Source organism: Bacillus sp. BP-3, from assembly GCF_028401955.1.
Taxonomy (GTDB): domain Bacteria; phylum Bacillota; class Bacilli; order Bacillales; family Bacillaceae_G; genus Bacillus_A.
Genome location: NZ_JAQOTJ010000013.1, coordinates 1 through 115,343, shown reverse-complemented (window position 1 = coordinate 115,343; position 115,343 = coordinate 1). Strand labels below are relative to the sequence as shown.

Below are 115,343 nucleotides of genomic sequence, written 5' to 3'. Positions count from 1 at the left end.
CCATTTTTGGTAAAGCTTTAGGCATCTCTGTTAGATATTTTTCCATTTCAAAACTTTCAATAAAATGAACTAGACCAAACATAACTTCTTCCTCTTGTGTTTCATCCTCAAATACTATACACAACTCTTTAATAAGCTTCTCATCATCACAATCTGCTAAGCTTTCTAATGCATCGTCAAACTCTTCACATTCTGACTGATTTTTCAAAAATCTACAATTATATAATCTCTTGATTTCAAATCTACTATCCATATAAACTTCCCCTTTTAAAAAATTAACAAAATCAGATATTATTGAAAAACATAAGACACATGAAATGACAAACTATAATGTTCTACGAAATCAATAGCTTTCATTTTAAAGTCAATCGAAAAGATCTTCTTTTTCCCCAAAAAATCCCCTCCACAATCAACAGTACAGTAACTTTCTTTCAGCTGTCTACTACAGGGGAATACCACAATACAAAAATCATCTTTTTAAAACTACCTAACTTTTTTAATGTTCTTTACAAAGCATATATTTTACAAAGTTATTAAGTATCTTTATTCATTTGTTATCAAAGATTTTCTATTCAGTGTCTTCTAATATTCTATCATCTAATTCTTCTCTCGCTCTCTCTATTTCTCTACACGTTTCAATTAAGTTGCTCAACATTTCAAGGGAGATCTGTCTATCTTCCTCAAGAATTCTTACTTCCGCACCCAATACGTTCAAATTAACAACAATAGTTTTAAGTTTAATCAATTCTTCTGTATCATAATAACTAAACTGTAAAACTGGAGTTTCATCTTCTATATTTCTTTTTAGCTCATGAATTGATTTATGACTAAATTTTCTTAAAGAAGTAATGCACTTAACAATATTCTTATTTGGCCTAACTATTAAGGACATATAATGCACTTTCAGACCCTCCTTAAAAATGGAAAACATCTAGTACCGGCTCTCCTGATAAACTATTTCCCCGTACCATCCGTACAACTCATTAAGCGTAGCAGGGGAAATTTCTAGAAATACCAAATGCTACACCGAATGATTTATTCGCTGAGAAGCTTAAAGTTCATGATCAAGCGGGAAACGAACTTATAAAATTTATTGAAAAAAAGGAAAGAGTTATTTACCCTTCAACCACTTATCTCTAAACAATTCTTTATCTTCAAATAAATTGTTCATAGCAAGTTCATACCACACTAAACAAAAATCTTTTTCCCACTTTGTACAATCTTCCTCGTAATCCATAAGCCTCTGAAGCATACAATAGGAATCAGAAGGCTCAATTTGAATCAGATCATTTTTAAAAAATAAAGCTATAAGACCATGTTCAATAGATAGCAAGCAACCTTCATCATGAAATGAAATGGCAAAGTAAGCATAGTTGTCCTTCGTATAGTTAGGTAAAATCTCAAATGTAGGAGTTCCCAAATAAGGATGAATTTCTTCCATACTATTAAAAGTAATAGAACTAAAGGTATCGTCATTTTTATTATATATCTCGTAACTCATGAAACCTTTCAATTGCAATTCAAATAGAACCTTTAGTATATTTTCATAAACAATATCAAAGTGTTCTTTTACATAACATAGCGTATTATAAGCTTCTTTTGTTAAAGGTTGATTACTTTCTAAATACCCACCTAACTCAATTTTGTTTTGTCCAAAAAACGAAACAGAACAATTTACGTTTATAGATCCATCCCAACAATCATATTTTTCAGAGAAGCAAAAATCATCCACTTTACCTACCATCATTCACACCTACCTAGTTAAATTTTGTTCTTCATAATCAATGCCCTAGGGCGTAGTATAAATACTAAATCCAGATGGTACAACGGTGCAACTTTTTTAGAAACGGTTAATCTTTCTTATAAGCGATTAAACTTTATTTTAAATCTCCATCAGCTTCATCCGTCAAATTTTCCTTTTCCTCCTTTGTTTTTGGCCATAAAAAAGGCTCATTCCTCCCCATTATTCAAGTTGGAATAAGCCTTCTAAATGTATTAAGCGTGTTTGTCATTTACCTTTAAAAACGTCTCTTAAATTTTTGCTCAATTTATACCTTCTTTTTCTGTTAATCCCTATTAACAAATTCCCTATCAAATTGCAACATCCTGGTAACCTACTTTAGTTACTATTTCATTTAATAAACGCAGCCCTATTCCATTAATTCTTCCAATCCTTTAGGGTTCATCGGTTTAAGGAAATTGAATCAACAACAATAGCATGATTGACGTAAACAGGACAAACTCCATTCATTAGCTCGGTTTTATAACCCATCTGAAAATGATATGATTACAGTGGCAATAGCATTAATTATTACCTAATTATTGAAATACAAAATGAGAAAATGACAACACGGAGGGGAAGTTATGGGCTTTTTTAGTAGATTTTTCAAAAAAGTAGAACAAGCAAACAATAGAGAGGTAACCCTCAATGAACTAAGTGAAGAATTATATGTTGAATCTCCAATAGAAGAAGCAAATAGCTTTTGGGTATCAATGGCACAAAATTTAATTGTCAATACTGTAAAAGCCGCTGACAATAATGTGGAACGCGCTTTTATTTTGGTTAATTTTAAAAAAGGAGAAGCTTCTTTTGATATTTTTTATCAAATTAACGGGCAATTGTATTTTTGGAATCAGCTAGAAGATCAGATGATTAAAAATAGAATTAAGGATGAGTTGTTACCACAAGCTTCAGAAGTTTTAGATGCAGTAAACCTGCAATTTCATGAAGCGGACCATCCTACAATCTCGTTTGCTGAACTGCAATTTGAATGGGAAACAAAGGCCTGGTTTTCACACATCATTTGGGAAGACGACCCTGCCTCACAATTACCAAAAGATCAAATATTAACTGAATGGTTCAACCTAATTAAAAAGGAAACTCAGAATAAACCACTTGATAGTGATACAAAATTTTCTTGGTATCCATCAAACCCGTAAAGTTGATGAGCATGGGTGTTACCTAAACAAAATATACAATATAAGTTGATTTTGGAATTATTTTTTGTCTACGTTTCAGATAAAATTAAACAAAAACCTTGTATAAAGGTGGAGAACAGATGAACATTCCTAAACAATTCATTAAACCCTTTCCTGCATATGAAGAAGTGTTTTATGATCATTTGGAGCAGCATAAAAAACACTTTTTACCCATTTGCTCTATAAACTTACAATGTATTGAACCAGAATGGGACCAATGGTTACATATTGTGTCAGCAAAGGAAATTCACGAGGGTTGTGTTGGCGATTTTACCCAAACATTTCACACGAATTTTACGAAAGAAGATACGTTAGGCTTTGATGTGATTGACGGAAAGTATAAATTTGAAGCAGATTGGAATTACTTTGAAATTGAACAGAGCCCTTCCGACATTGTAGAGAAAGCCTATGTGCGTAATGAAAAAGATTATCAAATCCGTAAAGAATTTTTCCAACGTAATCAGAAAATCTATCCTTATTCTAGCTTTGGAAAAGAATTTACATCCGTAGAATCATTAGAACAAGAGTTTATCAAAAAACAAACAAATGGCTGGGGATTAAATTATCCCGAGGTGAATGGAATTCTGGATTATATACGTTTTATGACAGAAGAAGGGCAAGAACTATTGGAAGATTGCGTTAGCGAAGACGAAATTTTTGACTATACCAATCTACTGTATGTGCCAAAAGATGAAGATGGCCACCCATTTACATATGTTGGATTTGCTACAGGCTATTATTTTCAAGCTTATGGTGCGGATCGTATATACCTATTTTTCAATAAAGAATTAAGAAAAGCAGTAATTTGTTTTGAGTATACATAAGGTACAAGAAGCAGGAGAGACGGGGAAGAGTTGTCAGCAAACATTTGAGTGAAAAAGGAAATCATTTCGATTTCCTTTTTTGTATTCTATTCATACATCAGAAGGTCATTAACTACTTAATTTCTTTAACTAATCATGAGCGCGGATGAATTGCTATATCTGATGGTTAGTTTGACTGTATATAGCTATTTATGAGTAGTCATGCTTCTAAAAGTAATGAAATTTGACACTTACATTCATAAGTTGTGCGTTATCATATCCACTTGTAAAATATAAATTAAGTAGTAAGTCTAAGTCATTAGAACGAATCCTATATCTCTATTCGCGTAGTAATAAAATACATGCTTATTCTATTATTGTACTGGTCCCATAAAACCAGTAATAATAAGAATATGTTCCTTCAATTTGACCTTTTTTAAGTTCTCTACTTTTTCTGCTCCACCTAGACCTAGTAGAGGTACATAACCAAAACACTCATCATACTCCAACTCATTATATCGTTTAAGCGCTTCGGGGTAAGGTTGCCAAGATAAATCTTCATTTCTAAATTCCGAATCAGCAATATTTTGAAAGAAAAATTCAAATGTAAACATAACGGTCGTCACTCTACCATACCTGTAATTAAGTAATCTAACATATCCATCTGACCAAATAACTAAGTCTCCCATACCCGTAGCAAACAATACTATTGAATCCTTATATCTTTGACTACTCTCCTCCAAAATCTCTTTAAATCCCTCTGGATTTACACTCTTAAAATACCCTTGCATAAATGTCCCAAATCCATAATTACTCCATAAATTTATTATTTCATTTGGTACTATGTATTTATACTTTTCAATGATTTCATTCGGAGCTTTGCTATGCAACTTAAAATCTTTTAAATATTGTTCCATTTAAACTCCTCCTCTAATGTGTTAATTTTACATTCAAATAAGTATTTTTTAGTTGTTCTGGTGTCATATTTTTTTGCTAATTCCTTAATCTGTTCATCTTTAAATATTCAGCAATTTCTGTTTGCCCTCTTTCAATAGCAAACTCATAAGCTCCCATATCTTTCATAGTATCTCCTGTATACTTAACAGTAATATCAATACCATTCTGAACAAGATACTTTACAATATCAAGGTGCCCACCATAAATCGCTGAGAATAGAGGATTTCTATTTGGATTACTAACATCTAATATTGCACCATTATCAAATAAGTACTCTACAATACTAATTTCACCTTCACTAGCTGCATGTGCAATAGGCGCTGACTTGGGTACACCTTCGTTTATGTTAATATCCATACCAGATTCAACTAGAAATTTTATCATATCCAGTTTACCAGCTCTAGCCGCAACATGTAGCCACGTTCCAAAAGGTGTTACAAAGTCAAGCAAACTTTTATCAGTAACAATTATCTCTTTCGCTTGTTCTATATCACCATTCTCAATTAAATCATAGATTTTTATTGCTTTTTCCTTATTATCCATAGAATCCTCCTTAGGTCTATCTATAATACTTGATACACCTTTCTTGAAAAGGGATTCTATCATCGTGCAGCACTTCTTCTTGCAGCAATTTTGTTATATTCTCTATTTTTCCAATGAATAGTGCGAAGAAATCGCCTGAATTTGGATATGCAAATAATCCATATCCCTTTGGTGACAGTATTTTGTTGGCCTCCTTGATCTTTTCAGGTAAAAATTCATAATGAAATGCTTCTAATTTCTCGAGTTCTTCTTGTGTTGCTAATTCAATTTGGTGGGCAAATTCGTAATCAAGAATAAAATTGACAATTTCTTGATATTCCTCACCTTTATAGTCAACGTATAAAAACTGTTTCGTCGTTAATCCATATTTTAATAGGTCTTCATGTAAGTCATAACTTCCTTGCTCTTTTAAAAACGTTTCCAAATCCTCGCTATCAGGAAATATAATCTGTGCTATCCCTTTATCAGGCATATTAGCTTCCTCCCTTTTATTGAAATAATTCTCCATGCTTGTTAGGAATATATTCCGGGTAGTTTTTACGATAAAATTGATCGATCATCTGAAGCACGGGATCCCATTCAGGGTATGGCTCACGTTCTCCAAATACCATTTTCGCTTCTGGAGTATTCATCAGAAAATTATCGAATTGAGTAGGTACTGGCAATCCTATTTGTTTCCTTACATGGATCAAGAATAAGATTTCATAAGGATAAAATCCGTATCCGAAATCGCCAAATTCACCTAGCTGTCCGATTTCAGAAGCTAATGCAGAATGATACTGTGACATTATCGAAATTAGATGTTCTATTTCTTCTAAATCACCAGTCGACCAATGTTCCAGCACTTCATCATAAATGTTCAGGTCTTCAGGGATTGAGCCGCATCGCAGTTCAGCTTCCTTAAACTTATTTTTCACAGCTAGATACAATTTTTTATTCGTTCCCATGATGGTTTTATTTCTATACTGCAAGTACAGCTCTAGCAAAAACCAAATATGTCTATCCTCTTCATTGGCATCTATTAAATGTTCACCGAAGTGATGAGTCATAAAATCATATAATATATTTTCTTCTTTCTCCCATCCATACATTGCAAAATGAACTAATGTAAGGACGACTTCTCTAAACGTATATCCCAAGATCATCCCTGGATACCTACTTGTATAGAGATCCTGTCCCATGCACTGGTAAAATAATACTTTCTGCATGTTCTTTAATCCTTCTGCATTGTTTCCACTGCTGATCAATACATCGCTTTTCCATAATGACAAGTGATATGAGGAAATTTTGCTTAGATTTATTAATAGTATGTGATCTTTCTCTGTTTCATTTTGCTCAACAATTTTCTCAATCTTACTTCTACTGACATTATATTTATCTTTCACATCTTCAAATTTGATTCCATCCACAAAATTTTTGCTATATCTTTTAAAAGCCATTTCTAACTTTTTTTGGTTTATCATTGTATCCTCCCTATGAATTACTCTATTTTCTTACTCCAGTCTTTTACCCTTAACTCCTCAACACCGAATCCAGTATCAGTGCATAAAATTAATCATACTCTCCTGGTTTATATCTAATATCAGACTTTAACCCCTTTTATAAATTGTAATTTTTGCAACCCTTTTAAACAAATAGCGAGTATCATACGACCGTTTCTAGTAAAAAATACAACTCAAAATTTATTAGTCAACATAGCAAAGAATACTCTTTCACATTTATCACCACGAGCTTTGCCATTCTTTTATGTAAATATAAATTGAGTAACGAATATGGTCGCGTTCTATACTGTTCATTGCAGCCAATCTCGTATGTCTGTTAAAAAACAGCACCCAAGGTCAATGGATACTGGCATAACGCCCTTCCATATAGTACATGTTATAACAAATAAAAGTAATTCCTCTAGTTTTTTCTCTTCAAGCCAATGTTTTCTCTTTTTATATCAAGTACATCTGAAATACCAAATTCATTGAATTTTTCTATTACATATTCATATCCTTCTTGTAAAGCAGTCATTCTTTCTTCTGTATAAATAGGTATTAAAGTATAAAAATTGATTACTCTATTTTCCGAATCTATAAAACTTCTCCTCTCTTTAGATTTACCGATCAAAATACATGATAATGCTGTATTAGAAGCAAATGGCATTGGAGGTTCTCCATTTGGAAGAATGACCCCTTCCTCTAACCATCCATCATATCTGTGAGGTATGTGAGCAACCATTCTCAGCCACTTCAAAGGCCAATAATTACTTTCGTTCGTCATCTCATCTTTACTTATTTTCCAATTTGCAGGTAACTTTAATACTAATTCAGCATACTTAGATCCCTTACTGTCTTCTGAATCATCCATTGCAAAATCACTCATCCCTGTAGTCACAAGAGTTATAAAATCTCGTTCTTTTGATGGCAGTATAACTTGAATATCAACCGCTACTCTACTGCCAGGTATGATTTCACTGATTGTATTATTAATGGGACCAAACTGTTCTGTTATATAATCTAAAATTTCAGTTTTTCCATTTTGCGTAGTATCCTTATATTCTTCTTTATCAGAATCCAATAAATTTGCTATTTCCATTTGCCCCTGTTCATGTGCAAATGCTAATGCATCCATATTTTTCATATATTCTCCTGTGTACTTAACATGAACGTCAATGCCATTTTCAATCAGAAGTTTTGCAATATCTACATATCCACCCTGAATTGCACCAAACAAAGGATTCCTTTCCGGTTCACCCACATCGATTTCAGCTCCACAAGACAATAGATACCTAACAATTTCAATCTGTCCTTTTGAAGCCGCTTGGTTAAGTGCCCCACCACCATATACACCACCGCGTTTATTTATGTCAGCACCTAATTCTATAAGTCGCTTGACTATTTCAAGCTTTCCATGTGTGGCTGCAACATGAAGAAAAGTTCCAAATGGTCCCATATCCATATTTAAGAGTTCCATATCTGAACCAATTAACTCAACTACTCTCTCAACATTATTTTGCTTGATAGCTGTACGAATCCCTTTAGCTAGTTGTATATTTCCCATGTTATCACTACCTCCTTTTGGTGGATATCTTACCTAATTCTTCAAGTGCTATAAGCATATCATCCAAGTTACCGCCATTATTTTTTACTGCTTTAATTTCATCTACAACATTTACGGCAATACCACCAGCACTAAGAACAGCGCTTGCAGCCTTCATAATGCTTTGAACCCTCTCAAGAGATCCCCCTTTTATGTGTTTTTATCTTCGCTATATCTTCTCTATCAAACAATTAGTCCCCATTAATATCCATCATATTTTTAAAATCATTTCTATTTATCCAATTTATTGGTATACCTAAAATAACCTTTGGTAAGTTCATATTTTTATCCACCTACTTCTCTAATCGAATAACTTCCTTAAAAATAAAATTGACTTTTTCTGAGTATTGCTTTGATTGTTTATCACTTATTTCTTTTAAAATATTGATTACTTCCGCTTTCTTAGAGGGTATAACCTTTCTCAGAACATTAATAAATGGAACAATTAAATCATCTGTAGCTAAAAGACTTCTATAAAGCCTTTTAGCACAATATCTAGCTTGTGGTAAAATGTAGTTCATGCCTTCAATTAATTCATATAATCCCTCTTCTATTCCATTCCGTTCAATAATATAAAAAATTGTTTTAATTAAATCACCAATAATCGAAGGTTCATCTATTTCATCATGAAAAACACTACACAAATCACCAATTACTTTATTATTAGCAGTTTGTGATATTTCATTTAAAATTTCTTCTAATAGTTCTATACTGTCATCTTCATGAGCCAAAAAACGCATCTTTTTTAAATTTGATATCATACTCTCTAGAGACATTATTTCCCTCCATACTTAAGGTTTTCTTTTATTTTACCGTAATCAACCTTAGCTTTATCCGTACTCTATGTTGTAATCTTAAAATAAAAAACACTTGTTGCCTATAGTTGACAATCAAGTGCTTTAAGCTTGCACGTACAATCATTTGATACCGATAATATGAAATCTTTTGTATTTCATGGAAAATAGTACATTTAAATTAACGAACTTGTACGATCTACTTGTATGGTACAGTACCAATAAATTTTATTTCTATATTTTCAGATTCACCTTCAATTTTCGCTTCATTGTATTGAAAATCATAAAGTACAATAACAGAATTAACACTGTATGCTAAATTATCACCATTTATTAACTCTTTTATTTTTGGGATAATTAGTTCACTATAAGAAAAATCATTTAAAATATCGTCTACATTATTTTTAGTATCTTCATAAAAACAAATTTCAATATTATCTTCATCATAATAACCAAACTCAAAATTTGTCCCAAACTTTGAGTCTATTGAATCTCCATCTTCCATATACTCTATATCAACATACTCTTCAAGATTCTCAAACGATTTAGAAACTCCAAACCACACCGAAACCACTCCATTCCATTATATTCCATATCATTACTCCTTATTTTTTTAGAGTACCTGGTAACCCTTCTACTCCACCCTTGTATCTATAATGAGACCACATCTGTAACCTTCTTACAAATGTATCATAATCAAGTGATGTGTCTATTATCTTCCATATTACTCCAGACTAACTTCCAATCTCTTTTATTCGTACTATGCACAAAGGGCATTAACTAAGATTAAATTTTCTCAGTCAATGCCCTTAATTTTAATGATTCTTTACTACTTCAATCACATTCTCAATATTATCTTTCAACTCTTTATTTTTATCTTCTTCATATTGATAATATCCTTGAATTCCTCTATGAATGATAGAATGCATAGTTGGATGAAATGATTTATCTGTGCACTCAATTAAAAAATCACAGAATTCCGCACTAGCTGCTGGAAAATAGAAGAACATTTCTATCAATATATCAACTGTAGCTCCCTGTATCTGTATGGCGTTCTTTTTGCTTTTTAAAGAATAACCATTTATCATACCAAAACAAAATGTTGCTATTATTTGCTTTTCTTGTTCGTTTAATATTTCTGGAACCAATTGTGAAGTATTTAAAAACCGCTGAATCATTTTTTCACTTCACTGTAATATTCTACATCATTAGTCATTTTTGTCCCCCTAGTATATAAATATATTTCCTTCTGGATACTTTCCATTCCATCCACAAGGAATATGTCCACTTAAATAGATTTTTAACATTTCGTTATAAAATGCTGACTTATAATATTCTTCATAAGATAGTACCATTATTATACTTACTATATCGAATTTAATAGCATTTAATATATCTTTTGGTAATCCCAATATCGTTATTTGTTTTTCAATATTGTCAGTAATTTTTGGTAATACCTCTGCTTTGATTTTTTTAACTAAGGTGTTCCAATTTTTATTATATATTTCTGGTTCATTTTTTGCTAAATAACCCGTTAAATTATTACTTTCTTCGAGACAAATATTTTCCCATTCTATCCCATTCACACTCTTAACCATTTTCTTTTTATTCGATAAATAGGTATACTCAATTCCTTGAGGAAAATTACTCTCTGTTCCACAATGTTTTAACCAGTTACTAAACAATACCGCTTCCACTACAGAAGTATTTAATTCCATGTAAGTGCTCCTTTATTTAAGTTTTGGTAAATTAATTCTACCAGGAATCCTTGGAACAAAATCGCCTCCAATTAATTTATAAAACAATTGTTGTTCTGTTGCTCGTTGAACGGCCTTCTGAGCTTGTGTATCACTCAAAACAACTGACTTCAAAGATACGTATAATGCCTCGTTATATTCTGAAACGGTAGGCATTTCACGAAAGCGTTCTCCGTTTTTTCTAAAAGTATTCCAAAATTCTTCTAGACTTTGATGAGCTAAAAAATGTGGACTATCAATATCCTTAAATATAGTTCGTTAATTTGACGAATCATATTATCTTTTGGCATGACAATATCGTAAATGGCCATGTACGGGCTTAAGTTGAGTGTCTCTTGGTTTGAAATCATTGGGAGCACCACCTGCATTTAGTTTCTCTATTATAAATTAAAAGGCGAGATATTCGACGGTTGAATCGTCGAATATCTCGCCAAATGGAACTAGATGGAGTTTTTCAGTGCCCTCGTACAATACCGAACTCATCCCTCATTAGCTGCTTAAAATATGTGTCTAACTTTTTGGGGTTACTTCATACATTCTTCTCACGTCACTGTTGACTTTTTAAATTGGGCATGTCCCTGGTAAGTGCCCGAGGAACTCACAAAATAGCTGTTTTAATCTTCATTAAACATTTGCTCATCAACTTCTTCCAGATACCTTTCTGTATCTAAATGAGATTCTATAAGATTATCTAAAAACTCAATGCTAACCTCCCTATTATCTTCATATACATGGACTTTAGCACCAGCATCTAATAATGTACTTACTATTTTTTTCATTTCTAACAATTCATCAATCTCTAATAGATTATACGATAAGATGAAATCATTATTATTAAGTGATTCTTTTATTTCAGATATACTCTTATTAGTATTTTTTCTTAAAATAGAGATATACTTTACCTCATTAGCATCTTTTTCTATTCGCACATTCATTTTAGCCATTTAAATGTCTCCTTCCACGGATTAAAAATCATTCATAGGATTAATTGGTTTACCTGGTAGGCTATTTTTCCAATTACGGCCATGCCAACCTTTAAAATGCTCACTTGGTGTAGCTGGATATATAATTTCCCCTTTATTCGCTAAATGCGGATATTGTGAAGCACTGTAGGAATGGTGTCCTTGTACTGTTTTTCCACCTACTTTAGGTTTCTTACCATTCAAAATATCATTTAATTGTTCTTGAATTCAGTTTCTTGTTGGAGTTTCATCATTTAATATTCTTTGACGTTCTTGATACCAGAAATCGTCTACACTAGAAGCTCTGTGTTTAGCAAATTTTTTATTCCATGTATATTGTTCATACTCAGCTTTTGTAATAGTCCTATTCTCTATTTTACTCTTAGTTCTTTCCTCTTTTTAGCACTTAATTGTTTTTGCTGAATAGGATGTGGGTTTAAATCTAATCCTTTTGTTCTATCTGTTATTACTTGCTCTGCTGTTTTAGCCTGGCTGGCTTTCTTACTTCCATTACCCGTACCCTTAACACCACTCTCTTCCAGCTTCGAAACCCGACTTTGAATGGACCCTTTCCTCTCTTCATAAGTCGCTATCATTGTGCCGTCTCTAGCCAATTCAAAGCCTTTGAATGTAGCTACTATAGTCCAGATCTTTATCTTTAAGCTGATTGGCTTTATATAAACTAGCTATCAACTTGCTTACATGAAGCCTTTATTTAAAATGTCGGTTAAACAAATCATTTTCTTCTAAAACAAAAAAGGACTATTTCATAAGCAAGTAAAACCAACTTATGGAACAGCCCTTTTATTTTTACTATCTATTAATCATGCAATTTGTTTAAAAACTCAGTGAAGGTACTTGCCACATAAAATACATTTTCTCTTGCTACTTCCTCTGCTTCTTCTGCTGTAATCCCTTCACTTTCCATCAGTGCTTCTTTTTCCCATGCATCTTCATGTTCCCAAAAAACAACAATTGGATCTTCTTCATGATTTTTATAATCAAAGCAGATTAGGTTTCCTGCTGGATCATTCGCAAATGGAATAACTCCTTCTGGAAGAGTTTCTTTACGAGCATCATAAGCATCATATATATTTTCACTACTATTTTTATCAAAACTATACAGACAACCGAACATCCGCTCTTTCCCTTGAACATCGAATTCTGAAGGCGAAACAATCGCTCCACCATTTATTTTTACACATTCTATATACTCATCTGGAAACTCTATTCCCAACTTAGCGCCAAAATTTTTAATCTCGCTTTCTTCAATTCTCGAATCAGCAAATTCCCACTTTAAATCTTTTCTCATCTTAAATCATCTCCCCATAATTTATTTCCACCAAGGTGACTAACTTTACCATGTATATTTTCTATTACTAATTGCATTTTTCCAGGTATTTGATGATGGTGCCATGTTAGTCCTTTAATTTTACCAAAGCCTCTATCAATAAGTGCTAGTTGCTCTTCACTAAAAGCACTTTTAGGCACTTCCCCTTTTTCAATAGCTTTCTTTAGTATATTTGTACACAATTCAAATTGTTTTGGATCCTTCATGACATAAAACTCTTTTTCTAGCCTTAATGTAAACTTAACATCATCCCCTTTAAATATTGGGAATCCTAAAATATCAAAATTGACTCCTGTTTTCACATGCGTTCCTCCTGCTAAAGGCTTATTTATAATATTATGTCTTGGTTTAGCATTCAAATGTACATTTGTTAGCCTTACAACTTCTTTAAACTCTTCAACACTATCATACCCAAATTCTTTAATCGTTACATCATCTACAGTTTTTAAAAATTCATCTACACTATTATAACCTTTCGGAACTACCCAGCGCTCTTTTAATTTTCCTGCTTCATCATAGCCTTTAGCAATTACTTCATCTAACTCTACTCTTGGATAATCTTTTCCAGAAGCTTTTGCTAAATGAACCAAATTATCTTTCCCTGAACCAGCACTATCTTTCAACTTCGAAATCCGACTATGAATATCCTCTTTCCTATTTTCAAAAGTCGCTTTCACTGAACCTCTCAAGTCCGTTCCACGAAGAACTGTGTTGGCCCCACCGGCGGCATCATCGGCAGCGTGAGCGTAGGCTAAGGAATTATCCAGGGATTTACCAAATAATGCCCTTCTCGCCACATTAATTCCACCTGCTACACCATCTACCACCTTGACAGCGGCACCTGTTACACCATCTATAATCTGAGCAGCGTCATCTTTTACCTTATAATGCCCGGCGTTTAGTATATCTGCTGCTTTCCAACCTTTTATTTTCAAGTTACGGAGCCATGTATTTTTACTATCATGCAACGATTGTACCATATTTCTCCCTAAATTCGGGTTAAAATTAGGTACTCCATCTTTCAATTTTGTTAGCTTTGCAAGGGAGCCTAGCTCTATCGTTCCTTTGAATCCTTTTAACGCTTTCATCGCTGTTCCAAGAACCGGAATAGCATCGAGCGCTCCGAATATTCCGTTCTCTACTCGTTCTGAATTGCTTAGCTTTCTGCCGGTTAACCAGTCTTCTCCATCACGTGCACTCTTAAGCTGCATGCCTCCATATAAAACGGAAGCTGTGATTCCGACTGGCGGGCAGGCGATGGATAAAACGAAGAGTCCTGCTCCTATTGCGAAATCACGCACTGTTTCTAGCTTTCTTTGTTGGTCTTCTATCGTTTTATATTCGAATCCACGCATGGATGGGACAAGTTTTCGGTATTCGGCGTAATCTAGTTCCGCATCTGGATTTTGTGCTTTTATTTCTTTATACTGCGCATGGAGAACTTTATCAAATGCTACGGAGTCTTTGAAAATATCATCCACTGTTATTTTATCTTTTTTCGTCGTAATCGTTTGTGCCGCGCCATAACCGTGTGCGTTTGGCACCGTTGTCGTAGTGGTAGAGCCAATTCGATTTTTCGTAGAGTAGTTTTGAATAGAGATATCTCTCATTTTCCCTGCAAATTTGTCCATGTCTTTGTAGAAGGGTTCGTCGATGTGACTGGATACAACTTGACCTACTCTTGTGCAGTAGTTTCCTAGTGTCGTATAGTCGTCAAGTAATTTATTGATTGTGTCTTGTTGACTGCTATGTTGAAAGTGAATACTTCGATCGGCGTCTAGAGAATGTATTTTTGCTTCTAGACGTTCTAGAAGGTTATCAGCCTGTCTTAATTCCATTAGTGCTTCTCTTGTGATTTGGTCTATTCCTGTTTTCATGTTTTGCCAATCACCTGGTTTGTAATGCACATCCATTTCTTTTCATCCCCCATTTCTATATAAATCTGTTTTAATGTTTCGACATATAAGTCGCTGCTATACAAAATACATCATTCCGCTACTGGCTTGCTCCCTTTGTTTGAATACCTCGCATGTGGCAGGAAAAGACCCTGACCGCTCCTATGCATGGCCAGACCCTCTCGTCCTCCTATAAAAAAGCAAGTGGTTTTATGTTGGTTTTTAACTTATATATATGGATTAACCGCTAACACTTAGGATTCTTTGCAATTCTTCATCCTTTTTTATCATTTCTTCTAATGTATAATTCACGGCAAGTGCTGCTATCTGATAGTTGTCTGCAAGTTCCATCGTTTTTCCTAATATATCTTTGTATTGCTTAACGACTCTTGTTGCTTCACCTTGTCGATAAAAGTCACAGTTTGCTAGATTATCAATATTTTTAGCTACGCCATCAGAATAGAGATTATAAATATTTTGCAGGCGCGTTGCAATATCAACCATTTCGGCGAAATTGACTAAAACTTGTGAACCGCCATTAGACCCTCCTGAACCGCCATCCGTCATTTGTGCTTGCATTAGTTTATTCCTCCTAATGAAAAACTTTTTGGATCAATCGACTTCTTATATGGCATTTTTAACACATCATATACCTTCTTATTTAAAGCATATAGACTAATCCACTCATATCGTTTCCCCTCTACATCAATTTGGATATAATCGTCTCCCTCTGTGAAGTATAAGAAACAATCCCATTTCCCTTGTTCTAATACATTTCTTGTATCGGGTCTGCGAAAAGTTGCTATTGCTAATAGTTCTTTTTGTGATAAATCCATTTCTTCAAATGTTTCCTGTTCTTCCTGCGTCATCTTACTTGTTAAAAACGTAGTATCTTTCTCTCTTGGTTCTCGCATTAAAAATGAAATTCTCTCTAATAATGATACATATACATCCCACTTCGGCATGTAATGGAATTCATATTCCTCACCCTGCTTGATTTCCGTTAGTACAGCTACGCGGTCTTTGTCCTTTGGTAAAAAACCTACAAGCAAGTTATTGAATCGCGTATATTCCTGACTTTCTTGATATGCTTTTAGTAATTCAATAAGTTGAAATGCAGCCATTGTCAGACCGCCATTTTCCGTAATGAGCCCTTTTCCTCTTAAGCTTTCGGTTGCTTTCGTTACACAATCGGCATCACCCATTATGAGTTTTTCACGTTCTGGTAAACCAAATAAATAGGTAATTCCAGCTGCACCAGCTAATACATATAATTCAGAAGGAGTGAAGCTTTCTATATGATTTTGCATCATTTGATCCCTCGTTTCGATTACAGTCCTTTAATCATTCGCACTTCATTTGTGTCAGAGAATGTATGAATATGCGTATCAAGTTCTTTCAACACTTTTGTATGGTATTCAAGTTCATGTGCTATATCTGTGTTTAACTTAATGAGTAGCTCCAAATAACATAAAAATGCATCTCGCGTCTCACCTTTCCAATGAGAACCTGTCACAGTTGCTTGTAAGTCTTTTGCTTGCTGGAGTGCTTGTTTTACACCATTTTCAATTTGCTGTGCATAGGAAATTGCATTTACTACTCCGTCACCAGAAATTTCAATTTCTTTCCCACTCATGTTTAAACCTCCATTTCTATTAAAATGCATTGTGAATTCATAGTTTGCATTTATTACTTCCCTGCCGCAGCTGCTTGATCTTCTGCCTCTGCTTTCGCCTTGTACTCTAAGTACTTTTGGTATGCTGTATTTTTAGCATGGGTAATGCTATCTAAAGAGCTATGAAACTGAGTCATGAGACTTGATAACTTATCATCTTTTTCCCGACGTTTATCCTCAAACTCTCGAGCTGGAATTTTCCCAAGCGGCAAATTATTGCTTTTTGATTCATAGGCTCTCTTTGCCGACTCTGCTTTCTCAATCTTATTCCTTACTTCGCTTTCCTTAGATTTTAAATAGTCATGCAACTTGTCATATTGATCACGTTTTCGTTCATTTTCTGTATAACCAATGTGAAAAAAGTTACCAATTTTATCCGCAAGAGTTTCTGGCATCTCTAAACCTCCTCATTCTTTATTTATCCAACATGCTAGATTTGTATTTTTTTAACCACAATTCCATTTTTTATTCTAAAAATGGTCGTACCGTCATTTTATCAAACCATTCATATATTTACCATTTCCCATGAAAGTAAACTGCATATTTCCTAATTATAAGCATGAAAAAATGGCTTCCGTACATTACCAAAACCGTCTATTAAAGCTACTTACAAATCTTAAACCCCACCTCTTTCGAGCAATTATGATGGAGTTTCGTCGTAATCAAGAAATTGAAGAAAACATTAGAGAATTTAGCGAAGACTTCGAACTGTTTGAGTATGATGACATTGTCCAGTACGATACCGATCAAGAAAACCACATGATATTGGCAATTTTACAAGATCAAGCTGATGAACATATCTAACAGTAAAAAACTCCAACTTTTTTACCAAGTTGGAGTTTTTTACTACTAGATATTCTCTATGATTTAAAATATTTTTTATAGTCTTCCTCATACTTAAATTCAACTGGTCCAACATCCATACGGAACCGTCCATCCTCATACAACAACGGCGAAGCTTCCGAATGATCTCTAGAGTAACTTTCTACATGAGAAATTTTCATTTCGGATGAATTTGTAAAATCAATATGCGCAATGCATACCCAATAAGCATGATCGTTTCTTTCTAGCAAAGGTGCTGTTACGACATTTCCCATATGATTATCTACAACTGCTTTTGCTTTCATAGAATAGAAACTACCTACACCATTGCTAACGGCACTGTACGCAGCAAATAAAATATACTTTACAGTTTCTGCGCGATAGATACGAATGGTTTCTTTCCCTGGTTCTTGTGAATCTCCATCAAGTTCAATATAGGGCGACACCTTAGAAGAACCTAAATTTCTATAATATATCTTTCCTACTTCACCACTTTTCGTTACATAGTAACAATATAAGTCCAGGTCATTATTTGATTTCCATTCAAGGGTAGCTGTAACCATCTTAGATTTTTGTATATTTACAGATTGTTTCTTCTTTAGTTCAATCTTGGTGATAGGAACCTGAACCGGTTTTGTTTTTTGTTCTACCGGCTTAGGTACTGTTTTTTGCTCTGCGGCAGGGCCCTCCGCAACCTCTATCCCGAAGTTTTCACACACCGCAGCTAATCCTCCAAAGTAACCCGCTCCAACCGGATTAAACTTCCACTCTCCTGCATGTCGATACAGATCTCCCATAATAACGGCACTTTCATTTGTAAAAGAATATGTAATAGGGAAATTCATAATTTCTGCTCTTGTTTGTTCATTTATTATTTTCATTTGAATATGAGTCACATCTTGAAAAAATTGCTTCTTTTTCTCAGCATTATGAATCGTAATGGAAAACACAATTTTTTGGACTTCCTTGGACATACGCGTGAGATCAACGAAAAATTCCTGTTTATTACCACTTGAAATATTTTGATTCAATTTAACTGATTGACAACTAGAATAAGGTTGCCCGTAGAATACGAAATCTTCTTCTTTTATAATTTTCCCATCAACACCTACTAGAAAAGCCGATGCGTCTACTTCCATATTCAGCGGTGCATTCCAGTTCAATCCTACACATAAACTACTTATCCCAGGGTGAGTTTTTGTAATATCTATTTTCTGTCCTTTTACTAAAGTATGTACCATCTTAATCCGCCCCTCTTACAAATTTCGTATTTTCTATATAATTTAATTATACATTTTTTCTATTCTCATATAAATGTAAAGCCCCTTATATTATTATTTCGGCGATTGATACAGTATAAAGACCCCCAGGCAAATTTCAGCACACAAAAAAAGAACGATTCTTTGAATCGTTCTGAACTGAATATATATTATAATTTGATCATTCTTTTTGCCTTCTCAGCTAGTTCTAAGTCATGTGTGACAAATAAGATTGTTTTCCCTTCGTCATTCATTTTCTTTAAACTATCAAAGACTTGGTCTCTATTTTTTTTATCTAAGTTACCAGTTGGTTCATCAGCAAAAATATAGTCACATTTTTTTAAAATCACACGAGCTAAAGCGATTCTTTGTTGTTCTCCGCCGCTAAGTTCAAAAATTTTCTTTTTCTCATAACCAGAAAGACTTACTTCTTTTAACGCTTGTTGTATCTGTTCTTTTTTATCAACTTGATTTTGATATTTCAAAGCAATTTTTAAGTTTTTTTCGACTGTTTCATTTTCTATGAGAGCATAGTTTTGAAACAAATATCCAAAACAGTTGCGTTGCAGCAGCAACGTTTGTTTTGCATTCGGATTCATTTGATCATCTATCACAATATCTCCCGAGTCAGCTTTTTCTAATAAACCAACAATATTTAAAAGTGTTGTTTTCCCACTTCCACTTTCTCCAACAATCGCAATAAAATCACCGTTCTCTATTTTCAGATGAAAATCTTCCAGTATCTTTTTATCATGAAATTGTTTATTAATATGTTTTAACTCAATCATTATTAATGCTCTCCTTTAATAATAGAATTGAAAGTTCTGCGGCTTAATCTTTTATCAAATACATAACTTGTCAATAACTCTAGTGTAATAATACAAATTCCCGATAAAAGGATAATATTACCGAAATAAAAATACATAATGATCATTGGAATCACATTAATACCTAAGAGTAAACAAATCATTAATTTATTTCTCTCAATAGAACTATAACCAAATATTTTTTTTACATATAACTCTAGTTTGTTTTTTTGATAATAACTAGATACTGTGTTATAAGTAATCACTATATTTGCTACAATAAGCATGATAATAAAAACGAGTAATTTTTCTTTTTCCTCTTTCAAGTCCTGAATTTCTTGACCATGCTTATCATATAATGAACCGATACGCTGAATAGATGATTGAGCATTACTCTTATTGATTGCTGGTACAATAAAACTATACGGGTCTTTATCTGTTGATTCAAAATAAAAGACTTTAGAAACATAAGATAAATAGGCGGAAGAATGAAAATTCCCAGTATCAACAATTGCTATAGGATCTTTAATCATATTTTTATTTTCTTCTGCAATAATTGAATCATACGTAAAATAGTTTTGATCATTTTCTGTATATATGATGTTAATCGATAAATCTTCTTCTTTCGTCGTATTGATAGGCTTATTTAACTCTTCATTATAAATGTTATCCACTTCTACTTTATCGAAATGAAATTGTTTTCTATACTCATTTTTTATTCTGCTTTCATACTTTTGAAGTTTTTTAGGGACTAATACATTCATTACATTTGGATCTCTTATGATCTTCTCTTCGATCGTACCGCTGCTTGGTTTAATAGGGTTATAATATAGATAATTTAAATTTATTGTTACGCTTTTACCAGAAGGTGATAATTCAACATCTTCTCCTTCTGTGTTTAAATTATAAATATATTCGCCATCAAGCATAGAATAGTTAGAAGCATCTATCATAAAACCTTTATACTCTTTCTCCATATTTTGATAGAATTCTTTCATAACCTGACTCGTTTTATAATCAACTTCCCGATTATTTTCACCGTTATATGTTACTTTAGTCGAATAAATATTTTTTGTCTTATCCCACGAAGACAGATTAGCTAATTTTCGGTTTAGTTCATTCTGTATTTGATTCCAATTGAAAATAGAGAATAAGAGAAAAATGATAAAAACACACTTTAAACTATAATTCAACAAAATTACGAATGTATAAGGCTTTTCACCTTTTATTTTGGATACATTCACATTCTTTATAAATACAAACATAAAAATCAAAAGAATAGGTATCGTTAAAATCAAAATGAGCATAACAGCTATAATCCAAAACCATAAGGTTAAATCTACATAATAATCTAAACCATTATTCAAAATATAATAAAGACTAAATAATAAATAAGATGTACAACCAGCTATTAACATAATTTTAGTCAGTTTCAAGAAAAAGTTACTTGCAATACTCCAAAGCGTATAACCCAACATACGCATAATACTCAATTCTTTTAATCGATCAATCAAATAGTGAGTAATCGCTATATAAGTACATAAAACCACTAAGGTCATACAAATGATTTGAAATATATCGAAATTGAATACAGACGAATTATTTTTCGCATACACTTCTGCATTTGCTACATCTTTATTGATTAAATTGAGAATAGATTGGATGATTGTTGGATCTTGAGTAGAGATATGATATACGCCGTTCCCACTAAATGTTTTATACTCATCTAAATTTCGAATGGTAATCTCCCTGTTAGAATCTATTTGTTTCATTACACCGACTTGTTTTTTATCATCAAACTCAGAAGTACTTATAAAATCTTTAGAATATTCCTTTGGGATTCTTCCTTTTTTCAAATCAACTTGATTATGTAGACTAACATCAGTTGTGTAAACAACAAGATTATTGCCACTTCTATACATATATCTTGAAATGCTTACATCCTGTTCTTTCGCTAACCTTTGGAAATATTCGATATAATCTTTGGAATGAGGTTTGTTTTCTTGAAAATTTACGATAATACTAGTTGTGTTTTCATATAATAACTTATTCATTTTTAAGTCTTTAAATATATTTGATCCCCACATTGCGACAAGTAATAGTAAACTAGTAAATAAAACATAAATAATCTTTTTCATAATACCCCCTCCAAAAAATCACTAATATGTAAATATATACAATTTAATCTTACATACTTAATTTAAAATAGTGAATACATTTCTCAATTTGTTCACTAAAATATAAAATATGCTGATATAAACACCTGAAAAGATATGTAACTAAAAACAAGAGAGGTTAAACAACCTCTCTTGTTTTCCTTTTATTTATAATCATAATTTGCTTTATTTGTACCCTCACTTGTCCAAGGTAAGTCAGCCGTACTATATTCATTTTTTGGCTTCCAACCGCCATCTTCATAATCACCTTCACCATTTGTTACTGATGCACGGCCTTGTTTCTTATAGTGTTTATAAGATGAATATACTTGATTACCTTTTTTCCCTCTAATCCAATAGCCGCCATCTTTAGCACCAGATGTAACTCCCTTAACATTACTTTCGTCAAAAGTTTTACTAGCCTTTAAGTGATCATTTTCATACACAATTTCAGATTTCCCTGAAGATTGCTCTGCAGCAAATGTACTTGATGCCATTGGAATAGCTAACATTCCTGCAGCAATTACGCCTACAATACCTTTTTTCATGCTTTTTTTCATAACATATCGCCCCTTTAGATTGTAATTGTAATACAACTAAACATTACCAATTAATTGGTTTTTATGGAATATATAGGTTGTTTTTATCAACAATATAACCAATATTCTGACAAATTTAAGGTATCTAAAAACATAGAACCTTAAAGGTTTAATCTTTTTTATCTTCTTTAAATCCTGTTCTAGTACAAATAGACGTACTTCCATATCAATCAATAAGACGATATCAGCGATTCTTACCAATATATCGGCGCTTTTTCAAATATATCGACCGATTTTAGGAATATATCGGCTCTTCGACATGAAATAAAGACTATTCGACAAATTTCAGCACATAAAAAGAGGCTGTTCATAGAAAACGAATTCTATGAACAACCTCTTTATTCCGCAAAAGCTTCTGAATGGGGCTATGTTTTCCATTTCAAACACTGGTTATAGTTCAATCCTCGTCCCCACTCCGTTTTTAACAGCTTTCTCATAAAAGTATTTCGCCACGACAATATCCACAACAGCGAGTCCGACAGATTTAAAGACGGTAATTTCTTGATCGCTTTCCCTACCTGTCTTTTCTCCGCTTATGATTTGTCCAAGCTCTGCGTGAAGATCGCTTTCTTTGAAAACTCCTTCTTGCATTGGAACCTGCAGGTCACCGGTTTCTTCTAGTGCTGCTTCTTTTGATTCCACTACGACTTTGTCAGCTGATGAGATGACGTGAGTCGGAAGTTCTTGCATCGCTGGTCTGAATGAGCCGACAGCATTTACGTGAACACCAGGTTTTAATGCGTCTGAAAAAACTGGCGTTAACGAGTTCGTTGTTGTGACAACAATATCGGCTTCGCGTACTGCTTCATTTGCATCAGAGTATACATAGACAGGTTTATTAAATTTCTCCTTCATATACTCAGCAAACTCGGCAGCTTTTTGCTCTGTTCGGTTATAAAGCATAATCTTTTCAATATCCCGTACAGTAAGCATAGCCTCAGCAAGCCCTTTCGCTTGTTCTCCTGTACCGATGATGCATAAGTTTTTCGCATTTTGACGAGCTAAGTATTTCGTTGCAACGCCCGATAAGGCACCCGTTCGAACCATCGTTAAATACGATCCTTCTAGAAGGGCAAGCGGTTCGCCTGTTTGAAAATCACAGAGCATCACAACCCCGTTAATTGTTTTCTTTTCGATTTTCGTATTATTCGGTGCTACTGTTACTACCTTTAATCCAAGTGCTCCAAGTTCTTCCGCTACTGAAGGCATCATTAATGCCGTATTTTGCGAATTCGCAAATGGCAACGAGTAGCGAATCGGAGTGATTGTTCTTTCTGCTGAAAACTCTTGCAGGGCAATCGCCACATATTCCATTACTTCATTCATATCTACTAGACTTCTTTGTTCAGCTGCATTTATGACTAACATGTTATCTCGTCCTTTCCTATAAAGAAGAGTTGTTCCCTAGCCAGAAAACAACTCTTCTCCAAACATTAATCTAATAAAAACCCTTGTTTTAACGGATCTCTTGGGTCCACTAAAAATTGATGAAATCCTGTAATAAACGCCTGACCAGTTACTTTTGGGATAACCGCGTCATATTCAGCTACTTTTGTTGATGACAATATTTCTCCACCAAATTGTCCGTCAGTAATGCACTCATGGACGAAACTTCCGCCTTTTTGTAACACTCCATTTTCAAAGAGAGTTGCGAGTCTAGCTGAAGTACCCGTACCGCAAGGAGAACGGTCTACTTGCCCATCAGCAAAAATGGTCACATTTCGCAGCGTCGCATCTTTTCCATTTGGTTCATCGGAAAAGATCACGCCGTATATACCTTTTAAACCTTCTTCGAGTGGATGTTTGACTTCCATCTGACTCTCAATGTAATGTTTAATCTTTCCGCCCCACGTTTGAATCGCAGGTAAATCTTTAAAGTTCACTTTTAAACCAAGTTCTTTACTGTCGATAACAGCATAGAAAGCTCCTCCAAAAGCGATGTCTACTTGAAATTCATAGCCATCAATTTTTACAGGAATATCTTTCTTGTAAACAAATGAAGGAACATTTTCAAATGACACAGATTCCACTTGGTTTCCATTGTATTTTGCATACGCAATCACTTCTCCTGCAGGGCTATCAATAATAAATCTTTGTTCTTCACCTGTCACTTCGAACATGCCCGTTTCAATTCCTATCGTAACTACCGCAACAATTCCATGACCGCACATTGTGCTCCAGCCTTCATTATGCATAAATAATACGCCAAAATCAGCATGCGGACTTGCCGGCGGTGTAATGATACAACCATACATACCGTGATGTCCTCTCGGTTCATACATGAGAACTTCGCGAAGATGATCCAAGTGCTCCATACAATAAGCTCGTCTTTCTAATTGCGTTTCTCCTTTGATTGGAGGTACTCCGCCTGTAATAATACGAAGCGGTTCTCCCGCTACATGTGCGTCAATTGTTGTATACGTTTTACTAATATTCATTTCTTGTCCCTCCGTTATTTGTATTCTCTTTACTTTTTATTAGCAAATACCGTGCCAACTCATAAAACGCACAATACAATTCATATTCAGTTAAAATTTTTTTACACTTTTTCAAAAAAAGTGTATTCTTTTAACGACAAACTTGTTTACCAGTGTCTATTTTTTTTTACACAAAGCGATAAAAGAGGTGATAGAAATGAAGCCATACGCTGCTAGACAACTAGGAATGTCACGGGTGAATTTGTATAAGAAGATGAAAAAGTTGTAGATTTAAAATAAAGTTTGATTAAAAACGTTTAAGGGGCAATAAAAAAACAGTAGTGATTTTATGCACTACTGTTTTTTTGCAAGTAAACTACTTGCATTCTTTTCTATATAATTTAATAGAATAAATAGCTCCAACAAAGAATACAAAGGCTTCAAATAATATAAAAAATTGGCGGAAATACACAATATCTTTATCAACTAAAGAAATAAATATGGCATTCATTAGAATTTGAGTAGTAAACATACAAGAAGTAATTTTTAAATAAATAGCATTTGTTCTTTCATCTGGTTAACCCATTTTTTTATAGATAATAAAAAGTACAAGTGCTGAACCTAAAAATAACAGTGTTGTAAAACCTACAACGATATTGAAATTATCTGTGCTTTCTAACATCCATTTGTTTAATAAATCAATCATTATTATCTTCCTTTCCTACATAGGAGAATATTTCGTTTATATCAACCTCAAAATAATTTGCTATTCGATATGCTAACACCAGTGAAGGAGAATAATTATTCTTTTCCATAACAAATATCGTTTGCTTAGAAACTCCAACAGCATCAGCTAAATCTTTTTGTGACATTCTTCTTAAAACTCTATGTTCATACACTTTATTTACTATGGAATCTCCAAATTTTTCTTTCACAGTTAACACCTTCCTTTCTTAACATCTATATTAAACCTATTTTATAAAAAAGTAAAGTTTAATTATACAAAAGATATTATTATTTATATAAAGTACAAGTATATTGAGTAATTTTGATAAAATAAAAAATAAACCTATTTTGAAAAAAGTCTAATCAAAACACATTTAGAATTCTTTAATTGAAAAGATAACGCATCGCAATTTTATTCAAACATCATGCCTTTATTTTCAATCCATAAAAGTATGAGATTGTATTGAGTAGCGAAGAATATAAATAGAAACTTTAAATTTATATATACAATATTACATATAAAATGTATAGTTTACTTTATTATAATGGCAAAAGCGATGCTACTCCATACATAGCATCGCTTCCACCTAGAATTTCATTATAAAAAAGCGAGGAATATTTATTATTCTTCGCTTTTTTGTTTGTTGCATATCGTTTTATGATAAAGGTACTAATTCATAACCAGATTGATATGGCGGCGCAGAACTTCCCCATAGTTTATCTTGATTTGAAAATGGTTGCTCTGAAGTCTCTAGCTCGAAATATGTTGTAACTCCATAGCTAGAATTTTGTGGATCTGCACTGTACCAATCACAAGGTCTTCCCATTTTATCTCTCAGATAATCCGTTTTACCTGTTATTAAATTGATTTCCTTTGCATTTTGTTCCCAAACTGTTAACGTGCTTTTGGATTGGTCGCTAAAATAAATCCAGCCGCGATTCCCTGCATTGACATATTTTTTAATTCCTCCTGCCTCAGCATTTGGCCCTCCAATCCACATTGACATGGTAACTGGCGTATTATGTCTTATATATCCATCACTTTCTATCCCATCTGGAGTTTCAAAATTGATAGGTGTACCATAGTACTCATTACCTTTTGTATCTTTATGAATCTCAGCAGTACCATAATAAGATTTATCTTTATACTGAATTACATAATGCCAACCCGCAAACTTCTCATAAGTTACTCCAAGTCTCTTCTGACCTACACCTGCGTAAGCATCACGCCGAGGCTTACCATCCCAAATTTTACGTACCATTATATAATCTTTAGATGTCTTGACTGGATCTCCATAAATATCAAGTATACGATTGTTCTCATCTGCATAAGCAGAATTTGTAGGAAAAACAGTGACGATTAAACTAAATAGTAATAATAAGAACGTAAGTATAGGTAGTTTTCTTTTAACGAACATATCTGAATTCCTCCTTATTTTCAAAAATGATTTGCTGCTTTCCTGGATAATCTTAGCATTAAGTTTTAAAGATGTAGATAGACTTAGCCGAATATGTAAAATTACATATTTATATACTGACAAAAGTGGTATTCTATCCAAAAATAGCGAAGGCCCCCTAACTAAGATCAAGGAAGCCTTCGCTCGTTTCAAAAACACTTTAAAATTTCAAGGTTAATCGTTTGCTCAGCTTAGCTAGCAAAACAAAAACAATCTATAAAAATAGATTCATTATACGATTTATTGCGCTAAAATCGCACCGTAATGTCCATCAACCGTAAGAGTAACAGTTCCATTCTGAACTGTGTACGTTTTACCAGTTAGTTTGTCTGTTACAACACTGCCATTTTGCATGCTGAGCTGCCAGCCAGGAACGGTTACGCTATGGCCGACAGAATCATTGTTAAGTACGACTGCAATTCTGTTTGTTGCATCGAAGCGGCCATAAGAATAGATTTTATTTGTATCATCTGTTTGCAGCGTCATGAACGAGCCTGTTCTTAATGCCGGGTATTGGTTACGGATGCTGATGAGTTTTTGTGTTAAAGCTACAGCACGATTGGAAGTAGTCCCTTGTGACCAGTCAAATGTACGGCGGTTGTCAGGATCAGCGCCTCCCATCATGCCATATTCATCTCCGTAATAGATTGTTGGCGTACCAACATAAGTCATTTGGAAAATAAGTGCTAAATATGTCTTCCAAATATCACCGCCAGCACGTTCGCCAAAGCGTGAAATATCGTGATTTGATAAATGGTTGCTCATCGCTTGCTGCACGTTTGCTGGATAATTCGCACGTGTCCCTCGTAACCAGCTGTCAAACCCGGAAGTAGATACGGAAGCTGCATTGCTATTGTAATCTTTTCCTGTGATCCACTGAGAAACTGGTTGTGTAAACCCGTCAAAGTTTGTGGTACTATCCCATTGGTTCCCTTGACCTGTCCAAGAATTTGCATTTCCCCAGTACTCGCCAAATATTGCTGCATTCCCGTTTACAGACTTCACAGCACTTCGGAATTCAGACCAAATTTGGTGATTCACCAAACTACTACCATTTCCTCCACCAGCATCTGCACCGCCGGCATCTGTATATTGAGGTGCATCTAATCGCCAACCATCAATGTTATATGGGGCTTTTAAATATGTTTTTGCTACGGAATCACTATTGTTATAGATTTCATTTCTTACCGGTGAACCACTCACTCCATAATCTAGCTTAGGCAAACTGTTGAATCCTAAAAAGCTAGCATATGTATTCGGCCAAGACTGGAATGTATAATAATTAGACCATTGGCTGGATTGAGACTCAAAGGCTCCTAAAGAAGAAGATTGATTGTACTTATCAAACCACGGGTGAGTGTCCCCGGTATGGTTAAATACACCATCTAATACTAAATATCCTTTTTCCCCGTTTGCTGTGCTATGAATATTAGATGATAGCGTTTGCAAAGTTCCGTTTGTCCCAAAGGCAGGATCCACAGTCCTATAATCCTGTGTATCATACTTATGGTTAGACGGAGATTTAAAAATCGGATTTAAGTAAATGATGTTTGCTCCTAGTGTTTGTTTAATATAACCGAGCTTCTGATTGACTCCCGCCAAATCACCGCCGAAGAACACAAGGTTGTTCGTATGACCAGGATCAGCATAGACACTGCTCCCCCAAGCTTTTTTCTCAGTTGATGCGCCGTCATACTTGTATGCATTCGTTTGCACATCATTCGAGGAATCACCGTTATAAAAGCGGTCAGGAAAAATCTGATACATCACACCATTTTTCATCCAATCTGGCGTTTTAAAATTCGGGATAATATAAAAATCCCCTGATGATGGTTCAGATGTAGAAGGACCGTTTGCATTATACCAAACAGAAGTAGACCCATCAGTAATTTGGAAACGATAATATTTTCGCGAAGAACTAGCCGGGATTGTTCCTTGCCAATAATCAAACGTTCCCGTAGAATCGCCGGAAACCCAAGACATCGGAATGACACGGAACGATCCATCAGCAGTATCATAGTACTTTATATTGACACCAGTAGTATCCCCCTTAAACGTCCGGAATTTTAGCGTCACACTTTGAGCAGATGTCGGCTCTGGTGCGCTATCATAAACAGGACCTTGGTCGTGAAATAAACCATTCCACTCTACATTATTGTCGTTAGTGGCAGCATAGGATGATGATGAATCCGGTGTGTACAGCAAGGATGTTCCTAATACAAGTGTCGATAATGCAAGCGTTTGCATAATTGAGCGTGATTTTCTATCTTTCTTTACTTTTCTCATCACAAACCTCCTATAAATGTAAGTGCTTTCATTTTTTATTATATAAGTAATCTAGTAAAAGTAAATGAATTTTAAAAAATATTATTATCATACAAAAAGAGCCAACCTCCACCAAAGATCAGCTCTTTTCTCTATTCCTTATTCTTCTACTAACTGTGATTGTACATACGCATAAATAAGTGCCTCCGTATGCGCAATTGATGTCTCATGTGTACGCTCATAAGCGTGAGACGCATCAATACCAGGACCAATAAGTCCATGCTTCACATCTGCTCCGGCGCGGATTGCGGCAGATGCGTCAGATCCATAGAATGGATAGATGTCTACTTTATATTCAATATTGTTTGCTTTCGCAAGTTCTACTAAATGTTTGCGCATTGCATAGTGGTATGGACCGCTCGAGTCTTTCGCACAGATTGATACTGTGTATTCATCTGATGCTTGACCATCGCCAAGCGCTCCCATATCAACTGCCAAGTATTCTACTGTTTCTTCTGGAATATTGGAGTTACCGCCATAACCGATTTCTTCATTATTAGAGATTAAGAAATGCGTTGTGTATGGCAGTTTCACATTTTCATCTTGTAATCTTTTAATTAATTGCAGTAAGATCGCTACGCTTGCTTTGTCATCTAAATGACGAGATTTGATGTAGCCGCTGTCTGTCATTTGCACCCGCGGATCAAATGATACGAAATCCCCTACTTCGATGCCAAGTTCACGTACTTCTTCTGGTGAAGATACTCGCTCGTCGATACGAACTTCCATGTTTTGTTCGTCACGTTTTGCTTCTCCAGCATTTTTGTATACGTGTACGGACGTTTGATGGATTAAAATTGTACCAGTATACGTTTTACCGCACGCTGTTTCGATTTCGCAATATTCTCCTTCAACCGCATTCCAGCGAAATCCGCCAATCATGGATAATCGCAGACGCCCGTCCGCTTTAATTTCTTTTACCATTGCGCCTAATGTATCAACGTGAGCAGTAAGGAGACGTTGTTTCGTATCGTCTTCTCCTTTTACTGTTATAATAAGGCCGCCTTTATTGTTACGCTTCGTTTCTACATTCCACTCTTTTACATAGTTCTCAATAAAACGAATAATTGTGTTCGTATTTCCAGATGGACTTGGAATTGAAACGAGTTGTTTAATAAGTTCCATTGTGTCTTTAACGTTATGTACCATATGTTTTTCCCCTCTCTTTTATCTTTCCAATTTTCAGTATAATAGAAATAAAATGAAACTTCCATTGTAGACTTGAAACAAGGTTCGATCATTCCTGTGATCTTTATTTCATTAAAGTACCCTTTAGTTGAACAAGAAAATATCCTCATAATCTCGTTATGATTTAGTTGTCATAATAATTGAACGTGGATAGAATCCCAATTTCTTATAAAACGATACAGCTTCATTCCCGTACACTACTGTTAATTCAATTTCATATATTTGTTTTTCTTTAAACCATTCCATTGCACTATTCATTAATTTCAAACCCAATCCGTTTCTTCGATATTTTTCATCAACAAATAGAACCTCAATCTTCCCGCTTACTTTTTTACTATATGCTATACAAAATCCTAATATATTGTCTGTTTCTGACTCAATCAATAATTCAATTCTGTACTCTCCATACTTTGAATTTTTTTTATATTCTTCAATACGTTCCTCAAATGTAATTTTTGGATAATCACCAGAAAAAAATTTTGATTTACTGTTATGGTATTCATGCAATTTATCTAATGAGTTTCTTATTATCTCTATTTCACTGAGAGTTATCTGTTTATTAATAATTCCCATACTTCAACCTCTCCAATAATATATATTTATTTAAGAGCTCCATCTATCTTCTTCAGATTCCACACAATCTTGAGGTTAGGATCTTACCGCCCGCGAATAGCGAGTAAAAGGCACCGCATGTATTGCGATGCCCTTTACTCTTCATTCACTTCTATTAAATACACACCTTTTTCAAATCCGCCGCGCTCCGCTTCTTTCTCTTTACGAATACGCTCAACATCTTCTAACGTTACCCCTTCTGCTTGCGCCAATGCTTTAATCACTTCCAATGCATCAGCTAAAGAATCTAATGCATGCTCACGTTCTTGCATAGATGCAAACTCACGCATTTCTTCAATGCCGACTTTCGATAATTCTTCTATGTATTCTTGTTTACTTAATTTTTTTGACGTATATGTTTTACCAGACATTAAAATCATTTCTGGTACACGGTCGCGGACGACTTTATTATAAACTGACATGAGGACACCTCCGTTTTCTTCTATTGTAAATATAAATTTTTTAAGCGGGCAAGAGCAGCTGACCATACATAGCAGTGACTTATATGTTGAAAAATAAACTAGATTTATATACTTAATAACACCCTAACTCTGCAGAATATAAAAACCAATGTTTTTTTACACAAGCTGACGACATATAAATGCTAGATGACATGTGACGTATTTCTGGAAATTGATAATTTTCATACTCTTTCTCTGGCACACCGTAAAAAGCGCGGAGGTGATCTGGTACAACGCCATCATATCGATCTTCCATTCTCTCAATCTCACTTTGCATAGCTGCCTTTGGGTTTCCAGATAGAAACATCGCAGTTCGAATTGCTGCGGTTGGTGTACGGTGTAACAGCACATATATGAGTAGCCATACCCCCATAATACTCATAATTATTCTTTTTTGTTTACGACTCATCCATATCTCCTTCTATGATTCAAGAAAAAAGTGCTAACACCATTATACAAAAAATGTGTTAACACTTTCTATTTTTGTAAAACTTTTATTCTCCTTTAAACACCGGCGGACGCTTCTCTAAAAACGCAGTAATTCCTTCCCTGTGGTCCGCTGTTCTTCTCATTGCATATTGACCGCGTTTTTCAAGCTGCAGCGCTTGCTCTAACGAAGAACGATTTAATTCAGCCAAAATTTGCTTCGTTTGAATCATAGCTGCAATTGGTTTTTGCAGCCATTCACTAATTTTCTGTTTCACTGCATCTTGGAAGTTCTCACCGATTACTTCATCAATCATGCCAATTTCAAGCGCTTCGGTTGCTGGTAATTTCTTTCCTTCCCAAATAATTTCTTTTGCCATATGCTCTCCAAGGCGCTTTTGTAAGAAGAAATGTCCGCCGCCATCTGGAATTAAAGCGATTCCAATAAAATTCATCGCAATAATAGATGAAATATCAGCCATTACGTAATCAGCTGTTAAAGCAATGCTAAGTCCAAGCCCTGCCGTTGGACCATGAATCGCACTAATCACAAGCTTTGGCATTGTATACAGCGTTACAATAATTTCTGAAATAGTATTCATAATGCCTTCAAACGCACTTTCATCTCCGCTTGCTAACATCGATTTAATATCGCCGCCCGCCGAAAAACCACGGCCGTTTCCACATAGTACAACGACATGAACAGAACTTTCAGCTACTTCTTTTAACTTTTGTAATAATTCTTTTAACGTTTGCTCATCTAATGCATTTAATACTTCTGGACGATTTAACATAATCGTCGCAACTCGTCCTTCATATTGTAAAACTACTGATTCCGCCTTGCTAGAAACTGTCATAAACTCTCTCTCTCCTTCTATAATCTGTTATCCTTATATAATTATAGAAAGGGCTTTCAAAAACCTTCTTTTTTCTTAATTTTCTGTCGAATTTACACTAAATTATTTTACATTTATTTACCATATCAATAAAATAGTGTATTGTGAAAAAGCAACATTCATTTCTTCGATTATGAAAGGGGACAAAATGGGTACGAAATTGATACAAAAGAAACAGAATTTCACGTATTTCTTTCTATTATTCATCGCACTGCAACCCGTCTTAGATTTGTTAACGTCATTGTCAATTCAAATGTTACATATGGATGCAACGTTAAGTATTGTTGTACGTTTTAGCGTGATGCTTCTTGCGATGATTTATCTATTTATTTATCAGAAAAATAAAAAGCCTTTCGCATATATTTGCCTACTAGGTGTTGCTATGACTGCTGGGCTTCTTAATAATCTCGTTGTAAAACATCCAATTTCACTTGGAGAAGAAGTTAAGTTTATGGCCAAATGTATGTATCCAATCGTTATGTTGTTTGGATATATTCTTGTATTTAAAACTTTGCAGAACAAGCAAAATTCGTACGATACATTATTACGGTATTTCTTATATGCAAGTTTATTCATGAGTATTGTGATGGTCATTTCCATCGCAACTGGCACAGACTATCAAAGTTATACAATTGAGAAAATCGGCTCGAAAGGATGGTTTTATGCCGCAAACGAAATCGGTGCCATTTTAGCCATTACATTCCCTGTTGTTGTCCTATATTCGATTCATAAGACAACTTCTTTTACGCAATCATACTACTGGATTCCGACAATGCTAGCACTATATTCCAGTATTATGATAGGAACAAAGGTTGCATACATATCTAGTATTTTGACATTAGGAGTGGCACTATTCTTTTCGTTTATCGAATATATGATGAAGCGAAGCCGTCCGCAGCTTATTAATACAATGCTCGCCTTGATTGTATTAGGAGGCATCATAATTGTAACGCCGTTTACCCCCATCGCCAAAAACATGGGAATTCATTTACAAATATACAATAAACAGCATACAAATAAACAAGAACAACAGCCTAATAAACAAGAACAACAACCTAATAAACAAGAACAGCAGCCTAATAAACAAGAACAACAACCTAATAAACAAGAAGAAAGAGCTTTAACAACTGGAGAAGTAAACAGTTTAATTTATAGTGATCGTGACAAATATCTAATCATGCACCAAAAGTACTTTCAAGAAGCACCACTATCACAAAAATTGTTAGGCATGGGATATGCCGGAAACTATGAAAAAACACCAAAAGTGATAGAAAGGGACTTCCATGATCTATTCTTCTGGTTCGGAATCATTGGATTCATCATGTACCTACTACCACTTGTTTACTTCGGCATCATGCTTACGTTTCGCATTCTCACAAACTTCAAATCTATTTTAACCATAAAATATATGTTGCTTGGCACGGCAATCGTACTTGCAATTGGCATCGCATTTACAGCTGGACATGTATTTACCGCACCGGCTGTCAGCATTTTCTTTGTTGCCTTGCTCGCTTATCTGATTGTGGACTTACAAGCAGAGTGATATAATGAACCATCACATTATTAATTACAATTACGGAGGACCTATGCTAACTTTTGAAGAAAAATTAACGATTATTGAATCATTTCCTGAGCTAGAAAGAAAAAATGTCTCTCTAGGACGCATTAATTTTCATTATGAAGAAAGCCGTCTAGACAAAAAGAATGTTGTATACCATTTACACCCGAACGGAAATGGGTTTGTCTATGCCGGGCATCTAAAAGGCTACAAAACGAACGATAAAGGAATGGTGAACATCCGCGATTTTTCAGCGGAAGAACTTCGCTCCTTACTTGAAAAATCAATGGCTGTCCTTTCACAAGAACCAGTAGAAGAAGTTGTAATTGCGGAGAACTTTCAAGAAGAAGAGTGGATAAATGAGGACAAACATATCTTAACTCTTATTAAAGAAGATGAAGATATGTGGAACGTTTATGCTGGGATACAGTTAGATGGTACATTTAACTCTTACAAAGAAGCAGCACAATACCTTGATGAAGAAGGATTCACACGTAAATAAGAAAGACGGGTCTGCACTATATCGGCGACTCACAAGTAGAAGGAGGTGACCAAAATCACCTCCTTCTTTTTCTTTTATCCTAACAGTGCAAGGAGCTCACTCAGTTCCTCCTCAGTCAAATCACGCCACTGCCCTGTTTCTATTCCATCTATTGTTATGTTCATAATCCGAATGCGCTCTAACCTCGTAACGGTATAACCAAATGCGCGGCACATCCGGCGAATTTGCCGATTCATCCCTTGCGTCAAAATAATTCGGAATACAAGGTCGCTGATCCGATATATATCACATGGATTCGTTTTCCCATCACGAATTGTAACACCGCCGGCCATTCCTTTTAAGAACGCATCGTCAAATGGCTTATCAACTGTGACAATATATTCTTTCTCATGACCATATTCGGAGCGCATCATTTTATTAACGATATCACCGTCATTTGTCATTAAAATTAATCCTTGTGATGCTTTATCCAAGCGGCCAATTGGAAAAATGCGTTCCGGATAATTAACAAAATCGATAATATTTCCTTCAATATGCTTCGCCGCTGTACAAGTAATCCCTACCGGTTTATTTAATGCAATATAAATGGGATGTGTCTTCTTAGGAATCGGCTTCCCATCAACAAGTACAATGTCATCAGGCTCTACTTCTTGTCCAGGTTCACAAATTTCGCCATTCACAGTAATTCGCTTTTCGGCAATGAGACGATTCGTTTCTCTTCTTGAATAATAACCTGTTTCACTAACGAATTTATTAATTCTCATATGAAGTCCTTTCTCAGTTGAATTCACTTTTCCTATTCTATCATGAATGGATTTTATAATTCGGATTCAAAATATAAAATGATAATCCACATTGGACTTAACGAGCGAAATTGCGAGTAAATTTAAGCATTAGCTACTGACTTCCGCATACGAAAATCAATACTAAAAAACTCCGAGTAGTCGTGTAACTGATAATCAGCTATATTACTTTGGCCTTGAAACATACATGTTTGAATTCATCAAGCTAACAACTCTAAATATCCTAATACCTTTTCATTATTTTTCCTGCAGCACCCAATAATAAAACCAAAAAGCAAACCAAAAGAACCAAAAGAGAGGAAGTATATTGAGCCATCTGACTACCTTATATTGACCTCTTTGATAAAATATTCTTGCCAGTATTGCTGTTACTAAAAATGTTAAGACAAAACAAGGATAGGAATAGAAAATGCACTGCCTGAAAATGTCATTTTCTGAGCCTGGTGCATCAAAAATCATCCCCGTCAAAATACCTGGAACGAACCCGAATACAGCTAACAAGACATAAAGTAGCTGCATAGCATTCATTCTATCTTTCACCTTTTTCTCCATCATCCTACTTCCTTTTCTTGCATATCACATCAATATTCAACAGACATCTTAATCAGATTTTCTGTTTTATCAATCGATACATGCACATTGATAAAAAAATATATCGAAAAATAAAAATATTAAATTTCCAATTATTATAACAAAATTATAAAAAAAACACAGCTACAAAACTGCAGCTGCGCTTCTACGCTACCCTAAGATTTCTTCGCTTCCTTCAAAGATTCACGGAGTATAAATTTCTGTAGTTTCCCGCTCGCATTACGCGGCAGTTCTTTCGCGAATTCGTAACGACGAGGACGTTTATAATCAGCTAATTCATCACTTTCCTTACAGTAACGTTCTAATTCTTCTTCTGTTAATGACTCATCTTTCTTCACAACTACCGCGACGACGCGCTCGCCCCATAGTTCATCTGGTTCTCCAAGTACAGCCACATCTAAAACACCATTATGGCTATGCAAGAAGTCTTCAATTTCGCGCGGATAAACGTTCACACCCCCGCTAATGACCATATCGTCAACACGATCTGCCACGTATAAATAACCATCTTTATCAAAATAGCCAAGATCACCGGAATGATACCAACCTTTATACATTACTTTTTTGGTTGCTTCTTCGCGGTTATAGTATCCAGCCATCATACTTGTCCCGCGTATAATGATTTCTCCAACTTCGTAAGGCGCAAGTACATCGTCTGGTTCTGATGGTTCATCTTCATTTGATTTCACGATGCGCACTTCATGACTAAAGCAAGGTGTCCCTGCTGATCCTGCTTTTGTAATTTGATCTTCTTCTACAAGAAACGCTATAACAGGTCCAAACTCTGTCATCCCGTAAATTTGCACAAGATCGATATACAGACGTTCTTTACATTCTTTCACAAGCGCCGGCGCCATTGCCGCTCCACCGTAAACTCCTATCTTCATTGAGGTTAAATCATATTTTGATAAATCTTCTTGCAGTAGCATATTCCACATTGTCGGTGCTGCGAAGAACGTTGTAATTTTCTCTTCTTGAATTGTGTCTAGCACTGTTTTCGTATCAAAATGATGCAAAATAACGTTTTTCCCGCCAACTTGAATTCGTGGCAAAATACCGGCGTTCAATTCGCCGCAATGATATAGCGGAGCAACAACTAATCCAACGCTATTACGTGTATATTTTATATAATATGTACAAATCATACTATGTTCAGCCATGTCCCGGTGGCGGTGCAGCACTCCTTTTGGATTCCCAGTCGTACCGCTCGTATAAAGCATCGAGCAATAATCCATTTCATCCACTTCAATACTTGTCGGTTCTGCCTTTGCTTCATTTACTTTTTCATGATAAGAAGCGGCATAGGACGGCGTGTCCTCTTCAATGTACCAAAATGAAGTATGCGGAAAGTCACGTTCAATTAACGCAATTGTTGATTCAACTTCTTTTTCAAACACAACAACTTTAGAGGAAGCATCTTGCAGTATGTAGGAAACTTCTTTCGCTTTTAAACGGAAATTGATCGGGTTAAAGATTGCGCCAATCTTCGCACAAGCGAGGTAAACTGTTACAAATTCATGTGAATTATATAAGTAAACAGAAACGCGGTCTCCTTTTCGTACGCCTTCTGCAAGAAGTGCGTTTGCCGTTTTATTTACTTCCATATCCCACTGTTTATATGTAAAGCGAATGTTTTTTGCAGGTTCTACTAACGCTTCTTTCTGTGGATATTTTTGCACAGCTAAATCAAAAATTCTGCCAACAGTCATGTACATACCGCATGTTCCCCCTTTTAATTTTCATAATTTTATGAATTCGTTCACAAATAGACATTTCCTGCTCATTTTTACTTCCTTTTTCTGATCATTCTCGACAACCTTTTACAAAAAAAGAAACCGCCAAACTGGCGGTTTCTTATCCGAATAACTCTTGTAAAATTTTAAGTTTATCTTCTGTATACTTTATATAGCCATCATTATATGACTTTGGATCTTTCGGGTTCGCAAAGTGCGTAATCGCACCCGTCTTTGGATGAACAAATTTACTTGATGCACCGCAGCCAAGACCGATAATAGACTGCACTTCTTCCATAATGACGATATTATAAATACTTTCTTGGCTTGGCATTGCATAGCCAACGTTCTCTAAGTTACCTAAAATATTCTTTTGACGATATAAATAATATGGTACGTAATGATGCTCTTTCGTCCACTCTTCTGCTTCATGCATCATCGCGGTAATCTCTTCGCGGCCTGCCACTTTATATTTACGCTTATTTTGCGTCATTTCAGAAGCACGCTTAAAGGATAATGTGTGCACCGTTAACGATTCTGGCATAAGCTTTTCTGTTTCTTCTAGCGTATGTTTAAAGATATCTAATCCTTCACCTGGAAGACCGATAATTAAGTCCATATTAATATTGTTCATACCCATTTCGCGAGCAAGGTGATACTTTTCAATCGTTTCTTCTACTGTATGATGACGTCCAATTGCTTTTAATGTTTCTTGATGGTACGACTGCGGATTAATACTAATGCGGTCGATATTCCATTTGTTTAACACATCTAGCTTCTCTGGTGTAATTGTATCTGGACGCCCTGCTTCTACTGTTACTTCACGAACTTGCTTTACATCTGGAAACGACTCATACATTTCTTCATACAGCATGTCCATTTCTTCAGCTGTAATACTTGTCGGCGTACCGCCGCCGTAGTAAATCGTCGTTACTTTCACGCCTTTTTCTTTTAAAAACTTACCAATTTCACGAACTTCATAATGCAAACCGCCTAAGAATGAATCAACAGATCCTTGACGTCCATTAATTGCATAAGCTGGGAATGTACAATATGCACATTTCGTTGGACAGAACGGAATCCCAATATAAATACTTACTTCTTCTTTTAAACGATATAAATCTGGCACAACAGATAATTGGCAATCAACAATACGTTGCATCAGCTCAATTTTTTCCTCATGAATTAAATAGCTTTCACGCAGTTCATGATGTGCTGCTTTTTTTGACATACCGCTTTGCAGCATTTTATGAAGAAGCTTTGTTGGACGCACACCTGTTAAAATTCCCCACTTTTGCTCCACGCCTGTTAACTGCTGAAGAACAGATAAATATACATAAGAAACAACATGTTTTACTTGCTTCATACGTTCCTTTTCTTCCGTAAAGGACGATAAATCTTTAGAAAACGTCTCTTCATACACATTTCCAGTCAGGGTTTCTGTTAAACGAGCAGAAGCCGTCACATTTCCTTCTATGTTTATATCAACAATGATATTTGCATCTTCTTGTTCAAATGCTACTGTACTTTCTTCAAAAAATAAGCCGCTAATATTTTGCAGCGGACGTAAAAAACGATCATCTTGTAACGTTTTAATTGAAATTAACAACAATCATCACCTTTTCTATTTTCAAACTTCCTTTAGTTTACTTGAAGGGTGATAGGAGGTCAACAAGGAACTCCTGGGATGGGAAAACCCCTCTTTTTTTTAAATAAGCGAGAAGATTTAGGCGGTCAGGGCCTTTTTCTGCCATGTGCGGCGCTATAAAACAAAAGGGCAAAACGAGTGCATATCTCTTTTTGTTTACATAACAGTAAATTATACATTCTTCTCGAATCCATTTATGTCGAACGGTCTTTATCTTTCTATCAATCGCTGATATATCACAAAGAAATCTCAGGCACCCGCCTGAGATTTCCGATTACCATCTCTTCATTTGGAGATGATTGTTTAAAAATTTAATTGGAAACTGTTTTCGAAAATGTTCTTTGATCATATATTGTACGCCGTTTTCATCATTGGAGCGTGTTATCCAATCGGCAGCTTTTTTCAATTCAGTTGGGGCATTGCCCATGGCTACTCCTAATCCAACGCTTTCAATAACATCTAAATCTTCGAAGCTATCTCCAATCGCTACCATTTCTTTTAACTCAATACCAAGATGTTCACCTAATAATTGTAGTCCGCGTAATTTTGATACATGAGGCGGTACGATTTCGATTTGTGTTTTCCCGCACTCAATACACTGCACATTTTCAAATGATTTTTGTAAAGTCGTAAGCGCACGTTGCTTTTCACTTTGATTTGCAAATGTCACATCAATTTTCGGGGCAGCTACTGGCTGATCACGCAGTGCATCGCCAAGCGAATCTACAAATTGGACCGGATAAAAGAGTGGATCCGAAGTGGACAAAACTGTTCGGGCAATTAAATTTGGCGTATGCTGATGGCGATTGCCAATGGAAAACTTTTCATGAGAAATACGAACGTTACATTCAAAATGTTCGAGTACCTGCACAATATTAAATGTTGTTTCTTCTGATAATCGTTTTTGAATTAACGGTTTATCTAATGAAGATGAAATAAATGCTCCGCCATGCGTCACCAATAAGGAATTCAATTTTAATGATTTCGCTACTTTGTGAGCAGATTGAAAGTTTCGGTTCGTAAAGAACGTAACGTATACACCTTTTCTCTTTACAAACTCAATCGCTTCACGTGTTCCTTTTTGTAACTTTCCATTTGAAAGTAGTAATGTTCCATCTATATTAAGAGCTAACAAACGATAAATCATGATGCAGTACCCCCTTTTCTTAGCTGCACTGTTCTATCATTAATTTATGAAACAACAATGTTAATTAGAACGAATTGGCATTTGTGCAATGAATTTGCTTTAATAAGATACAAAGCTGCGAAAGGAGTTTTCTAAATGAAATGGCCACTTTCTTTGTATGAAGGCGATACACTAGACGTTGCGAAGCGATTACTTGGACATAAACTCGTTCATGTCGTAGATGGAGTAAAACGAAGCGGAATCATTGTCGAAGTAGAAGCATATAAAGGACCTGATGATAAAGCGGCACATAGCTATGGCGGCCGCCGCACAGAACGAACAGAAATTATGTACGAATCTCCCGGCCATGCTTACGTATATCTTATTTATGGTATGTACCATTGTTTTAATGTCATTACAGCACCAGCAGGAACCCCGCAAGGTGTGTTAATTCGGGCTTTAGAGCCAGTAGACGGCATTGAAGAGATGAAACAAGCAAGATACGGAAAAACAGCAATTACAAAATCACAGTTCAAAAACTTAACAAATGGACCTGGAAAGCTCTGCAAAGCAATGGGAATTACATTAGAGCAAAAAGGGCTTCTCCTTACGAGTGATGAACTCTATATGGAACAGGTTTCTCCAGAACATCATCTTTCTCATACATATAACATTACCGCAGGCCCGCGCATTAATATTGATTACGCTGAAGAGGCGGTGCACTATCCATGGCGCTTTTACTTTCAAGGGCATCCGTTTGTTTCTAAATAAAGTAAAAAGGTGTTTTCAAAACATGAAAACACCTTTCTTTTTATCACTTCGCATATCTCATATGCTTCTTTTGTTCACGAATATCTAATTCAGGAAGGTGTTCATGAACAAGAATGATGACTTCCTCAATTAACGATTCTAATTCCTCTTATTTAAATATTTCGTCCAAAACAATGGATTACATCACCCTTTTGTAAAAATAAAAAAACACTTCCTCGCTAACGAGAAAGTGTCTCTTCCTTATGATTACATATGTTCGTTATATAAGTCTTCAAGCGGCTTCATCGTAATTTTGTTTACATCGCCGATTAAAACATTTAAACGTTGCTCTGCTTGCATTAAGTTTGTAATTTTTGCGTTTTGTTGTACCATTGCTACAACTTCTTGCGCTTTTTGGTTATCTTCTTCTGTTAATTGCTCGCCTTGCATCATTTTTTGTTGAAGCTCCATTTGCATCATACGGAAACGATCAAATAGTTGTTTCGCATCTGCATCTGCTTGTACTTCTGCATAGCTCACTTTTAATAATTGAAAATCAGGATGTTCTGCAATTGCTTTTTGTAATTCATACGCCACATCATGCATGTTTTTTGCCATTATATATATCCTCCTTGCAATGCGATACATTATCACATTGTTTATATGTTTTCGTTCCTTACATACTCTTCCTACGATATCAGACTATGTATCATATGTGAAGTAAATTCACCTTATGACATAACAATTAATAATAAGCCTTGCAGAGCTCCAATTACACCACCAAGTAATGCACCTAAATACGTAATCATTTTCAATTCACTTTTTGTAATAGATAAAACCAGTTCTTCTATACGCTCAATTGGAAATGATTCTACTTCTTGCTGGACAATATCAGCTAAATGCAAGCGCTGCATAATATCCCCGATATGATTCGTCGCCCACTGCAGTCCATTGCGCACAACACTTGGAATCACATTATTTCTTACATTATCACGAATCGGAGCACATACATCGCGAACAGATTGATTGAATACAGTACTTACCGTTCGTTCTACTTTCACAAAAGACAGAATGCCTTTTAGGACAGCTTCTTTTGAAATGAATGCTTCTACTTCACTCACTTCACGCTGTTTCAGCTTTTCCCACTCTTTTCTCATCACATCAGACAGCAATTGTTTCGTTCCCTCTTGCTGCAAAAACTTAATCACTTCTGGCTGCAACTTGTCGACTAAACTTACATTCCCTAAAAACATGCCCACCAAATTTAATAATGTACCACGCGATGCAAAAAAGTCATCAATCATTTTAGAGAGACGTTGTTTTCCTTCTGCACTTTCAAAGAAATCCATAGCTTTTCGGATAATAAAAGCAGCTGCATCTGGCATTTTCTCGTCAATCTTTTCATGAATAGACAGCGGCAGAGCTTGTTCCCATGTATAAGCACGATAGGTTTCAAATAATGAATCTACTTTATGTATTATGATACCTTCAATTTGCTTTGTAACTCGTTCTTCCATATGAATCATATCCAGTTGCTCTAACACTTCATGCAATGTTTGCTCATTCATTAGAACTTTGTCCACTGCTGTTTGAGCCCAACCGATAAGCTCTTGATGAAACAACTCATTTGTTAACTTCTTCTCAATTCCTTCTGGTGTTAATAAATGATCAACAACCATCTTCCCTAATTGTACAGCTAACTCATCCCGGCGCTTCGGAATTAATCCAGGCGTAAAGGGTACCCGAAACTTCCCAATATATTTTGGATGATGCGGTCGAAATAACATTTTAATGGCAAGATGATTTGTATATCCGCCAATAACCGCACCTATTCCTGACGTTGTTAGCAGATTTAGCCACATATTCACAATATATCAACCTTCCGTTTCTTATATATAAATCCATTTTCATTTTTTAACATATAAATCGCCACTTACTTTCTCCCTTTGTTTTCATTCTTGCATGTAGCAAAAAATCCAACCTAAAAAGAAAGGGGTTTTTAATCGATTTATACACATACCCTCCATTATAACTGCTATACAATGCGCCAGTAAACGAGATACTAGTCAATTCATTAAAAATAGTACTCATAGTTGGTATAAGACACATTTCTGTGAATATTACTCAAGTAGATACATGTTTAGTTCCCTATAAAAGGAGGTTGTCTTATGGTTCTCGGACTATTAACATCACGTTTCCATCATGAGCGAGAATACTACACAGAAATTGCAAAACGCTCATGCTTCCATCACATTACCGTTGCCCAGTTTACTCCCTTTAGCATCAATCCCCAAACAGAGCTTGTGAACGGACTTGTTTTTGATGCCAATCAGCAAGATTGGGTAGAAAAGCAATTCTCCATTCCATCTCACATCTATAATCGATGCACATACAAAACTGAAAAAAATATGAAGAAGGCGCTCCCAATTATCAAATGGTTGCAAAGCCGCCCGCAATCCGTATTTTTAAACGCTGAACTTCCAAATGAAGCCGATATGTATGAAACTCTTGCCACAAACAAAAAGCTAGCACCATATGTTCCAGTAATCAAACATGCAAATGAAAAGACAACTCTGCAATTATTACAGACAAAAAAAGATGTGATTTTAAAGCCCTGTCATCCATTTTCAAAACAAAGCATTCATCACATTTCTTATCAAAACCGAATGTTTCATGTTACTACATTAGAACAAAATCAATGTTTGACAAAAACATTCCAAACAAAAGAACCATTTTTATCTTGGTTACAATCGGCGCTGCAAACATGTGAGTATAACGTACAATCTATGGTGCGAACATCCCCTGTGCATATTCGTTCTTTTTTACAAAAAAACAAAAACGGTATATGGGAAGAACAAGCAAGGCTAATCCAAATAGACGACACACCTTATTCTTTCTTATTTCCTCTTACACAGCAAATACGTTGTATTCCGTTTACAAAGTGGCAACATCAGCTATCTAAGATTGACTTTACACTGCTGCAGGATAGTTTACACAACATTACGAAAGAAGTCCCTCAAACTTTAGAAAATGCCTTTTCTCACTTATTTGAATTAGAACTTTCGATTGTAATGGACAATAACGGTGCTGTTTGGCTCTATCATATCAATTTAAACCCTAGTTACTCCGCCTTTACCAAACAAAATGTTGATTTAATTGAAAAAGTATGTACCGCACCGCTTCATTATTACCGTCATCTAAATCAGAACAAAAACAGTAAACAGGAAATGTAAATACACGAAAAACCCGTCTCAACTTTTTGCTGAGACGGGTTTTTATATGAGCTGTACAGTGACTTCGGTTTGCCTTTCACAAACCGGACAATATAACAGATGAAGGCAATATTGCTGTGAGTCATGTGCAGATAGTCCATCAACTTTCTCTAGCAGTTCTTGATCCTGATATGCACTATATGGTCCTAGATAATCGACTGTTTTCCCGCAATCTTGCAGCTGGCTCGTACAATTAGGACAAGTATATTCTTTATGTTCTAATGCATTACAAAGCGGACATATCGCCATTTTGATTCCTCCAAAAAAGGGACGGTATTCCCGTCCCCTATAACCATTTTCATTTATTTTTGGAAACCACCTAAATGTTGCTCTGCATAAGATACAAGACGTTTTGTAATTTCACCGCCAACAGATCCGTTTGCGCGTGATGTTGCATCTGGGCCAAGTTGTACGCCGAACTCAGTTGCGATTTCATACTTCATTTGATCTAAAGCGCTTTGTGCACCAGGAACTGCAAGACTATTGTTTCTAGCCATGTTATATCACCTCCTTGTATTGGTGTATTCATAGTATGTAAAAGCACATTTTTTCTATGCAAACAGAACATGTGTAATTTTTGGCATTTGTTTAAATTTACAAATTTTACAAAACAATATCTCGCATATCTTTCTACGTATCATCCATACTATGAGTACAATCACTCCACACGATGGATTAGTGCCAAACGGGGCGATTCTGGTTCAACTCCAGCTAATCCAACCAAAACTCACACTAAGGAGGATATATACTATGACAAACCGTAATTCCAACCAATTAGTAGTACCTGGTGCAGAGAGTGCTTTAGACCAAATGAAATACGAAATTGCAACTGAATTTGGAGTAACATTAGGTGCAGATACAACAGCTCGTGCTAATGGTTCAGTAGGTGGAGAAATTACAAAGCGTTTAGTAGCAATGGCTGAACAAAGCCTTGGCGGGTTTCACAAATAAATATATATGGCAAAAAGGTCTCAAGCATCGCTTGAGACCTTTCTATATTACTGCAGCATTTGTAAAAACTTTTTCGTACGTTCTTCTTTCGGATGTACCAAAACTTCTTCCGGTGTACCTTGTTCCACAATGACACCGCCATCCATAAAAATAACACGGTTCGCAATTTGATGTGCAAAGCGCATCTCATGCGTAACAATGACCATTGTCATACCTTCCTGTGCAAGTTCTTTCATTACTTTTAGCACTTCTTGCACAAGTTCAGGGTCAAGTGCTGATGTCGGTTCATCAAACAAAATGACTTGCGGCTCCATCGCTAGCGCGCGCGCAATCCCTACGCGCTGCTGCTGTCCACCTGAAAGCTGGAATGGATATAAATCCATCTTATCACCGAGTCCTACTTTTCTCAGAAAGTACTCCGCTTTTTCTTTTGCCTTCTCTTTTGATACGTTCTTCACTGTGACAAGGCCTTCCATTACATTTTCACGCGCTGTAAAATGCGGGAATAAATTGTGATGTTGAAACACCATACCTGTTTGCGTGCGCAACTGCACAATATCACGCTTCGTCACTTTTTTCGAAAAATCGAGTGTTTCCTTACCGATACGAATGACACCACTATTCGGTTTTTCTAGTACGTTTAGACAACGAAGCAATGTTGTCTTCCCCGAACCAGAAGGCCCTATAATAACAACAACTTCACCTTTATCTACTTCCATATCAATTTGCTTCAAAACGGTGTTATCACCGAAACTTTTTTGTAAATGTTGAATTGAAATCATAAAAACAAAAACTCCTTTTAACAAGGATTATTTTAAAACATAACGCTCCGCTCGTTTTTCAAGCATTTGCTGTACAATCGATAGTAAGAAACAAATGACCCAGTAAATCAGTCCTGCTTCTGTATAAACAATTAAAAATTCATAGTTTGTCGCTGCAATTTCCTGCGCTTTCCGAAACATTTCTGTTACTAAAATTAATGACGCCAGCGATGTGTCTTTAATCAAACTAATAAATGTATTGGATAGAGGCGGAATCGAAACGCGCGTTGCCTGTGGCAGAATAACGCGGCGCAGCGCTTGCGGGTACGACATACCAATTGTATAAGCCGCCTCCCATTGCCCTTTCGGAATCGATAAAATCGAAGCGCGAATAATTTCTGAAGCGTACGCTCCGACATTTAACGAAAATCCAATGATCGCTGCTGGAAAGGAATTAATTGTAATCCCTATTGTCGGCAGTCCATAAAAAATAATAAATAACTGAACAAGAAGCGGTGTCCCGCGAATAATAGATACATAGATGCGTGCAATCCACTCTAGCACACGATTTCCCGAGATGCGGCATAGCGCTGTTACCGTTGCTAACGCTAAACCAATTATAAATGTAATCAATGTGAGCGGTATCGTATTGAAAAGAGCACCCTTCAGCATAGGCATGAAGGATGCTTTTGTTATATCAATCCAAACAGATAATCGATCTAAATCCAATATAGCATTACTTAGATACATCTTCACCAAACCATTTCTTCGATATTTTTTCGTATGTGCCGTCTTTTTTCATGTCATCTAATGCTTTGTTTACTTCAGCAACCAATTTGTCGCTGCCTTTACGGAACATTAAACCACTTTTTGATGCTTCTTTTTCTGTATCAACAATTTTTACTTTTGCATCTGGTTTTGTTTTTAAATAATTCAACACAGATAAACGATCATTAATTGTGAAATCAACGCGTCCAGAGTTTAATAATTCAACCGCTTGGTTAAATCCTTCTACCCCAACGATTTCTGCACCGTTTTTCTTCGCGATGTCGCTGAAGTTACTTGTTAAAGACTGTGCTGCTTTTAAACCTTTCACATCTGTGAATTTCGCTGGTTTATCTTTATCTTTTGGAATCACAAGTACTGCTGAAGATGATACGTATGGATTAGAAAAATCATATTTCTTTTGGCGATCTTCACGAATTCCGACTTCGTTCGCAATCATATCAACACGCTTTGCATCAAGTCCAGCAAATAAGCTGTCCCATTGTGTTTCTTTAAATACTGCTTTCACCCCAAGACGTTTTGCTACTTCTTCTGCAATTTCAACATCAAACCCAGTTAACTTTCCATTTCCATCATGGAATGTGAACGGCGGGTATGTACCTTCTGTTCCAACAACAAGCTCTCCGCTCTTCTTAATTTGCTCAAGCGCATCTTTGCTAGTGCTTGGCGCTGTATTATCTTTTGCTTGTTTTCCGCAACCTGCTACAACTCCTACAACTAGTAGTGCAAGTACGAAAAATGAAAGTAATTTTTTCATGATAGTAATCCTCCAAGTATTCTGATAGGAATTTAAGAATAACATTAACGTATTCTATTCAATCTTGCAACATTTTTCAATCAAAATGTTCTCACTTAGTGTATCCTTTTCAATCAAAATCAATCATGTGAACATCGAAGCACAAAAAAAGAACTTGCTACTTTGGCAAGTTCTTCAAGAATCTAACACACAATATCCAATCATTCCGCATAATAACAAAAAGAACGCAATGTTAAAAGTAACTGATAATTCCTCCATTTATATTCCCCCTTTTGTTCAACGTACCATATAGACAAAGGGGAAATACGTCCTACTTGTAAACATTACTTTAAAATTATCTGAACATTCCGTGAACGTTACGCACTTTGACTATTTGCCATTTGTGTATTATACATTTCATAGTAACGTCCTTGCTTTTCCATCAACTCTTCATGCGAACCTTTTTCAAGAATCGTTCCACGATCTAGTACGATAATTTGGTCAGCACTTTTTATCGTTGATAAACGGTGGGCAATAATAAATGTCGTTCGCCCTTTTTTCACGACTTCGAGCGCCTGTTGAATTACTGCCTCTGTTTCCGTATCGATGCTAGATGTTGCTTCATCTAAAATTAAAATGGCTGGATCAAAGGCAAGTGCCCGGGCGAAAGAAATAAGCTGCCTTTCACCTGTCGAAAGCGTACTTCCTTTTTCCGTTATTTCTTCCTCAATGTTACCCGCAAAACGTTCTGCTCCAACGTCACGCAGCGCTTTCACAATCGTTTCTTTCGAAATACGTTCTTGCTCTAAACTTACATTAGAAGCAACTGTTCCTGTAAATAGAAATGGATCTTGCAGAACAATTCCCATATGTTCGCGAAGCGCTTGTTTTGGAATGTCTTTTATATCGTATCCATCAATTTTGATGCTGCCTTTTTGAAATTCATAAAACTGAAAGAGTACATTCATAATCGAGCTTTTTCCTGATCCAGTATGGCCGACTAACGCAATTGTTTCCCCTTTCTTCGCATCAAAGGAAATATTCTGCAACACTTCATCTTTCCCATTATAAGAAAACGAAACATTATCAAAACGAACATTTCCTTGCATTTGCGGAATGTGCTCTTCCCGCACCGTTTCTCCCTTTTCATCTAACAATTCAAACACACGCTCAGCAGCAACGCGCGCTTGCTCTAAGTTCGCTAACTGATTCACCATATTTGTAATTGGTGAGAATAATCGCGTTAAATAATCAACGAACGCGTATAACACACCTAACGAAATCACTCCTGCTGCACTTAATGACGCGCCGCCAAAGTACCAAATCACACCAGTAAATGCAATGTTGCGGAGTACGCCAACTAAGTTATGAGACGTTGCTGCATTTAAACTTAAAATTTTATTTTGGTACATATAATACTCTTCGTTTAATTGTTCAAATTCTTGCTTTGTCGCACGTTCTTGACGAAACGCTTGAATGATCGGCATCCCTTGAATGGATTCATTCACTTTTCCATTAATGTCCGACAAACGTGAGCGCATTTTATGATTGTATACAGATGCATATTTTCGATAAAAAATTGCCCACACACATAAAATCGGAATTAAGATTAAACACATAAGCGCAAGCTTTGCATCCAATAAGAACAAGGCAACAAAAATACCAATAATATAAATAAAGCTAGAAAAGAATGTCGATAATACCGTTACATATAGCTCGCGAATCGCCTCCGTATCATTTGTCACACGAGAAACAATTTTCCCGGCGGGTAAATGATCAAAGTAGCGAATCGGTAATGTTTGAATGTGAGAAAACACGTCTTCTCGCATAATTTGAATAATTTTATTCGCTGCTTTTTGTAAATAAAATTGTTTTCCATACGCAAAGAGGGATACAACAAGTAAAAGAGCTAAATATCCACCTCCGAGTAACAATAATCGTTTTATTTCTGGTTGATAAAACGAGAAAACTTCCTTCCCTGTAAGCTTAGTTCCTTTATATACTTGCGCCGCTTTCCCTTGTTGAATCGTCACCATGTCTCCTTTTACAGAGCGCGTTCCTTCCAGTGAAAATTTATTCGGAATAAAATAATAGTCGCGGCCAATTTGAACAATGCGCACTTCTTTTCCTTTCTGCTCGCCTGCTTCAAACCGATCACTTCGCTTATACCAAGTGTTGTGATAAAAAACAGCATCATCTCCTTCTACTGTTTCATACCAAGGCCTTTCAATGCCAACAATATGTTCATCAATCATCGTTTTTGCCACAAACGGCCCAGCTAATTCCGCAATAACGAAAATAAATAACATCGCTAAAGCAATGCCAATCGTTGTTTTTACTTTCATCGCATATTGAAATAATCGTTTTCCAACACTCATATTTTCACCTCGCCTTCTACGATTTCCCCTTGTTGTCTTTCAAACTGTTCTGTATACCAACCGCCCTTTTGAATCAGCATATTATGCGTTCCTTCTTCAACAATTTTCCCATTATCCATCACAAGAATCCAATCCGCATGCTGCGTTGCTGATAAACGATGCGTCGTAATAATCGTCGTTTTTCCGCTTCGTTCTTTCCTAATATTTTCAATAATTGTGGCTTCCGTTCTTGCATCAACTGCTGATAACGAATCGTCTAAAATTAAAATTTCTGGATTTTGAATGACTGCACGTGCAATGGAAATACGCTGTTTTTGCCCGCCAGATAGCGATACACCTTTTTCTCCAACAAGCGTTTCAAGTCCATCCGGCAAAAATTCCAAGTCTTTCGTAAAAGCAGCAATTTCAATGGCCTTTTGCAGCTCCTCTTCACTCGCTTCTCCGTTCCCAAATAAAATATTTTCCCGCGCTGTTTTGGAAAATAGAATGTGTTCTTGCGGAACATATCCAACCCAGCTTAATACTTGATCGATATGAATATTTTGCATCGGTATACCTGACACTGCAATTTCCCCTGTCCCAAGTGGATACTGACGCAGAAGCTGCCGAACGAGCGTTGTTTTTCCGCTTCCTGTTCTTCCAACAATCCCAAGCGTTTCTCCTCTGCTAAGCGAAAACGAAACGTTTTTTAAATTGAACGTAGAAGATGTCGGGTAAGAAAAAGATACATCTTCAAAATCAATACAGTCTGGCTGATGTACACGTACAGGTTTCTTTACGTTTTGTACATCTTGCTTATATGCTAACGTTTCATTTACACGATCAAGCGACGCATTCCCGCGCTGCATGACATTAATCAGCTCCCCAATCGCAAACATCGGCCAAATCATCATGCCAAGGTACACATTAAACGATACAAGTTCCCCAAGCGTTACCTCATTTTGAAATACTAAAAACGCCCCGTACACAAGGCCAATTAAATAACTCATCCCCACAAGCATTTTCACTGTCGGTTGAAAAAGCGAATCAATTTTTGCGACCTTCATATTCTTTTCATACACATCTGTCGCTAACGTATTGAAGCGCTTCTCATCTTCTCTTTCCTGTACATAAGCACGAATCACACGTACACCAGCAATCGACTCTAGCACTTTATCGTTCATATCGCCAAATGTATCTTGAGCAACTGTAAAGCGATCATGTAGTTTCTTTCCATAAGTACTCACTGCATACGCCATAATCGGCAACGGTAATAGTGCTGCAAGTGTTAACTTCCAACTAATTGAAATGCCCATCATCAGCACAATTGTCAGCATATATAAACTCGAATCAACGAGCGTTAAAATACCAAATCCAGCTGTCATGGCAATTGCTTTTAAATCATTCGTTGCCCTCGCCATTAAATCACCTGTACGGTTTTTCTGATAAAAAGTTGGCGTCATCTTCAGCAAATGTCCCATAAATTTCGTACGCATCGTTTTTTCAAGCACAAATGCACCGCCAAATAACTGATATTGCCACACATAAGAAAGTACATAACCTGCAGCTGCTGCCATGAGCAACATCCCTACATACTTCATAATTCCCGCATTTGTTAAATCCCCAGCTTTTATATCATCAATTGCTAATCCAATTAATTTTGGCGGGATCACCTCAATGACATTGACAAAAAGTAAACAAACAATCGCAATGCTATACCTTTTCCAATGCGTTTTAAAAAACCATGTTAATTTTTGTAATACAGAAAACAATATAACCTCTCCCTTCTCGTTGTTGTATAAACATAGACTCGTTATCCGCTATCTAGCGTCTCCGTTTTTACCATACGCACCTCATACTTTTCCATCGTCATTCCTACCTTTCTAAAATTACTTATTGAAACTATACAAATGTATAGGAACAATCTAAAAAAAAAAGACAAAAAAAGGCATACCGTCGCTTTGACGATATGCGAAAAACGCATAAAAGCGTACGTTACGGCACACGCAACGTACGCTTTCTTTTCAGGCTAACAAGAAGCGTTATTTGTCCGTAGAGGTTGCGTGATGATATTTATTGTGTAAAACATGTAAGCCAGTCATATATACGATTACAATCATCACGCACACCTCCTTCTTCTTTTATTTTCCATTTTTAATTTTATAACTTTAAAGACTTTTCTGTCAATTGTTTTTTTATTTTAGGCTCTGTTAAATAAAAATGTAATTATGACCCATAATCATAGGAACGGGAGTTTAGCCACCTTAACATAATACGGATGGGATAAATACTTTGTTGATATGATAACTATTGACAATGGTTTTCCTCGTAAACCCAATCCATCAGCATATCTTCATTTACACACAAAACACAGAATCGATTTCGTTACTTGGGATAGAGAATTAGATTTATTACTCGCAAAAGAATTGGGAATTTTAACGTGCATTTTTCAAGGTCAAAGTGATTTAGCTGATTATCATTTACAGGACTACTCAGAATTTTTTAATACTGATATTTCGTTAGCAAAACAAGTAATCAGTTAGTAATAAATACAGGAAAAGGACCAAATCTTGGTCTTTTCCCTGTATTTATTACTATCAACATAATTCTTTAATATAGCCTTATTTTACAACAAAGAAAGCGAATGCAAAAACCGTGCCAAAAATAGATTCACAAACATTTCATTTGAATTTTTTTTTCAAACCCCCTACAATCACCATATACTCACTCTTACAAGTCACTAATTTTTAGGAGGACTTACTATGCAAACTAGCAAGACGTATAAGTTTTATATAAACGGAGAATGGAAAGAAAGCTCGTCAGGGCAAACAATCGATATTTCATCTCCATATCTTCATGAAGTAATCGGACAAGTACAAGCCATTACTCGCACAGAGGTAGATGAAGCGATTCAATTGGCGAAAGAAGCGCAAAAAGACTGGGCCGAAGCATCTCTTCAAGATCGTGCACAGTACTTATATAAATGGGCTGATGAGCTCGTGAATATGCAAGATGAAATTGCTGACATCATCATGAAAGAAGTCGGCAAAGGGTATAAAGATGCCCAAAAAGAAGTTGTTCGTACAGCTGATTTCATTCGTTACACAGTAGATGAGGCTATGCATATGCATGGTGAAAGTATGATGGGCGATAGCTTCCCTGGCGGCGCTAAATCTAAACTTGCGATTATTCAGCGCGCTCCACTTGGCATCGTTCTTGCAATCTCACCATTTAACTACCCTGTCAACTTAGCAGCTGCTAAGCTTGCACCGGCTCTTATTACAGGAAACGCTGTTATCTTTAAGCCAGCTACACAAGGTGCAATTAGCGGTATTAAAATGATTGAAGCCTTGCATAAAGCAGGCCTTCCAAAAGGACTTGTTAACGTAGTAACAGGCCGCGGTTCTGTCATTGGTGATTATTTAGTAGAGCATTCTGGCATCGATATGGTATCGTTCACAGGTGGTACACATACAGGTACACATTTAGCGAAAAAAGCAGCTATGATTCCACTTGTCCTTGAACTTGGCGGAAAAGACCCTGGTATTGTACGCGAAGACGCAGACCTACAAGAAGCTGCCAAACATATCATTAGTGGGGCATTCTCTTACTCTGGCCAACGATGCACAGCGATTAAACGCGTCCTTGTACATGAACATGTAGCAGATGAACTCGTTCGCTTATTACAAGAAGAAATTACAAAGCTATCTGTTGGTTCTCCGGAACAAGACAGCACGATCGTCCCACTAATCGATGACAAATCTGCGGATTTCGTTCAAAGCTTAGTAGACGATGCAATTCAAAAAGGTGCAACTGTTATCATCGGCAACAAACGTGAGCGTAACTTAATCTACCCAACACTTCTTGATCACGTCACAGAAGATATGAAAGTCGCTTGGGAAGAGCCATTTGGTCCGATTCTCCCAGTCATTCGCGTTACTTCTGACGAACAAGCAATTGAAATTGCCAACAAGTCTGATTTTGGTTTACAAGCAAGTGTATTTACAAAAGATATTAACAAAGCATTTCACATTGCAAACAAAATCGAAGCAGGCTCTGTGCAAATTAACGGCCGCACGGAACGCGGCCCAGATCACTTCCCATTCATCGGTGTAAAAGGTTCTGGTATGGGCGCACAAGGTATTCGTAGAAGCCTTGAATCGATGACGCGCGAGAAAGTAACAGTATTGAATTTGATGTAACGACATCAAAAACCACTTTTTAGATGGGCGAGAACCCCTGTCAGGGCCTTTTTCTGCCACGGGCGAGGTTTAATATTCGTTTGACTTATAGGTTAAAAAATCAAAAGAAATTTACTTATAAAGGGAAGTAGGAAATAGTTTCTACTTCCCTTTATATTTTTTTAAAAATAGTTAACGGAACTATATTTCCCCCGCACACACTCTCTATCACTTTCATATATATATATTAACTTCTGATAGAGAGGAGGCGGTCTTATGGCAATCACATTAAATGGGTTAAGAGAAGGCGACAAAATCCGTGTGTTTTCAGCAGGTCGTGAAATCGACGGTGAAGGTGTTTTCCTTCGCATAGACAACAACAACTTCTTAATTTGGGTTGATAATCATGCAAATATCAATATTACAAGCTTAAATACAATTAGTATTCGTAAAGTTTCCTAATTACCTATAAAATTGTTTTATTTTTTCATAAAAGACACTGAGTCTATATCAAAAGGAGTTAGAGAAATCCTTTTTGAATAGGCTCTTTTTATTATACGTTTTACACTGTTTATATGACTGATAACTCTGTTAAGGTTAACGGAAGTAAACGATATTCGTAAGAAAATACATTATGGAATTTAATGTAACTCTATAAAAATAGTTGCTAGTACTGCATTATCCCCGCACACATTCTCTACCTTTTTCATATATATATATTAACTTCTGATAGAGAGGAGGCGGTCTTATTGGCAATCACATTAAATGGTTTAGTAGAAGGCGACAAAATTCGCGTATTTTCAGCAGGTCGTGAAATTGACGGCAGAGGTGTTTTCATCCGCATAGACAACAACAACTTCTTAGTTTGGGTTGATAGTCACGCAAATATCAACGTTACAAGCTTAGATACAATTAGCATTCGCAAAGTTTCCTAATAATTTCCAAAGTGTTTAACCCTCTCACAGTAAAACACTGGGTCTATATCAAAAAGAGTTAGAGAAATCCTTTTTGAATAGACTCTTTTTTTATAATACGTTTTACACTGTTTATATGACTAATGGTTAAGTCATAATCTACGTTAATCCAATATAACCATTCATTTGTACACTCAATAAAGATGCCTTCTATACTTGTTTCTCCTTCAAATACTTCTATCTTATCTCCTAACGAAAAATGAGAAGGCAATGCACCCTTTTCTGCTTTTTTACTTATATTCCGTTGTATGTTATAAAGTAACTTCATGCATTGTTCTAAAGAAGCTGCGAGCTCTTCATTTTGTTTTTTCAACTCCTCTATTGGATCCGGTTTTTCACGCGTATCCATTCCCTTTCCGCATATAAAGCAGTTTCTCTTAAACCAGCTCTCCATCCGATTATCCCTCTCAAATAAAGTGCTCTTCATAATAAAAGATGCACTTTCGCCTCTTTTTATATACATATTATATGTTACAAATCCGAAAGTTGTTTCATTATTTCAAACATACTCTATTCTCACAATCATCCGATTATATCGATTTGCATTGACGAATAAAAATCCATTTGTTACCCTTGGTTATGTTAACTTTATATATAAATCCTCATTCGTATCTCGGTGAGGTAGAGGTTGCAATTATTAATAGTATGATTTGGGAGATGTGTGGCATCGCTGAACAAATCAAAAAGGAATAATTGCCGAAGCAAGAAGTGTCCACAATGCTTTTTTGCTGGGTCTGCATTGAATAAGTGCAGGACTGTCACAAGCTGTTTGCTTGTGGAGAGCTATCGAGAGATATGTCCGTGGGTTTCTTAATAAGATTGAGAAGCGCGTGAACATATACGCGCTTTTTTGTTTTGTTTGGAACTTCAAACACATACATATCTCCTCGCTTGACTTGGTTATACTAATTTTGGAGGTAATTTCTATGCAACAAAAAAAATGGGGCTTTTGGGTACTCACTGCATTTGTAGTTGGAAATATGGTCGGAGCTGGTATTTTCATGGTTCCGAGTACATTAGCACAAACAGCTAGCCCTCTTGGTGTTACTTTAGCTTGGTTAACAACAGGGTTTGGCGTGTTAATGCTAGCACTTGTTTTCGGTAATTTAGCAATTCGTCGTCCTGATTTAACAACAGGGCCGCAAAGTCATGCTTATGCACTGTTTTCTAAACAAAAAACGAAGAAAATGGCAGGTTTTAGCATCGTATGGGGCTACTGGGTTGCAAACTGGGCAAGTAACGTAGCTATCATTACATCATTTGCTGGTTATTTATCACTCTTTTTCCCAATTATGAAAGATACACGTGTATTATTTTCAGTCGGAACGTTCGACATTGCAGTCGGAAAACTAATTACGTTCTCTATTTGTACCCTGTTACTATGGGGAACACACATGATTTTAACGAACGGTATAAGCGGTGCTGGGAAACTAAACTTCCTAGCAACAACAACGAAAGTAACAGGATTCCTGCTTTTCATCGTTGTTACTTTATTCGCCTTCCAAGCATCTAAACTTGGACAATGGTATACACCGATTATTGATAAAGAAGGCATTTCACACGGACTATTATCACAAGTAAACTTAGCTGCCTTAACAACACTTTGGGCCTTTATCGGCATCGAGTCAGCTGTCTTATTATCAAACCGTGCTGTTTCACCAAAAACAGTAAAACACGCAACTGTTGCTGGTTTATTGTTAACTGTTGGAATTTACTTAGGAATTACAATCTTAACAATGGGCGTTCTTCATATCGATAAGCTTCAAGCATCTGAACGACCATTAGCAGATGCCTTATCTGCAGCAATGGGACATGGCGGCGGAAAATTAATGGCGCTGCTTGCACTTACTTCTTTATTTGGTTCTATTCTTGGCTGGGTTTTATTAAGCTCAGAAGTACCGTATCAAGCAGCAAAAGAAGGGTTCTTCCCCTCTTTCTTTACAAAAACAAATAAAAAAGGAAGTCCGATTCATTCGCTTCGTATAACAAATATTATGTCGCAAGTGTTCCTATTCTCAACACTATCCGGGACAATTGCCGAGGCGTATACATTTGTGATTACCGTTTCAACACTAGCCTACTTAATTCCATATCTCGTTTCACCAATCTTCCAGCTGAAACTCGTGATGACAGGTGAAACATACGAAAATCAAAAAGGTTCTCGTATCATCGATGGAATCATTGCGGCGATTGCACTCATTTATGCACTATGGGTTATTAAAACCGGATCTTCTGATATGAAAACATTCCTGCTTGGTATTGGATTATTTGTCGTCGGATTTGCATTCTATCCATTAATGAAACGCGATGAGAAGAAGGCGAAGCAAAACGAGCAAGTTGCCTAAAAGGTAGCTTGCTTTTTTTATTTACGTAAAACTTATTGTAGGCGGGCGAGAGGATCTGGCCATGTGTGGTAGCGGTCAGGGCCCTTTTTTGCAACGTGCAGTGTGAAAATACGAGGTTTCAAAGTACAGGTCACTTTTTGTTTCACATAGAACTATATCTGCATTAACAGGTAGTACGAGGAGCACTCTTAAGTTTATAATGAAGGAAGGAGGTGATTTCATTGACAATCGAAACACTTTGGACAAGCCGCTTCCAGAAACATCTGCAAAAAATTGTGATGTACTTTGCCCGCATTGCAAGCGGACTTATCTATAGCTCACTACTAGTTCTTTGTGTGGGGAGCTATTATTATGCAAAATTTCTTCGTTCCTTTCCATCTGAGTCTGTTGCCTTAACCATTGTGACGATTTTACTTACGGTGATACTCACTCGCTGCCCCATTCGAACATTTTTACAAAAGCCGGATATGCTATATCTATTGCCGATAGAAGAAAAACTAACCTATTACTTTAAGCGTTCTCTTTTATATAGTTATCTCATTCAACTCTTTCCCTTATTATGTGCGGTACTCATCATTACACCGCTTGCCGGACAATCATTACATACAACACCTGCTTTTTTAGGCGGAGCTTTTATCATCCTTGCTTTCATAAAGTGGTGGAACATGTACATACATTGGACATATCTAAATACAGAAATTGCTTCATACTGGTTGCTTATTCGGATATTCTGCAATGCAGCCATTACATATACAATGTTTCAATTCACTTCAATTATGATTGTGGGAAGTATACTCCTTGTCATAGCGCTCTTATTTTTATATACGATGAACAAACAAAAGCGGCACATCCATTGGGAATATTTCATAGAGCAAGAAGAAAAAATGGACATGCGCTTTTATCAATTTGTTCATTTCTTTACAGATGTACCGCAAATCAAACAGCAAGTCAAACAAAGAAAATGGCTCACCACTTGGATGGAACGGATCCTATATAAAAAACGATCTCCTTTTTTATATTTATATAGTTTATCCTTTGTACGTACTAATGATTACTTCGGTATGTATATACGATTAACTTTAGTAGGAGGATTTATTTCTTACTACATTCCCAGCTTGATCGGAAAAGGAATCACCGCGGTATGTTTCCTATACATATCATTTTTACAACTCCGCGCCCTTTGGAATTATTTTTCGGGAAATAGTATTGTAGCATTGTATCCAGTTTCAGTTACGGAGCGAAAACGGGTTTTTATGACGTTTATATATTTAGTGACTTTTATACAATTTGTCTTCTTTTTCGGGGTTATTTTACTGAAATAGAAAGAATCCATTTTGATTAAAATGGATTCTTTCTATTGATCCTATTCAATAACTTGATGATTTTTCGCTTTCCTATAGAAATAGATTGCTAAAAACACACCTATGACAACACAGACAATAATAGTTGCTGTAATATACCGCGGGTCTTTATTTATTTCACTTGGAATAATTCGCTCTGCGATTGGACCAATACATAGTGTAAATACTGCAAAAATTGTAATCCAAGATTTTGTATACAGTGCAAAAAGAACAAAAAGTAGCATACATACGGCAGCAATTATATAGTTTTGCGTTGGAGTTGCCACAAAATAATTTGCATCCATTTTTCCATCCATCCAAAAATAGAATACTAACCAGCCACCAATAGTAATACAATTAGCTAGTAACATTAGAAATAGCGACTTTTTTGTAGATGGATATACTTTAGGAATACCTTTCAATAAAGTAATTGCGAATACAGCAAAGGTTAAAAATAACGGTAATGATCCAAATAACAATATATTTTGTGAAATTTTAAATTGTCCCTTAATGGCTGGAGGAAAGGCCATATAAGCGATAATAACCAAAATCGCTGCTGGAATGAGTTTCATTAATCCTTCTTTATCTACAGGCAATTCTTTTCCGATATTCTTCATGTGCTGCTTACGACTTTCCCCAATAATATGATCTACACTCTGCCCTCTTTTTTCAGCTTCTGTTAAGTGAATTTCTAATTCGTCGACAATTTCATTGATATCCTCATCTTTCTTACCCCGCTGCAATAAATACATTCTCAGTTCAATTAAGAACTGTTCCGACTTCGTAGATAACATGTTATTGTCCCCCTTTATTTATCCCGCATTAACGGGCAGTAAGACTCCCACCTCAAGACTGAAACAGAAGCGAAGAAGATAGGTGGGAGATAAATGTCCATAAAAGCCCGATTGGTTCAACTAACCATCGGTGGGGGATGAAGAACCCCCCACCGATGGAAGTTTCACTTTATCACGTTTTCAACAGATAGTTTTAAATCGTTCCACCGCTCTTTAAAACTATCCAATTCCTTCTCCCCTAATTCTGTTAAAAGATAGTACTTTCGTTTTGGGCCAGCAGTTGACTCCCTTAACACACTTGTTAGTAAACCTTCTTTTTGCATACGTAATAATAAAGGATAAATGGTCCCTTCACTAAAGGAGTGAAACCCATAACTATGTAATTTCTCTGTTAATTCATAACCGTATATTTCTCCTTCTTGAATAATGGCTAGAATACAGCCTTCCAAAATGCCCTTTAGCATTTGCGTTGAATCAGCCATTGTCTCTCTCCTTTTTTCGTACATACTTCTTAATACCTTGTAATACAAGGTAAATAATTAGACTAATAACTTGCAATGCAAGTGTTACAACCATAAAATACCATAAACTAACTTGTAATGCAAGATATACCTCAATTAAAAAGGAGCTGAAATCAGCTCCTTTTTAATATGATCCGACTATCTTCATGTTGAATCACCGATAAAATTAGTTTTGAGTAAATTCGATAGTTGGAAGTAAGGAATAAACATTCGTATCATACGCAACATTATTTTGATACATATAATTTCGAAGAACGCCTTCTTCTTGAAAGCCTAACTTTGTTAATAACACATTAGATGCTTTATTCTCTGTAAAAACAACTGCTCCAATCCGCGTTAAATGTAGCTCATGAAATCCATATGTTGTAACTTTTTTAACAGCTTCAGTGGCATACCCATTTCTCCAGTATTCAGGTAAAAATGCATAAGCGATTTCAGCTCTCTTATGTTCGGTAGACCAGTCATGAAATCCAATCGTTCCAATCATTCCTTCTATCCCTTTTCTTTCAATTCCCCATTTTATCCCGCGTTTTTCTTTGTAGTTATTTGAAAAATTCTTAATGATATGTTTCACCTGTTCTAAATCTGTTAGTGGATTTTGTCCGTAGTAACGTAATACATCTTCATTTGAAAAGCAATTCAATATCCCTTGTGCATCATCTTCTATTAGTTCTCTTAAGATTAATCTTTCTGTTTCTAAAACAGGAAACATTCTCCCACTCCCTTTGTTTTAAACCTCGCACGTGGTAGAAAAAGGCCCTGACCGCTTCCATGCACGGCCAGACGCTCTTATTCTCCCTAAATTTTATATCGTTTTTTATCCATTAAACCTCCCCATCAAAATCGTATTATAGTAATTCCCATCCGATAAAACTTTGTCATTTTTCAATATCCCTTCCACTTCAAAACCATATCTTTCATAAAGACTTTTCGCTTTCTCATTCGTTTCAAGAACATTCAAAGTGATTTTCTTAATGTCATGGGAGTCTGCCCAAGTAATGGATTCTTCTAAGAAGTTCTTTCCAATACCGTATCCCCAATATTCCTGTAATACGCACACGCCAAATTCTACTTTATGGGATGTTCTTTTCAATTTATTCCCTTCACACCTTGAAAAACCTACAATTCTTCCACTTACTTCAGCTACTAAAAATAGATTACTAACACTGTCTGTATCTTCTTTAATGATCCTTTTAAAACCCGCTTCGTCTATGTACGCTTCGCCTTTCTCTCTATCTAAGTTTTCTGTTTCACCATCTATTTGTAATCGCACTTCAGACAAATTTTTTGCGTCTTCTTCCACTGCAGACCTAATCATATAATGTGTATTACGACTATAAAATTCTTTTGGACTAATTTTCATTACAATTACCTCCTATTCTTTAAGAAAGCTACTTGTCCTCAAAACAAGCAGCCTTCACATTACCCTATTTTCTCTACTTTATCCCTTTGAAGGTGATACATATCTACCGCTTTCTTAAATAAAAGAATACTACTTATTCCGATGAAGCAGTATAAAATACTCATTCCCCAGGAAGCAATAACAGAACCAATCATAATGCCGAGCGTTCCAACCATCTTTGCGATTTGAAAGACCATGCTGGTAATGGCCATATAAGAACTTCTCGCATCGTCCCTTGCCATATCTGCCCGAATCGATTGGCTTACTGGCACATACATCATTTCTCCAATTGTTTGGAACAAACCTGCCAGTAATAAAATCCATAGACTGTTACTAGCTCCAAATATCGTAAACCCAATTGTATAGATAAATAAACCTGCATACAGTACTTTCCGGTCATCAAAATGATTCATGATTTTCACCATAAGCGCTGAAAATAACACAACTAATACGGTATTTTCAGTGGATATCCAGCTGAGCATCCGAATCCCTGTTAAATCAAAATTATTTCCGTTCCAGAATGAAAATGTTATCGTTTCAAATTCCTTTTGCAGACGAACGCCGATGTAATTATTAATTTGAAATTCTAATGATAATGCACATATACTTCCTAAGCACAATATGATAAACGCCTTATCTTTCATGACAACTCGGTAATTGTTTACCATATCTGTTAATACGTTTTGCTTTTCTACTTTCTTTTGAACGACATATACTTCTTCCATATAAACTGTAATTAAATACAGCGTTAATAAGGCAATGCCTGTCAGCAATATAAATAATTGAAAACGATAGTGTTCAAAGAGAAGTCCTCCGAAAATCGCACCGATCGCAATCGATAAATTGATTGCCCAGTAATTAATGCTGTACATCATTTTTCGATTTTCCGGTGTACTTACATCAATTAACATTGCTTCTGTTGCTGGGTTCATCAAGCCAGAACCGATGCTATTGATTAGTAAAAATACAAATGTAAGCCAAGGTGAATCTATATAATCTGAGTTCGCAACTCCCATACATGCAATAGAGATTACTTGAATTACCTGTCCAATAATCATAACTTTTTTCCGTCCTAATGTATCGGCAATATAGCCGCCATATAAACCCACAATGAGTGACGCAATTACATTCAATAACAATAGGAACCCTGCTAGTGCTGCTCCTAATTTTATGGCGAAGTAAATCGCCATAAATGGAAAAATCATCGTTCCTACTGTCCGAGTTAAAAAGGATGTAATAATTCTAATTTTAATGTTGCGATGCATTGACCAAAATCCCATCTGTTTCCCCCTCCTTCTTGTTTCTTCATTTTACTTTGAAAAAGAGGAAGAAAAAGGTTAAAATATTCAGAAGAGTTTCCCCTTTTAGAAAAAGGAGCTGTATAACATGAAAATTATGGACCACTATATTCGGCTAAGACTTTCCTTTCCAACTAAACAACACATTCAAAATAGTCTCCAAGAACTGGCCGCTATTTTATTTTGCAGTACAAAAAATGTGAAGATTTTACTGAAAAAAATGAGTGAAGAAAAACTAATTAACTGGATACCAGGGAGAGGTCGCGGGAATAAAACGGAAATTTACTTTCTGCAAACGTTCGGAGAAGCGATTTTACCGCATGTTGAAGAGCTTTTAAAAAATGAGAAATTAAAAGAGGCATTTTTATTATTGAAAGAACCGCTTCCTTTCTTACTCCGTGAAAAAATAGAAGAACGATTAAATACTTATTTTGGATATAAAACTTCAGGCGATCTGTATGATGTGCTCAAAATTCCATATAACCGAAAATTACTCCCCATTGATCCGGCTTTTGCTGCTGTCACAACAGAAAGTCACTTGATTAGCCAAGTCGTTGATACATTAGTGAGATATAACGAAAAAGTTGACGAAATCGAGCCGCATTTGGCACATACTTGGGAAGTAAGCGATGATCAACTTACGTGGACATTCTACTTACGTAAAGGTGTTCGCTTTCATCACGGAACAACATTATCAGGAAAAGATGTGATCTTCTCCTTCGAAAGATTGCAGACCGTTCACTCTCCTTTTGACTGGTTAACAGAGGGAATTGCGAAAATAGAAAACCCATCTCCTCTGCAAGTTATCTTTCATTTACGAAAACCAAATCGCTTTTTTCTACATTACGTAAGCTCTGTGCAACTGTCCATTTTACCGCACGATGTAACGATTCAAACTCATCAATATAGCGGCACAGGCCCATTTAAAATAAAAAGCTTTACGGAAGATAATGTTATTTTAGAAGCATTTCCAGATTATTTTAAAGAGCGGGCACTTCTTGATCAGATTGAATTTTGGTTTGTTCCAGAGCAGTCAAAAATACAAACAAATTACGAATTACCAAATATGGGGTGTAACGAAGAAAAAGAAGTAGAAACAGAAGAAATCGGCTGTATATACGCAGCGTTTAACTTTCAAAAACATGGCCCGCAGCATGATATCTTTTTCCGAAAAGCATGGGCAGAAATCATGGATCCCCTATCGTTAATTCAAGACCTTGGTGATAATCGTACCATGCCGGCTTATAGCTTCTTTCCCGATAAAAGCCGAACAATGCATAAAGAAACATCTTTATCAAAAGCGAAAGAATACCTGCAACAAAGTACGTATAACGGAGAGACGATACACATCTATTTCTTTGCGTTTAAAGGGAGCGAGCGCGATGCAATCTGGTTACAAAAACGATGTGAACCACTCGGTATACATCTGCAGCTTCATCCTTTTCTAGTCACTGATTACTTTAACGAAGAGATTGCTAAGCAAGCCGATATCATTTTAACTGGAGAAGTACTCGACGCTAATCTTGAAATGGCTTTTGTACATATCTTTAAAAATAAAAGCTGCTTCGTTCATCGCTTCAGGCATCCACATTATCATGAGCAAATCGAGGGCATGCTTGACCGTTTTATAGCAGAGCCAAGTAAAGAAAAACGATATGACTTCATATCTAATATCGAAAAACTTCTTAGCGACCAGTACCTTCTTGTCTTTTACTACCATGTCTTAAAAAGAAGAAGTTTCCCATCTGCCTTGCAAAATGTCACCATCGACTCTTTCGGATGGACAGACTTTGCAAAACTGTGGATTCGTCCGCATGTATAATTGGCGGAGCTAAGCAGCTCCGCCATCTTTTTCACCCTACAAGGGTAACACAGTAGAATACTTAATCTCCCGCAGCGCCAAACTCGTTTGAATTCTCGTAATGCCGAGCATATTTAGTTTACGAATAAAACGTTCCAGTTCATTTCGATCGCGGTGCACCACTTTTAAAATATAATCATACTCCCCCGTTAAACAATGACATTCCAATACTTCTGGCATTTCGCGCATCGCCTTTTCCAACACTTCGAGCTTCTCCGCTTGATGAATATTTGTGCTGACAAAAATAAAGCATAGTAAGTCAAAGCCAAGTTTCTCTTGATTTAAAATGGCTACTTGCCGATTAATAAATCCTTCATTTTCTAACCGTTTCACCCGTGCATGTGTAGCTGGCGGCGAAAGATTAACGCGGCGTGCAACCTCCGCGTTACTTAGCTGCCCTTCTTGTTGCAACACATTTAAAATTTGGACATCTAAATGATCTAACTGTTCCATTTCCAATCTCCCTTTTCATCACAAAAGATTATTCACGAAAACACATGACAATCACGCGTAAAATGAATAAAATTCTGTAAAACAAATTAATCACTTTATATTATTTCGAATTTTAATAATTATACAAAATAATATATATGACAAACAAGAAAAATGCTACAATTTACATAGTTTAAAGTATATGTATTACACCACCGTGCACAGTGGCTTTTTTTATCCTGCATTAACGGGCAATGCGCAAGCCCAACTTTCTTGTAAAAGGAGCTAACTCGTATTATGCCTTATGTTATTTTATTACTCATCACAAGCCTATTGTGGGGCGGAAATTTTGTCGTGGGAAAATCTCTTGTCGGGCACGCTTCGCCGATGACACTTACGACTCTTCGCTGGGGTATTGCCGTCATTTGTCTTTTCCCAGTTGTTTGGCTGAAGGAAAAGAAACTATTCCCGCCGAAAGAGGCCATTCTCCCTTTATTTCTAATGGGGGTTACTGGCGTTGTATTCTTTAACATTTTTCAATTTTGGGCGTTAGAGCATACATCTGCTACAAATGTTGGACTTATTTCTACGTTAAATACGATTTCTATCGCTGCTTGTTCGGCACTATTTTTAAAGGAAAAAATGAATATATGGCAAATCACATCGATGATTATTTCCTTTTTTGGCGTTACGCTCGTTCTTTCAAAAGGTAAAATAGATGCACTGTTTTCCTTACATTTTAATATCGGTGATTGGTGGATGATGGCAGCCGTATGCGTATGGGGCATCTATTCCGTTTGCAGTAGATGGGCAACAAAAAAGACGACACCGATGATGTCTACTTTATATTCTGGTATCTTTGGTCTCATCATATTGATCCCTTTTAATATCTCTGATTTCACAATTTCAAATGTAAACGCTTCGTTCTTAGGATCTATTCTATACACAGGTGTAATCTCAACTGTGTTATGTATGGTTTTCTGGAATATCGGCGTCCAAAAATTAGGGGCAACTACAGCTGGTATCTTCTTGAATTTCAATCCGATTTTCACTGCTATTTTAGCGTTTCTCTTATTAGGAGAACAAATGACGTGGATGCAAATCGTCGGAAGTGTGATTGTGATTAGTGGCTGTTACTTATTTTCGCATTTTAAATCCGCTGCAACTCCTAAACAACAATATACAAAGCATCTTGCAAAGAATCATGAAATCGCAGGGTGAAAAGCATCCAGATTTGTATTTCTGACTAATGGTTCATCCCCAAAATAGAAACATTCTTTTTGGGGATGAACTCTCAAAAAATTTGTACAAACAACTACTTTTATAAAATCATTACTAAATAACCACATTTTGAGACCCCTTATTTAAAACTCACCTTATATTTACTTCAAAAATATACAGGACATACCTATTAGGTATTATAATTTTCCAAAAAACAAATAAGTTATCACATATAAAATCGTCCGTGCTTTTCATCTCTTCCACACTATGACTATTTTCACTTCAGTACACATACATATCAATAAAATACGTCTTATCAAAACATTCACGCACGGACGTAAATGAGGAGGGTTTATGGAACAACCTAAGCGGATTCGTTTGCTCGATGTATTACGTGGATTTGCCATTATTGGCACACTTGGAACGAATATTTGGCTGTTTGCCAATCCAGGGGATTTTCTTTCCTTTATGTCAGCTAGGGGACGAGTTGGCAGTTTGGAGACGTTTTTTGCCGCCTTACAAGCCGTATTTGTTAACGGAAAGTTGCTCGGACTACTAACCATTATGTTCGGTATGGGGCTAGAACTCAAATACCGAAAAGCACAGCGAGACGGATTACCGTGGCTACCATTTTATATTTGGACAATGACTCTTCTATTTTTAGACGGATTACTGCATTATCTTTTTGTGTTTGAATATGACATTTTAATGAGCTATGCATTCACTGGCATCATCGTCGCTTTTATCATTCGCTGCCGAGACAGTGTGATGAACCGCTGGATGAAAGTCTCTGCCTATATTCATGTAATTGGGATAGTCATTGTTTCTCTTCTTTCGATTGCTCTCCTCCATGATGAAAATTTGGTTACCGAGATGGCTAAAGGATTTCGTGAAGTGAAAGATATCTACACAGAAGGAAGCTACCAGGAACAAATCGCTTACCGTTTACATAACTTTGCCACTTTGCGCACAGAAGTCATTTTCATCCTGTTTATGAACATTACACTCTATATTGGGGGCATTCGTCTTTTCCGTAGCGGTGCCATGTCACCAAACGAAGAAGGCAGACACATCCGAAAGAAGCTGTTAAAATGGGGGCTCGGGCTCGGTTTGCCGTTAAACATGCTACTCCTTGTGCCAGGTGAATTATTCGATTTACCCGTTCGCTATTTGTTCGCTCCAATACTATCACTTGGCTATATCGGCTTGCTTGGTTGGCTACTTGAAAAAGGCTGGTGGAAATGGTTGCTTGCTCGTTTTGAAACAATCGGAAAAGCGGCACTCAGCTGCTACGTGTTTCAAAACATCTTAGCCTCACTTTTATTTTATAGTTGGGGATTGAACCTTGCTCCTGTTCATAGTGTGTACGCCATTTTAGCAGCTTGGATCGGCATTAGCATCGCAATGATGATTATCGCTCATTGGTTCATAAAAACAATAGGCACAGGTCCACTTGAATGGTTATGGCGTAAGCTTTCATATATGCCGTTCAAGCAGAGAATGTAAGGAATAAGATAAACAATTAGAAATTGTCCCCCGCAACGCAAATACAGGGGACTTTTTACTGCTCTCACACAAAATACTTCTTTAACAAAGGCGGCGTAATAATCGTCGTCAAAATAACAACGATGACAATCGATGTAAAACTTTCTTTCGCCAATAAATTAGCAGTCAATCCGTTTGAAGCAATAATGAGTGCTACTTCTCCTCTTGATACCATTCCTGCTCCAATGCTAATGGAGGAACGCAAATCAAATCCTGTTAACCGAGCACCAAGTCCTGAGCCGATTAATTTTGTGAAGATAGCAATAACAGTCATAATGACAATAAACCATATTTGGTTCCCTAATCCGTGAAACGTAATTTCCATCCCAATACTTACGAAAAAGATTGGAACAAAAATGGCATAGGCAATCGGTTCAACTTTATGCTCTACTTCATGCTTATATGTAGTTTGCGAAATCGCAATTCCAGCAGCAAATGCTCCGATAATCCCGGCAATCCCCATCATTTCACTGTAATAAGCAAAGGAAAAACAAATAATGAGCGCCGCACTAATTAATGATTCTGAAACACGAAGCGGCGATAACACCTTCATAATAAACGGAACACCTTTCCAGCTAATAAGAAAGATCGTGACAAAAAATATGACTTTCTTCGCAATGACGATCGTTATATTCACATCTTGTGTGCCGAGAAAACTCATTACAAATGCTAGTAAGATGACAACGATCACGTCATCAAATACAGCTGCCCCTAAAATCGTTGTGCTTTCTCTCGTATTCATTTTCCCAAGATCTCGTAATGTTTGCACGGAAATACTAACAGACGTAGCGCAAAGAAGTAGCCCTAAAAAAATGGCATGCGCCTGCACCATCCCAAATAAAAGACCTCCAATATATCCGCCAACAAACGGGAAGATAATCCCCCCTATTGCTACAGCAAAGGATGATGTAAGATTACGGTTTAATTCCTCTAAATCTGTTTCAAGTCCAGCCATAAACATAAGAAGCAATACCCCAATTTCACTTAATTCATCAATCAGCTCAGAGCTATTGATAATGCCAAGCATCGCCGGGCCAATCACAATACCGATAATTAACTTTCCTAATACAGATGGTTGTCCGATCCGTACGCTAATATCACCGGCCAGTTTCGTACAAAGCAAAATGACGACAAGTTCAAAATAAAATAACATAATATCTTCTCCTAGGTAAACATGCATGCGTTTTTTACCGTAGTGTTCGCTTAATTGTGTCGTTTTATTTGTTACAGTTTTTATTGACAAAATATTCTGAATTATGATAAATTCACAAGTGAAATTACATATTTATTCCAAAAGTGCAACTGCACCACCCTCCATTGTATGTATATACTATACAATCTCAACTCTCTATTTCGTTTTTTCAGGTGCTACGAAACCTCGCAGTTGTATTGATCCCGTTTTAGTGGGAGTAAGACCAACATTTTACAGAGAGGAGATTTGAATTTGAAAACACTTTTACGAAAGAAACCCCTTACAACCGAAGCACCACGTCAACTCAACCGAACATTAAGCGCCCTTGATTTAACTTTTTTAGGCATCGGAGCTGTAATAGGGACAGGCATTTTCGTTTTAACCGGTATTGTTGCGGCAAAGCACGCTGGTCCTGCAATTATGCTATCATTTCTCATTGCCGCCTTTACTTGTGCATGCGTTGCTTTTTGCTACGCTGAGTTTTCCTCTTCTATTCCGATTTCGGGAAGCGTTTATACATATGCTTATATGACAGTTGGAGAAATTGTTGCTTTTATCGTCGGCTGGTGTTTAATGCTTGAATATTTACTCGCGGTTGCTGCGGTTGCCGTTGGTTGGTCTGGTTATTTACAATCACTACTGCTTGGATTTGGAATCAAACTCCCAGCCATCATCGCCTCTGCCCCTGGTATAGGAAAAGGAGGCTTCATTGATTTACCAGCTGTCCTCATTATCCTTTTTATTACATTGCTCTTAAGTAGAGGCATTCGCGAAAGCGCTCGCATAAATAATATTATGGTACTCATTAAATTAGCCGTCATTATTGCCTTTATCGTTGCCGGCGCAAAATATGTAAAACCAGAAAACTGGACACCGTTTCTACCATTTGGTTACGACGGCATTATTGCCGGAGCTGCAACTGTATTCTTTGCTTTTTTAGGCTTTGATGCGATTGCAACTGCTGCCGAAGAAACAAAGAAACCGCAGCGCGACTTGCCAATTGGAATTATCGGTTCTCTTCTGATTTGTACTGTATTGTACATCACTGTCTCCTTTGTACTAACAGGGATGGTTCCTTACACAAAATTAGACGTATCAGATCCAGTTGCTTCTGCACTAAGGTTTGTTGGTGAAGATACAATTGCTAGTTTCCTAGCTGTAGGAGCAATGACAGGGATGACAACTGTTATTCTTGTCGTTATGTATGGACAAGTCCGCGTCTCCTATGCGATGAGCCGCGATGGATTACTGCCAAAAGCATTATCTCGCATCAATCAAAAGTTCAAAATACCTTTAGTAAACACATGGATTATGGGGATTGGCGCTGCGGCGCTTGCTGGTTTATTAGATTTACACATACTTGCAAACCTTGTAAGTATCGGTACATTAACAGCATTCACGTTCGTTTGCTTTGCCGTACTCATCCTACGAAAAACACACCCAGACTTACCGCGAGCATTCCGCGTTCCATTTGTCCCTATTTTACCAATCATTGCAATTTGCTGTTGTCTATACTTGATGTTCAACCTTTCAAAAGAAACATGGATTGGCTTTGGAATATGGCTAACAATCGGTTTATGTGTATACTTTTTCTACTCAAAACGAAACAGTCATTTAATCCTTTCTAAGCCAAACAATGAAAAAAAAGAAGCGTAAAAAAGCAAGCTCGCTAAAAATAGCGAGCTTGCTTTTTTATCCCGCATTAACGGGCAGTAATACTCCCGCCTCAAAATTCAGCAAAAGCATTGTCCAGCTCTAGCGGCTAGAATCTCCGGTCGTTTCGCCCCCTCGGACGAGGCAAAAAAACGCCTCTCTGCCTTGAACTCCAACGTCCTGCGATTCTGAACGAGCCGCTTCCGCTTTTCTTAAGAAGTTAGGCGGTAGATAAACTGCCCGTAAAAGCCCGATTGGTGAGGGCTTTTAATCAGTGGGGGATGAAGAAAACCCCCACTGATTAAAGTTTCACTTTATCATTTCTGTTCTTTCTTCTTTTTCCAAGATTCCATACTATCAAAGAAAAAGTTAATAAACAATGCTCCTAGTCCCCCTAATACAAAGGTTATTAAAAAAAGCATCCACAGGCTTTTATCTCCCAAAAATTTATATCCGACTAGGAGCACGATACCAACCCATACATACTCAAGAATTTGTTTTATCTTTCGGTTTGACACATTATCCGCTCCTTCTAAACAATCTCTATTCTATTGTAACATATATTCTATTTCCTCAAGTCCCAAATGATCCTCACGCAAAAGAGACTTGTCCTTGACAAGCCTCTTCCCCGCCCTATTTGTTAATACTATTCTCAACAAGCTTAGCGGCAGCCTCTAATGTGCGCTCTATACTATCTGCACGTTGGTCCGTCATATTTTGATCACGTACAGTTGCTTCGGCTACTTGTATTTTTTGCTCTAATGCTTTCACTGGTTCATGCTTGTATTGTCCTACCTCTGTTCCTACTTGTATCTTTGTTAAGAAATCTTTTGCCTCATTAATCTTTACTTGAAGCTTTTTTTTCGCCGTTTGTGGCTTTTCTTCTGCCACTTTAGAATGTAAAAAGGTTTGATGTGCCGTTTGTAACGATTGATACAGTGTAACGATTTCTTCTTTTGTGACCATCATTCTTTCAAACGTTTCTTTTGCACCGTTATATGCTTTTTGTAATTCAGTAAACGCTTTTTGTGAATATTGACCAGATTTCTCTCCAAATTCGTAAGTACCTGCCAATGTTTCTTTCACCTTATTCATTTCTTCATATAAGTTATGAATCTCTTCTATTTTTATCCGGTTATTAAACTCACGATAAGCCGCTTTCACTTCAGAAGGCGTTAATGCCTTACTATATAGTCTTGCAAGTACAACTTTCCCATTTAATGGAACATTACCATTGCCAGCGTTTGTTGGATCCGCTCCAATTGCAAACGGTACATTTGGATGATACACTTTCCCCGTTACTCGCTGACTATTTACTTTTTTTCCATCTACATATACTGCAAGTTCACTTCCATTATATGTTCCTGTTAGATGGTATGTTTTATTAGCTTCTAGCTGTACACCAATACGTTTATAACTGCCGCCAATATGTGCCCATAATTCTACATAACCAGAACCTGTTGACTCAAATCCAATTCCACCGCTTTCGGTATTTTCCATAATTGCTTGATTGCGAATTTGATTCATAGAAAAAGCTGCTTCCAGTGTAAAGGAATCCTTTACCTTCTCTTTTTGCTCATTTGAAAATGGAATATATCCATATGTATTATCCTGTCCACTTAATTTCATTACGTGTTTCTTTAAAGGTTTCTCATACTCAATTGCCACATTTCCTTTTACACTTCCATTTGCACCAAACGATGAATAATCTTTAAAAGTACCATCTAAAAAGTTCACATCGAATACATCTGCTTTCGGTACTTTCGCATTCGGATCAATTACTTCTGTATTCGTTTCAAATTCTTCGCGCAAAGGAGCACCACTTTCATTTCCAAATGAATCTAATGCTGTTACTTCTATGTTATATTCCGTATTAATATCTAGCCCATCTAATGTAAATGTCAGCTCTTTAGGTACCGGATCCCGGTAGAACTCGGAGAAGGCTAAAAGTTGTTTTTTCACCTTTCCTGTTGCTTTCTCTTTTGCTTGCAAACGGTATGAATGAACGAGTAAATTATCTACAGCTTGCGGAAATGTCGCTGTCACAGATGTCTCTGTTATATCCGAAAGTTTCAGCTTTACATCTTGTAAAAATGCCGGTTTTTCCTTATCACGATCTTCTGTATACTTGAAAGATTCTTTCTTTGCTGGAAGATCAACTACCCACGGCTCACCTGTCCAAGAGTTATTATGAAAATCACGGCGATGAATCGTCACTTTTTGATCGTCTACTTCTACCAATAAACCTTGGCTTAATGTGTCAGCTCCCGGCGGTATATTTCCCTGTACTTTTCCCTTTTCTATTTCCATATAACTAACTGATGATGTACCAACAGACGTAAAGTCTTTTTGGTGAATTGACCTTGGATCATCAAGTGGATAATGAGAATGACCAGAAAATGTTACAGCTTGTGGATACTCTTTTAAGACTTCATTAATTTTGGCACTATCATTTGTCCCCCATTCATGACTCCCGTACACTGTTCCTTTAATTTGCTGATGTAAAAAAACAAAGATTGGCTTACTTGGATCAGCTTGTTTTGCTTTTACTAATTCCTGTTTCAACCAATTAATTTGTGTATCTGAGTAATATCCATGTGTTACTCCATTTTCCGGGCTCATCACAAGAAAATGATAGTCTTTTACAACTTTGTGATAATAGATAGATTCCATTCCTGTTTTTTTAAGAAACCGTTTCTGTGCATCTTGTGCAATTAATCCGTTCCAATAATCATGGTTACCTAGAGCATACATAGCTGTTGCATTTTGGTTTCCATATTGCTTGTAAGTTTGGAAGAAACGATCATACTGCTGCGTTGAACCACTGTCTGTAAAATCACCAACAACTACAAAGGCATCTTGTCTTGGAGCTACTGCATTTAATTGCTGCAGCGCTCTTTGAAAACGAAACGTATCATCCGTTCCACTATTTTTAATGTGCACATCACTTAACACCGGAAAAACAAGCTTCTTTTCTGATGATTCTTTCTCTGTTTTTTCTTCTCTTGTTTCCGCGAAGCTAGTCCAAGAAAAAGATGTAAATACTAAAAAGAAAACTGCTAAAAAACCAATAAGACCCTTCACTTTACACAACGTCCTTTTGATCACAAAAATCCTCCTCGTATATATTGTAAAATACAAGAATATTTTAGCGAAACGTTATTAAAGCAGTATAAATCAAAGGTAAAAAATATTAAAAGTTTGTAAAAAAAAGTAAAAAACCGCCGAGATAAGGCGGTTTTTTATCGACATTCTCTTCTACTTTTTTTCTTAATAAGCTTGTACATCACAAAACCAATTAAAAAAACAGCGATAATCCCTGCTATCGGCAGCATATATTGCTCAATTATCGCACCGGCCTTATGCCAATGCGGACCAAGTTTCATCCCAACATAAACATACAGCGCTGTTAATGGGAACATCGCAACAAATGTATAGATGATAAACTGCCAAATATTCATTTTTGCCATACCGCACGGAATTGAAATCAGTGTCCGTACACCTGGAACGAATCGCCCTGTAAATGCTACTACCGGACCATACTTCGTAAAAAATTGATCTGCTTTTTGAATTTGTTCTTCTTTTATAAAGAAATACTTTCCATACTTCATTAATAGAGGACGACCTCCGTAATATCCTAAAGCATACAACGTTAACGGTCCTGTCGTTCCTCCAATTGTTCCTGCCAAAACAGCAATCCAAAAATTCATATCACCTTCATATACCCAATAACCAACAAGCGGTAAGACAACTTCGGCTGGAACAAATTCAAACGTTAAGGCTAACATAACACCAAAATAAGAGAATTGTTTTAAGTAATGAATAAAATCTAAAATCAGTTGCTCCATCTATCTTTCTCCTATTCTATTAATCCATATTTATCCTGTAAATGAACAGGTGCCATCTTCACAATTCGCTGCAAAACAAATAGAATTATCGCCACATCATCTAGCACACCAAAAAACAATAAAAAATCTGGAATGATGTCAAACGGAAACATGACATATCCACATAAGAATAAGATAGAAAGCATTTTCTTCTGCAATTCAACATCCTTTGATATAAAAAATTCACCTAAAAACGGAATGAATTTACGTACTTGAAAAATTAGACGTACTCTTTTCCACAACTTTCTCATATTCCTTCTCCTCTCTCGGTCTCTTATTCCAGCATACAAAAAGGACCTTTACCGAAATGGTAAAGGTCCTAAAAAGACAATAAGGGGCCCTTACCATGATTGGTAAAGGTCTCACTAACAACAAGATTGTTGCCAACAAAGCCGAGGGTTTCTCCCTGTAATGACGACTTTGCTGCTAGAGCTACTCCCCTTTATATACATGTTTTATACCGCTATGTTAAAAGGTTTCAGTTAAAAAGTCAATGATTTCTCTTATGTATGAATACTAGACTATCCAGTGAATAGCCTCTCCCGATGAACTTTACAGTCTGCTTGCAGAAAGAAAGTCTTTATTTACAAAAAATTATTGACGGTAACGCAGAGTGTAATTATTCTAATTAAATATGGTTCTCACGCAAAACTTCAAAGTGGAAACATGATTTCATTAATAGTCAAAAACTATATAAATACAAATTGAAAACCAACAAAAGCAACAAAGCCGCAAAGCAATTTCTCAAGAAAATAGAATATCCGCATCAGAACCACAAAATATAATCGTTTACTTTATTATTTTTTAGAAGAGGAGTACTATATGTTTGTTTATTTCTATTATTTAATTATGTATTTTTTCACAGTAATCTTTGGACTTCAAGTTTCTAATTGGGCATCACCACTTCTTTCAATGTTTATGGATCCAGATTCAATAGGAGCATTTCTTTCTATACTAGTAGCGTCTAGTATTTTATCAGCTATATTCTCATTTTTATTACATTTTATTTATATTTGGAAATCCGATTCAGATAGGTTTTTAAAACCGTTTTATCGGGCACATTTTTTTGCTACATATATTTCAGGTGCGTTCTCAATCGTAAACATAGGAGAAAAAACTTTAAAGGAATGGAACTTTGAAAATCTTTCAGTTGATAGCGGTACAAAAGTTGCTTGTCTTATATTGCTATTTGTTGCATTATCAAACAATGCTTTTTATAAGACTTTTGAAAAAGAGATTGTTAATATGCTTCAATCTAGCGTAAAGAAATTCAAGGCTAAGTAGAATAAATACCAGAGGCTATTGTCGGAAAAAGAGATATGAGCTACGCTGGATTTAAACACGAGAAAAGATATTATGAATCGCCAAATGATTTACCTTTGTATCAAAAGATGATGTAATTATCATTTTTTATTGTTTGCGGACTAATTTTTTAAATTATAAATAAGTGTGAAAAAAAGCTAGAATGAATCTAGCTTTTTTGTTTTTAAAAAGGTTTACAATTTGGAATCTCTATCCCAGAAGACTGCGCCAGTTTTAATAAATAATAGCACTCTTCCCTTGCCATATGATCTGGCATTCTCCCCGAAAGCATGCTTAGCATTTGTCCCGATAACTCTAACTCTTCTAGTTCATGAAGAAAATGCGAAAATAAAGTAATTTCCAGCGAAACATCTTTTGTGAACTTCTTTAAAGCAGAGAAAGATACTAATTCTGTCCGTAAATAACCAGCCATTTCAACAGCTTTTAAATAAAGTTGTTCAAAATGCTTTTCATATTCTTCACTTTTTTCTTTTAAACGTTTTTCAACCGAATCTAGTCCGACAGACATAGCTTCTGCATGACCGGCTGCATCTATTAGCCAAAGAAGATGATGGTGCAATTCGTGAAAAAGAGGAGGTGTTTTTCCTTCCGTCAAATACTTCAATATTGTTATGTATTCTTCGACTTCATTAACCATGTGATTAAGAAATGTCGGTGTTAAATGAATAGAAATTTTCCCTTCTAATTGTTTACGTAAAATGTGCAATTTAAACTTTCTTATTTCATTTGCCGCTTCATTTGCCGCTTTTGCAAGTGCAATTAAGTCAGTAGTTCCAATTTCCTTTTTCAATTCATCAAATTTTTGTATAAAATACATTGCTCGCTCGATTTCTTCTTTTTCTTTAGGAGCTAAAGCATCCGTTATAAAATGAGCATGATCTTCCAAAATCCTTAACCAAAACCGATGCTCGAATAATGCATTTTCTTCATAAGCTCGATCCATCATATTCTCCTCCTCGCAATAGCAATAACTAGCTTATTTTCACATACCTTTTGCGTATGATATTGACTCTTCACTCTCATATTGTGATTGCAATTGAATCATATGCCCGTCAGGATCATATACAGATATCACTTTTTTCTTCTCTATATAATCTTCTATTTCTGTGTACATCACTTGATAGTAAGCTAACTTTTTCAGTAACTTCTCCGCCTTATTGGATTGTATATTCACTTCGATTTTCGGAAGAAATTGTTCACATTGCGTAACTTCTTTTTCTTTATTTAAAATACAACAAATCCGCATTTCCCCTGCATCATACCACACCCCAGGTACATCTAATTGCGGCCTTTCTATGCTTGACCGAAAACCTAATATACCTTCATAAAAGTATAATGTTTTCTTCAAATCTCTAACCTCTAACACAACAGAATGTGCCATCTTATCCTCCTTTTCCACTTATTAGTTTTTGTATATGAGTCATAAACGATAATTATGTTTGAATACAATACATAATAGCGATGTTTTCCAAAGGAGGTGTATAGGTTGAATAAATCCGTGAGGTCATACACACCGTATCACAGTCCACAAGACCCTTGTCCACCAATCGGAAAGAAATACTATTTTACCCCCCCTCATTTATTTATGGGATTTCAGCCAGCAAACTTACCGCAATTCTCTCCGAGTGAGGCACTAAAGAAAGGGACATTGTGGCCTGCTTTATATGATTATTATGAAAATCCTTATAAAAAAGGACGGTGAGACCATCGTGGCGCAACCACTTCCCGATGAATTTTATAAATGGATGGAAGAAATGCAGGAGCTCGATTTTGTACTCGTAGAACTCACCCTCTATTTAGATACCCATCCTGATGATGTTACATCCATTAAACAATTTAATGATTTTTCCTATAAGCGTAGACTATTAAAACAACAAATCGAAGAAAAATACGGACCGCTTCAACAGTTCGGAAATAGTTATTCAAAAGCTCCTTGGGAATGGAATAAAGGGCCTTGGCCATGGCAATTGTAAAGGTGGGGAAAATATGTGGATCTATGAAAAAAAATTACAATATCCTGTAAAGGTAAGTACTTGTAATCCAACACTTGCAAAATATTTAATTGAACAATACGGCGGTGCTGATGGCGAATTAGCCGCTGCTCTGCGCTACTTAAATCAGCGCTACACCATTCCTGACAAAGTAATCGGTTTATTAACAGACATCGGAACGGAAGAGTTTGCACACCTTGAGATGATTGCGACAATGGTATATAAATTAACAAAAGACGCCACACCTGATCAAATGATAGCGGCTGGTCTTGATGCTCACTACGCTGATCACGATAGCGCCATTTTCTATCACAATGCTGCAGGCGTTCCTTTTACAGCAACTTACATACAAGCAAAAGGAGACCCAATTGCAGATTTATATGAAGACATCGCCGCAGAAGAAAAAGCGAGAGCCACATATCAATGGCTCATTAATATGTCTGATGATCCCGATTTAAACGATGGATTACGTTTTCTTCGAGAACGCGAAATTGTTCACTCCCAGCGCTTTCGAGAAGCAGTTGAAATATTAAAAGAAGAACGAGATCGGCAAATATATTTTTAAAATATATGAAAAAACGAAGTGACCTCAATTGTGAGGTCACTTCGTTTTTTATAAACCCTCTTTTGCTGTTTTAATACATTTCATTAAAATGGTAGTGCCTGTGATATTCATTACAATACTTGTTCCAAGTGAAACTGCCCATAATACACTTGGTGCTGATAGTGTTAATGATAACATTAAGAAAACCATATCTACCGAAACAAAAATAAATCCTAAAAACTTGTTATTCAATTTAAACACCTCTTTTTTATAACAGTATTTACCTTATCACGATATGAAATTATTTATCAGTATAATAACCGAATATCCTCTGATAACTCATTCACGAAAATTAGAAGAACTTCCACATTTTTGGCCTTCACTCTTTCTTTTCCATCCGTTTCTACAATCCCCTTTCTTAGAATGATTATTCAACTTAGTAAATCAATTAGTAATTTTTTAAAAATTAACTGTTGCTTTCTAGTCGTCAGACCTTTAAAATAAAAACATCAATTCGACAAATTATTTGAATTTTCGACAAAAAGAATCTAGGAGGATTTTTATAGAATGCGTACAACCTTAAAACCATCCCAAGTTCTCTCAATTAGCTTATTGCTATTTGCGATTTTCTTTGGTGCTGGTAATATGATTTTCCCGCCCCTACTTGGTCTTTCATCTGGAGAGAATATGTGGGTGTCTATCGCAGGATTTGTAATTACAGATGTCGGTTTATCATTATTAGCAATTGTTGCAGTTGCATTAGCAGGCGGCAACTTCAAAACACTTGCAAGCCGTGTTCATCCAAAATTCGCAGCAATTTTAGCCATCATTATTTACCTTTCTATTGGACCGCTTTTCGTTATCCCGCGTACAGGATCTGTTTCATACGAAATCGGAATCGTACCGCTGTTCCAAGATCACTGGTATTCTATGTTGCTCTTTACAGGAATTTTCTTTACGATTACCTACTTTCTATCATTAAACCCTTCCAAATTAGTGGATCACATCGGAAAAATTTTAACACCTATCTTACTTGTTATTATTGCCGTAATGGCAACAAAAGCGATTCTTTCCCCAACGAGTTCGTTCGCTACTCCTGTTGGTGACTACAAAGACATTCCATTTTTCAAAGGGTTTTTAGAAGGATTTTTAACATTAGATGCAATTGGAGCACTTGTATTATCTAACATTGTTGTAAGTGCCATTCGTCAAAATGGTGTACATGATAAAAAAGCAATTACGAAATATACGATTATATGCGGAAGTATTGCGGCGTTATTTTTAACAGTCATTTATTTTGCGTTAGGTTATATCGGCGCATCAAACGGGCACCTTGGACAATTTGAAAACGGTGGCCAGCTCTTAGCAACGGTTATGTACAATTTATTTGGGACAAGCGGTAACATCTTATTAAGTCTAGCCATTATTTTCGCTTGCTTAACGACAGCAATTGGCGTTGTGAGTGCATTTGCAAACTACTTTTCGAATGTATTAACAAATGTATCATACAAAAAGCTTGTACTGTGGGTGTGCATATTTAGCTTTGTTGTTTCTAACTTAGGGTTAAGCTTATTAATTAAACTGACATTACCAGTATTAATTATCCTTTATCCAATTACAATTATCTTAATTTTCGTATCGTTTATTGATAAATATACGAAAAGAAAACCAAGTGTATATGTCGGTGCCATGATTGCGGCCTTTATTATAAGCTGCATTCATGCACTTGATAACATCGGCATGATGCCATCTGCCATTTCATCTCTTGCAAGTGCAATTCCATTTTACAGCTTAGGAGTTGGCTGGATTGTTCCAGCAATTATCGGCGGTATTGTCGGCTACTTCATTCCGCAAACACAAACAGAAGGTGAAGTTTCTGCAAAGTGAAAAGACTAGGAATTCATGGCTATTGAAAAAATGGGGAGCGTTTTGCGCTCCCCATTTTCTCTGTTTTTATATCTTTATATGTTCTATTTACGCCTTCTAGGAGAAGGCATGAAGCATATAATTAACTCTGCAAATAAGAATTGTTATCGCAAACATTTTCATACTTTAAATTAATAAAGTTTCCATTTGAAGTAGTGGATAATATATTTTTACTGAATTAGAAAAATATATTACATTTTGAACAATATGGAGCTGAGTTTCCCCTTCTAATTTTCTTATTGCATTTTGAACAAAAAACATATAATTCTTCTTCTGCTTGGCGTTCTATCATGCTTAAAGCATACACTCTTAAACTAACCATAACACCTACTAAAATTGCACTCAAGAATACTAACATCTTATCCCCAACCATTACAAAAATGAAATTTATGGTAATTAATTCGTTTTTTATTTTAACCGCGTATACGATTGAATTCAAGTCCAAGAAAACTTTCTAATATATTCTTTCCCCCCTCTATTACCATGTTATTAGAAAAAGCACTTATTAGGGGCTGTTACCAAAAAGAGGGAGTTCTTTGAAATGCTACGAAAAACAAAACATGCTATCACTCGCTTTCTACCTTTGTTTTGAAACATCGCACGTGGCAGAAATAGGCCCTGACCGCTTCTACGCATGGCCAGTCCCTCAAGCCCAACTAAAAAAGGGTTTTAAGTTCTTACATCGTATGCTTAAATACAAATAACTCTTCCTTCGCTTGTGTTATAGATTGTGTCGTTTCTATCTCTTCCTGCTCTGATTTCTCCCCTAACCTTGCTTTCTCCACCGCATCCTGAATACATTTCACAATCATATTCCCTGAAAAAATTGTTAAACCAAAACAGATAATCGGTACAAGAGGAATCCATGGATGCACTGATAAAGAACGAAAATATACCCCAATTAATCCTGACCATTCATGAGTAAAAGAACCGGTCTCTCCTCCATAAAACTTTACTGTTCCCCCAAAGAATAAATCTAATAAACCAAGATGCAATAAAATAATAAGTGTCTGGACAAACTGCTGCATAAATACGATGACGAAAGTTGGGTACAAATGCGGAAACACATGTTTTATCAAAAGGTGTCGTTTACTTCCTCCTAAAATTTTAGCAGCATCAATAAATTCTTCTGTTAATACCTTACGAATTTCATTGGCGACGTACAAAAAAAGGGTCGGAACTGCAAGCGCTGTTAATAAAATAATTTCAAACGAAGCTCGTTCAAAAAAAGATGACATTTCTTCCCCGTTCTCAAATGTAATTGCATGTCGTAATGAAAAAGCTGCAATCATAACCATCGGAATAATTGTAAAGCTATCAAAAAAAGCTTCTAATTTTGGAAACCCTCTCTTTACATACATACCGAGAAAAACACCGAAGCAAACTCCAAATACAATCCGCAACAATGCGATGAGTATGGAGATTCCAATTGTCCATTTCGCTCCTTCAATTACTAAGTTTAATAAATCAAATCCCTTTTGATCTGTTCCAAGTAAAAACTGAAGCGAAGGTGGAAATGGAGGTACTTGTAGTATTCCATCCCCATTATACTGAATGGACACCCTCCGAATATGCCCATCGTTAAAAATTGTATTTCCAATGCTTAACAAAAGAATGATAGTAATGAATGCACTACTAATCCAAAAGCGCTTATCACGTTTCAACTGTTTCCACATTTTATAACCTCTCTTTCATCGCATTTGGAACGAAATAATGAAACAGCTTAAAAATAATAAAAATAGGTATATAAAGCAGCAGCAAACTAACTGTAAAAAGAGGAATACCTGTTGCGAAATGCTCCTCGGCAGCTACTCTTACAAATACAAACATGCCATATGTATTAAACATCCATTCAATAATGTACAAATTAGATAACATAAACCAAATGTTCGTTTTTGTAAAAAAAAGCGTACTTAATAGCACATTACGTAAAACATGGTGATTTAAAATATAAAGTTTATCCAGCCCCTTTGCCTTTGCAAATAGAACATAATCTTTTTCAAGTTCTGTTTCAAAACGTAATAATACTAGTTTCACAAACATAATCGTTGTCGGTACACTTAAACAAATAATTGGTAATCCTCGAACGGATTGCTCCCCTATCCCTGAAATACTTACAGCTAAAATACCTGTCTGTTTAAAAATCCAAATGACGAAAAGCTGCGAACCAATAATAAGAAGAATATCTGGAATGGATTCAAGAAAAAGTAAAAATGATTTAATTTTCTTCTGAACTCTAGCATTACTCCGTAAAACGATATAGACAATTAAAAAGGCAATCAAAAGTGAAATAAAAAAAGCTGCTAAAAAAATAATCATCGTTTCTTTATAGTGGATAAATAGTTGTGGAAATAGTGGTTTTGGTGTTGGTCTTGTACTATTACTAACTGGCATATACGTCATCGATGATAGATGTAGTAGACTATTGCATACCATCTTAATCGTTTCTACATATTTATAAAGGTCTAACTTTAACCCCTGAAACAAACCTGGTAACGCTCCTACACAAATAATTCCAACGATTGATAAGAAAAGTTGCACAATGACTTCCGAACTATGTATAAACACCCTCTTTGTCATATTTGCCTAACCCCCGATTCTTTTTATTCCATTTTACACACTATTTTCCAATTGCATATATTTTCTGTAAATTAATCTTATTTCGTTTCTCTATGTGGAACTCTCCATCAAAATTTCATTTTTCAACATATACGTCACTGCTATAAAAAGACAACATGACCCCCTCGAAAGAGAGAGAAACTGACCACCACTACCACACATGGCCAGTACCTCCCGCCCACCTAAAAAGAGGGTTTTAAAGATTTTAAGTCCTCACATCGTATGCTTAAATACAAACAACTCTTCCTTCACTTCCGTTATAGACTGTGTCGATTCTACCTCTTCCTGCCCCGCTCTCTTCCTTGACCTTGCTTTCTCCACCGCATCCTGAATACATTTCACAATCATATTCCCTGAAAAAATTGTTAATCCAAAACAAGTAATCGGTACAAGCGGAATCCATGGGTGCACTGATAAAGAACGAAAGTATATCCCAATTAATCCTGACCATTCATGAGTAAAAGAATCGATCTCTCCCCCAAAAAACAATACCGTTCCCCCAAAGAATATACCTAATAAACCGAGGTGCAATAAAATAATAAGCGTCTGGACAAACTGCTGCATAAATACAATGACAAAGGTTGAGTACAAATGCGGAAACACATGTTTTATAAGAAGATGCCATTTACTTCCTCCTAAAATTTTTGCAGCATCTATAAATTCTTCTGTTAATACTTTACGAATTTCGTTGGCAGCGTACAAAGAAAGGGTCGGAACTGCGAGCGCCGTTAATAAAATAACTTCAAACGAAGCTCGTTCAAAAAAAGTTGACGTTGCTTCGCCGTTCCCAATTGTAATTGCATGTCGTAATAAAAAAGCTGCAATCATAACCATCGGAATAATTGTAAAGCTATCAAAAAAAGCCTCTAGTTTTGTAAACCCTCTCTTTACGTACATACCGAGTAAAACACCGAAGCAAACTCCAAATATAATGCGCAATAATGCGATGAGTATGGAAATTCCAATTGTCCATTTTGCTCCTTCAATTACTAAGTTTAGTAAATCAAATCCCGTTCTATCTGTTCCAAGTAAAAACTGAAACGAAGGTGAAAATGGAGGTACTTCTGGTATTCCATCTTTATTAAACTGAATGGATACCTTCCGAATATGTCCATCGTTAAAAATTGTATTTCCAACACTCAACAAAAGAAATATAGTAATGAATCCACTACTAATCCAAAAGCGCTTATCACGTTTTAAATATTGCCACATCCTAACCCCTCTCTTTCATTGCATTTGGAACGAAATAATGAAACAGCTTAAAAATAATAAAAACAGGTACATACAGCAGCAACAAACTAACTGTAAACAGCGGAATACCTGTCACAAAATCCCTTTCAGCTGCTACTCTTACAAATACAAACATGCCGTATGTATTAAACAACCATTCAATAATGTACAAATTGGATAGCATAAACCAAATGTTTGTTTTCGCAAAAAAGAGCGTACTTAATAATACATTACGTAAAACGTGATGATTTAAAATATAAAGCTTGTCCAGCCCCTTTGCCTTTGCGAATAGGACATAATCTTTTTCAAGCTCGGTTTCAAAACGCAATAATACTAGTTTTATAAACATAATCGTTGTCGGTACACTTAAACAGATAATGGGTAATCCTCGAACGGATTGCTCTCCTATCCCGGCAATACTTACAGTTAAAATACCTGTTTGTTTAAAAATCCAAATGACGAAAAGCTGCGAACCAATAATAAGAAGAATATCTGGAATAGATTCGAGAAAAAGTAAAAATGATTTAATTTTCTTTTGAACATTAGCGTTACTCCGTAAAACGATATACACAATGAAAAAAGCAATCAAAAGTGAAATAAAAAAGGCTACTAAAAAAATAACCATTGTCTCTTTATAGTGGATAAATAGTTGTGGAAATAGCGGCTTGGGGATGGGACGTTCGCTATTACTAATTGGTATATACGTCATCGATGATAAATGCAACAAATTATTGCATACCATCTTAATCGTTTCTACATATTTATGAAAATCTATTTTTAAACCTTGAAACAAACCAGGTAATGCTCCTACACAAATAATTCCGACAATCGATAAGAAAAGTTGCACAATGACTTCTGAACTATGTATAAACACCCTCTTCGCCATATTCTCCTGACTCCAATCCTTTTTATCCCATTTTATAAAATATTTTCTAAATTGTATATATTTTCTGTTAATTTTCATTCATTTTCCAACATACATGTCGTTTCTATGAAAATACACCGCCCTCTATTTTAACATTGCCTGTGACCGAAAAGGTCCTGACCGCTCCTTGTGTATTGCCAGCTTCTTCAGGCCATTTCAAACAATGCTTTTCTGTCGGTTTTTCATAGAGTGACTGAGTAGTTATAAGGTTTTTTATAAATCCAATATATAATGAACTTGCAATATTACAAAAATGTAATATTATTGTAAGATAAAACGATTTGTCAGACTCCCCTACCACATTATACTGAGATTACAGAGACAAAAATGAGACGAAAAGGTGAAAATAGAATGAAAAAGAAAACGAAATTATTAATTGTCGGTTTAGCAACAATCGGAATTTGTGCTGGTTCTTACTTTGCGTTAGCTGGCGGATCTACACCGGCTATGGCATACAACGGTTATAAAGTAACAGAAAAAAAGATTGAAAATGCACAAAAATTTGGCGGTGAAGTTATTCCAAACGGTATCGAAACAATTGCATTTGATCCAACGAAAGGTAACTATGAGCTTGCCGTTAAAAAAGGCGATCAAGTAAAAAAAGGACAGTTGCTTTTTAAATATAGCAACTCATCTATTAAACTAGAAAAAAGTGAAGCAGAAATGCAAAAGAAATTAGCCGAGAAAGAAGTTTCACTCCTTCAGAAACAACTGGACGCAGCAAAACAAAGACTACAAACAGCAAAACAATCTGGTGCTGCAGGTGACATGTTAAAAGCTGCTGAACAAGAAGTGCAAGCACAAGAAGCGCAGCTTGAAACGAAAAAGTTTGAAGTCGAAAAAGCGAAGCAAATGATACAAAACAATCAAGAAAAAGAAAATGCACTATCAGTAACAAGTCCTGTAGATGGCACAATCGAAGACATTAGCAAAGGTGCAGAAGAAAAAGCAACTATGAATGGTATGACAATCCGCACTGCTGGGCCATTAAAAGTAAAAGGGCAGTTATCTGAATATGAACTCTCTCAAATGAAAGTTGGCCAAGAGGTTTCTGTTACATCTAAAACAGTACCAGGAAAAACATGGACAGGAAAAGTAACAGAAATTGGAACAACACCAGTAAAAAATATGGATGAAAACAAAACAGTTTCTAACTATCCTTTCGTTATTACATTAGATAATAATGATGACCTACAACCAGGCTTCCATGTTTATGTAACAGCAAAATCTGGTGAAGCAAACGGTATCGTTGTTCCCAAAAGCAGTATCGTGAAAAAAGGTGATAAAAACGTCGTATTCGTTGTAAAAGATGGAAAAGCAAAAGAACAAGCCATTACCATTGAATTTGAAACAGATAGCGAAGCAAAAATTTCTGGATTAAAAACAGGTCAGCAAGTAATCTCAAAACCAGAAAAAGATTTACAAGATGGTATGGAGGTTAACATGAAATGATTGAATTAAAAGGCATCACGAAGTCTTTTCAAAACGGAGAAGAAGTTGTTCAAGTGCTACATGGCATTGATATAACACTAAACCAAGGTGAATTTACTTCCATTATGGGACCATCTGGTTCCGGGAAATCAACATTAATGAATATCATCGGTTGCTTAGACAGACCGACAGCGGGCACATACACGTTAGCCGGACAAAATATTTCAAACATGTCCGAAACAGAACTGGCGCACATTCGCAATAAAGAAATTGGATTTGTATTCCAAAACTTTATGCTGCTCCCTCGTCTCAATGCAATGCAAAATGTCGAACTACCACTAATCTATGCTGGTGTAGATAAAAAAGAGCGACGCGAGCGTGCACTAGCAGCATTAGCAAAAGTAGGGCTAGCCGACCGTGCAACTCACTTGCCGAATGAATTGTCAGGTGGACAAAAACAACGTGTCGCTGTCGCTCGTGCGATTGTGAATAATCCAAAATTCATTTTAGCCGATGAACCGACTGGTGCACTTGATACGAAAACGAGTACACAAATTATGGATCTCTTTTACGAATTAAATAAACAAGGCTCTACCATTATTATGATTACCCATGATCGAGAAATTGGGGAAGCGGCAGCACGCCAAATTGTAATTCGTGACGGAAAGATCGTCCAAGATTGGAGAGGTTGAGTTTGAACTTAAATGAAAATATACGTATGGCCCTTTCCTCCATCTTCGCTCATAAAATGCGTTCCATTTTAACAATGCTTGGAATTATTATTGGGGTTAGTGCGATTATTACCATTATCTCTATCGGTGATGGAACAAATGCTAAATTCCGTGAACAAATCGGGAAAGAAAAGAAAGATCAGTTTCAAGTAAACTATAGAACAGATGATTTTTCAGATATGGACGGGAAAATTTCTGCAAGTATGTATGACGATATCTCAAAAATTCCTGGTGTTCAAGATGTTTATCCCGATGTTAGAAGCAAAGCGAAAGTATATGCGGGAAAAAAAGATTTAGATATTGATGTAATTGGCGCTAAAGGAGATTACTTTGATGATGCCTCTAAATTTCAACTTGAACACGGCCGATTTTTAACAGCTGCCGATCTAGATAAACCAGAACATACAATTGTATTAAATAAAGATGCATTCGATAAATTGTTCTCTTCATGGGAGCCCAACTTATATGTAGATATGAAAGGTACACCTTACAAAGTGGTCGGTGTATATTCCATCAAAGCAATGATGGGTGGTGCGGACTTTAAAGAAGGTATTATCTCCGCAGAAAACTGGCCTGTTTTATTCGGTAAAAATAATTATGATAGTATCACAGTAAAAATTGCTCCTGGTCAAGATAAACAAGCTGCACAAGATGCAGTTGTAAAATTATTAAATGATGCTAAAAAACCAGAGCACATAGGGAAATTCAAAGTACAAAATCTACAAGACGACTTAAAAGAAATTGATAAGTTCACGGGTATCTTAAAAAGTGTATTCGGTGGTATTGCAGCTATTTCACTATTAGTTGGTGGTATCGGTGTTATGAACATCATGCTTGTATCTGTCACAGAGCGTACACGTGAAATCGGAGTCCGTAAAGCACTCGGTGCAACGCGCGGAAAAGTATTAACACAATTTCTCATTGAATCCTGTATCTTAACAGCATTAGGCGGCTTAATCGGATTTGTACTCGGTATCTTCTTTGCCTGGATTGTATCCATATTTGCAGCATGGCCGCTCGTTGTCTCAGTAAAATTAGGCTTAATCTCGGTCGGACTATCCATGTTAATCGGTATTGTATTCGGCTTACTTCCAGCCAACAAAGCTGCGAAGCTAGATCCAATTGAGTGCTTACGATATGAATAAAATAAAGTGAAACTTTAATCAGTGGGGCTTTTACGGGCAGTAATACTCCCACTAATAACAGGATAAACAAGGTTGCCGCAGGTAACCTTGTTGTTTTGTTATATAACTTAGAGTAACTCTCGCCCGCCTAAAAACAAAAGCGCTTTCAATTTGTGTGTATATATTGTCGTCAATCTATTGCACTACATTACTGTCGAAATAGAGAGAAAATTTTTAAAATGTAAATAACTTGTAATATTCTTTTTTACAACAAAGAATTATAATTAATTGATGCGAGGACTGAATTACCTCCGATTATTGATAAAGGAGTTTATAGAATGGATCAAAAAACGGAGTTACATAAAAAAAGCTATAAGAAACTAAAAATTGCAGGGCTCATTATTGTCTTGCTTTTAATTGGCGCTGGAAGTTACACATGGTTTTTAGTAAATAAAGCTTCTTCCGCTGTTCAAGATGCCTCTCAAAATTTAGAACGTGGTGAAAAGTCTGAATTACGCGAACAAGCGGTTAAACCCGTTTCCAATAACGTATCTGTGTTAATTATGGGAATTGATGAAAATCAAGGGCGTGAAAAAGAGTATTCTGGTGCATTTCATCCAGATGCCCTGTTACTTGCAACGTTTAATAAAGATAGTAAAACAGTAAAACTATTAAGTATTCCACGTGATACATATACATACGTTCCAGTAGAGAAGAAAAAAGATAAAATTACAAACTCATATTCACTCGGTGTTGCAAAAAATGGAAAAGACAGTGGACCTCAATCTACGATTGAAACGGTAGAAAAACTATTCAACGTTCCGGTCGATTATTTTGTAAGGTTTAATTTTAAATCTTTCATAAAAGTTGTCAACGATTTAGATGGAATTGACTTAGATGTGCCTGTTACATTTACAGAACAAGATAGTAACGATACAGCTGGTGCGATCCATCTTGAAAAAGGGTTCCAACATCTAAATGGAGAACAGGCCCTTGCGCTAGCAAGAACGCGTAAAATTGATAGCGATGCCATGCGCGGTCAACGTCAACAGCTTGTCATTGAGGCGATTGTTAAAAAACTAGCAAGCGCTGGATCCATCACAAAAGTAGGAAAAATTATTGATGATATTAATGGAGAATTTAAAACAAACTTCTCATTTGACGATATGTTATCATTCTACAAATATGGTATCAATGCTTCAATCGGAAAACTTCAACTAGCCGGAGAAGATTGCTATATGGCGGAGGATAAAGTTTGTAAACCCACCCCTGCTCCAAAACATATATATTACTACATGCCTGATCAAAAAAATATCGCTGACATCTCAAAGCAGCTCCGCGAACACCTTGGTCTTCCTGCCGATACAAACAATGTAACGCAAGATAAAAATACAGATAATAAACAAGACCAAGAACATAAACAACCAACTGCGCAAAAGAATACAACGACTAGTGAAACAAATGACAATTAATATAAACATACAAAAAACCGCTGAACAATCAGCGGTTTTTTGTATACCTCTATCCACTTTAAATAAACAAATTCACATTTCCTTCAGAGGCATCCGCTAAATACGCGGCAACTCCTGCAAATTCGACATTTCCCATAATTTCTTCTTCTTTTAGTCCTAATAAGTCCACTGTCATTTGGCACGCGACAATTTTTACACCTTGTTCTTTCGCCATATCAATTAAATCTGGCAGTGGCATTGCATTATGTTTTTTCATGACATGCTTAATCATTTTCGGTCCCATACCTGCAAAATTCATTTTCGATAACCCCATCTTATCTGCACCGCGTGGCATCATCTTTCCAAACATTTTCTCTAAGAAATTTTTCTTTGCTTTTATCGGCTCATCTTTACGAAGCGCATTCAGCCCCCAAAATGTATGAAAGATCGTTACTTCTTGATCGTACGCTGCTGCACCATTTGCAATAATATACGCTGCCATCGCTTTATCATAATCTCCACTAAATAACACAATTGTTGTTCTTTTCTGTTGTTCCATGCTGCCTCCTCCTACCTCCAGAATTTTCTATATAAAGACGCTATGTGTTCCCTGATATATCGGCGATTCGACACAGTATAAAGATTCCTCGACGATGCTTGACGCACATCACTACACATACCCGTATAGGTAATTTCAAAATCCGTACAAAGTCCTTTCACAACTGAAAGGACTTTGTATCTTTTGTTCATCTATTTAACAGTTACTCTATTTTCCCTTCCCAAGCTAACATACCGCCGTTCATATTGATCACTTGGAAATCATAACTTTCTAAAAATTGAGCTGCTCGTGAGCTTCTCCCGCCAGAAAGACATACAATTACGTATTCTTTCTGTTTATCTAACTCATGCATCCGAAACTCTAATAAACGAAGTGGAATATGAAGTGCTCCTGGAATTTTCCCTTCCGCAACCTCTTCTACCTCACGTACGTCAATAATGTTTACCACTTCATGATTCATTAATTTACGTTCTAATTCTTTCGCAGTCATTTCTTTCATTTTCCTACCTCCTCCTTAACTCCAAGCGTTCATACCACCTGAAACATTTACAATATGTTTAAATCCCATTTTCTTCAAAATTTTTGCTGCTTGTTTACTTCTCATTCCACTCTGACAAATGACAATTACTTCTTTATTTTTATCTAAGCTATTTGCTTGTTGTATGAGTTCATTTAATGGCATATTTCGAAAACCTGGAATATGGTTTCCTCTAAATTCACCTCGTGTACGAACATCAATCAATTGCTTATTCTTATTCTTTTTCTTCATTTCATCTTTTAGTTCTTTCCCACTTATATTTTTCACTCCCTTAACAGGTAACAAACGAGAAATAATAAACAAGGAAATCAATACAATCAAAACGCCGTTCAACACTACATTCATATTATCCCCTCCTTGTTCTCACCCTTTTTGAATCCAAAACTTCAAAACTCCATCTTCTTCAACATGTTGTAACACTTCATGTCCACCTTTTTCTGACCATGCTGGAATATCTTTAATCGCACCTTTATCTGTTACATGCACTTCTAGCACTTCTCCAGTTTGCAAAGCATCCATCGTTTTTTTTATTCTGACGATTGGCACCGGGCATGCTAATCCTTTTACATCTAATAATTGTTTGATATCCATTTTATATACCTCCAGTAGTATGTTTCATAATTTTATTCATGTATGAATAGTATTCCCCTATACATATACCTGTACGGGTATAATAAAATCTTTTTTAAAATCTGCCAAAAAAATTGACAGATTATCTGCTTTTAACTAGTAATTGTACAGCCTCTTTAATAACATCTTCATTAGATGTATCGCCTTTTTCAAATTGCTCGCGAAGGCATTTTTCTAAATTTGTTCCGACAATTAATCCAATCGTACGATCCATTGCAGAGCGTGATGCCGTCAGTTGTGTAATGACTTCTTTACAATCTTTTCCCTCTTCCATCATGCGAAGGACACCGCGAATTTGTCCTTCAATTCGCTTCAAACGATTTTTCATATCTTGACCGTATTCCAATGGAGCACCTCCATACTTTCACTTGTTCTCTGTTAAAGATTATACCCTATTAGGTATGTTGTAAACACTTTTTTAGAATCAAGTCCTGTCAACATTGACAGGACTTGATTCCTATTCATGTGCAACGTGGTTTGGTAGAGCTGTCCCATACAGCTTAAAACCACCATCAACATTCTTTACTTTATACCCATTTTCCATTAAAATACGCGCCGCTACATATCCTCTCATGCCTAGTTGACACGTAATATAAATTTCTTGATCGGTTGGAATTTCATGCAAACGATCACGCAATTCATCTAATGGAATATTTACAGATCCTTTAATAATGCCTTGCTTTAATTCGTTCGGCTCACGAACATCAATTAAATATCCACCTTTTTCCACGATATCATCAATTTCATGCCATTGCACGATATCAACAAGTCCTTCAATAATATTGCTTGCTGCATACCCCACCATGTTTACAGGATCTTTAGCAGAAGAATACGGCGGAGCGTATGACAATTCTAAATCAGGTAAATCCATCACCTTCAATTTTCCTTTCATTGCGGTTGCAATGACATCGATTCGTTTGTCTACACCAACCCGGCCTACAGCTTGCGCTCCGTAAATTTCTCCCGTTTCTTTATTAAAGATGAGCTTTAATAAAACCGGATACGCATTTGGATAATAGCCAGCATGAGAATTCGCTTGTACGTGAACTACCTCATAAGGCAAATCTAAACGTTGTAATACTTTTTCATTCACCCCTGTTGAAGCTACTGTTAATTCAAACACTTTTGCAATGGATGTCCCCATCGTTCCTTTATATATAGAATCTGCATGGCCATGAATAATATCTGCTAATAGACGACCTTGACGATTTGCCGGCGATGCAAGTGGAATCATTGTTTCTGTTTCCGTAACAAAATCTTTTACTTCAATCGCATCTCCAATCGCATAAATAGATGGATCAGAAGTTTGCAGCGTTTCATTTACTTTAATCGTATTTCGAACTCCTAGTTCCAATCCTGCCTCTTTTGCCAAGCTACTTTCCGGCTCTACACCGATAGAAAGAATGATCATATCTGTATGAATTTTTGTACCGCTTTTCAGACGAATAACCGTGCCGGCTTCTTCAAAAGCTTCTACCCCATCTTCTAAAATGAGCTGAACGCCATGTTTTGTCATATGCTCATGTACGTATGCAGCCATTTCATAATCAATCGGCGGCATGACTTGATTGTTCATTTCCACAAGTGTTACATCAAGGCCTCTTTCTCTCAAATTTTCCGCCATTTCAACACCGATAAAGCCTCCACCAATTACAGTCGCACGGTGCGGCTTATTTTCATCAATATACCCTTTTATACGATCTGTATCCGGTACATTTCGTAATGTAAATAACGCTTTCGCCGCTTCAATTCCTGGAATTGGTGGAACTATCGGCTTAGAACCTGGTGAAAGAATTAAAACATCATAAGATTCTTCGTACGTTTCATTGGTAACTACATTTTTCACCACGATTGTTTTCTCTTCTTTATTAATTTTGATTACTTCACTTAAAATGCGAATATCTAAGTTAAAGCGTTTGGACATTTTCTCTACTGTTTGCACTAACAACTTTTGTCTTTCTTGAATCACTCCGCCAATATAATATGGCAGTCCGCAGTTTGCAAATGAAATATACTCTCCGCGCTCAAACATAATAATCTCATCCTCTTCACTTAAACGACGCAGACGTGCTGCAACTGATGCTCCACCAGCAACTCCGCCAACTACAACAATTTTTCTACTCATTCTTTTTCTCCTCCTTACTTATACCCGTATAGGTATATAATAAGCATAAAAAAACAATAGTGCAACATTTTAAACTTACTATCTCCCTTTGTTCACAAAATCGAAACGAATAAATAATCTTAATTTTTGTAACATTCTGTTCATACCCCGTTCATATTCTTATTTTAAAATCTTCTTGAAAATAAAAAGAGGAGGTTATATATGTGATCCATAAACTTGCTCGCTTCATAAGTAGTCCGAAGGGTGCCAAAATCGTGTTAATCGCTTGGATTCTTGCTATTGGCGTTTTAAGTTTCATCGCACCAGGAGCCAAAAAGTACGCAACAAGCAGTGGTGAAGGAAGCATTCATGAAGATACGCCGTCTGCTGTAGCGCAAAAGATAGTAGACGAACAATTTCCATCCAAAGATGGCGCAGTCGCCCTCCTTGTTTTTCATGGAAAAAGCGCAATCACTGAGGCAGAGCGTGCAAAAATCTCAGAAATTAGCAAATGGCTTTCCTCAGATGATAAGCCCAAAAATGTCGCAAGTGCCTTACCATTTCATAAGCTTCCAAAAGCCACACAAGATAAAATGTTCTCCAAAGATAACACAACCCTTCTTTTAAATGTTGCCCTGACAAAAGGTTTAGAATCAGATCAAATTTATGAGACATTGGATCAAATTCGAAACCATGTAAAACAAATGGATATCGGTGACTTAACACTTAAGATTACAGGTCCAGCTGGAATTGCAGCGGATACGATTACGCTGTTCAAAAATGCTGACTTCGTATTAATGTTTGCAACAATTGGATTAATTCTTATTATATTAATCATCATTTATCGCTCCCCATTGCTTGCTGTCATTCCATTAATCATTGCTGGTATCGTATATGCAGTAGTCGATCGCATTTTAGGATTGGCAGGTCAAAACGGATGGTTCGTTGTTGAAAAACAAGCTCTTTCCATTATGATGATTCTGCTTTTTGCTGTTTTGACGGATTATTGTTTATTCATCTTAGCTCGCTATAAAGAAGAGTTAAAAAAGACGAGTTCGAAGTACGATGCGATGCAAGCTGCATTAACGCAAGTAATGGAACCGATTCTCTTCAGCGGCGGAACAGTGCTGGTCGCGATGCTTACATTGTTCTTTGCTGTTTTTAATGCATATCATAACTTTGCCCCAGTATTTTCAGTTGCTATGGTGTTCATTCTGCTTGGAGGCATCACACTTATTCCCGCCTTATTTGCCCTCATAGGCCGAAAAGCATTTTGGCCTTTCATTCCAAAAGTAGCCGAAAAAGAAGAAAAGCTGGGCGGCTTCTGGACAAATGTAGGCACTTTTGTAAAGAAGAAGCCTTCCATTACAGCAAGTATACTGTTAATCATGCTCATTCTTGCTTCGTTGAACGTTGGATCTATGAAATATTCATTTAATTTAATGAAATCATTTCCGAATGATATTTCATCGCGGCAAGGTTTTGAAATTTTAGAGGAAAACTTTCCACCAGGACAATTAGCACCTGTGACTGTCATTTTAAAATCAGACAAAGAAATTGTACTGGATCAAGCCTTTCTTGATAAATTAGCTTCATTATCAAGCGCAATGAAAAAACTAGATGGGGTAAACACCGTCACACCAGAAATCACTTCCGCATTCGCGGCACCCAATGCGAACTCGCCAAAAAATTTCTTATCGGAAGAAAAACATGCCATCAAACTGCAATTGACTTTACAAGACAATCCTTACGACCAAGCAGCTTTAAATACAATCAGTCTACTACGAGAAAACAGTAACAGTTTGTTAACGCAGAGCGGCTTTGATTCCCAGCAATATTCCTTGCATTATAGCGGGCAAACACCGCAGCAATTAGATGTGCAATCTTTAAACGAAAAAGATACGATTGTGACGTTCTCGCTCATTTCCCTTTTTATTCTCATTATGCTTGCATACCAATCACGATCTATCATTATCGCGTTCACAATGATGATAACCATGTTACTTTCGTATTCAGCAACGCTAGGACTAGGTTGGATGATCTTTCATTATATTTTAGGCTACGACTCAATTAGCTATCGTCTACCTGTCTACACCTTTGTATTTCTCATTGCATTAGGGGTCGACTACAATATTATGCTCGTATCCCGAATCAAAGAAGAAGCGCAAAAATATGAATGGAAAGAAGCTGTAGCACGCGGAGTTGCTTTAACAGGAGGCGTCATTTCATCAGCTGGTATTATACTCGCAGCTACATTCGGCGTACTCATTACCCAACCACTTCAAGAGCTCTTTCTGTTCGGTTTGACAATGACAATGGGAATTTTAATTGATACGTTTCTTGTTCGTGGTATGCTGCTCCCTTCAATTTTGATTTTTTTCAAACCAAGCCGTTCGAAACAGATTTCTTCACTTCCAACAGATTTAAAATAATTGTTCAAAACGAAAAGTGTGCGACCTGGCACACTTTTCGTTTTCATAAAGTCGATACTGCCCGAAACAGAAATGTAAACTGAAGTGGATTAGGTCTTTCGATTATAAAAAAATTATTGATCTTCATGGCGGAGCAATCACAGTAGATAGTGAATTTGGAGAAGGAACGACATTTTCTATTTACCTTCCGAAACAAGAAGTAGCAAAATAACCTGCACAATATACAGAAATCAAAAAGAAGATAATCCTCTATATAATAGAGAGTTATCTTCTTTTTCTCTTTTAATGGCCTTTTTCAATGCCCTGGCAAGTGGCGAAAAAAAGGCCCTGACCGCTCTAAGCACGGCCAGACGCTCTTGTCCACCTAAAAAGAAAAGGGTTTTGTTTTTTTAACTCGTCTTTTGTAACTTTCTGTTCATATTCCGTTCATATTTCTTCTTTATGATAAGAGCATAGAACGAAACAAGGAGGAACGAACCCAATGTTTTTAGCACTTAAAGAATTAAAACAATCGAAATTACGTTACGGATTAATCGGTACAATCATGATGTTATTATCATTTCTTGTACTTATCATATCAGGTCTAGCAAATGGTTTATCTCATGATAATGCCTCTTCTATTATCGAAATGAAAGCAAATAAATTTATACTATCAGATGATGCGGATGGTAAATTGTTACGCTCGCAAATTAAGAAAGAAGATGTCGATAAAGTATTGGCACAAGTTGATGCAAAAGATGCAGTTCCAATGCATATTAAAGTATCAACATTCGAAAAAGAAGGAACTTCAAATAAAGTTGATGTTGCTATTTTCTCAAGTAAACAAGATTCATTCATTGCTCCAAAAGTAATTGAAGGAAAAAATGGTACACTAGCAGACAATGAAGTTGTCGCTGATGAATCAATTAAAGAAAAAGGAATCAAACTTGGGGATCAACTAGTAGATCCTATTTCTAAAAAGACTTTCAAAGTTGTCGGATTCTCGCAAAATCAAATGTTTAGTCATTCACCTGTTGTTCACATGAATGAAAATGTATGGGACGCTATCGCACTGCCAAATCAAAAAGATTACAGTGTAATCGCTCTAAATACTGATAAAAAAATCGATAATGCAAAAGTTGTTGATAAAAAAGAAGTACTACAAAGTATTCCAGGTTATAAAGAAGAACAAGGAACATTAACAATGATTATCACGTTCTTACTTGTCATTTCAGCATTGTTAATTGGCGTATTCTTCTATGTCATTACATTACAAAAAACACATCAATTAGGTGTATTAAAAGCAATCGGAACGAAAAACTCATATTTAGCAAATACGTTAGTTGTACAATCTATCGTCTTAACTGGTGTTGCTCTTATCATCGGCATTGGCTTAATCTTTGCGGTAGAAGCTATTTTACCAGCGAGTATGCCGTTCTTATTAACAACAACAACAATCTTGCAATATACAGGTGCCTTTATTGTAATTAGTATACTGGGTACATTAATTTCTCTATATCAAGTATTAAAAGTAGATGCATTAGAAGCAATCGGAGGTGGCATGTAATGGTAACGGAAGTAAAATGGGATAACCCAACGTCATTATTAAAGCTTGATCAAGTAAGCAAAACATACGGCCAAGGTGAAACAGAAGTAACTGCCCTGCATCCAATTACGTTAGATGTAAAAGAAGGCGAGTTTATCGGTATTGTTGGTCCATCTGGTTCAGGGAAAAGTACATTACTTTCCATTGCGGGTGCACTGCTCTCTCCTTCAAAAGGAAACATTTATGTTTCAGGTCAAAATATAACAAGCTTATCAGAAAAAGAAATGACCGATATTCGCTTACGAAAAATCGGATTTATATTCCAATTCGCAAATCTTGTACCTTTCTTAACAGTGAAAGAACAACTTCTGTATATCGCTAAGTTAAAAGGAGAAGATAAAAAAGAAGCAAGTAAGCTTGCGGAACAATTACTGAAAACATTTGGATTAGGACATCGTATGAATCATCATCCAAATCAACTTTCAGGCGGTGAAAAACAACGTGTAGCTATCGCTCGTGCGTTTATGAATGATCCAGATTTAATTTTAGCGGACGAACCTACTGCTAGTCTTGATTCAAAACGTGCAAGAGAAGTCGTTGAATTAATGAAGCAAGAAGTGAAGAAAAATAAAAAAGCAGCGATTATGATTACACACGATGAAAAAATGCTTGATGTATGCGATCGAATTTTAACACTTCGCGACGGAAAATTATTACGAGAAAACGAAGTGTAAATCACAATAAATATAAAAGCTTTCTTATCCCTATTTCCATAGGGAATAAGAAAGTTTTTTCTTTATTCACAAGTACCTCTTCATTTTTTGTTTACAACATAATACAATTTAAATATAATAATCACGCCAATTTTATATGTAATATTGCGTTCATATTCTATTCATAATTCTCATGTAACATGCTTGATATAAGGAACATGACAGTTAGAAAGGAATGATGAACGTGTTAGCATCTGCTATTGCATGTATTACAGCTGCACTCATTTTTTATACAATTGGCGTATGGAGTGAAAAATTCCAAAAGACATTAAAACCTTGGCATGTCATCATTTTTTGGCTTGGCCTCGTATGTGATACGCTCGGAACGACATTAATGGAAAAAATGGCAGACGCAGGTTCCCTATTCAGTTTCCATGGAATCACAGGCTTAGCAGCCATTTTACTAATGTTATTCCATGCTGTTTGGGCAACAATTGTGTTAATCAAAAAAGATACAAAAATGATGACAATATTCCACAAGCTAAGTATTATCGTCTGGTTCATTTGGCTAATCCCATATATTTCTGGCCTTATATACGGAATGACAAACCACTAATAATCGCAGTCTACTATCCAAAAATAAACATTGCTAATGCTACCTAGGAGGTATATGATGAAAAAGTTATATAATGCAGCATTCACCTATTTAATTATCGGTCTATTATCAGGCGTATTCGCGAGAGAATATTCAAAAGCGCAAGGAATTCAAGGTACTACATCGCTATACAAGTTGCACACACATGTGCTAGTTCTTGGATTTATATTCTTCTTGCTTGCCTTTGCTCTATCAAAATCATTTGCATTCCATGAGGCAAAAAGTTTTAACATGTGGTTCATCGTCTATAATGTAGGATTAGTTTTAACAATTGGTTCAATGGCGACCCGCGGACTTCTTCAACTCAATGGAGCTGATTTTAAAGGATTAAGTCACATTGCAGGAACGTCTCATACAATTATGGGTGCCGCTCTCGTTTGGTTTATGATTCTATTAAAAAAATCGTTCAAAGGATAAAAGGAGGTCAAACATGAGCTTAGCTGTTTTATCAAGTATTATTGCTCTTTGTATGGCTGTTGGAATGATGTTTCTTCGCTTAAAATCAGCAAAGAAACCTGTAACACTGAAAAAAATTATACTCCCGCCATTTTTTATGAGTACGGGCGCATGCATGTACTTCTTACCAGAATTTCGCTTAACATCAACTGAAATTCTAGAAGCAGTTATTGTTGGTTTATTTTTCTCTATTTTTCTTATTAAAACATCAAAATTTGAAATACGCGGAAAAGACATCTATTTAATACCTTCTAAAGCATTTATCTTTATTTTAGTCGGTTTACTCGTTGTCCGCCTCGGTATGAAAGAATATTTAAGTCAATCAATTGATTTAGGACAATTAAGTGGTATGTTCTTCTTACTTGCTTTTGCAATGATCGTCTCTTGGAGAATTGGCATGTACCGTTCGTTTATAAGATTACAAAAAGAAATGAATTTTGCAACTAAGAGTGTTTAATCCTATTAAAAAGGCCGATATTTTTTATCGGGCTTTTTTTATATCTCTCCACTCCATCTTAAAAATTAGAAGTCTGTTTTTCTTCCACTACATCATAATCTACTTTCTGCACTTTTGAAGCACTTGATTTTTCAAATGCATTTTGCAATCCTACTAACATCAAATTAGCCGCAACGACTGTCAAAGAGAAAAAGACAATTGGAACGAGAGCAATCCAAGGATGAATAGAAAGCATATGAAACTTATCCCCAATTAACCCAGACCATTCAAATGATAACGTCTGCGGGGGTTCTTTTGCAGGACTGTGGTCAATAACTGTTCCGCCAAAGAACATCTTCAATACTCCTAAATGCGCCAAAACGAGAAGGACTTTATTGAATTGCTGCACTAATAAGATGACTAACGTAGCACGAAGCTGCGGGAATATATGTTTACGTAAAATGTGAAACTTTGATCCGCCTAATACAGCGGCAGCTTCCACAAACTCTGTTGTGAATAGTTTTTTCACTTCGTTCGCTACATAAAATGACGTTGTAGGAAGTGCAAGAATAGTAAGAATAAACATTTCAAAAAGAGCACGTTGATAAAAAGGCTGCTGAAATCCATCTATCGGCATCGACATCACATTTACTAATAAGAAGTACGCAATAATCGTCAGCGGCATAATCGTAAAACTATCAAAAAACGATTCAATCTTACTGCTCCAGCTTTTTAGAAACGTACCAATTCCGACGCCAAACACAATTGCAAATCCGACCTGCAACATGGCAATACAAGCCGATAAACCAATGGTGAACTTTGCACCTTGTATAATGACATGGAGTAAGTCATACCCATGCATATCAGTACCTAGTAAAAACTGAGTAGATGGGGGAAATGGCGGCGCTCCAATCAAGTTCCCGTTCTTATAAAGGGCTGTCACTTGCCTAATTTGACCATCATTGAAGATTGTATTCGCAATACTAGCAAGTACAAGTATGACTAAAAACAAAAAACTGAACAGAAACTGCTTTTCCCGTACAAGATGTTTGATCACCTACACTTCCTCCCCTCTCATAACAGCAGGTATAAATAGATCATACGCTTTGTAAATAATGAAAAACGGAATGTATAACAATAAAAGCGTCACAACAAACACTTCTGGAAACGGATATTTCAAAACAAAATACACAATGCCAGGAACATTAAACAAATATTCAACCATCAACAAATTGGAAAACATAAACCATACAATCGTCTTGGAATAATGAAACATCGTAAACAACACATTGCGGAGCACATGATGACGAAATATGTGATAGAAATTTAAGCCTTTTGCACGAGCATAAGCAATATAATCTTTTTGCAACTCTGCTTCTACTTGCAGCAGGAAAATACGAGTTAACATAATCGTAGGGGGAATACTCAAACAAACAACGGGCATCAAAATAGACTTCTCCTGCCATGTCGTGGCAATATTAAACACCATAATATTCGTTTTTTGAAATAACCAAAGCACCAAAATTTGAAAACACATAATGATAAACAAATCAGGTACTGATTCTAATATAACCAACACAAACTTCATTCTTTTCAATTTCTCATAGAAAAAACGAATAATCAGATAGGTAAAACAAAAAGCACATACAATCGAAATGAAAAGTGACAGCATAAATAACCACAAAGACTGCCAATAAAACTCAAAAACTTGCGGAAATATCGGCCGTAAACTTTTCCCATACGTCAAATGAGAAAAATCTAATAGCTTTTTACATAAGCCCCCAAGAGCTTTGAAATAATTATTTATATCAATTTCCATTCCTTTAAACAAACTTGGTAGTGAACTTAAACAAAGAATACCTGCGACAGCTAGAATGAGTTGTGTGATTGCTGTGGTTACTTTTTGGATTGTGATTGTTTTCATAACGCCCTATCCTCCTATATACATCTTAACTTTCCAAAAATTACTATATAAATTCTATCAACATTTAGCTGAATATTCAATCAATTATAGGTGCACAAAATTAAATATACTACTTAAGAAAACTATAGAAAAAGAGCTTGGATTATTTCCAAGCCCTTTTTCTATAAAGATGCTGTACTTGATTATAAAGTTTTTAAGAATTATACAGTTCCATGACTTTCTCCACTACAAGCTCAGCAGTATTCTCTTCTGGAGGCATCCATAAATTTGTAACTGGTCCATACACCACAGGATTGAGTTCTACTTCATATCCTCCGTATCTATATTCTTCTTTTGTAGGTAAATAACCAACATAACCATTCGTATAACCGCCAAAAAAAGCAAGCCCGTCATTCAGTTTTTCTTTAATATCTAAAGCTATTTCTGAAAATGGTTCCATTGGTATTCCAGAAAATGAGCCTTCATTAATTTGAAATAACTGAATTTCTAAATCAATTGTTAACTGTCTTATATTTCGTTTGTATTTATCTAACATGATCGTAAGCCATTGGTCAGTATTTACACCCCAATGTGTTTCAGCTAATTGTGCCATTTTCTTGATTCCTTCAAGTTCAGGAATATCCTTTAATTTCATTGGTAGTGTATTTGAAATGGTTTTCAACTTTGAAATGTAGTCGACTATCGGCTGCTTTTTATGTAAAATTTAATTTCTAACATACGATCACATAGAAGACACAAAACTATTATATTCTGATACTTGTAATTGAATGAAGTAATGGTAAGGGATAGTGTTACACAATTTAGAGAACATTTTACCTAAGGAGTGATTATAATGACACGTGTTTTATTTATTAATGGCGGATCAGAAGGGCATATCAATCCAACAATTGGAGTTGTACAAGAGCTTATTTCACGCGGAGAAGAAGTAGTGTACTTCACGATAGAAGCTTTTCGAGAACGTATTGAAAAGACGGGAGCTACTGTACGAACATTTGACGATCAAAAATTTTTAAAAGCCTTTATCTCAGGCGGAAGAGATTATTTACCTGAAAGAATCAACGGTCTTTTACATACGGCGGATATCATTATACCTAGCGTTCTTGAACAGATTCAGGGAGAACATTTTGATTACATCATTCACGATTCTATGTTTGGTTGTGGACGTTTACTTTCCCAAATTCTAAAGCTCCCTGCAATTAATTCGTGTACATCTTTTGCTCAAACTGAACTATCATTTGAAAGAACGTTAGAACATCTTTCACAAAAAATCCCAACAGAGATCGCTAAAGAGATAAATAATGAGTTTCAAAACCTGAAAACAAAAATTAAAGAAAAATATGGTGTTGAAATCAGTTCTCCTTATGAAGTTTTCTGTAACCCTGCACCATTTACAATCGTTTATACAACTAGAGAGTTTCAACCTTTTGGAGAAATATTTGACGAAACCTACAAATTTGTAGGTCCATCCCTCTCTTCACGATTAACGAAAGAAAACTTCGACCTTACTACAATTAAAGGAAAAAGCCCAATTTACATTTCACTAGGTACCGTCTTTAACCAAGCAATTGATTTTTATAAGCTTTGCTTTAAGGCATTTGGAAACACTGATCATACTGTTGTCATGTCTATTGGGCAAAAAGTTCAAATATCTGATTTAGAAGATATCCCTAAAAACTTCATTGTAAAAAATTATGTTCCACAAACCGAAGTGCTAAAATACGCTAAATTATTTATCACACATGGTGGAATGAATAGTACCCATGAAGGTCTCTATTACGGTGTTCCGCTAATTGTAATCCCACAAAGTGCGGATCAACCTGTTGTTGCTCAGCGCGTTGCCACTATCGGAGCAGGTATCAATTTAAGTATGAACAGGCTAACAGCTAACCAACTTTGGGAAACTGCGGACCAAGTATTACACAATCCTTCTTTCCTAAAAGAAGTTGGCAACATTAGCGAATCCTTTCAAAAGTCAGGCGGGTATTGTCAGGCTGTTGATGAGATTTTTGAATTTAAGAGGAAATATGATATGTAAATACTTTTCTTATACACTGCCAATGAAAAAAGCCGCTGATTCCAGCGGCCCTCACACATACTTCCGATGCACCATCTTCCCATCATAAGAAAACACAACATTCTTACTCTCCACAATCGACTCCATATGCACCGTTCTTCCCCATAATTGATAAATGTACGGCAACACTTTCTCTAAATATTTCAAATCGAGCTCAATTCCTTCATAACAATGCTTAATATACAATTCGCCGTTTTTTAAATGGTCTCCATCTTCAACAACTAAATATGGAAATCCACCATTTGTTCTCATATTCACGAGCTGATCGCGAACATTTTCCCATTCTTTATCGATGACTTTATAATCCTTTCCTTGGCGCTGGAATAAATACATATCTTCACGCATGACGAGTTCTTTGTTTAAGTAATTTCTAAGGAATGATACGTCCCATTCAATTTCACGCACCTCGAAGATTTTTTCTCTTCCTGAGTTTGGTTTTACGCCTTGGCGTATCATTTCTTCTGTCGGGTTGTTGTAGCGTTCTTCGATGTCTTCGAAAACTTTAATACCGAGGTAATACGGATTAATGCTTGTTTTTGATGGCTGCACAACTCCTGCATTTAATTTTGCGAATTCGATTGCTTCGTCTGAGCTTAAGTCCATTTCGCGGAGGATGCGTTGATGCCAATACGAAGCCCAGCCTTCGTTCATGATTTTCGTTTCAAGCTGCGGCCAGAAGTACAGCATTTCCTCACGCATCATCGTTAAAATATCGCGCTGCCACTCTTCTAGTTCGCGGCTGTATTGTTCAATAAAGAGAAGTAAGTCTTTTTCTGGTTGCGGTGGAATTTTTCTTTTCTTCCGTGCATTAGGCAATTCGCGTTTCTTATTTCGATTTTCTAAGTTCCATAAATCATCATATGGCGTAGGTGTCTTTTTTATCGTTTCTTCCTCGTCTTGATCATCTGCACTCCACGACAGCTTTGGTCTCATAAGTGAAGGATCAATGTGCTCTTGAATAGCCAACACTGCATCTAAAAACGTTTCGACCTCCGCTTTTCCATATTTGTGTTCATAATTTTTCACTCTCTCTGCCGTTGCCGACATACTTTCGACCATATCCCGTTTTGTGTTAGAGAATCGAATATTATTTTTAAAGAAGTCACAATGCGCCAATACGTGAGCGACAATCAGTTTATTTTGAATGAGTGAGTTTGTATCTAATAAAAAGGCATAGCACGGATTCGAGTTAATGACGAGCTCGTATATTTTACTCAGCCCTAAATCATAGTGAAGCTTCATCTTATAAAATTGTTTTCCAAAACTCCAATGCGAAAAACGCGTTGGCATCCCGTACGCACCGAATGTATAAATAATGTCTGCTGGACAAATTTCATAACGCATCGGATAAAAATCTAATCCAAACCCTGTGGCGATTTCTGTAATTTCCGCAATTGCATATTGCAACACTTTATCCTCACTGCTTCTCATCTCTTTTCCCTCCTTACACATTCCCTTATGAAAGTGTATGAATAGAAACAAGCTTTCATGAGGATAAAAGAAACTCTCTCCTATCTTTTAGATGCGATTCATCTGAAAAACATGTAAAATTTGCTTTAGGAAAATCGTCATTACAAAGGGGACAATACTATGAAAACAATCATGAAAGTTATGACAATACAAGCATGGGAGAACGCAAAGGAAAAAGGAGTAATTGTCGAACCTTCTTTACACGAAGAAGGCTTCATTCACTGTTCATTCCTTAACCAATCATTACAGGTTGCTCATAAACATTTTGCATCAGAGCCTTCTCTTGTATTGTTAGCAATTGATGCCGAACGTGTACAAGCAGAAATTAAATATGAATTAGCTACAAACGGTGAACAATATCCGCACATTTACGGTGTCATTCATACAAGTACCGTTACAAACATCTACCCATTACATCAACATGAAGATGGTACGTTCACTCTTCCCGCAGAACTCGCATAACAAAAAAAGGATGCTCATGCATCCTTCTTTGTTATTCTGCTATTCGTAGGCAGTAAAATTTACTTAACACTAATTAAGGGGAAAAACTTATATGATAGATAATCAATTCCATATTGAGGTGGCTTTATATGCCTAAAATGGACAATGTACTAGCAATTCTATGGATGCTTAGCTCAGGTGAAAAAATTACTGCAAAACAAATTTCAGAAAAGTTAGAGATGAATATTAGGACTGTATATCGTTATATTGATACACTTTCGACAAGTGGTGTACCTATAATTTCAGACACAGGACATAACGGCGGATATACTTTATTGAATAATTTTATTGAAGCTCCTCTTTTTTTTGATTCTGAGGAGCAAACATCACTATTTCATGCTGCTGTTTTTGCAGAAGAGGCCGGGTATTATGGAGGAGAAGCACTAAATAGGGCTATTTCAAAGCTAGGCAAATATTCAAACGAAGAGCAGGAAACAAAGATAAACCAACATGTAACCAGTCTTGAAGTAATAAATCGAATAAATTCCCTCTCGATGGAACCCTTCTTGAAGGAGCTGGAGCAGGCCGTGGCTGACGGATACTCTGTAAAAATTCAATACCATAAAAGTGGAGAAGAGCAATCAAAGTATAGATTGGTTGATCCATACAGAATTATTTATTGGAATAATAAGTGGTATATGATTGGATTTTGTCATCTTAGAAACGATATCCGCAGTTTTAGAGTAGAGAGAATTGAAAATCTAATGCTAACTGGAAATAAGTTTAACCGGCCAGAAAATTTTTCGGCACGTGACCTTTTCTTGAAAAACCTCCTTCCTACTATGGAAGATAAGAAAAGGATTATTTCTTTAGTTATTAGTGGAAATAACAGTACGCTAAATGATGTTTGCCAACATTGGTTTTTGGGAAATTATTTACATGAACGAACTTCAAATCAAGGTGTATTCCTGCTTGAAAAAGATATACTACATACATACGTACCTTATTTACTTTTACCGTACGGTAAATCCATTCAAATTATTGAGCCAGTAAGTCTTAAGAAAAGACTTATTGAAATTCTGTCGGAATTAATACAATTTCATCAAGTATGATAACTTCCCTGACGTTAGCTGTCAGGGAAGTTATTTTATAATAGGCGATATCAATTGTAATTGGAGTGTGATTGGATGCAAACAAAAAAAGCTTATCTTTATGTATTTCATACAATGTCAGACTGAGAATATGGATATTTAATTGCTGAACTAAACTCAGGAAGATATTTCAAAAAAGATTTAGCACCTTTAAAAGTAGTTACAGTAGGAATTACTAAAGAAATGATTACTACAATGGGAGGACTGAATATAAAACCAGACATTTCCCTTGATGAATGTACACTTGAGAGTAAAGATCTTATCGTTTTACCCGGAGGGAATACTTGGGGAGAAGATATTCATCAACCTATCTTGAAAAAAATTGGCGAAGCTTTAAAACTTGGCACTATTGTTGCTGCAATTTGTGGTGCAACTGAGGGACTGGCGAATATCGGATACCTAGACTCTAGAAAGCATACAAGCAATAACTTAGAGTATATTAAAATGGTCTGTCCTAATTATAAAGGAGAAAAATTTTATGAGATGGGACCTGCAGTATCTGATGAGAATTTGGTTACTGCATCAGGAATAGCTCCTTTGGAATTTGCGACGGAAGTACTGAAAATTTTAGATGTATTTGCACCAGATACATTGCATTCATGGTATAACCTACATAAGACTCATAAACCTGAATACTTCTTCCAGTTAATGAATTCAATAACTAGATGAACCTTAATGGCATTTTGTTATGATAATAATGATGGACCGTTCTTCAAGAATCAGCCGTGACTGTGAAATAACACTGTTAGAAAATGATCCATCTTTTTTATAAAAACTAAATCTATCCCAAATAAAGCCCACGCATTTTGAACAATCTTTGTTCAAAATGCGTGGTTTTCTTCTATTAATCAAACTTTATTTCAAACCAACGCCCAATTGGGCAGGATTTCCATCAATGAAGGATGAAGCCCCCCACTGATGGGAATTTCACTTTATCCCTCAAAAATCTCTAACTTCTCCGTAATCGGCGTGCGCTCTTTCCCTTCTGGTACTTTATCAAAATAGCCAACATGTAAAATGCCAACAACTCGCTGTCCTTTCGTTAAACCGATTGCTTTCATAAACTCAGGATTGTAAATCAGTCCGCCTGTTTTCCAAACAGTTCCTAATCGATGTTCCCAAGCTAGAAGCTGGAAGTTTTGTATAAATGCACATACAGCAGCATAGTCTTCATCACGCTGTACTTGACGCGGGTCTTCATCCATATAAACAACAATTTGAGCTGGTGTATTCATAAACCGTTCTGTTAACATGTTTCTGCGCTTTTCTCTTTCCTCTGCTGAAAACGAGCTTAAAACAGCGTCTACTAATGTTTTTCTGCCGTTACCTATAAATAATTTACATTGCCACGGCTCGCGGTGTTTATGATTTGGTGCCCACGTTGCATCATTTAATAGTTCAATTAGTAATTCTTTTTCTACTGCTTGATTTATAAATGTACGAATAGATCTTCTTTCTTTCACAACAGTTGCGATGGAAGTATAAGTTGTCATCTTTTCTCTCCTTCATTATTTTCTATCTATATGTATACGTTCCTCAGTTGATAAAGATTATCAATTTCAATTATAAGTCAGTTTCATTATATAAATCAATATTTAATACCCAAAAACTCTTTTCTTTTTATGAACATGTATAGAAAGAATTGGGGTATCACCTTATCGCCATCAACTTAGGAAAAATTCAATACCCCAAAACGAGAATTTCACGTGTTTTTAATTTAAAAATGTTAATGATTTGGTTTTAGAAGAACAGATTTTTCTAAGTAACAAAAAATACTGGATTATGAGATTGAGGGAATAAAAAGAGCTTCTTGTATTATTGATGAGGATTTAGTTGATAGCTATTATATGTCTAAGATTTTGAATGTACCTAAAGCAAAAAAAGCACTCTAAGTACATCCCATTAGATATGGAGCAATTACAGTCAGGTGAAACATATGAACTTCCTGAGGTTTATATCGGACTGTATCAGAAGCTTCCTGCAAGACTAATTTTGTATCATGAAACATAGACAAAAGAATCTGGGATGGAAGGACTTAAAGACTTATTAGTCTAAATCTAAACTTCTTTAGTTATATCATACTTTAACAGTTGTCGTTGGTCATAAAACTTCTCATAAATAATACCCATTAAATAGAAATATAATAGACCAAAACAAATGTGAATGAGTGTAAATTTAGCTCCAAATGAAGCAAATTCATACACCATAACCGGTAATTTTGCAGTTGTCCAAACTCCTAGAAAAAATACAATGTAGCGTATGCTCGCTCCTTTTTTTAATAAAAGTGCCGCGATTGGAAAAGCAACATAGAGAGGACCGGCTGCAATTCCTCCTAGTAATAGGGAGAACAAGATGCCATAGATGCCAGATTTTTCTCCCATATATTTAATTAATGTTTCTTTCTTCACCCACTGGTCAAGTAACCCTACGAATATTAAGACAGGAGGAAGTAGAAACAGCATATCTAAAATACTTTTTCCTGTTAATTGAAATGCGTTCCAGCCGAGCGATTGGTTTATAAAAGTCAATATAATGAGTCCCAATAGTAAAATGAAAAAGAAACGATATCTTTTTAATTCATTCATACCATCACCACCCAAATAATATACGAGAATATGAGAGACATTAACAATGCAGATGCATTACGAGAATAAGCAAAACTTCGCCCAAATATCTTTTGTTCCATCGGTAAAGTTGTGATTCCTACTGACATTAATGTAGACATTAATACCGCAACTTGAGGGAGACCCGCACCATTTTGAACTAATGTATTTCCTAGAGGAAACACAATAAAGCTTGGAATGAGTGCAACAGAGCCAATTATTGCTGAATAAACAATACCGATGAATCCAGATTTTTCCCCAATGATGGAAGAAATGAAAGAAGGCGTTAATATAGATAGTGATAGTCCCACGAAAAGCATAATTGATAGCATAGAAGGTATAAGATTACGAAACATTTTCCATGACTTTAATAGAGCATCTTTTGTTTTATTTCTATCCTTTACAAAAGAAATACTGATAAGAATAATAGCTATAGTGTAAAGGATCGTACCATTAATCATGGTCATACCCCTTCCATTTTTTATATTTATTTAAGAAAAATGATAAATTCTTAATTTTTTCTTCAATATCTATTTGAAAATCTTCTAATGTTCTTTTTCCAACTGTAGTAATTTTGTACATTTTTATCGGCTTATCTTGATCAGATGTATCCAAATAAGACTCAACAGCACCTTCTTTCTCTAATTTTTTTAGTGTGCGATAGATGATGGCACTATCAATTGGATTAATGGGAAGCTCTTCTTCACATTTCTGCAGAAGTTTCCCTCCATAGCTATCTCCCTCTGTTAAAAACAGCAAAAGAAATGCACCTGTATGTCTCCCTGTATGTTTCATAAAATATCTAACCTCCTGAATTAAATGTAAAAAATATTTTTTTGTCATCATAACATTAAAATCATTACTGTTAATAACAGTATACTGTCATTAACAGTAATGTGTTACTGACAGTATAAATGTAATATAATGTCCTGTCAATTTTAAAAAGAAACAGAAATGAATGCGATGTCATCTATAGATGGTGTCGAGGTGAAAAAATTTCAAGAAAAACAAGAATAATTTAAAAGTGAAGTAGTTGAAAAATTGACATAAAGAAACCTATTTTGATCAAACTTTATTCCAAAGCTACATCAATATAAACCGGATTCCCATAGACAGAGAAAATTTTCGTTTTGGAGATGCTTCAAAATCTTAGCTTGATGGGCAGATTAGATCTTTTTCCTAACGCAACAAAAAAATCGCCTTACTTTATGTAAGACGATTTTCATGGTCTCGGAAAACGTATGATAAACGTTGTTCCTTTATCTTGTTCACTCGTTACTGCAATCGTTCCATCGTGCAGTTTCACGAGTTCCTTTACAATCGATAATCCTAATCCAAATTCACCATAGCTATTCGTTCTAGAAGCATCTGCTTTATAAAAACGCGACCATATGGCAGCGACTTCTTCTTGTTTCATTCCTATGCCCGTATCTGCAATTTCAATCATTATTGTTTGTCCTTCTTCTTTTCCTCGTAATAAAATCGTTCCGTTCTCTGTAAATTGCAGACTATTTTTTGTGATATTTAGTAAAACTTGCAGCAATCGGTCATAGTCAGCGTAAACAAATAAATGAGCCGGGACAGCGATTTCAATTTTATTTCCTTTTTCTTCTGCTTGCAGTTCTAATTGTTCACTAACGACTTCAAATATTTCCTTTACGTCAATTTCTTCTTTTTGAAGTGTAACTTCATTTGAAAGAATGTTTTCATAGTCCAACGTTTCCTTAACAAGACGAATCAATCGCTTCGTTTCTTGTTCCATCATTTCATAACAGCGCTGCTTTTTCTCCTCTGGAATGAAGTCATTCTTCATCCCTTCTACTAAACCATTTATTGTCGTAAGCGGTGTTTTTAATTCATGGGAAACATCTGCAATAAATTGACGTTTTCGCTTTTCTAAACGCTCAATTTCTGTCTGTGCTTTATGAAGCTGCTGCGCCATATTGTTAAAATCGTTTCCAAGCAAACCAATTTCATCATATTGTCCAATAGGAATATGTACATCATACTGGCCTTTTGCGATCATTTCAGTTGCCCTGCGAAGACGCTGCACCCGTTTGACTAAAGAGCGTGAGAAAAAAATACTAACCACAAGTACAATTAGGAATGTAACGCCTGCCGCAATAAACAAATAACGATTTAATTCCGTAATGATTTCAAGTGTGTTGTGGATGGGAGCTGTTAACATCACACCGCCTTGCAGTTCACCATTTCTCATATATGGAAGCGCAACAATGGATACAGGTTGTTCAAATCTATTTACGTCTCGTTTTATTTTCAATGTTTCACCATGTTGAATTTTCTTCCATTCTTTCTCGCTTAACAATGGATTTTTCTTTACATGAACTGGTGATTGCGTAATTTCTCCCTTTTCATTAAAGATGAAAAACTTCGTGTCACGTGCACGTAATAGACTAGAAAAATGTTTTAGTTTCACAACATGAACATCCATTTCCTTTTTCTCAAGCTCATCAATAATTTTTGTCCCATAAGAAGTAAGCTCTTCTACTTTTGTCTCATAAGCAAGATTTTCAGCTAAGCTTAAAAACATCACACTTAATAAAATAAAGGCAACAAGAAAAACAAAAATGTAACTAAACAACAGCTGATAAAAATATTTAATCCTTTTCATAGCCAGTTACCGCTTCATCAAATTTATAACCAACGCCCCACACAGTTTGAATCCATATATGCGAGTCAGTCCTAATTTTTTTACGAAGCCGCTTAATATGTACATCCACCGTTCGTTCATCTCCGTAAAATTGATAGCCCCAAATGCGTTCTAAAAGCTGCTCTCTTCGAAATACTTGGCGTGGATGCTTCGTAAAAAAGACGAGTAGTTCAAATTCTTTTGGTGTTAAATTATTCACTTTCTCACCATCTAAAAATACTTCTCTCGTTTCTTCATTAATATGAAAATGGTTCGTTTCACTTTTTACCTGTTTTTTTGTTAGACGGCGGACAACTGCCTTCATCCTTGCGATTAATGTAAGCGGACTAAACGGCTTCGTAACATAGTCATCTGCCCCAATTTCTAATCCTAGCACTTGATCTGCTTCACTATCTTTTGCGGTTAACATAATGATAGGAACGTCACTGCTTTCTCTTATTTTTTGACATAGCTTTATACCGTCCATCCCTGGAATCATCCAATCTATAATAAGCAAATCCCATTCTTTCTTTTGAAACAATGCATACGCTTCTAAACCGTCTGCGACAAATGTTGCTTGAAAGTTTTCTTTCATAAAAAACATTTCAAGCATGGAACACACACTCTCATTATCCTCTACAATTAATACATGCATCGCAGCATCTTCTCCATTCCTCGAAATCTTTTTCTTCATTTTAAAACTCTTATCATATAGAAACAACTCTCTACTTCTCTTTATATATAAACCCATTTTAATTTCCCAACACATTAGTCGCTGCCATGCTGAACAAAACATGACCGCTAATACTCTCGTCCTCCCTAGATAGAAAAGATTTTTGACTTCGCTTTTTCAATTTGTACCTATTTAAAACATAATTTGTTCATAGTTTCGTCATACTTTTTGGATAAGCTATAACAAAATACATATAGGAGTGATCAAACATGAAGAAAAAGCTAGTAACAGGAATGTTAGCGGTATCATTATTATGCGGAGCAACATCGCTAACTGCATACGCTTCTACAAATAACTCACAAGCAGAAACAAAGCACCATAAATTCATTTCTGAAGAGCAATACAAATCATTAACCGAAAAAGGATATCAAAAGCGTGAAATTAGGAAAGCAGTGCGCATTGCTAAGTTAAGCGGAAAAGATATAAACACTGTATTAGACTACTATAAGCAAAACCAGAATTGGAAAGAGACTGCTAAGCACTTTGGCATTGATAAGAAGAAACTGCATAAACATCATATGAGTAAAGAGGCAAAAGCAAAATTGTTTCAAAAAGTAGCAGACATGCAAAAATCAACGCCAGATCAAGTGAAACAAACAATGCGTGACTATGAAGTATCTTTGTTCCAACTTGCAGCGCTCAACATGATTTCACAAAAAAGTAACACACCTTTAAATGACGTTTTAAAAATGAAGAAAGACGGTATGAATGTAAAACAAATTGCTGAAAAATTAAATGTGAAAAAAGAGGATATACAGGCAGAAATGAAGAAGTTAAAAACAGAATTAAAAATGAAAAAAGCAAGATAAGGAAGGAGTGTGCATTCACTCCTTCTTTTTTACTTCTAAAATTAGACTGCGCTTAATATATGTTTATATACCTGTCCATTTTCGGAGGAAACTAAAGGAGGAATCCCAATGAAAAAGCCACTTTTATTATGTTGTATAACGGGAATTCTTGCATTTACAATGATCGGCTGTAACAACGCTGCACAAAAACAACCAGTAAAAGAAACGAGCTCATCACATCAACATCATACAGAAGAGCAAAGAGATATTGCCGAAACAACACAAGGAATCGACACACTTCCTTCTTTCTTATCGGAACAAGATGCGCAAATTAAAAAGATTTACGCTGTGGCAGGACAACATGCCGAATTACTTCAATGGATTCCATGCTACTGTGGATGCGGTGAGAGCGTAGGACATAAAAGCAATAAAAACTGTTTCATTCGTGAAATCAAAAAAGATGGCCAAGTTGTTTGGGATTCTCATGCAACAACTTGTGTAAATTGCCTTGAAATCGCATTAGAATCGGCAAGGTTACAAGAAAAAGGAAAATCACCACTTGAAATTCGAAAATACATTGATAATAAATATAAAGAAGGCTATGCAAAACCGACGCCTACTCCGATGCCAAAAAGCTAATTTTTTCATGATGTATTAACATATTCCCCATTTCAGAGAAATAAAAACGAGGGATTATCTCCCTCGTTTTCCAGAGTGTTGGGAAACCCTTCAGGGTTTCCGACACTCTGGGAATTATTGATTTGTTAATGAACAAAAGAACTAGAAAATGATAAAAATAAGAAAAATAGCCCTTCACCTGACCGCTTTTGGTCAGGTGAAGGGCTATTTTTTTCATGTTTTGACAAGCTGCGGTAAGATATGCTTGCATTTGGACAGACTTCAGCCCTCGAAACCGAGTATATCGATAGCCATGTAGTTCCTTGGCATCCGCAAAACTCCGTTCAATAGTAGAACACCGTACTTTATATAGTTTTT

The 115,343-nt window shown here is 36.0% G+C and carries 124 protein-coding genes, 5 pseudogenes and 1 riboswitch (1 of these 130 running past the window's edge); of the genes and pseudogenes, 40 read left to right on the top strand and 89 right to left on the bottom strand.

Annotated elements, in window-relative coordinates; genetic code table 11:
* The 3 genes from PLX19_RS19160 to PLX19_RS19150 all read right to left on the bottom strand — a co-directional run.
* Positions 1-253: the 5' portion of an Imm30 family immunity protein gene (locus PLX19_RS19160; protein ID WP_272190369.1), read on the bottom strand. 227 nt of this gene lie to the left of the window's left edge; 253 of the gene's 480 nt are visible here — the first part of the coding sequence; the start codon lies at positions 251-253; its stop codon lies beyond the left edge, outside the window.
* 315 nt (positions 254-568) lie between these two features.
* Entirely contained in the window at positions 569-901 is a 333-nt protein-coding gene (locus PLX19_RS19155; RefSeq protein WP_272190367.1) for a hypothetical protein, read from the bottom strand.
* Positions 902-1,111: 210 nt separating this feature from the next.
* The gene (locus PLX19_RS19150; RefSeq protein ID WP_272190366.1) at positions 1,112-1,747 is read right to left on the bottom strand and encodes a hypothetical protein; all 636 of its coding nucleotides are present in this window, start codon (positions 1,745-1,747) and stop codon (positions 1,112-1,114) included.
* A 617-nt stretch (positions 1,748-2,364) separates the two neighbouring features.
* On the opposite strand from PLX19_RS19150, the gene PLX19_RS19145 reads away from it, so the two are divergent.
* Both PLX19_RS19145 and PLX19_RS19140 read left to right on the top strand, forming a co-directional pair.
* Entirely contained in the window at positions 2,365-2,940 is a 576-nt protein-coding gene (locus tag PLX19_RS19145) for a hypothetical protein (protein ID WP_272190365.1), read from the top strand.
* Between the two features lie 119 nt (positions 2,941-3,059).
* Entirely contained in the window at positions 3,060-3,803 is a 744-nt protein-coding gene (locus tag PLX19_RS19140) for a siderophore biosynthesis protein (RefSeq protein ID WP_272190363.1), read from the top strand.
* A 353-nt stretch (positions 3,804-4,156) separates the two neighbouring features.
* On the opposite strand, the gene PLX19_RS19135 is transcribed toward PLX19_RS19140, so the two are convergent.
* The 20 genes from PLX19_RS19135 to PLX19_RS19040 all read right to left on the bottom strand — a co-directional run bounded on the left by PLX19_RS19135 (position 4,157) and on the right by PLX19_RS19040 (position 17,195).
* Positions 4,157-4,699 carry a T6SS immunity protein Tdi1 domain-containing protein gene (locus tag PLX19_RS19135; protein WP_272190362.1) on the bottom strand — a complete coding sequence of 181 codons (543 nt, stop codon included), beginning with the start codon at positions 4,697-4,699 and terminating at the stop codon, positions 4,157-4,159.
* 76 nt (positions 4,700-4,775) lie between these two features.
* Positions 4,776-5,282, bottom strand: a complete 507-nt coding sequence (locus PLX19_RS19130) for an ankyrin repeat domain-containing protein (RefSeq protein WP_272190361.1) — start codon at positions 5,280-5,282, stop codon at positions 4,776-4,778.
* Positions 5,283-5,298: 16 nt separating this feature from the next.
* Entirely contained in the window at positions 5,299-5,754 is a 456-nt protein-coding gene (locus PLX19_RS19125; RefSeq protein WP_272190360.1) for a hypothetical protein, read from the bottom strand.
* Positions 5,755-5,770: 16 nt separating this feature from the next.
* On the bottom strand, positions 5,771-6,745 hold the full coding sequence (locus PLX19_RS19120) for a hypothetical protein (protein WP_272190359.1): 975 nt from the start codon (positions 6,743-6,745) through the stop codon (positions 5,771-5,773).
* Positions 6,746-7,184: 439 nt separating this feature from the next.
* A complete protein-coding gene (locus PLX19_RS19115; RefSeq protein WP_272190358.1) occupies positions 7,185-8,327 on the bottom strand; it encodes a suppressor of fused domain protein in 1,143 nt (380 codons plus the stop codon).
* Between the two features lie 7 nt (positions 8,328-8,334).
* On the bottom strand, positions 8,335-8,484 hold the full coding sequence (locus PLX19_RS19110; protein WP_272190357.1) for a hypothetical protein: 150 nt from the start codon (positions 8,482-8,484) through the stop codon (positions 8,335-8,337).
* Between the two features lie 175 nt (positions 8,485-8,659).
* Complete coding sequence (locus PLX19_RS19105; protein ID WP_272190356.1) at positions 8,660-9,142, bottom strand: Imm30 family immunity protein; 483 nt, start codon at positions 9,140-9,142, stop codon at positions 8,660-8,662.
* Positions 9,143-9,359: 217 nt separating this feature from the next.
* Positions 9,360-9,734, bottom strand: a complete 375-nt coding sequence (locus PLX19_RS19100) for an immunity 22 family protein (protein ID WP_442869068.1) — start codon at positions 9,732-9,734, stop codon at positions 9,360-9,362.
* 241 nt (positions 9,735-9,975) lie between these two features.
* On the bottom strand, positions 9,976-10,338 hold the full coding sequence (imm48, locus tag PLX19_RS19095; RefSeq protein WP_272190354.1) for an Imm48 family immunity protein: 363 nt from the start codon (positions 10,336-10,338) through the stop codon (positions 9,976-9,978).
* A 48-nt stretch (positions 10,339-10,386) separates the two neighbouring features.
* Entirely contained in the window at positions 10,387-10,878 is a 492-nt protein-coding gene (locus tag PLX19_RS19090) for a hypothetical protein (RefSeq protein WP_272190353.1), read from the bottom strand.
* 12 nt (positions 10,879-10,890) lie between these two features.
* Complete coding sequence (locus tag PLX19_RS19085) at positions 10,891-11,073, bottom strand: hypothetical protein (RefSeq protein WP_272190352.1); 183 nt, start codon at positions 11,071-11,073, stop codon at positions 10,891-10,893.
* A gap of 458 nt (positions 11,074-11,531) precedes the next feature.
* Entirely contained in the window at positions 11,532-11,861 is a 330-nt protein-coding gene (locus PLX19_RS19080; protein WP_272190350.1) for a hypothetical protein, read from the bottom strand.
* Between the two features lie 21 nt (positions 11,862-11,882).
* Positions 11,883-12,083 (bottom strand): hypothetical protein, encoded by a 201-nt coding sequence (locus tag PLX19_RS19075; RefSeq protein ID WP_272190348.1) that lies wholly within the window; start codon positions 12,081-12,083, stop codon positions 11,883-11,885.
* Between the two features lie 167 nt (positions 12,084-12,250).
* Positions 12,251-12,475, bottom strand: coding sequence for a hypothetical protein (locus PLX19_RS19070; RefSeq protein WP_272190347.1), 225 nt, complete (start codon positions 12,473-12,475; stop codon positions 12,251-12,253).
* A 224-nt stretch (positions 12,476-12,699) separates the two neighbouring features.
* Positions 12,700-13,191, bottom strand: a complete 492-nt coding sequence (locus tag PLX19_RS19065) for an SMI1/KNR4 family protein (RefSeq protein WP_272190346.1) — start codon at positions 13,189-13,191, stop codon at positions 12,700-12,702.
* Positions 13,188-15,143: an HNH endonuclease gene (locus tag PLX19_RS19060; protein WP_272190345.1), complete on the bottom strand. Its 1,956-nt coding sequence runs from the start codon at positions 15,141-15,143 to the stop codon at positions 13,188-13,190. The genes PLX19_RS19065 and PLX19_RS19060 overlap by 4 nt, the downstream gene beginning before the upstream one ends.
* 222 nt (positions 15,144-15,365) lie before the next feature.
* Positions 15,366-15,704 carry a hypothetical protein gene (locus PLX19_RS19055; protein ID WP_272190343.1) on the bottom strand — a complete coding sequence of 113 codons (339 nt, stop codon included), beginning with the start codon at positions 15,702-15,704 and terminating at the stop codon, positions 15,366-15,368.
* Positions 15,704-16,435, bottom strand: coding sequence for a DUF5081 family protein (locus tag PLX19_RS19050; protein ID WP_442869071.1), 732 nt, complete (start codon positions 16,433-16,435; stop codon positions 15,704-15,706). The genes PLX19_RS19055 and PLX19_RS19050 overlap by 1 nt, the downstream gene beginning before the upstream one ends.
* A gap of 20 nt (positions 16,436-16,455) precedes the next feature.
* Positions 16,456-16,761 carry a WXG100 family type VII secretion target gene (locus PLX19_RS19045; protein WP_090999949.1) on the bottom strand — a complete coding sequence of 102 codons (306 nt, stop codon included), beginning with the start codon at positions 16,759-16,761 and terminating at the stop codon, positions 16,456-16,458.
* Positions 16,762-16,814: 53 nt separating this feature from the next.
* Positions 16,815-17,195 (bottom strand): hypothetical protein, encoded by a 381-nt coding sequence (locus PLX19_RS19040; protein WP_272190341.1) that lies wholly within the window; start codon positions 17,193-17,195, stop codon positions 16,815-16,817.
* A 130-nt stretch (positions 17,196-17,325) separates the two neighbouring features.
* On the opposite strand from PLX19_RS19040, the gene PLX19_RS19035 reads away from it, so the two are divergent.
* On the top strand, positions 17,326-17,604 hold the full coding sequence (locus PLX19_RS19035) for a hypothetical protein (RefSeq protein WP_272190340.1): 279 nt from the start codon (positions 17,326-17,328) through the stop codon (positions 17,602-17,604).
* 56 nt (positions 17,605-17,660) lie between these two features.
* On the opposite strand, the gene PLX19_RS19030 is transcribed toward PLX19_RS19035, so the two are convergent.
* The 6 genes from PLX19_RS19030 to PLX19_RS19005 all read right to left on the bottom strand — a co-directional run bounded on the left by PLX19_RS19030 (position 17,661) and on the right by PLX19_RS19005 (position 24,880).
* The gene (locus PLX19_RS19030) at positions 17,661-18,863 is read right to left on the bottom strand and encodes a TerD family protein (protein WP_272190339.1); all 1,203 of its coding nucleotides are present in this window, start codon (positions 18,861-18,863) and stop codon (positions 17,661-17,663) included.
* 188 nt (positions 18,864-19,051) lie between these two features.
* Positions 19,052-19,669, bottom strand: coding sequence for a putative bacteriocin export ABC transporter (locus tag PLX19_RS19025; protein ID WP_272190338.1), 618 nt, complete (start codon positions 19,667-19,669; stop codon positions 19,052-19,054).
* Between the two features lie 2 nt (positions 19,670-19,671).
* Complete coding sequence (locus PLX19_RS19020) at positions 19,672-21,825, bottom strand: DUF1430 domain-containing protein (protein WP_272190336.1); 2,154 nt, start codon at positions 21,823-21,825, stop codon at positions 19,672-19,674.
* Between the two features lie 182 nt (positions 21,826-22,007).
* Positions 22,008-22,403 (bottom strand): hypothetical protein, encoded by a 396-nt coding sequence (locus tag PLX19_RS19015; protein ID WP_272190335.1) that lies wholly within the window; start codon positions 22,401-22,403, stop codon positions 22,008-22,010.
* Positions 22,404-22,832: 429 nt separating this feature from the next.
* Complete coding sequence (locus PLX19_RS19010; protein WP_272190334.1) at positions 22,833-23,810, bottom strand: ornithine cyclodeaminase family protein; 978 nt, start codon at positions 23,808-23,810, stop codon at positions 22,833-22,835.
* Between the two features lie 65 nt (positions 23,811-23,875).
* Complete coding sequence (locus PLX19_RS19005) at positions 23,876-24,880, bottom strand: proline racemase family protein (protein ID WP_272190333.1); 1,005 nt, start codon at positions 24,878-24,880, stop codon at positions 23,876-23,878.
* A gap of 196 nt (positions 24,881-25,076) precedes the next feature.
* Between PLX19_RS19005 and PLX19_RS26250 the strand changes: the two genes are divergently transcribed.
* On the top strand, positions 25,077-25,148 hold the full coding sequence (locus PLX19_RS26250; RefSeq protein ID WP_442869070.1) for a helix-turn-helix domain-containing protein: 72 nt from the start codon (positions 25,077-25,079) through the stop codon (positions 25,146-25,148).
* 87 nt (positions 25,149-25,235) lie between these two features.
* On the opposite strand, the pseudogene PLX19_RS19000 reads toward PLX19_RS26250, so the two are convergent.
* From PLX19_RS19000 to PLX19_RS18960, 9 genes and pseudogenes are all read right to left on the bottom strand, one after another.
* Positions 25,236-25,565 (bottom strand): annotated as a pseudogene (locus PLX19_RS19000) (6-aminohexanoate hydrolase).
* Positions 25,558-25,794, bottom strand: a complete 237-nt coding sequence (locus PLX19_RS18995) for a helix-turn-helix transcriptional regulator (RefSeq protein WP_098116817.1) — start codon at positions 25,792-25,794, stop codon at positions 25,558-25,560. The pseudogene PLX19_RS19000 and the gene PLX19_RS18995 overlap by 8 nt, the downstream one beginning before the upstream one ends.
* Positions 25,795-26,241: 447 nt before the next feature.
* Positions 26,242-27,003 carry a hypothetical protein gene (locus tag PLX19_RS18990; protein ID WP_272190331.1) on the bottom strand — a complete coding sequence of 254 codons (762 nt, stop codon included), beginning with the start codon at positions 27,001-27,003 and terminating at the stop codon, positions 26,242-26,244.
* Between the two features lie 279 nt (positions 27,004-27,282).
* Positions 27,283-29,328, bottom strand: coding sequence for a glycoside hydrolase family 13 protein (locus tag PLX19_RS18985; protein WP_272190330.1), 2,046 nt, complete (start codon positions 29,326-29,328; stop codon positions 27,283-27,285).
* A gap of 138 nt (positions 29,329-29,466) precedes the next feature.
* Positions 29,467-30,516 carry a M42 family metallopeptidase gene (locus PLX19_RS18980; protein WP_272190328.1) on the bottom strand — a complete coding sequence of 350 codons (1,050 nt, stop codon included), beginning with the start codon at positions 30,514-30,516 and terminating at the stop codon, positions 29,467-29,469.
* Between the two features lie 156 nt (positions 30,517-30,672).
* Positions 30,673-31,128, bottom strand: coding sequence for a GNAT family N-acetyltransferase (locus PLX19_RS18975; RefSeq protein WP_272190327.1), 456 nt, complete (start codon positions 31,126-31,128; stop codon positions 30,673-30,675).
* A gap of 134 nt (positions 31,129-31,262) precedes the next feature.
* A complete protein-coding gene (locus PLX19_RS18970) occupies positions 31,263-31,589 on the bottom strand; it encodes a nucleoside triphosphate pyrophosphohydrolase (RefSeq protein ID WP_272190326.1) in 327 nt (108 codons plus the stop codon).
* 112 nt (positions 31,590-31,701) lie between these two features.
* A complete protein-coding gene (locus PLX19_RS18965; RefSeq protein WP_272190325.1) occupies positions 31,702-32,037 on the bottom strand; it encodes a hypothetical protein in 336 nt (111 codons plus the stop codon).
* An 85-nt stretch (positions 32,038-32,122) separates the two neighbouring features.
* A complete protein-coding gene (locus PLX19_RS18960) occupies positions 32,123-32,911 on the bottom strand; it encodes an enoyl-CoA hydratase (protein ID WP_272190324.1) in 789 nt (262 codons plus the stop codon).
* Between the two features lie 187 nt (positions 32,912-33,098).
* Between PLX19_RS18960 and PLX19_RS18955 the strand changes: the two genes are divergently transcribed.
* Positions 33,099-34,493 (top strand): O-antigen ligase family protein, encoded by a 1,395-nt coding sequence (locus PLX19_RS18955; protein WP_272190323.1) that lies wholly within the window; start codon positions 33,099-33,101, stop codon positions 34,491-34,493.
* A gap of 43 nt (positions 34,494-34,536) precedes the next feature.
* A complete protein-coding gene (locus PLX19_RS18950) occupies positions 34,537-35,010 on the top strand; it encodes a hypothetical protein (protein ID WP_272190390.1) in 474 nt (157 codons plus the stop codon).
* A 74-nt stretch (positions 35,011-35,084) separates the two neighbouring features.
* Here the strand turns inward: PLX19_RS18950 and PLX19_RS18945 are convergent, their stop codons facing one another.
* The 5 genes from PLX19_RS18945 to PLX19_RS18925 all read right to left on the bottom strand — a co-directional run bounded on the left by PLX19_RS18945 (position 35,085) and on the right by PLX19_RS18925 (position 40,932).
* A complete protein-coding gene (locus PLX19_RS18945) occupies positions 35,085-35,774 on the bottom strand; it encodes a pseudouridine synthase (protein WP_272190321.1) in 690 nt (229 codons plus the stop codon).
* Between the two features lie 276 nt (positions 35,775-36,050).
* On the bottom strand, positions 36,051-36,365 hold the full coding sequence (locus PLX19_RS18940) for a hypothetical protein (RefSeq protein WP_272190320.1): 315 nt from the start codon (positions 36,363-36,365) through the stop codon (positions 36,051-36,053).
* Between the two features lie 194 nt (positions 36,366-36,559).
* Positions 36,560-38,119: a fatty acid--CoA ligase gene (locus PLX19_RS18935; RefSeq protein ID WP_272190319.1), complete on the bottom strand. Its 1,560-nt coding sequence runs from the start codon at positions 38,117-38,119 to the stop codon at positions 36,560-36,562.
* Between the two features lie 139 nt (positions 38,120-38,258).
* The gene (locus PLX19_RS18930) at positions 38,259-39,749 is read right to left on the bottom strand and encodes a coproporphyrinogen III oxidase (protein WP_272190318.1); all 1,491 of its coding nucleotides are present in this window, start codon (positions 39,747-39,749) and stop codon (positions 38,259-38,261) included.
* 310 nt (positions 39,750-40,059) lie between these two features.
* The gene (locus tag PLX19_RS18925; protein WP_272190317.1) at positions 40,060-40,932 is read right to left on the bottom strand and encodes a Cof-type HAD-IIB family hydrolase; all 873 of its coding nucleotides are present in this window, start codon (positions 40,930-40,932) and stop codon (positions 40,060-40,062) included.
* A 135-nt stretch (positions 40,933-41,067) separates the two neighbouring features.
* Here PLX19_RS18925 and PLX19_RS18920 point away from each other — a divergent pair, with 135 nt between their 5' ends.
* Positions 41,068-41,682: a DNA-3-methyladenine glycosylase gene (locus PLX19_RS18920; protein ID WP_272190316.1), complete on the top strand. Its 615-nt coding sequence runs from the start codon at positions 41,068-41,070 to the stop codon at positions 41,680-41,682.
* A 246-nt stretch (positions 41,683-41,928) separates the two neighbouring features.
* Here the strand turns inward: PLX19_RS18920 and PLX19_RS18915 are convergent, their stop codons facing one another.
* Entirely contained in the window at positions 41,929-42,279 is a 351-nt protein-coding gene (locus tag PLX19_RS18915) for a YlbF family regulator (RefSeq protein WP_272190315.1), read from the bottom strand.
* 113 nt (positions 42,280-42,392) lie between these two features.
* Positions 42,393-43,523, bottom strand: a complete 1,131-nt coding sequence (locus PLX19_RS18910; RefSeq protein ID WP_272190389.1) for a DUF445 domain-containing protein — start codon at positions 43,521-43,523, stop codon at positions 42,393-42,395.
* Between the two features lie 306 nt (positions 43,524-43,829).
* Here PLX19_RS18910 and PLX19_RS18905 point away from each other — a divergent pair, with 306 nt between their 5' ends.
* The gene (locus tag PLX19_RS18905; RefSeq protein ID WP_272190314.1) at positions 43,830-44,894 is read left to right on the top strand and encodes a YheC/YheD family protein; all 1,065 of its coding nucleotides are present in this window, start codon (positions 43,830-43,832) and stop codon (positions 44,892-44,894) included.
* A gap of 42 nt (positions 44,895-44,936) precedes the next feature.
* Here PLX19_RS18905 and PLX19_RS18900 read toward each other — a convergent pair whose 3' ends face one another.
* Both PLX19_RS18900 and PLX19_RS18895 read right to left on the bottom strand, forming a co-directional pair.
* The gene (locus PLX19_RS18900) at positions 44,937-45,182 is read right to left on the bottom strand and encodes a hypothetical protein (protein ID WP_272190313.1); all 246 of its coding nucleotides are present in this window, start codon (positions 45,180-45,182) and stop codon (positions 44,937-44,939) included.
* A 53-nt stretch (positions 45,183-45,235) separates the two neighbouring features.
* Positions 45,236-45,430 carry an alpha/beta-type small acid-soluble spore protein gene (locus PLX19_RS18895; protein ID WP_020061041.1) on the bottom strand — a complete coding sequence of 65 codons (195 nt, stop codon included), beginning with the start codon at positions 45,428-45,430 and terminating at the stop codon, positions 45,236-45,238.
* A 253-nt stretch (positions 45,431-45,683) separates the two neighbouring features.
* On the opposite strand from PLX19_RS18895, the gene PLX19_RS18890 reads away from it, so the two are divergent.
* Positions 45,684-45,884 (top strand): alpha/beta-type small acid-soluble spore protein, encoded by a 201-nt coding sequence (locus PLX19_RS18890; RefSeq protein ID WP_020061040.1) that lies wholly within the window; start codon positions 45,684-45,686, stop codon positions 45,882-45,884.
* A gap of 47 nt (positions 45,885-45,931) precedes the next feature.
* On the opposite strand, the gene PLX19_RS18885 is transcribed toward PLX19_RS18890, so the two are convergent.
* The 5 genes from PLX19_RS18885 to PLX19_RS18865 all read right to left on the bottom strand — a co-directional run bounded on the left by PLX19_RS18885 (position 45,932) and on the right by PLX19_RS18865 (position 52,296).
* Positions 45,932-46,666, bottom strand: a complete 735-nt coding sequence (locus PLX19_RS18885; RefSeq protein WP_272190312.1) for an amino acid ABC transporter ATP-binding protein — start codon at positions 46,664-46,666, stop codon at positions 45,932-45,934.
* Positions 46,667-46,693: 27 nt separating this feature from the next.
* Entirely contained in the window at positions 46,694-47,395 is a 702-nt protein-coding gene (locus PLX19_RS18880; RefSeq protein ID WP_272190311.1) for an amino acid ABC transporter permease, read from the bottom strand.
* Positions 47,382-48,188 carry an amino acid ABC transporter substrate-binding protein gene (locus PLX19_RS18875; RefSeq protein ID WP_272190310.1) on the bottom strand — a complete coding sequence of 269 codons (807 nt, stop codon included), beginning with the start codon at positions 48,186-48,188 and terminating at the stop codon, positions 47,382-47,384. Before PLX19_RS18875 ends, PLX19_RS18880 begins: the two co-directional genes overlap by 14 nt.
* Before the next feature lie 356 nt (positions 48,189-48,544).
* Complete coding sequence (locus PLX19_RS18870; protein ID WP_272190309.1) at positions 48,545-50,545, bottom strand: ABC transporter ATP-binding protein; 2,001 nt, start codon at positions 50,543-50,545, stop codon at positions 48,545-48,547.
* Entirely contained in the window at positions 50,542-52,296 is a 1,755-nt protein-coding gene (locus PLX19_RS18865) for an ABC transporter ATP-binding protein (protein WP_272190307.1), read from the bottom strand. Before PLX19_RS18865 ends, PLX19_RS18870 begins: the two co-directional genes overlap by 4 nt.
* A 441-nt stretch (positions 52,297-52,737) precedes the next feature.
* Between PLX19_RS18865 and PLX19_RS18860 the strand changes: the two are divergent.
* The 4 genes and pseudogenes from PLX19_RS18860 to PLX19_RS18845 form a co-directional block, all read left to right on the top strand.
* Positions 52,738-53,067: pseudogene (locus PLX19_RS18860) on the top strand (HAD family hydrolase); the annotation flags it as partial.
* A gap of 219 nt (positions 53,068-53,286) precedes the next feature.
* The gene (locus tag PLX19_RS18855; RefSeq protein ID WP_272190306.1) at positions 53,287-54,726 is read left to right on the top strand and encodes an NADP-dependent glyceraldehyde-3-phosphate dehydrogenase; all 1,440 of its coding nucleotides are present in this window, start codon (positions 53,287-53,289) and stop codon (positions 54,724-54,726) included.
* Between the two features lie 255 nt (positions 54,727-54,981).
* Positions 54,982-55,167: a hypothetical protein gene (locus tag PLX19_RS18850; protein ID WP_272190305.1), complete on the top strand. Its 186-nt coding sequence runs from the start codon at positions 54,982-54,984 to the stop codon at positions 55,165-55,167.
* Positions 55,168-55,454: 287 nt separating this feature from the next.
* Positions 55,455-55,640, top strand: coding sequence for a hypothetical protein (locus PLX19_RS18845; protein WP_272190304.1), 186 nt, complete (start codon positions 55,455-55,457; stop codon positions 55,638-55,640).
* Positions 55,641-55,698: 58 nt separating this feature from the next.
* Here PLX19_RS18845 and PLX19_RS18840 read toward each other — a convergent pair whose 3' ends face one another.
* Positions 55,699-56,073: a hypothetical protein gene (locus PLX19_RS18840; RefSeq protein ID WP_272190303.1), complete on the bottom strand. Its 375-nt coding sequence runs from the start codon at positions 56,071-56,073 to the stop codon at positions 55,699-55,701.
* A 220-nt stretch (positions 56,074-56,293) separates the two neighbouring features.
* A riboswitch (Lysine riboswitch) is annotated at positions 56,294-56,473 on the top strand.
* A gap of 132 nt (positions 56,474-56,605) precedes the next feature.
* On the opposite strand from PLX19_RS18840, the gene PLX19_RS18835 reads away from it, so the two are divergent.
* Complete coding sequence (locus PLX19_RS18835; RefSeq protein WP_272190302.1) at positions 56,606-58,024, top strand: amino acid permease; 1,419 nt, start codon at positions 56,606-56,608, stop codon at positions 58,022-58,024.
* Between the two features lie 221 nt (positions 58,025-58,245).
* Positions 58,246-59,346 carry an ABC transporter permease gene (locus tag PLX19_RS18830; RefSeq protein ID WP_272190301.1) on the top strand — a complete coding sequence of 367 codons (1,101 nt, stop codon included), beginning with the start codon at positions 58,246-58,248 and terminating at the stop codon, positions 59,344-59,346.
* Between the two features lie 41 nt (positions 59,347-59,387).
* Here PLX19_RS18830 and PLX19_RS18825 read toward each other — a convergent pair whose 3' ends face one another.
* The 5 genes from PLX19_RS18825 to PLX19_RS18805 all read right to left on the bottom strand — a co-directional run bounded on the left by PLX19_RS18825 (position 59,388) and on the right by PLX19_RS18805 (position 63,361).
* A complete protein-coding gene (locus tag PLX19_RS18825; RefSeq protein ID WP_272190300.1) occupies positions 59,388-60,158 on the bottom strand; it encodes an NADH dehydrogenase subunit in 771 nt (256 codons plus the stop codon).
* A 164-nt stretch (positions 60,159-60,322) separates the two neighbouring features.
* Positions 60,323-60,640, bottom strand: a complete 318-nt coding sequence (locus PLX19_RS18820; protein WP_272190299.1) for a PadR family transcriptional regulator — start codon at positions 60,638-60,640, stop codon at positions 60,323-60,325.
* A 205-nt stretch (positions 60,641-60,845) separates the two neighbouring features.
* Complete coding sequence (locus PLX19_RS18815; protein WP_272190297.1) at positions 60,846-61,391, bottom strand: GNAT family N-acetyltransferase; 546 nt, start codon at positions 61,389-61,391, stop codon at positions 60,846-60,848.
* Between the two features lie 105 nt (positions 61,392-61,496).
* Entirely contained in the window at positions 61,497-62,042 is a 546-nt protein-coding gene (locus PLX19_RS18810; protein WP_272190295.1) for a GNAT family N-acetyltransferase, read from the bottom strand.
* A 59-nt stretch (positions 62,043-62,101) separates the two neighbouring features.
* Positions 62,102-63,361, bottom strand: a complete 1,260-nt coding sequence (locus PLX19_RS18805) for an MDR family MFS transporter (protein ID WP_272190294.1) — start codon at positions 63,359-63,361, stop codon at positions 62,102-62,104.
* A gap of 106 nt (positions 63,362-63,467) precedes the next feature.
* Between PLX19_RS18805 and PLX19_RS18800 the strand changes: the two genes are divergently transcribed.
* Complete coding sequence (locus tag PLX19_RS18800; protein ID WP_272190293.1) at positions 63,468-65,201, top strand: SgrR family transcriptional regulator; 1,734 nt, start codon at positions 63,468-63,470, stop codon at positions 65,199-65,201.
* Between the two features lie 36 nt (positions 65,202-65,237).
* On the opposite strand, the gene PLX19_RS18795 is transcribed toward PLX19_RS18800, so the two are convergent.
* Complete coding sequence (locus tag PLX19_RS18795; RefSeq protein ID WP_272190292.1) at positions 65,238-65,693, bottom strand: Lrp/AsnC family transcriptional regulator; 456 nt, start codon at positions 65,691-65,693, stop codon at positions 65,238-65,240.
* Between the two features lie 276 nt (positions 65,694-65,969).
* Here PLX19_RS18795 and PLX19_RS18790 point away from each other — a divergent pair, with 276 nt between their 5' ends.
* Positions 65,970-66,893, top strand: coding sequence for a DMT family transporter (locus PLX19_RS18790; RefSeq protein ID WP_272190291.1), 924 nt, complete (start codon positions 65,970-65,972; stop codon positions 66,891-66,893).
* Positions 66,894-67,247: 354 nt separating this feature from the next.
* Positions 67,248-68,399 (top strand): DUF418 domain-containing protein, encoded by a 1,152-nt coding sequence (locus tag PLX19_RS18785; RefSeq protein WP_272190290.1) that lies wholly within the window; start codon positions 67,248-67,250, stop codon positions 68,397-68,399.
* Between the two features lie 64 nt (positions 68,400-68,463).
* On the opposite strand, the gene PLX19_RS18780 is transcribed toward PLX19_RS18785, so the two are convergent.
* Positions 68,464-69,618 (bottom strand): cation:proton antiporter, encoded by a 1,155-nt coding sequence (locus PLX19_RS18780; RefSeq protein WP_429756195.1) that lies wholly within the window; start codon positions 69,616-69,618, stop codon positions 68,464-68,466.
* 264 nt (positions 69,619-69,882) lie between these two features.
* Between PLX19_RS18780 and PLX19_RS18775 the strand changes: the two genes are divergently transcribed.
* Positions 69,883-71,286, top strand: coding sequence for an amino acid permease (locus PLX19_RS18775; protein WP_272190288.1), 1,404 nt, complete (start codon positions 69,883-69,885; stop codon positions 71,284-71,286).
* Between the two features lie 314 nt (positions 71,287-71,600).
* On the opposite strand, the gene PLX19_RS18770 is transcribed toward PLX19_RS18775, so the two are convergent.
* The 4 genes from PLX19_RS18770 to PLX19_RS18755 form a co-directional block, all read right to left on the bottom strand.
* Positions 71,601-71,801 (bottom strand): hypothetical protein, encoded by a 201-nt coding sequence (locus tag PLX19_RS18770; RefSeq protein ID WP_020061018.1) that lies wholly within the window; start codon positions 71,799-71,801, stop codon positions 71,601-71,603.
* A gap of 115 nt (positions 71,802-71,916) precedes the next feature.
* Positions 71,917-74,388, bottom strand: coding sequence for an FN3 and LamG domain-containing metallophosphoesterase family protein (locus tag PLX19_RS18765; RefSeq protein WP_272190388.1), 2,472 nt, complete (start codon positions 74,386-74,388; stop codon positions 71,917-71,919).
* 137 nt (positions 74,389-74,525) lie between these two features.
* Entirely contained in the window at positions 74,526-75,131 is a 606-nt protein-coding gene (locus tag PLX19_RS18760) for a DedA family protein (RefSeq protein ID WP_272190287.1), read from the bottom strand.
* Between the two features lie 11 nt (positions 75,132-75,142).
* Entirely contained in the window at positions 75,143-75,421 is a 279-nt protein-coding gene (locus PLX19_RS18755) for a YkvA family protein (RefSeq protein ID WP_272190286.1), read from the bottom strand.
* A 667-nt stretch (positions 75,422-76,088) separates the two neighbouring features.
* Here PLX19_RS18755 and PLX19_RS18750 point away from each other — a divergent pair.
* Positions 76,089-76,454, top strand: coding sequence for a hypothetical protein (locus PLX19_RS18750; RefSeq protein WP_272190285.1), 366 nt, complete (start codon positions 76,089-76,091; stop codon positions 76,452-76,454).
* A gap of 202 nt (positions 76,455-76,656) precedes the next feature.
* Here the strand turns inward: PLX19_RS18750 and PLX19_RS18745 are convergent, their stop codons facing one another.
* Both PLX19_RS18745 and PLX19_RS18740 read right to left on the bottom strand, forming a co-directional pair.
* Positions 76,657-77,436 carry a DUF2935 domain-containing protein gene (locus PLX19_RS18745; protein ID WP_272190284.1) on the bottom strand — a complete coding sequence of 260 codons (780 nt, stop codon included), beginning with the start codon at positions 77,434-77,436 and terminating at the stop codon, positions 76,657-76,659.
* 39 nt (positions 77,437-77,475) lie between these two features.
* Positions 77,476-77,874 (bottom strand): VOC family protein, encoded by a 399-nt coding sequence (locus PLX19_RS18740; protein ID WP_272190283.1) that lies wholly within the window; start codon positions 77,872-77,874, stop codon positions 77,476-77,478.
* A gap of 105 nt (positions 77,875-77,979) precedes the next feature.
* Between PLX19_RS18740 and PLX19_RS18735 the strand changes: the two genes are divergently transcribed.
* From PLX19_RS18735 to cotJC, 3 genes are read left to right on the top strand one after another with little or no spacing between them, the layout of a single operon-like run.
* On the top strand, positions 77,980-78,195 hold the full coding sequence (locus PLX19_RS18735; protein WP_020061012.1) for a spore coat associated protein CotJA: 216 nt from the start codon (positions 77,980-77,982) through the stop codon (positions 78,193-78,195).
* Between the two features lie 7 nt (positions 78,196-78,202).
* Positions 78,203-78,466, top strand: a complete 264-nt coding sequence (locus PLX19_RS18730; protein WP_272190387.1) for a spore coat protein CotJB — start codon at positions 78,203-78,205, stop codon at positions 78,464-78,466.
* A 13-nt stretch (positions 78,467-78,479) separates the two neighbouring features.
* Entirely contained in the window at positions 78,480-79,049 is a 570-nt protein-coding gene (gene cotJC, locus PLX19_RS18725; protein ID WP_251229912.1) for a spore coat protein CotJC, read from the top strand.
* Positions 79,050-79,097: 48 nt separating this feature from the next.
* Here the strand turns inward: cotJC and PLX19_RS18720 are convergent, their stop codons facing one another.
* Positions 79,098-79,280, bottom strand: coding sequence for a hypothetical protein (locus tag PLX19_RS18720; protein WP_272190282.1), 183 nt, complete (start codon positions 79,278-79,280; stop codon positions 79,098-79,100).
* 315 nt (positions 79,281-79,595) lie between these two features.
* On the opposite strand from PLX19_RS18720, the gene brnQ2 reads away from it, so the two are divergent.
* Positions 79,596-80,915 (top strand): branched-chain amino acid transport system II carrier protein BrnQ2, encoded by a 1,320-nt coding sequence (gene brnQ2, locus PLX19_RS18715; protein WP_272190281.1) that lies wholly within the window; start codon positions 79,596-79,598, stop codon positions 80,913-80,915.
* Between the two features lie 217 nt (positions 80,916-81,132).
* Here the strand turns inward: brnQ2 and PLX19_RS18710 are convergent, their stop codons facing one another.
* The 5 genes from PLX19_RS18710 to PLX19_RS18690 form a co-directional block, all read right to left on the bottom strand.
* Complete coding sequence (locus tag PLX19_RS18710) at positions 81,133-81,312, bottom strand: hypothetical protein (protein WP_272190385.1); 180 nt, start codon at positions 81,310-81,312, stop codon at positions 81,133-81,135.
* Between the two features lie 319 nt (positions 81,313-81,631).
* Entirely contained in the window at positions 81,632-82,630 is a 999-nt protein-coding gene (locus PLX19_RS18705) for an ABC transporter permease (protein WP_272190279.1), read from the bottom strand.
* Position 82,631: 1 nt separating this feature from the next.
* Entirely contained in the window at positions 82,632-83,534 is a 903-nt protein-coding gene (locus PLX19_RS18700; RefSeq protein ID WP_272190278.1) for an ABC transporter permease subunit, read from the bottom strand.
* Between the two features lie 252 nt (positions 83,535-83,786).
* A complete protein-coding gene (locus PLX19_RS18695; protein ID WP_272190277.1) occupies positions 83,787-84,785 on the bottom strand; it encodes an ABC transporter permease in 999 nt (332 codons plus the stop codon).
* Position 84,786: 1 nt separating this feature from the next.
* Positions 84,787-85,689, bottom strand: coding sequence for an ABC transporter permease subunit (locus tag PLX19_RS18690; protein ID WP_272190276.1), 903 nt, complete (start codon positions 85,687-85,689; stop codon positions 84,787-84,789).
* A 390-nt stretch (positions 85,690-86,079) separates the two neighbouring features.
* Between PLX19_RS18690 and PLX19_RS18685 the strand changes: the two genes are divergently transcribed.
* The 4 genes from PLX19_RS18685 (at position 86,080) to PLX19_RS18670 (ending at position 90,486) form a co-directional block, all read left to right on the top strand.
* Positions 86,080-87,180 carry an efflux RND transporter periplasmic adaptor subunit gene (locus PLX19_RS18685; protein WP_272190275.1) on the top strand — a complete coding sequence of 367 codons (1,101 nt, stop codon included), beginning with the start codon at positions 86,080-86,082 and terminating at the stop codon, positions 87,178-87,180.
* A complete protein-coding gene (locus PLX19_RS18680) occupies positions 87,177-87,851 on the top strand; it encodes an ABC transporter ATP-binding protein (protein ID WP_272190274.1) in 675 nt (224 codons plus the stop codon). The genes PLX19_RS18685 and PLX19_RS18680 overlap by 4 nt, the downstream gene beginning before the upstream one ends.
* Positions 87,852-87,853: 2 nt before the next feature.
* Positions 87,854-89,035 (top strand): ABC transporter permease, encoded by a 1,182-nt coding sequence (locus tag PLX19_RS18675; RefSeq protein ID WP_272190272.1) that lies wholly within the window; start codon positions 87,854-87,856, stop codon positions 89,033-89,035.
* 317 nt (positions 89,036-89,352) lie between these two features.
* Positions 89,353-90,486, top strand: a complete 1,134-nt coding sequence (locus PLX19_RS18670; protein ID WP_272190271.1) for an LCP family protein — start codon at positions 89,353-89,355, stop codon at positions 90,484-90,486.
* Between the two features lie 58 nt (positions 90,487-90,544).
* Here PLX19_RS18670 and PLX19_RS18665 read toward each other — a convergent pair whose 3' ends face one another.
* The 6 genes from PLX19_RS18665 to cdr all read right to left on the bottom strand — a co-directional run bounded on the left by PLX19_RS18665 (position 90,545) and on the right by cdr (position 94,317).
* The gene (locus PLX19_RS18665; protein WP_272190270.1) at positions 90,545-91,024 is read right to left on the bottom strand and encodes a DsrE/DsrF/DrsH-like family protein; all 480 of its coding nucleotides are present in this window, start codon (positions 91,022-91,024) and stop codon (positions 90,545-90,547) included.
* A gap of 202 nt (positions 91,025-91,226) precedes the next feature.
* The gene (locus PLX19_RS18660; RefSeq protein ID WP_272190269.1) at positions 91,227-91,523 is read right to left on the bottom strand and encodes a rhodanese-like domain-containing protein; all 297 of its coding nucleotides are present in this window, start codon (positions 91,521-91,523) and stop codon (positions 91,227-91,229) included.
* A 15-nt stretch (positions 91,524-91,538) separates the two neighbouring features.
* Positions 91,539-91,907, bottom strand: coding sequence for a rhodanese-like domain-containing protein (locus tag PLX19_RS18655; protein ID WP_272190268.1), 369 nt, complete (start codon positions 91,905-91,907; stop codon positions 91,539-91,541).
* A gap of 18 nt (positions 91,908-91,925) precedes the next feature.
* Positions 91,926-92,153: a sulfurtransferase TusA family protein gene (locus PLX19_RS18650; RefSeq protein ID WP_272190267.1), complete on the bottom strand. Its 228-nt coding sequence runs from the start codon at positions 92,151-92,153 to the stop codon at positions 91,926-91,928.
* A 121-nt stretch (positions 92,154-92,274) separates the two neighbouring features.
* Positions 92,275-92,538, bottom strand: coding sequence for a metal-sensitive transcriptional regulator (locus tag PLX19_RS18645; protein WP_035432943.1), 264 nt, complete (start codon positions 92,536-92,538; stop codon positions 92,275-92,277).
* 111 nt (positions 92,539-92,649) lie between these two features.
* Positions 92,650-94,317 (bottom strand): CoA-disulfide reductase, encoded by a 1,668-nt coding sequence (cdr, locus tag PLX19_RS18640; RefSeq protein WP_272190266.1) that lies wholly within the window; start codon positions 94,315-94,317, stop codon positions 92,650-92,652.
* 203 nt (positions 94,318-94,520) lie between these two features.
* Here cdr and PLX19_RS18635 point away from each other — a divergent pair, with 203 nt between their 5' ends.
* The 6 genes from PLX19_RS18635 (at position 94,521) to PLX19_RS18605 (ending at position 100,534) form a co-directional block, all read left to right on the top strand.
* Positions 94,521-96,728, top strand: coding sequence for an MMPL family transporter (locus PLX19_RS18635; RefSeq protein ID WP_272190265.1), 2,208 nt, complete (start codon positions 94,521-94,523; stop codon positions 96,726-96,728).
* 481 nt (positions 96,729-97,209) lie between these two features.
* Positions 97,210-98,274 carry an ABC transporter permease gene (locus tag PLX19_RS18625; protein WP_272190264.1) on the top strand — a complete coding sequence of 355 codons (1,065 nt, stop codon included), beginning with the start codon at positions 97,210-97,212 and terminating at the stop codon, positions 98,272-98,274.
* Positions 98,274-98,987 (top strand): ABC transporter ATP-binding protein, encoded by a 714-nt coding sequence (locus PLX19_RS18620; protein ID WP_272190263.1) that lies wholly within the window; start codon positions 98,274-98,276, stop codon positions 98,985-98,987. Before PLX19_RS18625 ends, PLX19_RS18620 begins: the two co-directional genes overlap by 1 nt.
* A gap of 223 nt (positions 98,988-99,210) precedes the next feature.
* Entirely contained in the window at positions 99,211-99,582 is a 372-nt protein-coding gene (locus PLX19_RS18615) for an HsmA family protein (RefSeq protein WP_272190262.1), read from the top strand.
* Positions 99,583-99,639: 57 nt separating this feature from the next.
* Positions 99,640-100,038 carry a DUF2871 domain-containing protein gene (locus PLX19_RS18610; protein WP_272190261.1) on the top strand — a complete coding sequence of 133 codons (399 nt, stop codon included), beginning with the start codon at positions 99,640-99,642 and terminating at the stop codon, positions 100,036-100,038.
* A 13-nt stretch (positions 100,039-100,051) separates the two neighbouring features.
* On the top strand, positions 100,052-100,534 hold the full coding sequence (locus tag PLX19_RS18605) for a CcdC family protein (protein ID WP_272190260.1): 483 nt from the start codon (positions 100,052-100,054) through the stop codon (positions 100,532-100,534).
* 58 nt (positions 100,535-100,592) lie between these two features.
* Here the strand turns inward: PLX19_RS18605 and PLX19_RS18600 are convergent, their stop codons facing one another.
* The 3 genes and pseudogenes from PLX19_RS18600 to PLX19_RS18590 all read right to left on the bottom strand — a co-directional run.
* Positions 100,593-101,570 carry an ABC transporter permease gene (locus PLX19_RS18600; RefSeq protein WP_272190259.1) on the bottom strand — a complete coding sequence of 326 codons (978 nt, stop codon included), beginning with the start codon at positions 101,568-101,570 and terminating at the stop codon, positions 100,593-100,595.
* Positions 101,571-102,437, bottom strand: coding sequence for an ABC transporter permease subunit (locus PLX19_RS18595; protein ID WP_272190258.1), 867 nt, complete (start codon positions 102,435-102,437; stop codon positions 101,571-101,573). It lies immediately after the preceding gene.
* 193 nt (positions 102,438-102,630) lie between these two features.
* Positions 102,631-103,110, bottom strand: a pseudogene (locus tag PLX19_RS18590) (neutral/alkaline non-lysosomal ceramidase N-terminal domain-containing protein); the annotation flags it as partial.
* 159 nt (positions 103,111-103,269) lie between these two features.
* Here PLX19_RS18590 and PLX19_RS18585 point away from each other — a divergent pair.
* A complete protein-coding gene (locus PLX19_RS18585; RefSeq protein ID WP_272190257.1) occupies positions 103,270-104,472 on the top strand; it encodes a macrolide family glycosyltransferase in 1,203 nt (400 codons plus the stop codon).
* A 51-nt stretch (positions 104,473-104,523) separates the two neighbouring features.
* Here the strand turns inward: PLX19_RS18585 and PLX19_RS18580 are convergent, their stop codons facing one another.
* A complete protein-coding gene (locus PLX19_RS18580) occupies positions 104,524-105,942 on the bottom strand; it encodes a SpoVR family protein (RefSeq protein WP_272190255.1) in 1,419 nt (472 codons plus the stop codon).
* Positions 105,943-106,101: 159 nt separating this feature from the next.
* Here PLX19_RS18580 and PLX19_RS18575 point away from each other — a divergent pair, with 159 nt between their 5' ends.
* From PLX19_RS18575 to PLX19_RS18565, 3 genes and pseudogenes are all read left to right on the top strand, one after another.
* Positions 106,102-106,443: a DUF952 domain-containing protein gene (locus tag PLX19_RS18575; RefSeq protein ID WP_272190254.1), complete on the top strand. Its 342-nt coding sequence runs from the start codon at positions 106,102-106,104 to the stop codon at positions 106,441-106,443.
* A 128-nt stretch (positions 106,444-106,571) separates the two neighbouring features.
* Positions 106,572-107,534: a helix-turn-helix transcriptional regulator gene (locus PLX19_RS18570; RefSeq protein ID WP_272190253.1), complete on the top strand. Its 963-nt coding sequence runs from the start codon at positions 106,572-106,574 to the stop codon at positions 107,532-107,534.
* Between the two features lie 75 nt (positions 107,535-107,609).
* A pseudogene (locus tag PLX19_RS18565) lies at positions 107,610-108,242 on the top strand (type 1 glutamine amidotransferase family protein).
* Positions 108,243-108,505: 263 nt separating this feature from the next.
* Here PLX19_RS18565 and PLX19_RS18560 read toward each other — a convergent pair.
* The 6 genes from PLX19_RS18560 to PLX19_RS18530 form a co-directional block, all read right to left on the bottom strand.
* Positions 108,506-109,066 carry a nitroreductase family protein gene (locus tag PLX19_RS18560; protein WP_272190252.1) on the bottom strand — a complete coding sequence of 187 codons (561 nt, stop codon included), beginning with the start codon at positions 109,064-109,066 and terminating at the stop codon, positions 108,506-108,508.
* A gap of 564 nt (positions 109,067-109,630) precedes the next feature.
* Positions 109,631-110,158 carry a permease gene (locus PLX19_RS18550; RefSeq protein WP_272190251.1) on the bottom strand — a complete coding sequence of 176 codons (528 nt, stop codon included), beginning with the start codon at positions 110,156-110,158 and terminating at the stop codon, positions 109,631-109,633.
* Complete coding sequence (locus tag PLX19_RS18545) at positions 110,155-110,637, bottom strand: hypothetical protein (RefSeq protein ID WP_272190250.1); 483 nt, start codon at positions 110,635-110,637, stop codon at positions 110,155-110,157. The genes PLX19_RS18550 and PLX19_RS18545 overlap by 4 nt, the downstream gene beginning before the upstream one ends.
* Complete coding sequence (locus PLX19_RS18540; RefSeq protein ID WP_272190249.1) at positions 110,630-110,971, bottom strand: PadR family transcriptional regulator; 342 nt, start codon at positions 110,969-110,971, stop codon at positions 110,630-110,632. The genes PLX19_RS18545 and PLX19_RS18540 overlap by 8 nt, the downstream gene beginning before the upstream one ends.
* Positions 110,972-111,398: 427 nt before the next feature.
* The gene (locus PLX19_RS18535) at positions 111,399-112,808 is read right to left on the bottom strand and encodes a sensor histidine kinase (RefSeq protein ID WP_272190248.1); all 1,410 of its coding nucleotides are present in this window, start codon (positions 112,806-112,808) and stop codon (positions 111,399-111,401) included.
* On the bottom strand, positions 112,795-113,481 hold the full coding sequence (locus tag PLX19_RS18530; RefSeq protein ID WP_272190384.1) for a response regulator transcription factor: 687 nt from the start codon (positions 113,479-113,481) through the stop codon (positions 112,795-112,797). Before PLX19_RS18530 ends, PLX19_RS18535 begins: the two co-directional genes overlap by 14 nt.
* A 287-nt stretch (positions 113,482-113,768) precedes the next feature.
* On the opposite strand from PLX19_RS18530, the gene PLX19_RS18525 reads away from it, so the two are divergent.
* Together PLX19_RS18525 and PLX19_RS18520 are read left to right on the top strand one after the other, a co-directional pair.
* On the top strand, positions 113,769-114,368 hold the full coding sequence (locus PLX19_RS18525) for a hypothetical protein (protein WP_272190246.1): 600 nt from the start codon (positions 113,769-113,771) through the stop codon (positions 114,366-114,368).
* Positions 114,369-114,527: 159 nt separating this feature from the next.
* On the top strand, positions 114,528-114,986 hold the full coding sequence (locus PLX19_RS18520) for a PCYCGC motif-containing (lipo)protein (protein ID WP_442869069.1): 459 nt from the start codon (positions 114,528-114,530) through the stop codon (positions 114,984-114,986).
* A gap of 181 nt (positions 114,987-115,167) precedes the next feature.
* Here the strand turns inward: PLX19_RS18520 and PLX19_RS18515 are convergent.
* Positions 115,168-115,343: pseudogene (locus tag PLX19_RS18515) on the bottom strand (transposase); the annotation flags it as partial.

Excerpts from the sequence above, each read along its gene's own strand:
- PLX19_RS19105 (WP_272190356.1), bottom strand. The coding sequence starts at position 9,142 with ATGTCTCTAGAGAGTATGATATCAAATTTAAAAAAGATGCGTTTTTTG.
- PLX19_RS18665 (WP_272190270.1), bottom strand. The coding sequence starts at position 91,024 with ATGGAACAACAGAAAAGAACAACAATTGTGTTATTTAGTGGAGATTAT.
- PLX19_RS18745 (WP_272190284.1), bottom strand. The coding sequence starts at position 77,436 with ATGGATCGAGCTTATGAAGAAAATGCATTATTCGAGCATCGGTTTTGG.
- PLX19_RS18575 (WP_272190254.1), top strand. The coding sequence starts at position 106,102 with ATGAAAACAATCATGAAAGTTATGACAATACAAGCATGGGAGAACGCA.
- PLX19_RS18585 (WP_272190257.1), top strand. The coding sequence starts at position 103,270 with ATGACACGTGTTTTATTTATTAATGGCGGATCAGAAGGGCATATCAAT.
- PLX19_RS18740 (WP_272190283.1), bottom strand. The coding sequence starts at position 77,874 with ATGGCACATTCTGTTGTGTTAGAGGTTAGAGATTTGAAGAAAACATTA.
- PLX19_RS18680 (WP_272190274.1), top strand. The coding sequence starts at position 87,177 with ATGATTGAATTAAAAGGCATCACGAAGTCTTTTCAAAACGGAGAAGAA.
- PLX19_RS18620 (WP_272190263.1), top strand. The coding sequence starts at position 98,274 with ATGGTAACGGAAGTAAAATGGGATAACCCAACGTCATTATTAAAGCTT.
- PLX19_RS18695 (WP_272190277.1), bottom strand. The coding sequence starts at position 84,785 with ATGTGGCAATATTTAAAACGTGATAAGCGCTTTTGGATTAGTAGTGGA.
- PLX19_RS18610 (WP_272190261.1), top strand. The coding sequence starts at position 99,640 with ATGAAAAAGTTATATAATGCAGCATTCACCTATTTAATTATCGGTCTA.
- PLX19_RS19045 (WP_090999949.1), bottom strand. The coding sequence starts at position 16,761 with ATGAGTGGGAAAGAAATTGAAATTTCTGGTGACGGAGTAGTAAATGCA.
- PLX19_RS18685 (WP_272190275.1), top strand. The coding sequence starts at position 86,080 with ATGAAAAAGAAAACGAAATTATTAATTGTCGGTTTAGCAACAATCGGA.
- PLX19_RS18805 (WP_272190294.1), bottom strand. The coding sequence starts at position 63,361 with ATGGGATTTTGGTCAATGCATCGCAACATTAAAATTAGAATTATTACA.
- PLX19_RS18940 (WP_272190320.1), bottom strand. The coding sequence starts at position 36,365 with ATGGAGAAAAAGGTGAAAGATAGAATGAATGCTATGCAGCTACTTTAT.
- PLX19_RS18535 (WP_272190248.1), bottom strand. The coding sequence starts at position 112,808 with ATGAAAAGGATTAAATATTTTTATCAGCTGTTGTTTAGTTACATTTTT.
- PLX19_RS19015 (WP_272190335.1), bottom strand. The coding sequence starts at position 22,403 with ATGAAAAAAAGCATGAAAAAAGGTATTGTAGGCGTAATTGCTGCAGGA.
- PLX19_RS18875 (WP_272190310.1), bottom strand. The coding sequence starts at position 48,188 with ATGAAAAAATTACTTTCATTTTTCGTACTTGCACTACTAGTTGTAGGA.
- PLX19_RS18595 (WP_272190258.1), bottom strand. The coding sequence starts at position 102,437 with ATGAAAACAATCACAATCCAAAAAGTAACCACAGCAATCACACAACTC.
- PLX19_RS18955 (WP_272190323.1), top strand. The coding sequence starts at position 33,099 with ATGGGTACGAAATTGATACAAAAGAAACAGAATTTCACGTATTTCTTT.
- PLX19_RS18815 (WP_272190297.1), bottom strand. The coding sequence starts at position 61,391 with ATGTTTCCTGTTTTAGAAACAGAAAGATTAATCTTAAGAGAACTAATA.
- PLX19_RS19005 (WP_272190333.1), bottom strand. The coding sequence starts at position 24,880 with ATGAATATTAGTAAAACGTATACAACAATTGACGCACATGTAGCGGGA.
- PLX19_RS18540 (WP_272190249.1), bottom strand. The coding sequence starts at position 110,971 with ATGAAACATACAGGGAGACATACAGGTGCATTTCTTTTGCTGTTTTTA.
- PLX19_RS18530 (WP_272190384.1), bottom strand. The coding sequence starts at position 113,481 with ATGCATGTATTAATTGTAGAGGATAATGAGAGTGTGTGTTCCATGCTT.
- PLX19_RS18885 (WP_272190312.1), bottom strand. The coding sequence starts at position 46,666 with ATGATTTCAATTCAACATTTACAAAAAAGTTTCGGTGATAACACCGTT.
- PLX19_RS18850 (WP_272190305.1), top strand. The coding sequence starts at position 54,982 with ATGGCAATCACATTAAATGGGTTAAGAGAAGGCGACAAAATCCGTGTG.
- PLX19_RS19115 (WP_272190358.1), bottom strand. The coding sequence starts at position 8,327 with ATGGGAAATATACAACTAGCTAAAGGGATTCGTACAGCTATCAAGCAA.
- PLX19_RS18970 (WP_272190326.1), bottom strand. The coding sequence starts at position 31,589 with ATGTCAGTTTATAATAAAGTCGTCCGCGACCGTGTACCAGAAATGATT.
- PLX19_RS18935 (WP_272190319.1), bottom strand. The coding sequence starts at position 38,119 with ATGTACATGACTGTTGGCAGAATTTTTGATTTAGCTGTGCAAAAATAT.
- PLX19_RS19090 (WP_272190353.1), bottom strand. The coding sequence starts at position 10,878 with ATGGAATTAAATACTTCTGTAGTGGAAGCGGTATTGTTTAGTAACTGG.
- PLX19_RS18800 (WP_272190293.1), top strand. The coding sequence starts at position 63,468 with ATGAAAATTATGGACCACTATATTCGGCTAAGACTTTCCTTTCCAACT.
- PLX19_RS18905 (WP_272190314.1), top strand. The coding sequence starts at position 43,830 with ATGGTTCTCGGACTATTAACATCACGTTTCCATCATGAGCGAGAATAC.
- imm48 (WP_272190354.1), bottom strand. The coding sequence starts at position 10,338 with ATGATTCAGCGGTTTTTAAATACTTCACAATTGGTTCCAGAAATATTA.
- PLX19_RS18525 (WP_272190246.1), top strand. The coding sequence starts at position 113,769 with ATGAAGAAAAAGCTAGTAACAGGAATGTTAGCGGTATCATTATTATGC.
- PLX19_RS18960 (WP_272190324.1), bottom strand. The coding sequence starts at position 32,911 with ATGACAGTTTCTAGCAAGGCGGAATCAGTAGTTTTACAATATGAAGGA.
- cotJC (WP_251229912.1), top strand. The coding sequence starts at position 78,480 with ATGTGGATCTATGAAAAAAAATTACAATATCCTGTAAAGGTAAGTACT.
- PLX19_RS18760 (WP_272190287.1), bottom strand. The coding sequence starts at position 75,131 with ATGGAGCAACTGATTTTAGATTTTATTCATTACTTAAAACAATTCTCT.
- PLX19_RS18825 (WP_272190300.1), bottom strand. The coding sequence starts at position 60,158 with ATGTTATCTACGAAGTCGGAACAGTTCTTAATTGAACTGAGAATGTAT.
- PLX19_RS18520 (WP_442869069.1), top strand. The coding sequence starts at position 114,528 with ATGATCGGCTGTAACAACGCTGCACAAAAACAACCAGTAAAAGAAACG.
- PLX19_RS18910 (WP_272190389.1), bottom strand. The coding sequence starts at position 43,523 with ATGTGGCTAAATCTGCTAACAACGTCAGGAATAGGTGCGGTTATTGGC.
- PLX19_RS18650 (WP_272190267.1), bottom strand. The coding sequence starts at position 92,153 with ATGGATATCAAACAATTATTAGATGTAAAAGGATTAGCATGCCCGGTG.
- PLX19_RS19085 (WP_272190352.1), bottom strand. The coding sequence starts at position 11,073 with ATGCCTACCGTTTCAGAATATAACGAGGCATTATACGTATCTTTGAAG.
- PLX19_RS18980 (WP_272190328.1), bottom strand. The coding sequence starts at position 30,516 with ATGGTACATAACGTTAAAGACACAATGGAACTTATTAAACAACTCGTT.
- PLX19_RS18705 (WP_272190279.1), bottom strand. The coding sequence starts at position 82,630 with ATGTGGAAACAGTTGAAACGTGATAAGCGCTTTTGGATTAGTAGTGCA.
- brnQ2 (WP_272190281.1), top strand. The coding sequence starts at position 79,596 with ATGCGTACAACCTTAAAACCATCCCAAGTTCTCTCAATTAGCTTATTG.
- PLX19_RS18570 (WP_272190253.1), top strand. The coding sequence starts at position 106,572 with ATGCCTAAAATGGACAATGTACTAGCAATTCTATGGATGCTTAGCTCA.
- PLX19_RS18840 (WP_272190303.1), bottom strand. The coding sequence starts at position 56,073 with ATGGAGAGCTGGTTTAAGAGAAACTGCTTTATATGCGGAAAGGGAATG.
- PLX19_RS19050 (WP_442869071.1), bottom strand. The coding sequence starts at position 16,435 with ATGCAAAATCATATAGAAAGCTTCACTCCTTCTGAATTATATGTATTA.
- PLX19_RS19060 (WP_272190345.1), bottom strand. The coding sequence starts at position 15,143 with ATGGATGTGCATTACAAACCAGGTGATTGGCAAAACATGAAAACAGGA.
- PLX19_RS19020 (WP_272190336.1), bottom strand. The coding sequence starts at position 21,825 with ATGAAAAAGATTATTTATGTTTTATTTACTAGTTTACTATTACTTGTC.
- PLX19_RS18605 (WP_272190260.1), top strand. The coding sequence starts at position 100,052 with ATGAGCTTAGCTGTTTTATCAAGTATTATTGCTCTTTGTATGGCTGTT.
- PLX19_RS18925 (WP_272190317.1), bottom strand. The coding sequence starts at position 40,932 with ATGATTTATCGTTTGTTAGCTCTTAATATAGATGGAACATTACTACTT.
- PLX19_RS19010 (WP_272190334.1), bottom strand. The coding sequence starts at position 23,810 with ATGTTAGTCATAAATGCAGCTGAACAAAGAAGTCTAGTAGATATGAAT.
- PLX19_RS18545 (WP_272190250.1), bottom strand. The coding sequence starts at position 110,637 with ATGATTAATGGTACGATCCTTTACACTATAGCTATTATTCTTATCAGT.
- PLX19_RS18945 (WP_272190321.1), bottom strand. The coding sequence starts at position 35,774 with ATGAGAATTAATAAATTCGTTAGTGAAACAGGTTATTATTCAAGAAGA.
- PLX19_RS19110 (WP_272190357.1), bottom strand. The coding sequence starts at position 8,484 with ATGAAGGCTGCAAGCGCTGTTCTTAGTGCTGGTGGTATTGCCGTAAAT.
- PLX19_RS18690 (WP_272190276.1), bottom strand. The coding sequence starts at position 85,689 with ATGGCGAAGAGGGTGTTTATACATAGTTCAGAAGTCATTGTGCAACTT.
- PLX19_RS18990 (WP_272190331.1), bottom strand. The coding sequence starts at position 27,003 with ATGTTCGTTAAAAGAAAACTACCTATACTTACGTTCTTATTATTACTA.
- PLX19_RS19145 (WP_272190365.1), top strand. The coding sequence starts at position 2,365 with ATGGGCTTTTTTAGTAGATTTTTCAAAAAAGTAGAACAAGCAAACAAT.
- PLX19_RS18700 (WP_272190278.1), bottom strand. The coding sequence starts at position 83,534 with ATGACAAAGAGGGTGTTTATACATAGTTCGGAAGTCATTGTGCAACTT.
- PLX19_RS19065 (WP_272190346.1), bottom strand. The coding sequence starts at position 13,191 with ATGAGAAAAGATTTAAAGTGGGAATTTGCTGATTCGAGAATTGAAGAA.
- PLX19_RS18890 (WP_020061040.1), top strand. The coding sequence starts at position 45,684 with ATGACAAACCGTAATTCCAACCAATTAGTAGTACCTGGTGCAGAGAGT.
- PLX19_RS19135 (WP_272190362.1), bottom strand. The coding sequence starts at position 4,699 with ATGGAACAATATTTAAAAGATTTTAAGTTGCATAGCAAAGCTCCGAAT.
- PLX19_RS18985 (WP_272190330.1), bottom strand. The coding sequence starts at position 29,328 with ATGAGAAAAGTAAAGAAAGATAGAAAATCACGCTCAATTATGCAAACG.
- PLX19_RS18835 (WP_272190302.1), top strand. The coding sequence starts at position 56,606 with ATGCAACAAAAAAAATGGGGCTTTTGGGTACTCACTGCATTTGTAGTT.
- PLX19_RS18755 (WP_272190286.1), bottom strand. The coding sequence starts at position 75,421 with ATGAGAAAGTTGTGGAAAAGAGTACGTCTAATTTTTCAAGTACGTAAA.
- PLX19_RS18820 (WP_272190299.1), bottom strand. The coding sequence starts at position 60,640 with ATGGCTGATTCAACGCAAATGCTAAAGGGCATTTTGGAAGGCTGTATT.
- PLX19_RS19140 (WP_272190363.1), top strand. The coding sequence starts at position 3,060 with ATGAACATTCCTAAACAATTCATTAAACCCTTTCCTGCATATGAAGAA.
- cdr (WP_272190266.1), bottom strand. The coding sequence starts at position 94,317 with ATGAGTAGAAAAATTGTTGTAGTTGGCGGAGTTGCTGGTGGAGCATCA.
- PLX19_RS18750 (WP_272190285.1), top strand. The coding sequence starts at position 76,089 with ATGGATCCAGATTCAATAGGAGCATTTCTTTCTATACTAGTAGCGTCT.
- PLX19_RS18790 (WP_272190291.1), top strand. The coding sequence starts at position 65,970 with ATGCCTTATGTTATTTTATTACTCATCACAAGCCTATTGTGGGGCGGA.
- PLX19_RS18660 (WP_272190269.1), bottom strand. The coding sequence starts at position 91,523 with ATGAAAGAAATGACTGCGAAAGAATTAGAACGTAAATTAATGAATCAT.
- PLX19_RS19120 (WP_272190359.1), bottom strand. The coding sequence starts at position 6,745 with ATGATAAACCAAAAAAAGTTAGAAATGGCTTTTAAAAGATATAGCAAA.
- PLX19_RS19055 (WP_272190343.1), bottom strand. The coding sequence starts at position 15,704 with ATGCAAGCACAAATGACGGATGGCGGTTCAGGAGGGTCTAATGGCGGT.
- PLX19_RS18710 (WP_272190385.1), bottom strand. The coding sequence starts at position 81,312 with ATGTTAGTATTCTTGAGTGCAATTTTAGTAGGTGTTATGGTTAGTTTA.
- PLX19_RS18950 (WP_272190390.1), top strand. The coding sequence starts at position 34,537 with ATGCTAACTTTTGAAGAAAAATTAACGATTATTGAATCATTTCCTGAG.
- PLX19_RS18560 (WP_272190252.1), bottom strand. The coding sequence starts at position 109,066 with ATGACAACTTATACTTCCATCGCAACTGTTGTGAAAGAAAGAAGATCT.
- PLX19_RS18785 (WP_272190290.1), top strand. The coding sequence starts at position 67,248 with ATGGAACAACCTAAGCGGATTCGTTTGCTCGATGTATTACGTGGATTT.
- PLX19_RS18795 (WP_272190292.1), bottom strand. The coding sequence starts at position 65,693 with ATGGAACAGTTAGATCATTTAGATGTCCAAATTTTAAATGTGTTGCAA.
- PLX19_RS19080 (WP_272190350.1), bottom strand. The coding sequence starts at position 11,861 with ATGGCTAAAATGAATGTGCGAATAGAAAAAGATGCTAATGAGGTAAAG.
- PLX19_RS18920 (WP_272190316.1), top strand. The coding sequence starts at position 41,068 with ATGAAATGGCCACTTTCTTTGTATGAAGGCGATACACTAGACGTTGCG.
- PLX19_RS18870 (WP_272190309.1), bottom strand. The coding sequence starts at position 50,545 with ATGAGTGTTGGAAAACGATTATTTCAATATGCGATGAAAGTAAAAACA.
- PLX19_RS18855 (WP_272190306.1), top strand. The coding sequence starts at position 53,287 with ATGCAAACTAGCAAGACGTATAAGTTTTATATAAACGGAGAATGGAAA.
- PLX19_RS18550 (WP_272190251.1), bottom strand. The coding sequence starts at position 110,158 with ATGAATGAATTAAAAAGATATCGTTTCTTTTTCATTTTACTATTGGGA.
- PLX19_RS18810 (WP_272190295.1), bottom strand. The coding sequence starts at position 62,042 with ATGAAAATTAGTCCAAAAGAATTTTATAGTCGTAATACACATTATATG.
- PLX19_RS18655 (WP_272190268.1), bottom strand. The coding sequence starts at position 91,907 with ATGAATGTAGTGTTGAACGGCGTTTTGATTGTATTGATTTCCTTGTTT.
- PLX19_RS19125 (WP_272190360.1), bottom strand. The coding sequence starts at position 5,754 with ATGCCTGATAAAGGGATAGCACAGATTATATTTCCTGATAGCGAGGAT.
- PLX19_RS19070 (WP_272190347.1), bottom strand. The coding sequence starts at position 12,475 with ATGATAGCGACTTATGAAGAGAGGAAAGGGTCCATTCAAAGTCGGGTT.
- PLX19_RS19035 (WP_272190340.1), top strand. The coding sequence starts at position 17,326 with ATGAAAGTAAACTGCATATTTCCTAATTATAAGCATGAAAAAATGGCT.
- PLX19_RS19025 (WP_272190338.1), bottom strand. The coding sequence starts at position 19,669 with ATGATTGAGTTAAAACATATTAATAAACAATTTCATGATAAAAAGATA.
- PLX19_RS19150 (WP_272190366.1), bottom strand. The coding sequence starts at position 1,747 with ATGATGGTAGGTAAAGTGGATGATTTTTGCTTCTCTGAAAAATATGAT.
- PLX19_RS18580 (WP_272190255.1), bottom strand. The coding sequence starts at position 105,942 with ATGAGAAGCAGTGAGGATAAAGTGTTGCAATATGCAATTGCGGAAATT.
- PLX19_RS18780 (WP_429756195.1), bottom strand. The coding sequence starts at position 69,618 with ATGCATGTTTACCTAGGAGAAGATATTATGTTATTTTATTTTGAACTT.
- PLX19_RS18880 (WP_272190311.1), bottom strand. The coding sequence starts at position 47,395 with ATGTATCTAAGTAATGCTATATTGGATTTAGATCGATTATCTGTTTGG.
- PLX19_RS18900 (WP_272190313.1), bottom strand. The coding sequence starts at position 45,182 with ATGGCGATATGTCCGCTTTGTAATGCATTAGAACATAAAGAATATACT.
- PLX19_RS19030 (WP_272190339.1), bottom strand. The coding sequence starts at position 18,863 with ATGGTACATACTTTAGTAAAAGGACAGAAAATAGATATTACAAAAACT.
- PLX19_RS18670 (WP_272190271.1), top strand. The coding sequence starts at position 89,353 with ATGGATCAAAAAACGGAGTTACATAAAAAAAGCTATAAGAAACTAAAA.
- PLX19_RS18965 (WP_272190325.1), bottom strand. The coding sequence starts at position 32,037 with ATGAGTCGTAAACAAAAAAGAATAATTATGAGTATTATGGGGGTATGG.
- PLX19_RS18915 (WP_272190315.1), bottom strand. The coding sequence starts at position 42,279 with ATGGCAAAAAACATGCATGATGTGGCGTATGAATTACAAAAAGCAATT.
- PLX19_RS18975 (WP_272190327.1), bottom strand. The coding sequence starts at position 31,128 with ATGGGAATTATTAATAAACAGATAACTCTCAGTGAAATAGAGATAATA.
- PLX19_RS18625 (WP_272190264.1), top strand. The coding sequence starts at position 97,210 with ATGTTTTTAGCACTTAAAGAATTAAAACAATCGAAATTACGTTACGGA.
- PLX19_RS18895 (WP_020061041.1), bottom strand. The coding sequence starts at position 45,430 with ATGGCTAGAAACAATAGTCTTGCAGTTCCTGGTGCACAAAGCGCTTTA.
- PLX19_RS19040 (WP_272190341.1), bottom strand. The coding sequence starts at position 17,195 with ATGCCAGAAACTCTTGCGGATAAAATTGGTAACTTTTTTCACATTGGT.
- PLX19_RS19130 (WP_272190361.1), bottom strand. The coding sequence starts at position 5,282 with ATGGATAATAAGGAAAAAGCAATAAAAATCTATGATTTAATTGAGAAT.